Below are 110,506 nucleotides of genomic sequence, written 5' to 3' on the forward strand. Positions count from 1 at the left end.
CTCGTCGATGTCGTTCTCGATGGGATCGAGCGTCACCACGCAGGTCTGGCCGACCCGCGCCTGGACGCGGCCGGCGACCTGGACGCGGCCGCCGCTCCTGGGCGTCACGTCGAAGGAGGCGTGCGCCGAAAGGACCTCGCGCAAGCCCGCGACCTCTGCGATCGCCCCCCGATCGCGGGCCGAGGCCTCGAGCTCGCGATGCAGGCCGGTGTCGGGGATCTGGGCCACCGTCACCGGGACGCGCCAGGGGTCAGTGGCAGGGGTAACGTTGGGCCGAGTCATGGCGCCATCTCCTCCCGAATCGGGGACGGAAACACGAAGGATGCGTCGAGCAGCGCCGTCTCGTCGGCCCGTCCCAGGGTCGCCTCCACGTCCCCGGCGTAGGCCGCAAGCCGCTTTGCCTGCGCAATTTGGGCTCCGTTCAAAATATTCTTGCAGATCGCCAGCGCCAGCGCCTCCCCGCCCTCCTCGAAGGCCTGATCGTAGGCCTTGGTCCGGCCGTAGAAGGCCTCGCCAAACGCCCGCATCCGCTTGGGCACGACCTGGTCCCCGATGCCCATTTCACGCAGATTGTCGTCCATGTCCTCGCAGAACCGATCGAACAGGGCCTGCGACAGCTCGGTACCGCGCGTCGCAGTCCGCAGCCGGCGCAACAACAGCCACAAATGCAGGAGAAGCAGGTCGAATCGGCCGTTAACCGTGTCCGGCACGGCCAAGTCCCGGTAAAATATGGGTTCTCGCGCCTGCGTCACGATCATGCCATAGATGGCCTCAATGGTGCCGCGCGGGGCTAGCCGGGGTTTCCTGAAGTGACTGAACGGCCAGAGCATTGTGGGTTCCGCAAGCGGGCGCGCGCGTGTTGCGTTCGCCGCGTGTGCCCGGTACTTCAGCGCCTCGCGCGACGCAAGGGGACGGGATAGTTCCAGGAATGACCGATTTGAGCCAGACCAGCCTCCGCGGAGCCAGGCCGCGCGGCCTTCATGCGCGTTGGCGCAGCTTGCGCGCGGTTGCGGCCGCAGCCCTCGTCAGCGTGGCGCTGGCCGCCTGCACCGGCGAGCAATTCCAGAAGGGCTACATCCTGCCCCCGGGCGCGCTGGAGCAGATTCCGATCGGCGCGAGCCAGGATCAGGTGCTGATCGTGATGGGCACGCCCTCCACAGTTGCGACGCTGGACGGCGAAGTCTTCTACTACATCTCGCAGCGCTCCGAGCGGACCGTGGCCTTCATGAACCAGAAGGTCGTCGACCAGCGCGTGATCGCGATCTATTTCGACAAGAACCGCCGCGTCCGCCGGCTCGCAAATTACACGATGCAGGACGGCCGCATCTTCGACACCGTCAGCCGCACCACGCCGACATCGGGCCAGGAGCTCAACTACCTCACGCCGCTGTTCAAGCTGCTCAGCTTTAACTGAGGCTTCCCTGCGGCGTCGTGCCGCCGCGCATGACTTGCCCGCGCGCGCTGCCTTCCCTACGCTCCCTGCAAAACAAGAAGCAGGGAGTGGATTCGTGACCAAAAAATTGTTTTCCCGACGCCGCGTGCTTGCAGGTGCCGCGACTTTATCGACGGCAGCGATCCTGCCCCGCGCGAGCCTGGCGGATTGGAAGCCCACCGAGAATGTGCGCCTGATCGTGCCGGCGGCCGCCGGCGGCTCGACCGACGTCATGGGGCGCCTGCTCGCAGCCCATCTGCAAACGGCCTGGGGCCAGTCGGCAATCGTGGAGAACCGCTCGGGCGGCGGCGGCACCATCGGCACCGCAGAGGCGATCCGCGCCAAGGGCGACGGCCATACCATCCTGGTCGGCAATCCCGGACCGAACGCGATCGCCTACAGCATCTTCAAGAACCTCAGCTACAAGGCGGACCAGCTTCAGCCGGTCTCCAACATGATCCGGATTCCCAACATCGTCTCGGCGCACCCGAAGACGGGCATCAAATCGATCCCCGAGCTGATCGCGTTCTTGAAGGCCAACCCTGACAAGTTGAGCTACGCCTCCTCCGGCGTCGGCCAGAGCCCTCACCTCACCGGCGCCTGGTTCCTCCAGCTCACCGGCCTGAAGATGACGCATATTCCGTTCCGCGGTGCGGGCCCCGCGCTGCAGGCTGCGCTCGCCGGCGACATCCAGATCCTGTTCGACAATTTGTTTCCGAGCCTGCCGCAGGTGCAGAACGGCACGCTCAACGGCCTCTGCGTCACCACGACCGAGCGCAGCGAGTCCGCGCCGAACCTGCCCACCATGCGCGAGAGCGCGCCGGAGCTTGCGAATTTCGACGTCTCGTCCTGGTTCGGCGTCTTCCTGCCGAAGAGCGCGCCGGCAGCGGTGGTCGAGGCGCTGAACCTCCAGGTCAAGGCGCTGCTCGAGCGCGACGACATCAAGAAGAACATCGCCTCGATGGGCGCCCGCGCCGACTACGGCACGCCGCAGCAGTTTTCCGATTTCGTCGATGCCGAGACGAAGAAGTTCGCAGGCATCATCCAGAAGGAAGGCCTGCAGATGGACGTGCAGTGACGCGCAGCGTCATTCCGGGGCGATGCGAAGCATCGAACTCTGGTGCGCAATTGCGCACCTGAGAATCTCGAGATTCCGGGTTCGGCTCTTCGAGCCGCCCCGGAATGACGACGGGAAACAAAAACCCCGCGGCTCGCGCCGCGGGGTTTCGCTTTGTGCCGGTTGCGCCGCTCAGTGCGCGAGGATCGCCAGCAGCAGCAAGGCCACGATGTTGGTGATCTTGATCATCGGGTTCACCGCGGGGCCGGCCGTGTCCTTGTAGGGATCGCCGACGGTGTCGCCGGTGACGGCCGATTTGTGGGCATCAGAGCCCTTGCCGCCGTAGTGACCGTCCTCGATGTACTTCTTGGCGTTGTCCCAGGCGCCGCCGCCCGAGGTCATCGAGATCGCGACGAACAGACCGGTCACGATCACGCCGAGCAGCATGGCGCCGACGGCCGAGAACGCCGCCGACTTACCGGCCGCGCCGCCGCCCGCGATCGCGTAGATCAGGAAGTAGACGACGATCGGCGACAGCACCGGGAGCAGCGACGGGATGATCATCTCCTTGATCGCCGCGCGGGTCAGCAGGTCGACCGCCTTGCCGTAGTCTGGCTTGTCGGTGCCCTGCATGATGCCCGGCTTCTCGCGGAACTGGCGACGCACCTCTTCCACGATCGCACCGGCAGCACGGCCCACGGCCGTCATGCCCATTGCGCCGAACAGGTACGGCAAGAGACCACCGAACAACAGGCCCACAACGACGTAGGGATTGTTGAGCGAGAAGTCCGGATTGACGCCGGCGAAGTAGGCGTTCTTGTTGGCGATGAAGAACTTGAGGTCCTGGTTGTAGGCCGCAAACAGCACCAGCGCGCCGAGACCGGCGGAGCCGATCGCGTAGCCCTTGGTCACCGCCTTGGTGGTGTTGCCGACCGCGTCGAGCGCGTCGGTCGACTTACGCACTTCCTTCGGCAGGCCCGCCATTTCGGCGATGCCGCCGGCGTTGTCGGTGACCGGGCCGAAGGCGTCGAGCGCGACGATCATGCCGGCCAGCGCCAGCATGGTGGCGGTCGCGATCGCGATGCCGAACAGGCCGGCAAGGCTATAGGTGACGAGGATGCCGGCGATGATGACGATCGCGGGCAGCGCGGTCGCCTCCATCGAGATGGCGAGACCCTGGATCACGTTGGTGCCGTGACCGGTCACCGAAGCCGCGGCAATCGACTTCACCGGACGATAGTCGGTGCCGGTGTAGTACTCGGTGATCCAGATGATCAGCGCGGTGACGAGGAGGCCGACCACGCCGCACTCGAACAGCGCCATGCCGGTGAAGTCGGCGCCCTCGAGCTTGCCGAAGCCGATCAGGTAGTAGATCACGCCGGCGATGCCGACCAGCGACAGGACGCCGGTGGCGATCAGGCCCTTGTACAGCGCGCCCATGATGGACTGGCTCGCCCCGAGCTTCACGAAGAAGGTGCCGATGATCGAGGTGATGATGCAGATGCCGCCGATGGCGAGCGGCAGCGTCATCATGCTGGTCAGGATCTGCGTCTTGGCGAAGAAGATCGCGGCCAGCACCATGGTGGCGACCGCGGTCACCGCATAGGTCTCGAACAGGTCGGCGGCCATGCCGGCGCAGTCGCCGACGTTGTCGCCGACGTTGTCGGCGATGGTGGCCGGGTTGCGCGGATCGTCCTCGGGAATGCCGGCCTCGACCTTGCCGACGAGGTCGCCGCCGACGTCAGCACCCTTGGTGAAGATGCCGCCGCCAAGACGCGCGAAGATCGAGATCAGCGAGGCGCCGAAGCCGAGCGCCACCATGGCGTCGACCACGGTGCGGCTGTCGGGCGCCAGCTTCAGCGAATAGACCAGGAAGCCGAAATAGAGGGTGACGCCGAGCAGCGCGAGGCCTGCGACCAGCAGGCCGGTGATGGCGCCGGCCTTGAAGGCCAGTTCGAGACCGCCGGCCAGCGAGGTCGTCGCGGCCTGGGCCGTGCGCACGTTGGCGCGGACCGAGACGTTCATGCCGATGAAGCCGGCTGCGCCCGACAGGATGGCGCCGATGGCGAAGCCGATGGCGACGTAGATGCCGAGCAAGTAGGCGACCACGACGAAGATGACGATGCCGACGAGGCCGATCGTCGTGTACTGGCGCCGCAGATAGGCCTGCGCACCTTCGCGGACCGCTCCCGCGATCTCCTGCATACGCGGACTACCCGCATCCGCCTTCAACACCGAAGACGTCGCCCAGATCGCGTAAACGATGGAAAGCACTCCGCAGAGCACGATCAACCACAATGCTGTCATGTGAATTTTGCCTCAGATCCTTGATGTACCCCCGACGCCTTTTTTCCCGCTGTGACGGTTCGGCGCCTTAAAACAGGACCGCCCCTGCCCAAAAGGGGTGATCCTAAATCGGCGGGGACCTTGCCAAAATCGCAATGCCCGTGCAACGCCGGAAGCGTGGAAATCGTCGATTTCGGCACCGATTTAGGTCGTAGGTGCCCGGTTCGCGGAAATTGCGTCAGGTCGCTACCGAAACCGCAGGAGCTATAGTTCCTTCGCCCCGGTCAGGCCGCCGGCCGCACCTGATGACGCGAGGTGGAGGCGATCTCAAACGTCTGCCCGTCGGGAGTCGTCCTCGTGGTCGAGACCTTGACCTCGTAGATGCCGCCATTGGGACCGGGCTCGTGCCGCAGCGAGATCGTCTGGTCGCCCGCCAGCGGTCCGATCGGCAAGTCCTGGTCCGGCAGCACGAGCGTCGCCAATTCGTTGACGAAGACGAGGACGTACCACCCCTTCGGCAGGTTGTTCCGCGACCACTGCCGCAGGTGACCGTAATAGGGCTGCCGCTGCCAGGCCGATGGAAGGCCCGGATCGACCCTGACCATAATGTTTTCCGTCTTCGGATGGATGGTCACCACCATCTTCGCCTGATCAGGCTTCCACTGCGGCGGCATCTCCGCATCGGTCCGCCACAAGCAATTGAAGTCAGCACATTGGCGGGGAAGGCTATCGTGAATCGTGCAGCCTCGCCCGGGCTTGCACTTTGAGCACCACTTGCCCGCGACCTTGCTGATCTCGGCGACGTCGTAGACTTTGCAGCACAACGTGCAGCTTCCGCATTCCCGGCCGGGAACAACGGTGGCGGCCGGACGGACCGCGATGGAATCAGCCGTCGACATGCGAATCGAATCCGTCAATTTCGATTGCCAATAGTACCCGACATCAGGAAAAGGCCAGAGGGATCGATGTCGCGCCTGAGGTGCGCGGCCCGTCAGAAATGGCTGTAGGACAGGCGCGACAGCACAATGTCGGCGCCTTGCGCGTCGATCAGGCGCGGCTGTTCGCGCCCGGCGGTCACGGTACCGATCTCTGCGATCGGAACTCCCACCCGAGCGGCCTCTTCGATCAGCGCCGCGATGTGGTCTTGCGGAACGGTACAGAGGATTTCGTAGTCGTCGCCGCCCGCCACCAGTTTCTCAATGGCAACGGCGGCGCGCGCGGCAGCGGGCGAGATCGGAATCCGCGCCGCCTCGATCACGGCGCTCACGCCGGAAGCTGCACAGAGCTTGGCGAGATCGCCGGCCAAGCCGTCGGACACGTCCATTGCGGCATTCGCATGCGCACGCACCGCTTTCGCCAAGGCGTTGCGCGGACGCGGAACGTGGTAGCGCCCGATCAATTCGTCCTGCGCAACCCGATCGCCCGCAAGCGCGGCTGCAACTGCGCCGCCCCTGCGGATATCGAGACCGAGGGCAGCGTCGCCGATCGTGCCCGTGACCATGATGCGGTCACCCGGCTTCGCGCCGACACGGCCGACCATGCGCCCTGCAGGCACGCGGCCGAAAGCCGTGATCGAGATCATCTGCGGACCAGGCGTCGAGACGGTGTCGCCGCCGAGCAAGGGACATGCAAAACTCTTCGCGTCCTCGCCCAGCGCATCGGCAAACGGCCGTAGCCATGCATCCTCGGCCTTGCGCAACGCCAGCGTCAGCACGAAGCCGGCGGGCACAGCGCCTTTGGCAGCGAGATCGGACAGGTTCACCCGCAGCGCCTTGCGCGCGATGGTCTCGGGCGGATCGTCGGCGAGATAATGAACACCTTCGACCACGGCATCGGTGGTCACGACGATGTCCTCGCCTTGCGCCTTCAGGACCGCCGCGTCATCGACGAGACCGAACGCACCGGGATCGGTCGCCAGCGGCTTGAAATAGCGCGCGATGAGAGAGTCTTCACCGGAGACCTGCTTGTTGTCCTGCGTCACGATAGCAGACCCGTCATCCTGAGGTGCGAGCTCTTGCGAGCCTCGAAGGATGCACGGCCAAGGTGCAGCCTCAGCGTCACGCCGTCGTCCTTCGAGGCCTCCGCTTCGCTACGGCACCTCCAGCGACAATGGCTTCGCCATTGCGCGTGGATGACAGCTACGGCGAGAGTCATTGTCTCGTCCTACTCCTACCCCCGCCCGAACGCGTCGCCGCGAAAATGGCGGCCGATCTGGTCGAGCACCGCGTTGACCATGCCGGTCTCCTCGCGATCCACGAAAGCGTTGGCGACGTCGACATATTCGGACACCACGACGCGGCCCGGCACGTCCTTGCGGTGCTCCAGTTCGTACGACCCGGCGCGCAGCACCGCGCGCAGGATCGCCTCGATCCGCTTCAACGGCCAGCCCTTCGACAGCGCCTCGTCGATGATCGGATCGAGCTTCTTCTGGTCGCGCACCACGCCCGAGACGATGTCCCGGAAGAAGGCCGCTTCCGCCGGCAGGTACTTTTCGCCCTCGACCTCGTTGCCGAGCCAGTGGCTCTCGAATTCGGCGAAGATATCGTTGATGCCGGCGCCCGCGATGTCCATCTGATAGAGGGCCTGCACCGCAGCAAGCCGCGCAGCGCCGCGCCGGTTCGCTTTCTTCTCGGCGCCCGCAGGCTGCTTTTTGCTGGTGTCGGCCATGGCTCAGGCCCGCGCCAGGCGGCGCTTGATGCGCAGCATCGCAATCGCGGCACGAGCGGCATCGCCGCCCTTGTTGAGCTCGCTTGCGCGCGCCCGCGCCCAGGCCTGCTCCTCATTGTTGACGGTGAGGATGCCGTTGCCGAGCGGCAGCTTGCGCGCCACCGCGAGATCCATCAGTGCGCGGGAGGACTCCTGCGAGACGATCTCGAAATGGATGGTGTCGCCGCGGATCACGCAGCCGAGCGCAATCACCGCCTCATAAGGCTTGCTGCTGGTTGCGGCCGCATCGACCGCGATCGCCACCGCCGCCGGAATCTCAAGCGCACCGGGAACCGTGATCACGTCATGCGTGAGACCGGCCGCCTTCAGCTCGGCGACCGCGCCCTCCAGAAGCGCATCCTGGAGGTCGTCATAGAAGCGCGCTTCGACGATCAGGGCGCGCGCGCCGGAGATGTCGGTCTGGTCCTTCAGGGGTGCGCGCCGCGCGTCTGCCATCGTTCAATCCGTTTCTACTCTCGTACCGGCGCGTATGTAGTCGCCGCAGGCGGGTAAGCCAAGTTCTAAGAATACCGTCATTCCGGGGCGGCTCGCAGAGCCGAACCCGGAATCTCGAGATTCCGGGTTCGATGCTTCGCATCGCCCCGGAATGACGGCTACGCCGTCATTTCATTTCCGTCAGCCGGGCCGCATACCGGGCCATCAGATCGACCTCGATATTAACCTCTGCACCGGCACGCCAGTCGCCGATGGTCGTCACACCAAGCGTGTGCGGGATGATCAGCACCGAGAAGGTGACGTCCGTCACCGTATTGACGGTCAGTGACACGCCGTCGAGCGTGATCGAGCCCTTGGTCGCGATGAAGCGCGCCAGCTCCCGCGTGGTCTTGAGCTCGAACCGTGCCATGTCAGGCAAATCGTCACGGCTCGCGATGGTCGCGATCCCATCGGCATGGCCGGCGACGATGTGGCCGCCGAGTTCGTCGCCGATCTTGAGCGCGCGCTCGAGGTTGAGCCGCGTGCCGACCTTCCAGTGCTTCGCCGTGGTCAGCGCCAGCGTTTCGGCCGCCGTATCGACGTCGAACCAAGTTCTTTGAGCAGAATCCTTGCTGCCCTCGACGCCGGAGGCTACCACCGTGAGGCAGACGCCGTTGCAGGCGATCGAGGCGCCGTCGGCAATGGTGGCACGATCGTAGCGGCACGCGATGCGCAGGCGGTGCAACTGGCCCTGCGCCGTCGGTGTCAGGCTGACGATTTCGCCAATATCGGTGACAATGCCGGTGAACATCAGGCGCGCTCGTAAACGGTGAGAGTATCCTTGCCGAATGTTTCGCTAGCATGAACCTTGAAGGCCTGCGACTGCGTGATTTTCGACAGGGGCAATGCATCGAGCGCATCGACGCCGCCGGGTCCGATGGCTTCCGCCCCGCGGAACAGCCAGACCTCGTCGACGAGATCGGCGGCGACGAAGGACGAGGCCACGCGGCCACCGCCTTCGACCATCAGCCGCGTGATGCCCTTCTCCGCCAGCAGCTTCAGCACGGCCGGCAGATCGAGCCCAAATCCGTTGCCGGGCGGCGCGCGAAGAACCTGCACACCGGCCGCGCCGAGGCGCGTCGCGCTGGCGGCCTCCGCAAGCTCCGAGCCAACCAGCCAGAGCGGCGTTTCGCGCGCGGAGTGAATGAGCTTGCTGGTCGCCGGAATCCGCAGGCTGCGGTCGAGCACCACGCGTACCGGCGAGCGCGCCGCCATGCCCGGCAGGCGGCAGGTGAGAACCGGATCATCCGCCAGCACCGTGCCGATGCCGACCAGGATCGCATCGCTCTGCGCGCGGAGCAGATGCACGCGCTCCCTCACCGCCTCGCCCGTGATGGCGACCGGCTTGCCGCCGGCGGCCCCGATCTTGCCGTCGGGCGAGACCGCAAGCTTGAGGATCACATGCGGGCGCCTGTCACGGATGCGGCGGAAATGGCCGGCATGGTCGAAGGCGGCTTCCGCCGCGCACAGACCGACATCGACCGCGATGCCGGCGGCGCGCAGCCGCGCATGGCCCTGCCCGGCGACTTGCGGATTGGGATCCTCGATCGCCGCGACCACGCGCTTGATGCCCGCCGCGATCACAGCGTCCGCACAAGGCGGCGACTTGCCGACATGCGAGCAGGGCTCGAGCGTGACATAGAGCGTGGCACCGCGCGCCGCCTCACCCGCCCGCCGCAACGCCTCGGGCTCGGCATGCGGGCGGCCGCCCGGTTGGGTCCAGCCGCGGCCGACGATTACGCCGTCCTTGACGACGACGGCGCCGACAGCCGGGTTCGGCCAGGTGCGTCCCTGCCCGCGCCGCCCAAGGGTCAGCGCGAGCTGCATGAAACGGCGATCAGCCTCTTTGGAATTTTTCGCCTTCTGCGCGAGCTGATCTTCCAGGATGCGGAAGATCATTTGCGTATCGTCGCGAGCCGCGCTTCGTCCTCGCCGGAGAGCTCGCCGAGCACCTCGGCAAAGTCCTTGGCTTCGCGGAAATTCCGGTAGACGGAGGCGAAGCGCACATAGGCGACGTCGTCGAGCGTGCGCAGATGCTCCATTACGGTCTCGCCGATCACCTCCGAGGAGATCTCGGCCTCACCGCCGGTTTCGAGCTCGCGCACGATGGTGGAGACCATCTTCTCCACCCGCTCCGGCTCGACCTGGCGCTTGCGCAAGCTGATCTGCACCGAGCGCATCAGCTTGTCGCGGTCGAACGGGACGCGGCGGCCGTTGCGCTTGATCACGGTGAGCTCGCGGAGCTGCACGCGCTCGAAGGTCGTGAAGCGGAAATTGCAGGCGACGCACACGCGCCGCCTGCGGATCACGGCCGAGTCCTCGGTCGGACGCGAGTCCTTTACCTGCGTATCGAGACTGTTGCAGTTCGGACAGCGCATCCGTTTGACCCAGCTTTACTGATAGATCGGGAACCGATCGGTAAGCGCCTTGACCCGTTCCTTGATCGCGGCTTCGACCAGCGGCGCCTTGCCATCGTCGGACTGCGCGATCGCGTTCAGCACCTCGGCGATCATGCCGCCGACCTGCTGGAATTCGGCAACGCCAAAGCCGCGGGTCGTCGCCGCCGGCGTGCCGAGACGCAGACCGGAGGTGACGAAGGGCTTTTCCGGATCGAAGGGGATGCCGTTCTTGTTGCAGGTGATGGCGGCGCGGACCAGCGCCTTCTCCGACACGTTGCCCTTCAGGCCCTTCGGCCTGAGGTCGACCAGCATCAGGTGGTTGTCGGTGCCGCCGGAGACGATGTCGAAGCCGTGGCCCTTCAGCGTCTCGGCCAGCGCCTTGGCGTTCTCGACGATGTTCTTCGCATACACCTTGAAGTCCGGACGCAACGCCTCGCCAAAGGCCACCGCCTTCGCGGCGATCACGTGCATCAGCGGGCCGCCTTGCAGGCCCGGGAAGATCGCCGAGTTGAGCTTCTTGGCGAGCACCTCGTCATTGCTGAGGATCAGGCCGCCGCGCGGACCGCGCAGCGACTTGTGCGTCGTGGTGGTGGTGACGTGAGCGTACGGCACGGGCGAGGCATGCACGCCACCGGCGACGAGGCCCGCGAAATGCGCCATGTCGACCAGCAGGTAGGCGCCGACGCTGTCGGCGATCTCGCGAAAGCGCTTGAAGTCCCAGGCACGCGAATAGGCCGAGCCGCCGGCGATGATCAGCTTCGGCTTGACCTCCTCGGCCTGCTTGGCGACCGCGTCCATGTCGATGATCTGATCCTCGCGGCGCACGGTGTAGTGCGCGGCCTTGAACCACTTGCCGCTCATGTTGACGGGCGAGCCATGGGTAAGATGGCCGCCGGCGGCGAGGTCAAGACCCATGAAGGTGTCGCCGGGCTGCAGCAGCGCCAAGAACACCGCCTGGTTCATCTGGCTGCCGGAGTTCGGCTGCACGTTGGCGAAGTTGGCGCCGAACAGCTTTTTGGCGCGATCGATCGCCAGGTTCTCGGCAACGTCGACCCACTCGCAACCGCCATAGTAACGCGCGCCCGGATAACCCTCCGCATATTTGTTGGTCATCACCGAACCCTGCGCTTCCAGCACGGCCCGGCTGACGATGTTTTCGGAGGCGATCAGCTCGATCTCATGACGCTGACGGCCGAGCTCGCCCTTGATGGCGGCGGCGATCTCCGGATCGGCCTGGCCGAGGGTGGCCGAGAAAAACGTATCAGGGGCAGAGGCGGTCTTGGCGGAGGACGAAGTCATCGGCGAATATCTCCACCGCCGCAGCCTTTTGGCGGGCTACGGTCGGTCTGGTGTGGCGGTCGGAAGCAGGCGCGATCTACCACATCGCCCCGCCCCGGCCAAGCATTTGCGGGTCCGGGCGGACGATTGTGCAAGATATGGTGGGGATTGGGGGTTTTTGCGACCCGCAAACCTACGGCACCACGCGTGCCGGCTCCCTGGCCGGTGCCGTCAACTCAGAACGAAAAGGGCCCGCCCGGGGGGATTCCCCGGGCTGCCGGGGGAGCTTCGCCGCCCCTCCTCACAGCCCGGTATACCCCGCCTTCACCGGGTCCACGGAGCCGTCGAGCTGGCGCAGATAGGTCAGGCCGCACACCGTCAACCTGTGCGTGTCCTTTTCGCCCGCTTCTATCAACGTGTTGAGGTAGTCCGTCACCTTGGCGCGGGCCTCGGCGCTCGCCGCGGCGGTGCGGTTGGCGAGCAGGTCATAGGTCTGCATGATGCGGTCGATGGCGGCTTCCATGGCATCCTCGAATTGATCGTGATCTTGATCGTGGTTTTGGGGACTTTGATCAGGCAAGTACGCTGGCCTCGAGCATGGCCTCGAACTTGGCGATCGCCTTGTTGGCGAGCCTGATCCGGTTGAATTCGCCGTGCTGGAACATCTGCACGATGATCTTCAGCAGGCGATCGTCGGTTGCGAGCGTGTCGGGAAGCGCGCCGCTGCGGCGCAGATAGTTGGCGGCGATGGCATAGGCATCGCTCACCACTTCAACGTTCAATACCTGCAACCCGCGCTCGACCAGCATCGCTTGCCTCCACTCCGGACTGATAAGTCAGAGGAGCGGAACAAGTTCCTGTTAGGGACGGGCTTTTTTTCGCAAGTGCGAACAACAAAACGCACCGGTCCGGGCAAGCCGGGCCGGCGCGATCGGGGAAGTCTCTCAAATCGGGACGGTTGCCGGTCTTGTTATGGGGCCGGCTTGACCAAATCCCTTTCTAGGAAACTCAGAGACGATACAGGATCTGATCGGTCCAGAACCGCTCGAGACGGTGCAGCGACTTGTTCAGCGTGGAGAACTCCTCGCCGGAGATGCCACCGACCTGCTCCACCGTCTTGACGTGCTTCTGGTAGAGCGTGTCGACGATGCGGCGGACTTCCTGGCCCTGCGGGGTCAGGCGGATGCGCACCGAGCGACGATCAACGCGCGAGCGCTGATGATCGAGGAAGCCGAGCTCGACCAGCTTCTTCAGATTGTAGGACACGTTGGAGCCGAGATAGTAACCGCGCGTGCGCAGCTCACCCGCGGTCAGCTCCTTGTCGCCGATGTTGTAGAGCAGCAGCGCCTGCACCGAGTTGATGTCGGCGCGGCCGCGACGATCGAATTCATCCTTGATGACGTCGAGCAAGCGGCGATGCAGCCGCTCCACCAGAGTCAAAGCTTCCAGATAGAGCGACTGCACCGAGCCCTGCTGGCCGGAAACGCGCTCGGCGGTATCTGCCGCGGTTGCGACGGCTTTCATCATGACACTTCCCCTGTTGTCGTTTTTATCGACACTTATTCGACGAAACTTGTGTCCCGCCTGATAGCTGCAACTTAAGGGGAGCCGTTTGAAGATCCGCTTAAATAAGAGAATAAAGAGATCATGAATTTAGGACAGTGAATTGCAGATTAAGCCTGTGCCAAAAGGGCTTTTCGCAACTCTCTGTTGACGGTGGCCATATCCTGTTCACCATCCGTCCGCGCCAGGTGTCGCATTCCAAAACAGCCCCGTCCCGTTTGGAAACGGGCGCGTAACGCTTGTGGCCGGAAGCGCAAGGTGAGCGAAAAGTTACGCCAAATTTTACGCAACCAACGGTCAACCAAACGGATGTGAAGTGACGCTATGGCGGGCGTTCGCGCGCGGCCATCCAGGCGAGCGCGAGGTAGGCGGCGAGCATGAAGGCCTCGACCCCCACGACGACGAGGCTGCCGCCATAGATGCCGGGGAACATCAGCTCGATCACCGCCATCGACACGACCGTGGTCAGCCACACCACGGCGCCCCAGGGCGTAGCGAGCCAAAGACCGACGGCGGCGACAAGCTCGATCACCGCGAAGTAGACGGTCGCCGCCTGCCAGGCCATCGACTGGTTCTCGAACGCGTCGTCCTCGCCGCCGACGAAGCCGGTGACCTGCGCCCAGTGATAGAGGCCCTTGAGAATCGAGAGCAGCGCCATCACGCGCAGGAACAGCACCAGGCGCCGCGTCCAGACGTTCTCGTCGGACTCGGGGCGCTCGGATGAGATGGCGGCCACCGACATGGCATTGTCCCGGGCGTTGTCCCTGGAATTGTCGCGGGCGGCGTCGCGGGTCGTGGTCTCGGACATCGTTCCCTTCTGGCCGCTTCGCCCCGCAAAATCAATCGGCTCCCAGCTAATTGCGGCAGGTCAAGCCGCGGTGACGGGAACTATGCGAGCTGGTATAAGAATAGTTCTAGAAGCGTGATCCGGAAAAGTGTGCAGCGGTTTTCCGAAAAGATCACGCTCAAACATGACCTAAAGCGCGATGAGATCATCGCGCCGGGAGACTGCTGAAATGGCGATCAAATACGGGCGTCCGATCGAATTGCGCGAGGTGGCGCGCACCGGCGCCCAGGCTACCCCCGCCCTGGACCTGACGATCCGTCCGCGCCGCAACCGCAAGGCCGAATGGGCGCGCCGCATGGTGCGCGAGAACGTGCTCACGACCGACGATCTGATCTGGCCGCTGTTCCTGATCGACGGCAACAACAAGCGCGAGGCGGTTGCCTCCATGCCCGGCGTCGACCGGCTCAGCGTCGACCAGGCGGTGCGCGAAGCCGAGCGCGCGCAAAAACTCTCGATCCCCTGCATCGCGCTGTTTCCCTACACCGATCCGTCCCTGCGCGACGAAGGGGGTTCGGAAGCGACCAACCCCGACAACCTCGTCTGCAAGGCGGTGCGCGCGATCAAGACGGAATTCCCCGACATCGGCATCCTCTGCGACGTCGCACTCGATCCGTTCACGAGCCACGGCCATGACGGCCTGATCACCGATGGCAAGATTTTGAACGACGAGACGGTTGCGGTGCTGGTGCGCCAGGCCTTGGTGCAGGCCGAAGCCGGCTGCGACATCATCGCTCCCTCCGACATGATGGACGGCCGCGTTGGCGCCATCCGCGAGGGGCTGGATCGCGCAGGGCTCCTTGACGTGCAGATCATGGCCTATGCGGCAAAGTACGCCTCCGCCTTCTACGGCCCGTTCCGCGACGCCATCGGCTCGGCCAAGACGCTCACCGGCGACAAGCGCACCTATCAGATGGACAGCGCCAACACCGACGAAGCTCTGCGCGAGGTCGAGCTCGACATCGCCGAGGGTGCCGACATGGTGATGGTGAAGCCGGGCATGCCCTATCTCGACGTCGTCCGTCGCGTGAAGGACAGGTTTGCGATGCCGACCTTCGCCTACCAGGTGTCGGGCGAATACGCGATGATCGCGGCCGCCGCCAACAATGGCTGGCTCGACGGCGAGCGCGCCATGATGGAGAGCCTGCTCGCATTCAAGCGCGCCGGCGCCGACGGCGTGCTGACCTATTTTGCGCCGAAGGCGGCGGAAAAGATCAGGGCGCAAGCCTAGTTGCAGTCATTCCGGGGCGATGCGCAGCATCGAACCCGGAATCTCGAGATTCCCCGACGCGCAATTGCGCATCTGAGGTCTGGTGCTGCGCACCATCCCGGAATGACAACGCAACACACAGCCCTCGAATCGCCCGAATATTTCCGCTTGGTAATCCCCGCGCTCTTGGCACGGGGATCGCCCCTTCCCATGTGCTCCACGGGAGTTTCCCCTTGGGAGGACGGACGATGTCTTATTCGGATCAGGGCAATTTTGGCGGCGCGCCGCAGCACGCCTATGACCCGTACCTCCAGCCGGAACTGTTCCGCGGCGTGGCGACGCGGCGGGTGTTCGCCTTCCTGATCGACTGCATCGTGATCACCGTCCCGATCGTACTCGGCTACATCTTCATCTTCGTGTTCGGCATCATCACGCTCACGCTCGGCTGGATGCTGTTCTGGCTCGCCTGGCCCGCCTCGGTGATCTGGGCCATCGTCTATTACGGCGCCTGCATCGGCGGCCCGCATTCGGCAACGATCGGAATGCGGGTGATGGACCTGGAGTTGCGCACCTGGTACGGCGCGCCCGGCTACTTCGTGCTCGGCGCCATGCACGCGGTGCTGTTCTGGGTGTCGGTCTCGTTCCTGACGCCCTTCGTGGTGCTGGTCGGCCTGTTCAACGGCCGCCGGCGCCTGCTGCACGACATCGTGCTGGGAACGGTCGTGATCAATAATTCGGTCCGTTCACCAGTTCCTCAGACTGCTCGGCCATACTGAGCTAACCGATTGACCGGGGGCCCGCGTGGCGCGATGCTGATGACCGTTTCGGAGGCCCACGACGTCCCTTGACCCAACACTCGCGCGACACACCCCAATTTTACCTCACGGCGCCGTCGCCTTGCCCCTATTTGCCGGGCCGACATGAGCGCAAGGTGTTTACGCACCTCGTGGGTGAGCGCGCCGGCGACCTCAACGACCTCCTGACCCATGGCGGGTTCCGCCGCAGCCAGTCGATCGCCTACCGCCCCGCCTGCGACCAGTGCCGGGCTTGCGTCTCGGTCCGGGTGGTCGCCAACGAGTTCCGCCCCTCTCGCAACTTCCGCAAGGTCATGGCGCGCAACGCCGACGTTATCGGCGACCAGCGCAGCGCCGTGCCGACCTCAGAACAATATTCGGTATTCCGCGCCTATCTCGATGCCCGCCATCGCCACGGCGGCATGGCCGACATGACCGTGCTCGACTACGCCATGATGGTCGAGGACAGCCATGTCGAGACCCGCATCATCGAGTACCGCCGACGCGGTCCCGACAGCGGCATCACCGGCCACGGCGAAGAGCTACTGGCGGTGGCGCTGACCGACGTGCTCAGCGACGGCCTGTCGATGGTCTATTCGTTCTTCGACCCGTCGCAGGAAACCCGCTCGCTCGGCACCTTCATGATCCTCGACCATATCGCACGCGCGCGGCGCCAGGGCCTGCCCTACGTCTATCTCGGCTACTGGATCGATGGCTCGCGGAAGATGGACTACAAGGCCCGCTTCCTGCCGCAGCAGCGCCTCGCCCCCTCCGGCTGGCTGCGCATCGACGCCCAGGGCGACACGGCGTCCGAGCCGCAGGACTGAGGACAATGCCATTGCGTGGCGCTGCACGCAGCGTCGAACCTGCAACGGTTGCGTATCCGCGCACCAGGGATTTCAGATCGCGGGCTGTGGTCGCATCGCTCTTCCTGGCTTTGATGACGAGCGCCTCTGCCTACGCCTGCGGTGCCGACTTCAAGGAGTACTACGGACGCTGCGTCGCGGCCACGCCTGCACCTGCGAAGGTCCTCACGTTTCTCAAGGACTACGGTCAGCAGGCCAGCAAGGTTGGCGAATTCGCGGACCTGTTCGCGCCGGACATTCCGTTGTTCGACAAGCCAGAACCCGGACGAAAAATCATCTATTCTTGGAAACAGCCAAATTCCGACATCGAATCCGAAGTCAAAATCGAGAAGGTCCTGCCCGAGTTCTACTACGTCGCGGTGAGCGTGTACGAGGGTCCGACATCGTGCGGCATCGAGGAATTCAAGCTGAAGGGACCGAAGACCACGCTGCGGGGTTACGTGCCAAAGGCCAATCCGCAAGGTGTACCGTCGCTCTGGAAGTTCAGGCACATGAGCGGGCTGTGCTAGCTGAATTGGGCGAGTGTTAGCCGCCTCACCCAAATATCGTATCGATCAGCAGCTTCACGTTCAAAACCACGATCACCGCGGCCACAATCCAGGCAATCGCGGCGACTGAGGCCGGAATGACGAACTGGCCCATCTTGCGCCGGTCGGACACGAACCGCACCAGCGGGATGACCGCGAACGGCAACTGCATCGAGAGGATGACTTGGCTGAACACCAGGAGATCGGCGGTACCACGCTCGCCATAGATCGCGGTGACGATGATCACCGGGACGATGGCGATGCCGCGGGTCAAGAGGCGCCGCGCCCAGCTCGGCAGGCGCAGGTCGAGAAAGCCTTCCATCACGATCTGGCCGGCAAGCGTCGCCGTCACGGTCGAATTGAGTCCGGAGGCGAGCAGCGCCACCGCGAACAGCGTCGACGCGATGCCGAGGCCGAGCAGCGGCGAGAGCAGCTCAAAGGCCTGACCGATCTCGGCGACGTCCGCATGGCCGCTGTTGTGGAAGGTCGCGGCCGCCACCACGAGAATTGCGGCGTTGATGAACAGCGCCAGCATCAGCGCCACGGTGGAGTCGGTGGTCGCCCATTTGATCGCTTCGCGCCGGCCCTCGTCGTTGCGCTGATAGGCGCGCGTCTGCACGATCGAGGAATGCAGGTAGAGATTATGCGGCATCACCGTCGCGCCGATGATGCCGATCGCGATGTAGAGCATCTCGTGATTGGTGAAGATTTCGGTCGACGGCACGAAACCTCTCAGCACGGCGGCAACCGGCGGCGCGGCGGCGGCGATCTGGATCGTAAAGCAGACCGCGATCACGACCAACAGCGCGATGACGAAAGCTTCGAGAAAACGAAAGCCGCGGTTCATCAGGATCAGCAGCAGGAAGGCATCGAGCGCTGCGATCAGCGCGCCGCCGATCAACGGAATGCCGAACAGCAGCTTTAGTGCGATCGCGGTGCCGATCACCTCGGCGAGGTCGCAGGCGATGATCGCCGCCTCGCAGGCGAGCCACAGCATGAAGTTGACCGCCGGCGAATAGGTCGCCCGGCAGGCCTGCGCCAGGTCGCGGTCGGTGACGATGCCCAGCCGCGCGGCAAGCGACTGCAACAGGATCGCCATCAGGTTCGAGAGCAGGATGACCGAGAGCAGCGTGTAGCCGAACTTCGATCCGCCCGCGAGGTCGGTCGCCCAGTTGCCGGGGTCCATGTAGCCGACCGAGACGAGGTAGCCCGGCCCGACAAAGGCCAGCAGCCGGCGCCACCAGCGTCCCGCCAGGGGGACGGCGATGGTAGCGTTGACCTCGGCCAAGCTTTTGGTGTGCGGCGCATCGGCGCGCCAGCCGGCGGAGGAGAGAGCGTCGGGGGTCAAATCAGGCGATCGGGCATCCATGCGCTGAGAATACCGAACTCGGTTCTTATTGCAACTCATTTGCAACTGCATCTAGCCGGGTCGGTTCCCGTCGCGGGAGCCGTTCTGCCCCGCCTTGTCGGGAAGCGGGTGGGTTTGGCGGTCCTCGTAGGCCGATACTGCCGCCAAATCGCGCTTTCAGGAAATGAGCCATGTCAACCAGCCCCACCCTCCCGGCGACATTCAACCGCCTCGCCTGGTCCAACCTCGCGGCCCAATCGGCCGAGCAGATTGCGCTCGCGGCCGCTCCCATCGTCGCCGTGCTCACCCTCGGCGTCGCCGAGGGCGCCAGCGGCCTGCTCCAGACCGCCCTCACCTTGCCCTTCGTGCTGTTCGCAATCCCCGCAGGCCTGCTCGCTGACCGGATGTCGCGCCGCTCCCTGATGGCGGGCGCCGAGGCGCTGCGAGCCGCCGCCCTGGCTTCAATCGTGCTCCTGGTCGCAACGGGTGCGCTGAACCTGCCCCTGCTCGCCCTGCTCGGCTTTGCCGCGGTCTGCGGCACCGTGGTCTACAGCGTCGCCGCGCCGGCCCTGGTGCCCGCGCTGGTCGGACCGGAGCTCCTTCCGGCCGCGAACGCGCGGATCGAACTTGCACGCACGATCGCGTTTGCGAGCGGGCCCGCGCTCGGCGGCGCGCTGGTCGGCTGGTTCGGCGCCAGCCCGGCCTTCGGCTTCGCGGCCGTGCTCTCGGCCATCGCGGTCGTGCTGCTCAGAGGCATCTACGAGCCCGAACGGGCTGCGACGCCGCGCCGGCATCCGCTGCAGGAGATCCGGGAAGGCGCCGCCTTCGTCTTCCATCACGCGCTGCTCAAGTCCGTGTTCATCACCCAGTTCATCTTCAACACCGGCTGGTTCCTCCAGCTCGCCGTGTTCGTGCCCTATGCCGTGCGCCATCTCGGCCTGTCGGCGACCGGCGTCGGCGTGGTGCTGACGATGTACGGCGTCGGCATGGTGATCGGCGCGCTGCTTGCGACCCGCGTGATGCGCCGCGTCGCCTTCGGCACCGTGGTCGGGCTTGGACCTGTGACCGGCTTCATCGCCGCGCTGGTGATGGCGCTGACGGTGCTGGTGCCGACGCCGTGGCTTGCGGGCTTGAGCTTCTTCCTGCTCGGCGTCGGCCCGATCCTCTGGGTGATCTCGACCACGACCTTGCGCCAATCGGTGACGCCGCCCCGCCTGCTCGGCCGCGTCTCCGCCATCAACATCATGAGCTATGGCGCACGCCCGCTCGGCTCGGCGCTCGGCGCGATCGTCGGCGGGTTCTACAGTGCGGAAGCGTGCCTCTATCTTGCCGCGGCGATTTTTGGCGTACAGGCGCTGGTGATCTGGCTCTCGCCGGCGGTCGCGCTGGATCGTCAGCCGGCGATGGTGGAGGATGGTGCGGCGGTGCGCTGCTAGCCCCATCGTCATTGCGAGCGCAGCGAAGCAATCCAGATTCTTTCTGCGGAGACAGCCTGGATTGCTTCGCTGCGCTCGCAATGACGGGGAAACAGCGTAGCTATCCCGCCAGATACCGCTCGTAACTCCCCGTCACCGGCTCGCTGGTGTCGATGTCAGGATCGAGCGTGTAGAGGTCCTGCGCGCGGCCGATGCCGCGCAGCGCGTAGCGTCCGGTGGAGACGAGGTAGCGGCGGCCAGTGGCGTCCAGGCCCATGTAGAATTCTGCCGACGCCAGCAGCTCGCGATCGACCGAGCGGCTCATCGAGGCGATGCGGCTGACCTCGTTCACTGTCGGACCGACCACCGTAAAGTCCAGCCGGTCCTCGCTGCCGATATTTCCGTAAAAGACCTCGCCGACATGCAGGCCGATATAGGCCGACGTGACGGGACGGCCGTCGGCAGTCCGCCGGGCGTTCAGCGCGACCACGTTCTTGCGGAACAGACGCTCGGCGCGCAGTGCCGCACGGCGCGACGCCATCATGTCCTCGCCGGTGAACATCGCCAGCACACCGTCGCCGATCAGCTTCAGCACGTCGCCGCCGGCGTCGTGGATCGCATCGATCACGGCTTGCGCGTAGTCGTTGAGGAACGGGATGATCTCGTCGGGACCAATGCTTTCGCTGATCCCGGTCGAGCCGCGCAGGTCCGAATACCAGAGCACTGCATTGATGCGCTCGGTAACGCCGCGCGAGATGCGCCCACGCAAGACCTGCTCGGACGCATCACGTCCGAGATAGACGCGGCCGAGCGTGCGCGCAATGTCGACCTGTTGCGCCGACTTGATGGCGAGCCCCAGCACCGGAATGAGATCGCGCAGCGCCGCGAGCTCGCCTTCCGTAAATCCACTGTCGCGCCGCGTCGTCCAGTAGGAATACAGGCAGTCCATCTGGCCGAGCGCACCGGTCTCGCCGAACCGATGCACAAAGGCGAGGAAATGACGGTGCCCCTTCTCGGCGAGATCGCCGATCTGCGAGAAGTTGAGCTTCTCGTGACCGGCGAGATCGATCAGCATCTCGTCCTCGCCATGCTCGAGCAGATGGAAGAACACCGAGCGGCGCCAGTTCTTGGCCGCGTCACCCTCCGCCGTCGAGCCGTATTCGACGACGTCGCTCTCATTGGTCGGCACGTCGCTCCAGCGAAAGGCGCGGCCCTCATAGATCGGATGCAGCGTATCGATGACGACGAGGCCACGCGACAGATCGAGCCCTTCGGCGCAGCAGCGCTCGCAGAAGCCGCGTAGCAGCTCGGGTTCAGGAAGGCCCGTGAGGCCCTGGCCGGTCAGCCAGTTCATCAGGTCGATGCGGGAGTTCAGTTGCATACGCCATTATGCCGTGCCTTCGTGACCGGCGAAAGGCAGAGCCGGCTCGGCTCCACGTCACGCCGAGCATCCCGGCCGTTGCAGGTCGAATATGCCAAGCCCGGTGTTGACGTGCCCTGCACGGCGGATGCAAAAGCCGGTTAATGATGTCGCCGCCGACCAGAAGCGCAAAGAACAGACCGCGGAAGCACGCCAAGCGATGAGCCAGCGACAGCTTCCGATCATTTTGGCGCTCGGCACGACGCAGACCCTGGCCTGGGCCTCCAGCTATTATCTGCCCGCGATCCTTGCGGATCCAATCGCCCACGATCTCGGCATCTCCTCGAACTGGATTTTTGGCGCATTCTCGGCCTCACTGGTGATCTCGGCGATGCTGGGCCCGCGCATCGGACGGCAGATCGATCTGGTCGGCGGGCGGCAGGTGCTATGCGCCTCGAACCTGACGATTGCCGCCGGTCTGGTGCTGCTCGGCCTCTCGCAACACGTCGCCGTGATGTCGATCGCCTGGCTGATCCTCGGCATCGGCATGGCGCTCGGCCTGTACGATGCCGCCTTCGCGGCGCTCGGGCGGATCTACGGCGTCAATGCGCGCGGTGCGATCACCGGCATCACGCTGATGGCGGGATTTGCCTCGACGGTCGGCTGGCCGCTGACGGCCTGGGGCCTGTCGCATATCGGCTGGCGCGAGACCTGCTTTGCCTGGGCCGCCGCGCACATCCTGATCGGCCTGCCGCTCAATCTCTTGATGCTGCCGAAGGTCAAGGGTGCGAAGGAGGCGGCGGCGACCGCCGTCAAGCCGCACATTCCGCTCGACCGCACCATGATCCTTTTGGCCTTCGTCTTCGCCGCCGCCTGGACCGTCACCGGCGCGATGGCCGTGCACTTCCCGCGCATTCTCGAAGCCGCCGGCGCTACGCCCGTGGAGGCGATCGCGGCCGGCGCGCTGATCGGCCCGGCGCAGGTCGGCGCGCGGGTGCTCGAGGCGAGCTTTCTCAGCCGCTTCCATCCGCTATGGTCGACGCGGCTCGCCTGCATCACCCATCCGATCGGAGCGGCCGTGCTCGCCGTGTTCGGCGCGGCCGGGGCCAGCGCCTTTGCGCTCCTCCACGGCTCCGGCAACGGCGTTTTGACCATCGCGCGGGGAACGCTGCCGCTCTCGATCTTCGGGCCGAAGGATTACGGCTACCGGCTCGGCATCATCGGCGCGCCGGCGCGGATGGCGCAGGCGGTAGCGCCTCTCGCGTTCGGCCTGCTGATCGATGTCATGGGCACAAAAGTGCTGATCGTGTCCTCGGCGCTCAGCCTTGCCGCGCTGGCCGCGCTGTTCCTGATCCATCCGGAACGCAAGCCGACGTAGGAACGCACACGCAGATTGGTCTTTCCTTGCGCCAAGCTTTCGCGCAAAAGCAGGACATGACCGACGACACACATCCGCCCGGCGCTCTCAGACGTTTCGCCTCATGGGCCACCACGCCGCCGCAGGCCTATGGCGTCTATCTCGCCGCCGTGGCGCTGATGTTCCTGCTGTCATTCTATGCCGGCACGATGAAGCCGAAGAAGGCGCCGGACGGCGTCTCGCCGCCGGTGTCGGCGCCGCGGAATTGACGCGCCGACGAAAGGACAGAAGATGGCCGCCCCTGAGCCGATCACGCGTTACAACCCGCCCGAGCTCGGCCAGCCGCCCGGCTATTCGCAAATCGTCGAGGTCAGCCACGGCCGCATGATCTTCCTGGCCGGCCAGACCGCTGTCGACGCCGACGGCAACGTCGTCGGCAAGGGCGATTTCGCCGCGCAGGCCGCGCAGGTGTTTCGCAACATTTCCCTCGCGCTCACCGCACGCGGCTATGATGCCTCGAACCTCGTGAAGCTGACCGTCTTCCTCACCGACATGAACAATCTCGCGGTCTATCGCGAGGCGCGCAACCGCTTCTTTGCGACCGTCAGGCCGGTTGCGGCACCCGCGATCACGCTGGTCGAGGTGTCCAAACTCTACGGCCCCGACTTCCTGATCGAGATCGAGGCGATCGCGGCGGCGTGAAGTAGATCAATGCCACCTGCCAGGCGTCAGTCGTAAAACTCCGGCGCAAGCTTCTGGCCGTCGCGCTGCGCCTTGTCGTGGTTGATCCAGAGCTGCGCCCTCTCCTTCGTTAGCGTATCGGCGAGCTTCTGCATCGAGGCCGTCGTCTGATCCTTGCTGACGTTCATGGCCGGCACCCGGCGGTTCTCCCAATTCTCCTTGAAATGGACGGCGTCGCCGGAGAGGACCACAGCGCCGGTCTTCGGCAGTTTCACCAGCAGCGATTGGTGTCCGGGCGTATGGCCCGGTGTCGACAGGATGATCAGGCTGCCATCGCCGAAGACATCGAGATCGCCTGTCAGCAGCGTCACCGGATGGGAGGGCTTGAAGCGCGGCTCGCTGTTGGTGCCGGGCCATTCATATTCGGCCTTCTGCACGTAGAGCATGGTCGAGGGAAACATCTCGACATTGCCGGTGTGATCGGGATGGGTGTGCGACACGGCCATCCCCTTCAGATCCGCGGGCTTCACGCCGAGCTGGTCGAGCTGCGCGGCAAGCGTCTTCGGCCGTCGCCAGACCGTCGCCTTGGGGTCTGCCGGCACGAGGCCGTTGGGCATCGACGCCACCGCATCGGAAATGCCGGTGTCCCACAAGAACCAACCCTGGGCGTGCTTGATCAGATAGCAGCTATCGACGAAGTCCATCGGCTTGCCTTCGTTCATCCCAGGCGTCCAGCGCGACACGTCGCTGGTCGTGCCCTCCCCGCAATTGAGGATGTAGAGCCGCTCAACGCCGGATGCCGCAAGCGCGGCGGTGGGGGAGCACAGGATCGCGATGGCAGCGAGCGTCAGTCCGATGGGGCGTGTCATCTGGTTCCTCTCAGTGCGGGCAGGTTTCGACCTCGACCGTGACATGGCTCAGGCCTTTCAACCCAGCGAGCCGCTTCTTGTAGACGGCTGGCTGCTTGGGCTTGTCCGAGACCAGCGACACCAGCACCGCGCAATGGCCCGGACCGACCTGCCAGAGATGGAGGTCGGTGACGCGGTCCTCGCCGACTTCCATGCGGGCGCGGATGGTGCGCTCCATGCGCTCGTCGGCGCGGACGTCGAGCAGCACCGCGCCCGAGGCCTTGATCAGGCCGAACGCCCAGCTCGCGATCACGACGCTGCCGATCAGGCCGACCGCGGGGTCGGCCCAGACCCATCCCGAATACATCGCGACCAGAAGTGCCGCGATCGCCAGCACCGAGGTCGCCGCGTCGGCCATCACGTGGACATAGGCGGCACGCAGATTGTTGTCGTGATGGTGATGATCATGATGGTGCTGGTCGTGATCGTCATGATCGTGCGCATGGCCGTGACCGTGCCCATGGCCGTGATCGTGGTGATGATTGTCGCGCAACAGCCAGGCACTGGCGAGATTGACGCAGAGGCCGAGGACGGCCACCGCGATCGCCTCGCCATAGACGATCGGCACCGGCGTAATCAGCCGCAGCACGCTTTCATAGGCGATCTCGACCGCGATCAGGCCGAGGATGATGGCGCTGGCGAAGGCCGCGAGATCGCCGAACTTGCCGGTGCCGAAGGTGAAATGCGCATTCCCGAGGTGGCGGCGCGCGAAGCGGTAGGCGAATGCGGCGATGCCGAGCGCCGCCGCATGCGTGCCCATGTGCCAGCCGTCGGCGAGCAGCGCCATCGAGCCGAACAGGGAGCCGGCCACGATCTCGGCCACCATCATCACCAGCGTCAGCGCCACCACGAACCAGGTGCGCCGCTCGTTCTCGTCGTGCTTGTCGCCGAGAAACGCATGCTCATGCGTCCATTGATCGATGGAGTGGGAATGCATCGGTTGTTGTCTCCGGAAGAGAATTCGTTTTCCCCAATATAGGCCCGGCCGGCTTACGTTTCTAACGTTTGTCGCCGTCGAAACGGGCGGATTGACAGGTCCGCGCGGTTTCGCTGTAATGGCACCCATGGGGATTGAGCGATCTCCCCGTGAGGCGACAAGCCCAAGCATCGCGTCCCGTTCACTCCTAACGAGGGCGCATCATGTCTTCTTTCACCACGATATCGTCTGACAAACTGGCACGGCTGATCGGCACGGCAAACGCGCCGCTGCTGATCGATGTGCGCACGGACGAGGATTTTGCCGCCGATCCGCGGCTGATCCCCGGCTCCGTCAAACGCAGCCACGAGAGCGTCCCGGACTGGGGCGAGGAACTTGCGGGCCGCTCCGCCATCGTCGCCTGCCTGCGCGGGCAGAAGCTCGCCCAGGGCACCGCGGCGTGGCTGCGCCAGCTCGGCGTCCAGGCCGAAACCCTGGACGGCGGTTTTGAGGGCTGGAAGGACGCAAAACTTCCGCTGATCGACAGCAAGAAGCTGCCACCGCGCGATGCCAAGGGGCGCACCGTCTGGGTGACGCGCGCCCGGCCCAAGGTGGACCGCATCGCCTGCCCCTGGCTGATCCGCCGCTTCGTCGACCCCAATGCGGTGTTCCTGTTCGTGGCGCCGTCCGAGGTTGTCGCCGTCGGCGAACGCTTCAACGCGGCACCCTTCGACATCGAGAACGTGTTTTGGAGCCACCGCGGCGAACTCTGCACCTTCGACGTCATGGTCGAGGAGTTTGGGCTCAAAACCCCGCCCCTGCTGCGGCTTGCGACGCTGGTGCGCGGTGCCGACACGGCGCGGCCGGAATTGGCGCCGGAAGCGCCGGGCCTGCTCGCGGCCTCGCTCGGCCTGTCCAGGATGTATGACGACGATCTCGAACAACTCGACGCCGGCATGCTGCTCTACGACGCCTTCTATCGCTGGTGTCGTGACGCCACCACGGAGACCCACAATTGGCCGACCGGCAAAGCGAAAGCGTGATGGACACCCGCATCATTGAAACCAAGGGAGCTGATGTCGGTCACGGCATCAGCTTCCACGAAGCCTTCCGCGTCTGGCTTCGCGTCGCCCTGCTGTCATTCGGCGGCCCGGCCGGCCAGATCGCGGTGATGCACCGCATCCTGGTCGAGGAGAAGAACTGGATTTCGGAAGGGCGTTTCCTGCACGCGCTCAATTATTGCATGCTGCTGCCGGGCCCCGAGGCGCAGCAGCTTGCGACCTATATCGGCTGGCTGATGCACCGCACCGCCGGCGGGCTGATGGCGGGCGGGCTGTTCATCCTGCCCGGCATCATCGCCATCATGGGCCTCAGCTACATCTATGCCATCTTCGGCAATGTCAGTTTTGTCGAGGCGCTGTTCTTCGGGCTCAAGGCTGCCGTGCTCGCCATCGTCGTCGAGGCCGTGGTGCGCGTCGGCAAGCGCGCGCTCAAGAACAACATCATGATCGGGCTTGCAGCGCTCGCCTTCGTTGCGATCTTCTTCTTCAACGTCCCCTTTCCGATCATCATCATCGCCGCCGGCATCATCGGCTATGTCGGCGCGAAGAGCGGTCGGAGCGAATTTGCGCCCCCCGCCCACGGCCATGGAAGCAACACCGCCGCGATCGACAGTATGCTCGGCGAAGCCGTGCCCGATCACATCCGGCCGAACACGGCGCGCGCGATCCGCGTAGGCCTCGTCTGGCTTGCGCTGTGGCTCGTGCCGGTCATCGCGCTGCTGCTCGCTTTCGGAGAGGCGAACGTGTTCAGCCAGATCGCACTGTTCTTCTCCAAGATGGCGATGGTGACTTTTGGCGGGGCCTATGCGGTGCTGGCCTACGTCGCCCAGCAGGCGGTCGAGCATTATCACTGGCTCAGCGCGCGGGAGATGCTCGACGGCCTCGGCATGGCCGAGACGACGCCGGGCCCGCTGATCATGGTGCTGCAATTCGTGGGCTTCATGGCCGCCTTCCGCGATCCCAGCGGCCTGTCGCCGCTGCTCGCCGGCACGCTCGGCGGCCTGCTCGCGACCTGGGTCACCTTCACGCCCTGCTTCCTCTGGATCTTCGTCGGCGCGCCTTATGTCGAGCTCCTGCGCGGCAACAAGGGCCTCGCCGGCGCGCTCGGTGCAATCACGGCCGCAGTGGTCGGCGTGATCCTCAATCTCTCGATCTGGTTCGCCCTGCACACGCTGTTCCGCGAAACCTATCCGGTGAACGCCTTCCCCCTGTCCTTCGACATGCCGGTCCTGCGCAGCATCGACGTCCCGGCGCTGGTGCTGTCGATCGCGGCCGCGACCGCGATCTTCCGCTTCAAGCTCGGCATGCTCACCGTGCTCGCGGGCTCCTGCGCGGCGGGCGTTGTGCTGCGGCTGATGGGGGTAATCTAGGGTTCATAATTCGCCGGGTCTGCTCTGCTTTCCCCCATCATTGCCGCGCCCCTCACGGGCGGGTCGAAACTTCCCACTGGGTGGGTCCGCCTCAACTGTGACAGCGGACCTCAGCGAGCTTCTGCGCGACTTCGCCTCAGGACCGTCAACGGAAGTCGCTAACGCAGCTGTGATCTAACCGACACTTGGTCGACTGAATCCGATTCACTAGTCCAAGCCTACCTAAGTATGGCCCCTTCATACCCACGCGCAATGGCGCCAACCGAGTGCCTGGTGCTATCTCTAAGACCAGAATGAAAAGCAACGGAACCGGCCCTGCGAGCCGGCAGTTGCGAGGGCAAGGTCGGCGGCGTAACGCCCGCCGACTTCTCCCAATCTGGCAGCGCGTTGCCGCTCAATTGGTATCTACCGCCACGGTTAGCTGCAGAGAGTACGCCATGAGAAACATCGCCGATCTCCTGACACGGTTTTGGCAAGGGAGCCAGCCCGCGTCCAATACTCAGCTTGCTGCTATGACCGAAAACAGAGATCGATCCAGCATGGCTGATTTTGTACGGATCCTGCAGGCCTACGATCAAGACCAGTACGGCAGGATTTAGGGGCAGCCGCGTCGGTCCGCTTACGGTTGTCCAAGCAAACCAAAGCTCAGGACTTGGGACCCAGTTCTTACGTCTGCCACGTCCGTTTAGAGTCAAAATGCGACTCACTCGGAGCACATCTAGTCCGTTCCAACCCGTAACCGGACTTCAAACAGAGGTGCCGCCACTTCGCTGATGGGCCGCCCCTTCCAGATGATGCCTGATCGATAGAAGTCCTGAAGCTCTACCCGGAGACTGCAGGAGCGAGCGGCTGTTCATTTCCCTGATCATCGAGCGCGGCGCTTTGCCAGGACTCCATGAGATCGGCAAGTTCTTCCGCTTCTAAACCAAAATTGTCGCCTACTGCATCGTTCGAAGAGGGGGGCGACGAATGTATCCAGCCAGCGTCAAGTAAACGAGGCCTCACCGCGTTGAACTGGACACCTGAAACAGGCCAGTCGCGACACGGGCGAAAGTCAATCACTTCTGTCCACAGATATGGATTTCGAGTTAGCAGAGTGACTTGAAATCCATTCCTGTCGATCTGCAGACCTCCACGCAGCAGAGCGCGGGCAGAAAGCACAGTAAGCAATCCGCAGCCACATGTACCGAAGACAGACACTGCTAAGACGATAGCCGCAAGCAAATTGTCGGCCGGCAGACTCAAGACAATTTTGACGCCGATAAAGATAAAGGGAGCAGTCGATACGACGCCTAGCACCATTAGAACCCACCATCGGGTTCGCGTAGCTTTCAACTTGACCGGTCCCGGATATGCCGCGAGGAGCCTTGCGACTTTGGCGCCACTGACCTTCGTAAGCCGTCTGCGCCTCGGCGTGGTCGCAATTTGAGCAGCGGTCTCAGTCCTAGCTTTCAGCCTCGCACGAATTTTTGTGGCGATTGGCACGAGCATTATGCCAAAGCAAACGAGGATGCCGGCCAATCCGGGCCAAAAACCCTCATCCATCAAATACCGGAGCACGGCCCTCATATAGCCGCCAAAGATGAAGACCCCGAGGGCCGAAAGAACAATGATTTTGACGATCTTCATGACGTGACCGATGCAGGCGCGATCGAAACGTCGAAAGTGCAACCCGCTGCATCTGAACCTTAACTCAGATGAAGCGGAGATGCACGTTCCGCGGGTATTCGCCGCTGTAGGTCCGTTGCCGGTCGCCGAAGGTTGGGCGCCATCCAACAGGACCCGCTGAATTAGCGCTTCCGTGCTCGCGGGCTCCTGCGCTACCGACGTCGAGCTGCGGCTATTAGGGGCGATTTAGCGCCGCAACGCAGAACGCTACACAGCCTTCGGACCCAATCTCCTTCCGAGACGTTGATAGGTGAATCGAAGGCCCAGCATGGAAACGCTCTCTGCGTATCTCGACAGGAAGCACGAGGAACTCAAGTTGCTCAATGGTTGCCTCGGCAGTGCACTGGCGCTGCGAAAGCCGGTCGCGGTTACCGAGGTGATTGAACAGAAATTCCGGCTTGCTGCGGCGTTGAAGGCTGAACACGCGCTGCACGATTGGGCGCTCACGGAAACGGCCTGGGCCCATTCGGGGCGGCTGCGCGCGGGGCCGTTCGAATTCAGCTACGACTACCAGCGCGCCGATCTCGACGTTCGCGGCCCTTCGTTCTACGAGTTCGAGGAAGCGGCGGCGACCGAGACCATCTATACGTCGTCAGGAATGGCCGCCATCTCGGCCTTGCTGTTGGGATCTGCAAGGGTGATCCCCAAGGCGGACATTCTGGTCTTGCCTGGCTCCTATGGTGAAACGATCGAGCTGATCGAAAGTCTTGCCCGGCATTTGCGCCTGGTCCGGCTCGAACAATCGCCCAGCGACGTCGCAGCTCGTGCGAACCATCGGCGAATTCTGCTCCTCGACTCCTGCGCGCCAGCAGCCGCATTCGAGGCGACCCTGCGTTGCGACGCGCCCGAACTTGATCTCGTGATTTTCGACACGACCTGTCTTTCGATCGGCTCGGGACGGATCCGCCGGGTTCTGAACTGGACCCGCCGTGCGAGAATTCCCATCGTTCTGGTACGTAGCCACACCAAGCTCGATTCCCTCGGCCTGGAGTATGGGCGCCTCGGCTCTGCGGCCTTCGCTGCTCCCCACAGGCGCGTGAACATGGGCCCGCAGCTAAGGGACGGCCTCGTTGAGGAAATGCGCAGGGCCGTGCGGCTATTGGGCGGCGCGGCGCTGCCGGCGCATTTCCCGCCCTATGTGGGGACGAAAGCCTACCGCGATCTGACTGACAGGCGCGGCGCAGCCATCTTGCGCAACGGCAGACGAACGGCCCGCTATTTTGCGTCCGCGCTTCCCCGCTCATCGGCCGAACTGCATTTCGCCCACGGCCTCTATGTCACGCTGGCACCGAAGCGACCGGTGGACGAGAGCCAGGCGAGGCAAATCGCAGCCGACCTTTCCGGTGATCTGGGCAAGGCCGGATTGCTGCTGCGCCATGCCGGAAGTTTCGGCTTCGATTTCGGCGCGGCGGAGTGGTTCCACGACACAACCTGCGATCGCTACCTCGTCAGGATCGCCGTGCCCGACTTGCCGACACCGCTATGGGACGAGATCGCCACGGCCGTGGCTTACTGGTGGTCTTTGCACGAGCAGGCCCCGCGCCTTTCCAGCCTGCCGGCGAGTGCGCCCGCATAGGGTGATGTGGGCGAAGCTTCGTATGGGCTCCTCCAGCTCCACAAAAGACAGTAGAATCGACGTTGTTCGAGGGGGGAGCCCGATTCGTGGAATCGGTTTCGGAGCAGAGCGTCAACCCACGCCGACGACTGGCCGTCGTCCTGTTGCTCCTGGGCTTCTTCGTGGCTGTTTGCCTTGGCGTCATGTACGTCGCGGGTGATCTGACGAGGCTTCAGGCCGCCGTTTCCGAGAGGGATAGCCGGGCTGCCTTGGACCAGGTGAAAGGTCCCGAGCAGCTGGATGAAGCGCTCAAACGATATCCCTCCAATAGACTCCTCAAGATGCTCGCGCTCGCGAGCAACGACGCGACTGAAATCGATGCTGCCGCGCAAAGACTGCTCAGCGATATTGAGCCAAGGGCCCTTCCGAAGCTCGATGAGGTGAGTGCGTCCAGCCGCGGCGACCTTGACGCGCTTCGCCGGGATTTGAAGACCGCGGAAGGCAACGCCGCGACCTCAGAGGCCCGCTACATCGCGCTGACCAAGGCCGCACGAGACAAACTGGAAAACGACGTTCGGTCACTGAACGTTGGGGATGGCCGTGTCTCCAGTTTCATGGCGATGATCGACGAGCGGCATGCGGCATGGACAGCACTGACCTCCAAGATGCTCGCCTCGCGCGCGGAATATTACAACGCCTACGAAAGATGCGTCGCGCTTCTGGTCCGTGACTTCGGGATCTACAAGGTGGCGAACGGTCAATTCGTCTTTCCCTTTCAGTCCGCCGCCAACAGCTACAACCGTGCGGCCGCAACCACGGCGGCTGCGGCACAGCGCAGCTCCGAGCTGAATGACGAAAGGACGAAGCTGAGACAGTCCCAGCTCGGCAGATGGAAGGAATTCCTCGAGTAATAGTCGCGCGCCCTCGCTGTGAAGAGCTGCACTTTCAACGGAGAAGCCTGCCGGACGTTACAGCATCGTCATGTTCATGACTAAAAACGTGACATTTTAGATACGCTCTACTGTAAATTGTACAAAGCGGTTCCAAGGCCCTTCGCCCCGCGCATCCTTTCTGGCAGACATGTGGCAGTTTGTCGCACCAGGCGATGGGAATTGGGGATGGGATCGAAATGAAGCATTGCGTGACGGCTTGTGTGGGCGTGGTTTTGGCTTTGGCTCTTCCTGGCACTGGATCGGCGGCCGACCTCGCGGTGAAGGCCCCGATCCTGAAGGCGGCAGCCCCCGTCCCGTTCACCTGGACCGGATGCTACGTCGGCGGCCATGTCGGCGGTGTCGTCAGCGACGACCGCACCACCGGCGTGCTCGGAAACTCGGTCAGCTTCAGCTCAGCGGGCTTCGTCGGCGGCGGCCAGATCGGCTGCGACTATCAATTCACATCGAGCTGGGTCGTCGGTGTCGAGGGCCGGGCGGCCTGGACCAGCCTCAGCAACAGTCATGCGGGAATCGTCAGAAACCTCGTGACCGGCGCGGTTCTCCCGTCGCAGTTCACGATGAGCAACGACATGCTGGCCTCAGCGACCGTACGGCTCGGCTATGCCGTCGCCGAGCGCTGGCTGGTCTTCGTCAGAGGCGGTGCCGCCTGGACGCGCGAGAAGATCGACGACGCCTTCACGCCGCCGGCGGGCCCCGTCGATCCCAGCGCGACGACAACCGCAACCGGCTGGACCGCCGGCACCGGCGTCGACTGGGCCTTTGCGCCGCACTGGTCGGCGGTTTTCGAGTACGACTACTACGATTTCGGCAATCGCAGCGTCCTGCTGAGCAATGGCGCCGGCAGCAACGTGAACATCTTCAGCTTGAAGGATCGTATTCACGCCGTCACCGCCGGCGTGAACTACCACTTCTGAGTCCTGAGACCAAAGCCCCGGCCTCGCCCCGCAAGCGGGGCGAGGTGACGTCAGTTCAGGTGCCCTCGAATTTGAACGAGACGCTCAGCTTGGCGCGGAAGGCCTCCACTTTGCCCTTGGCGTCCAGTTGCATGTCGAGTTTGATAACCTCGGCAACGCGGAGGTCCCGAAGAGACTTTCCGGCCTGCTCGACCGCATTGGCGGCGGCCTTCTCCCAGGAATCGCTGCTGGTGCCGACCAGTTCGATGACCTTGTAGACGCTCTCGGACATGTTTCGTCCTCCCGTTCATGATGAAGCAGGAAGCAGGTGCTCCCTGCCGGCTTCAAGCCTAACATCACGATAATGGCGCTGGAAGGATTGCGATCCGCCGTTTGCGGCGCAGGATAAGTCACTGCCCCGTCGCGGCCGGATGGCGCGAAGTGCGATCCGGGCGCTACTGTGCATGGGGTTGTTTCGATGTTTTGTTGTTCCGTCACGGAAGCAAGGCTCCGCAACTGAACGGCGCCCCGACATCCACCCTGCGAAGACCAGGACGACAGCGAATGGGGGGCCCGCCGCTCCGCTTCCGAGCGCGACGACGGCGCCCTACTCGATCACGCGCCCGAACTTGTTCGACTTCGGAAAACCTTTCGGCGGCAGGCGGCCGGCGTCGGCGCGGGTGCCCTGCCATTCGGCCAGTTCCTTCATGGTCGCGCTGAACTCGCGGCCCGCGGAATCCTTCCAGGCGAGTCCCGCCTTGGCGTCGAACACGGCAACGTCGGACAAGCCGCCGTCCTTGTACTTCTGCAGGCGAACGCCGCGGCCGCGTGCCATCTCCGGCACCTGGTCGAGCGGGAAGATCAGCATCTTTCGATTATCGCCGATGACGGCAATGGTGTCGCCGAGCACTTCCGTGATCGCGCGCGCCTCGTTCGGCATCTCGACGTTGAGGACCTGCTTGCCCTTCTTGGTGGTGCCGACGCAATCGTCCTCGTTGACCAGGAAACCCTGGCCCTCGTGGCTTGCGACCAGGAATTTTCGGCCGCCCTTGTTGACGAATAGCGCGACGGGGGCCGCCTCCTGCTCCATGTCGATGAACAGGCGGATCGGCTCGCCATGGCCACGGCCGCCCGGCAGTTTTGCGACATCGAGCGTGTAGAATTTTCCGTTGGTGGCGAACAGCAAAAGCTTCGAAGTCGTCTCGGCAAAGAAGGCGAAGCCGAGCTTATCATCCTGCTTGAAGGCAAGCCCCGAGAGATCCTCGACATGCCCCTTCATGGTGCGGATCCAGCCCTTGTCGGAGACGACGACGGTGACCGGCTCGCGCTCGACAAAGGCCTCCTCGATCGCCGCGAGGTCGTGCTCGGGCGCGTCGGCAAAGGTGGTGCGACGTTTGCCGAGCGGCGTCTTGGGTCCGAACATATCGCGGACCTTGCCGACCTGCTCGCCGACCTTCTTCCACTGCTCTGCTTCCGAGGCGAGCAGGCCTTCGATACCCTTCAGTTCCTTGCGCAGATCCCTGTCTTCATTGCGGATCTCCATTTCCTCGAGCCTGCGCAGATTGCGCAGGCGCATGTTGAGGATGGCTTCCGCCTGGATCTCGGTGAGCTTGAACGCCTTGATCAGCGCCGGCTTCGGCTCGTCCTCGGTGCGGATGATCTTGATCACCTTGTCGAGGTTCAGATAGGCGACCAGATGGCCGCCAAGGACCTCCAGCCGGTGCTCGATCTGGCCCTTGCGGAAGTTGGAGCGGCGGATCAGCACGTCGCGGAGATGGTCGAGCCATTCCCGCAGGCACTCCGCGAGCCCCACCACCTTGGGAATGCGGCCCTTGAGCAGCACGTTGAGGTTCAGCGGAATCTTGCTTTCGAGCTCGGTGAGCCGGAACAGCGATTCCATCATCAAGGCAGGATCGACGTTCTTCGACTTCGGCTCGATGACGAGCCGAACGTCCTCGGCCGATTCATCGCGGACCTCGCCGACCAGCGGCAGCTTCTTCTGGTCGAGCAGCTCGGCAATCTTCTCGACGATCCGCGACTTCTGCACCAACCACGGAATCTCCGTGACGACGACGACCCACGTGCCGCGCGCGCCCTCCTCCTGTTCCCATCGGGAGCGAACACGGAACGACCCGCGGCCGGTGGTGTAGGCCTCCGCAATCGCCTGCTTGGAATCGACGACGATGCCGCCGGTCGGGAAGTCCGGGCCCTTGACCCATTTCAGCAGCGACTTGGACTTTGCGTCGGGCTTCTCGATCAGATGCAGCGCCGCGTCGCAGAGCTCGGCGGCGTTGTGCGGCGGGATCGAGGTCGCCATGCCGACCGCGATGCCCTGCGCGCCGTTGGCGAGCAGATTCGGGAAGCCGCCGGGAAGGACCACCGGCTCCTTGGACTGGCCGTCATAGTTGGGACGAAACTCGACGCCGTCCTCGTCGATGCCCTCGAGCAGAAGCCGCGCGACGTCGGTCATGCGCGCTTCGGTGTAGCGATAGGCGGCGGGGTTATCGCCGTCGATATTGCCAAAATTGCCCTGGCCGTCGACGAGCGGATAGCGCGAGGAGAAATCCTGCGCGAGACGCACCATGGCGTCGTAGATCGCCTGGTCGCCATGCGGATGGAACGAGCCCATCACGTCGCCGACGATCTTTGCGGATTTCTTGAAGCCAGTGCCCGGATCGAGCCTGAGCAGGCGCATGCCATAGAGGATGCGCCGGTGCACCGGCTTCAGACCGTCGCGCGCATCCGGCAGCGCGCGGTGCATGATGGTGGAGAGCGCATAGGCGAGATAGCGCTCCTCGAGCGCGTCCCGCAGCGGCACCTCGTGAATTTCAGCCGGCTTCTCCGGCGGAATCAGTCGTTTTCCCATGGCGCCGGGTTAGACCGCCACGGCGAATCGGGCAAGAATCGATTGGTTCCCTGTGGGCGGTTATTGCCCCGCCCAGCCGGCGGTCACGGGCTGCGTGGTTTGCGGGTTCTTGGCCTGTGTGGTCGCTGGCGCATTGGTCAGGCAGCGACGCGCGGCTTCGATTTCCGCCTCGGTAGCGCCCTTGGATCGCGCCCATGTCTCTGCGGCCGCAGCGGAATATTTGGCGACATAGTACCTGACGACGGTACAGGAGGCGCGCCGGACCAGTCCCGGCTGCTCACCTGCCAATGCTGCGTCCGGAGCCCACGCCAGCAGCGCGGCCGACACCACGAATCCTCTGATCAACATTTAGGCTGTCCCCGGTTTGGAACCAGTCCGGCCAACGCTGACAGCCTGATTTGGTTCCGCCTGAGACCGCCGCATCGAGCAAAGCAGAGGCGCGGTCAGCTCATGACGAGGCGATGACTGCCCTCGCCTGTCGCCGAATCAGCGCGTTGATGAAGCCCGCCCGCGCATCGGAATGGCCCTGGCCGCGGGGCTCCAGCACATGACGGAGCAAGAAATGACCCGTGAGCTGAAAGCCATCCTGCAAATCCGCGTCCGACCAGCCATCGCTGTAGTCCTCGCCCTGGCGCAAGAACGCCGGCAGCCGCAACAGTCGGTCGCGCCAGGCGTCGCCCGCGGTGCGCGACACCGCGCCGCCGGATTTCGGCGAGACATAGATCAGGTCCGTGGTCTCGCCCGTCGCCGCGCAATTCTCCAGGTCCAGGCCGAAGCCGAGTTCGGCCAGCATCGCGAGTTCGAAGCGGATCAGATGCACGGCCGCGCCGCCGATGTCGTCAAAATCGTCGAGCGTGTGTTCGAGCAGCGCAAAAATGTCCTCGTGCGGATCGCGCTCCGGCAACAATCGCGCGACCGAGGCAAGGTGCGTCACGCCATATACCCCGTGCGAGGACGTCAGCAGGGTCGCGGCGCGCAGCCGCAGGCCTTCGATCGCGTAGGTGCCGAGATGCTCGTCGAGCCGCGCCCGCCACACCGCGCTGACGCTGTTGCCGGGCTGCAGCAACGGCCGCATCCGCGAGCCGGCGCCGCCCCGCACCAACCCGAGATGCCGGCCATGCTCGCGCGTCAGTAGCTCGACGATGGCGCTGCTCTCGCCATGCCGCCGCACCCCCAGCACGATGCCTTCGTCGGTCCATTCCATGGTCGGAAGTCTACCGCACTTCGCGGCGTCGTAGGGTGGGCAAAGCGAAGCGTGCCCACCAATTTGATCACGCGTTGAACCAACCCTTCGCGTCGCCGGTGAAGGACGCATAGAGCCCGACCGCGGTCACGACGCAGGACACGATCTCGATCGCGCTGTCGAGCGCGAGGCCCACCTCGTTGATCCGCACCGCCAGCGACGGCACGGAGAGCGCCAGCGCGGCCGCCAGCACCCAGCGGGCCCAGTTCTTGCGCCGCTGCGCCGCGAGCCAGACCACATAGACGAACAGCACGATCATCACGGCGCTGAGCAGCGTTCCCGTCATGATCATCTGCTCGGTGCGCTCGCGCGTCGGCGTGCGGTCCTCGAACGCAACGGAGAGCGCGTCCAGCATCAGCGATGCGTAGAGCAGCACCTCGAAGTACAGGACGTTACGGGGCACGTTCATCGGAGACCGATCATCCCCTCATCATTCCTTGTCATTCCTTGGGAAACTCGAGGCCCATCTCGCGGTAGCGGTCGGGATCGTCGCCCCAGTTCTCGCGCACCTTGACGAACAGGAACAAATGCACCGGCACGCCCAGGATCTCGGCGAGCTCCTTGCGCGAGTCCGCGCCGATCGACTTTATGGTGGCGCCGCTCTTGCCGAGCACGATCTTGCGCTGGCTCTCGCGCTCGACATAGATCGTCTGCTCGATGCGGACGGACTTGTCCTTGCGCTCCTCCCATTTCTCGGTCTCGACCGTGGACTGGTAGGGCAATTCCTGGTGCAGCTTCCGATAGATCTTTTCGCGCGTGATCTCGGCCGCGAGCTGCCGCATCGGCGCGTCCGACATCTGGTCCTCGGGATAGAGGAAGGGACCTGCCGGCACCATCTCCGCCAGCGCCTGCCTGATGTCGTCGACGCCGTCGCCCGACAGCGCCGAGATCATGAAGGTTTTTGCGAAACGAATACGCTCGTTCGCGGCCAGCGCCAGCGCCAGCAGCTTCTCGCGCTGGACCAGGTCGACCTTGTTCAGCACAAGGATCTTCTCGTGGCCGACGCTCGCGACCTTGTTGAGGATCGCATCCGCCTCCTCGTCGAGCCCGGCCTTGGCATCGATCAGCACGCAGACGAGATCGGCGTCATGCGCCCCGCTCCAGGCGGTCGACACCATGGCCCGGTCGAGCCGTCGCTTGGGCAAGAAGATGCCGGGCGTATCGACAAGGATGATCTGCGCATTGTTCTCGATGACGATGCCGCGGATCAGCGCGCGCGTCGTCTGCACCTTGCGCGACACGATCGTGACCTTGGCGCCGACCAGCGCGTTGACCAGCGTGGACTTGCCGACATTGGGGGCGCCGATCAGCGCTACGAAGCCGCAGCGCGTCGCGGCGGGCGTGTCGCCGCTGCTCTCAACCGTCATTGCCGCCGCCAACGCCTTCGCGTTCGATCATGATGGAGGCCGCGACCTTCTCCGCCGCACGCTTGCTGCCGCCGATGCCCTCCGCCGAGGCAAGCCCCGGCAGGTCGACGGCGACGCGGAACTGTGGGTCGTGATGCGGCCCGGTGCGCTCCACCTCGCGATAGACCGGCGTCGGCAAGCCCTTCCCTTGCGCCCATTCCTGGAGCACGGTCTTGGGATCGCGCAGCGGCCGCCGCGGCTTGTGCATGCGCTCCGTCCAGTTGCGCTTGACGAATTCGGCCGCCGCCGCGTGACCGCCATCGAGATAGATGGCGCCGATCACGGCTTCGCAGATGTCGCCGAGCACCGATTTACGCAGGCGCGCATCGGCGCTCGCGCCGACCGAACCGAGCTTGATGTCGTCGAGCAGGCCGAGCGACTTTCCGACGTCAGCGCAGCTCTCCTTGCGCACGAGCTCGGCGAGCCGCTTCGACAATTCGCCCTCGTCCGCATTCGGGAAGGCGACGTACAGCATGTCTGATACCACGAGCCCGAGCACGTGGTCGCCGAGGAATTCGAGCCGCTGATAGCTGTCGCCGCGCTTGCGCCCGGACTTGAGCGCCGAGACATGCGTGATAGCCTGGATCAAAAGGTTCGGATCGGCGAAGGCATGTCCAATGCGCGCCTCGACCGCCGCGGTTGCGCCCTTGGCCTTGCCGGCGGCCTTGGCCCGCTTCTTCTTAGCAGGCGCCTTGGGCGCGTCCCCGCCTTCAGGGTTCGCTTCGGCAGCGATCGGTTGGTTCGCGATATCCTTGGCTTCGTCTTTCATCGGACAATTTTGAACAGGCGCGCCCAGCGCACCGCCACCGGCCAACGCCAGAACATCCAGGCGTGTTCGCCTTCAGCGATAGAGAAGAAGATCATTTGAGCGCGGCCAATGAGATTTTCTGACGGCACGTAGCCGACCGCCGACTGCACTCGGCTATCGGTGGAATTGTCGCGGTTGTCGCCCATCATGAAGAAGTGCCCGGCCGGCACCGTGTAGACGTTGGTGTTGTCGTAGAAGCCGTTGTCGACGCAATCGAGCGTTTCATAGGACACGCCGTTCGGCAGCGTCTCCTTCCAGCGCTTCACCCGCGCCATCGCGTCCGAACCACAGGGGTCTTCGCCAATGAAGTCGCTGAGGCGCTCGCGCTGCACCGCCACGTCGTTGATGTAGAGCAGTCCCTCCCGCATCTGGACGCGGTCGCCAGGCAGACCGATCACGCGCTTGATGTAGTCGGTGGTGTCGTCCTTCGGCAGACGGAACACCACGATGTCGCCGCGGTTGGGATCCGAACCCCAGATGCGTCCCGAGAACAGCGGCGGCGAGAACGGGATCGAGTAGTGGCTGTAGCCGTAGGAATATTTCGAAACGAACAGATAGTCGCCGACGAGCAGCGTCGCCTTCATCGAGCCGGAGGGAATGTTGAACGGCTGAAACAGGAAGGTGCGGATCACCAGCGCGATCAGGAGAGCATGGATCACGACCCGGATGGTTTCACCGACGCCGCTCTCAGATTTGGTTCCCGAAGTCACGCTCATTGCTTTCCCAGTTCCGGCCGGCGATAGCAGAATGCCCTCTGCCCGCGCTCAGCCCCGTCGCTTCGCGGCGCAAGAGATTGTCCTGATTCTGATAGTCAGGGCCAATTCCGGCGTAAAGCCGAATTCGCCCCTAAAGATTTGACGCCGCGGACTTTTAGACGCTTGTCGGCAGGCGCGCAATCAAGCGCTTCATCAAAATTATATAAGCCATTGAATAGGCTTGGTTATTTTAATTACGAGCGTTTCCGCTCAGGACTTCGTCCGCGGGACGGCAGAAATGATGACGAAGGCCTGCGCCAGCGGCCAGTCATCAGTGATGGAAAGGTCTATCCGCGGCTCAAAACCCTCCGGGGTCAGCGCCTGGAGCCGGGTCAGCGCCCCGCCGGTCAATTGCATGGTCGGTCGTCCCCCCGGCAGATTGACCACGCCCATGTCCCGCCACCAGACCCCGCGTCGGATGCCAGTGCCCAGCGCCTTGGAGCAGGCCTCCTTGGCCGCGAAGCGCTTGGCATAGGTCGCCACCACCATCTTCTCGTTCTTGGCCCGACGCTCGGCCTTGGCGCGTTCGGCCGGGGTGAAGATACGGTCGAGGAAGCGTTCGCCATGGCGCTCGATCACCTTGGCGACGCGCGTGATGTCGATCAGGTCGGAGCCGATGCCGATGATCATGCCCGGCTCCGGCCGCGATCCATCGCCGCGCGCATGCTGCGGACGGTCTCGGCGAGCCCGACGAACAGCGCCTCGCCGATCATGTAGTAGCCGATGTTGAGCTCCATGATCTCGGGCAGGCCAGCGATCTTCTCCGCCGTCGCGTAATCCAGCCCGTGTCCGGCGTGGACCTCCAGGCCTGCGGCTTTCGCCAGCTTTGCTCCCGCCACGATGCGCTGCCACTCGGCTTCGGCCTTCTCAGTGCGTCCGTCGACGACGGCGTCGCACCAGGCGCCGGTGTGGATCTCGATGACCGGCGCGCGCAGCCGCGCAGCCATCTCGATCTGCGCGGGGTCGGCGGCGATGAACAGCGACACCCGGATGCCGCCGTCGTTCAGCCGCGCGATGAAGGGTGCAAGCGCGTTGTGCTGGCCGACTACGTCGAGGCCGCCCTCGGTCGTGACCTCCTGCCGGCGCTCGGGCACCAGGCACACCGCATGCGGCTTGGTCGCAAGCGAGATCCGCAGCATGTCGTCGGTCGCCGCCATCTCGAAATTCAGCGGCTTGGAAATCTCGGCCTTCAGCCGCGCCATGTCCTCGTCGCGGATATGCCGCCGGTCTTCGCGCAAATGCGCGGTGATGCCGTCGGCGCCGGCCTCGATCGCGATCAGCGCCGCACGCACCGGATCGGGATTGCGCCCTCCCCGCGCGTTACGCAGGGTCGCGACATGATCGACATTGACGCCGAGGCGGAGCGGAGTTGCGGGCATGATCGGGACTCACGAAATCCGGGAACAGGCGAGGTGCGAGCGCGCCTATCCATTAACACGTTCCACGCGGGCGACGACCGCCTTCGCGCGCAACTGGGCTATGATCGCGCTCAGGTGCTTCAGGTCGTAGACCTCGAGATCGATCGTGGTCTCGGTGAAGTCGGGCGAGCGGCGCTGCATGCTGATGTTGTCGATATTGCCGTCGTGCTCGGCGATCACGGTCGCGATCTGCGCCAGCGCGCCGGGCTCGTTGACGTTTTCGACCTTGATGCGGGCCGGGAAGCGCTGCGGAGCAGTGTCTTCGATGTCCCAGCGCACGTCGAGCCAGCGCTCCGGCTCCTCCTCAAAGTCCTTCAGGGCCGGTGCCTGGATCGGATAGATGGTGATACCCTCGCCCGGCGTGACGATGCCGACGATGCGGTCACCGGGGACGGCGCCGCCGTTCGGGGCGAACTTCACCGGCAGGTCGGAATTGATGCCGCGGATCGGGATCGCCGGCGGGCCCTTCGGGCGCTCCGGTACCACCTTCTCCTTGATCTTCGCCGCCAGCCCCTTCTTCACACCATAGCGCGCGACGCGCTCCTCCCTGTAGTCGGGGTACATGGCGCGTGCGACGTCGGACGCCTTGATCTCACCGCGCCCGACCGCCGCCATGACGTCATCGATCGAGGTGCGCGCGAGCCTGGGCAGCGCGCCCTTCAGCTTGTCGTCGGCGTAGTCGATCTTGGCACGCTCGAACAGACGCTCGACGATGCGCCGGCCGAGGCCCGCATATTGGTCGCGCACGGCGGTGCGCGTGGCGCGCCGGATCGCGGCGCGCGCCTTGCCGGTGACCGCGAGCGATTCCCAGGCCGAGGGCGGCGCCGACTGCGCCTCCGAGGTCAGAACCTCGACCTCGTCGCCGTTCTGGAGCTCGGAGGACAGCGGCGCGAACTTGCCGTTGATCTTGCAGCCGACCGCGCTGTTGCCGACGTCGGTGTGCACGGCATAGGCGAAGTCGATCACATTGGCATGGCGCGGCAGTGCGATCAGCTTGCCCTTCGGGGTGAAGCAGAACACCTGGTCGTGGAACAGCTCGAGCTTGGTGTGCTCGAGGAACTCCTCGGGGTTTGCGCTCTCCGAGAGGATGCCGATGGTGTGGCGCAGCCAGGCAAATGCGTTGGATTCGCGCTTGAGGAATTCGGTCGGCGAGCCCACGCCCTCCTTGTAGAAGACGTGCGCGGCGATGCCGCGTTCGGCGATCTGGTCCATCGCCTCGGTGCGGATCTGCAGCTCGACGCGCTGGTTGCCGGGACCAATGACCGTGGTGTGGATCGAACGGTAGTCGTTCTGCTTGGGCGTCGAGATGTAGTCCTTGAAACGCCCGGGCACGACCGGCCAGGTGGTGTGGACGATACCCATCGCGCGGTAGCAGGCCTCGACGTCGTTCACGACGACGCGAAATCCGAAGATGTCGGACAGTTGCTCGAAGCCGACCGACTTGCGCTCCATCTTGGTCCAGATCGAAAACGGCTTCTTGCGCCGGCCATAGACGCGCGCACCCAGACCCCGGTGGCGCAAATTGTTGGAGAGCTGGTCCTCGATCTCGCCGATCAAATTGCGGTTGCGTTCGGCGAGCGCATCAAGCCGCTGCATCACCACCGCATAGGCTTCGGGATCGAGGGTGCGGAAGGACAGATCCTCCAGCTCCTCGCGCATCTCCTGCATGCCCATGCGCCCCGCCAGCGGCGCGTAGATGTCGAGGGTCTCCTCGGCGATGCGGCGGCGCGATTCCGTCGGCACGAATTCCAGCGTGCGCATGTTGTGCAGGCGGTCGGCGAGCTTGACGAGGAGCACCCGGACGTCGTCGGCGATCGCCAGCAGCAGCTTGCGCAGGTTCTCGGCCTGCTTGGCCTCTCGCGACACCAGCTCGAGCCGCTTCAACTTGGTCAGGCCCTCGACCAGCGCGCCGATCTCGGGGCCGAAGATCTGGTCGATCTCGGCGCGAGTCGCTTCCGTGTCCTCGATCGTGTCGTGGAGCAGCGCCGCGACGATGGTCGCGTCGTCGAGCTTCAGATCGGTGAGAATCGCCGCCACTTCGAGCGGGTGCGAGAAATACGGGTCGCCGGAGGCGCGTGTCTGCGAGCCATGCGCCTTCATGGCGTAGACATAGGCGCGGTTCAGCAGATCTTCGTTGGTGGCGGGATTGTACGACCTGACGCGCTCGACGAGGTCATATTGACGCATCATGCGGGTGCGCGGCTTCGGCGACCGCGCCGCGGCCGGAGCAGTCGGGGCCACGGCGACCGATTCGGTCGCGGCCTGCATCTGCGTTTGTTTCCGGCGCCGATACACCATGCATTTCCCGCCTTCAAACAGGCCTAAAGCCAGCCCGTCGCATCCATCTTAACGCCAACCCGCCCGCCATCAGATCAAATCGAAGACAGCTTGTCGCGTCATCCCACAACTCTACCGTAACCACGAAAAGGTCAACAAAAGCAAAGGCCCGAACCTAGGTCCGGGCCTTTTCGAAATGCGAGATCTGAGATCACCGATCGGGACGATTACTCGTCCTCCTCGGGCTGCTCCTCGGGCGGAGCCAGGCCTTCGAGACCCTTCAGAAGTTCCTCTTCGGTCATGCGCTCCACCGCAACCTCGGTGTCGTCGGCATCGACGCTCGCGCCGGCCGAACCGATCAGCGGCACGGTATCGGGCTCCGGCTCGTCCACTTCGACGAATTTCTGCAGGGAGTGGACCAACTCCTCGCGGAGGTCCTCCGGCGAGATGGTCTGATCCGCAATTTCGCGCAAAGAGACAACAGGGTTCTTGTCGTTATCTCGGTCAACCGTTAGTTGTGATCCTGACGAGATCATGCGGGCACGGTGGGCAGCCAGCAGGACAAGGTCAAACCGGTTGTCGACCTTGTCGATACAATCTTCTACGGTGACGCGAGCCATGGACTGTCGCTCCGCTCTGGGTGGGACCAAATAATGTGGATGATGCGGGCTAGTTATAGTGGCCGGGACGATTGCGCAAGGCTATTTTGTGATTTGGCCTCGCCGAGCGGCTCTGCTAACTCCACGTTGGGGTTGGGATCGGGCGTTTTCGGGGTTGCCAAGGAGGGCGGACCCGGACGGGCAGGCGCTCGCCATAGCTATGCCTTTATTGCCCCGGCTTTTCCGGATTTACTACGGGTTCGACCGGTTCGACGGGTCCTGGCAGCACTTTGAACTGCGCGGCCGGCTGTCGCCGCGCCAACAATAAACGATTGTCACAGACACTACGCGAGCAACTGAATGTCACTTTCCCCAACCAACAAGATCGCGCTCTTCATCGATGGAGCCAATCTGTATGCCACGGCGAAAACCCTTGGTTTCGATATCGATTACAAGCGCCTGCTGAAGGAATTTCAGAGCCGCGGGACGCTCCTCCGCGCGTTCTATTACACCGCCATCATCGAGGACCAGGAATACTCCTCCATCCGTCCCTTGATCGACTGGCTGGACTACAACGGCTACACCGTTGTCACCAAGGCGACCAAGGAATTCATCGACGCCTCCGGCCGCCGCAAGGTCAAGGGCAACATGGACATCGAGCTTGCGGTCGACGCCATGGAGCTCGCCGAGCACATCGACCAGATGGTGCTGTTCTCGGGTGACGGCGACTTCCGCTCGCTGGTCGAGGCGGTGCAGCGCCGCGGCGTCCGCGTCACCGTGATTTCCACGATCGCCAGCCAGCCCCCGATGATCGCCGACGAGCTGCGTCGCCAGGCCGACGTCTTCACCGACCTCGTCGAGCTGCAGTCCAAGCTCGGCCGCGACCCGTCCGAACGCCCTGCCCCGCGCGACCGTGGCGAACGTGAGACGCGTCATCATGCGCCGCAGTTCTTGCAGCGCGCGACCACGGTGGCGCCGAGGGGTGATGACGACTTCGACGATTGAGACCGGCCGATCAAGCCGGAAGGCGCCCACCGTCGTACCCGACCGTGACTGTCCGCTCTGCCCGCGACTGGTTGCCTTTCGCGAAGCCAACCGTGCGCGCGAGCCGTCGTGGCACAATGCACCGGTTGCGCCCTTCGGCGACACCAAGGCGCGCCTGCTGATCGTCGGCCTGGCGCCGGGCATGCAAGGCGCCAACCGCACGGGCCGGCCATTCACGGGCGACTATGCCGGCGACCTGCTCTACGCGACGCTGATCGAATACGGATTTGCCAAGGGCACCTATCAGGCGCGGCCTGACGACGGGCTGAAGCTGGTCGACTGCCGGATCGCCAATGCCGTGCATTGCGTGCCGCCGCAGAACAAGCCGCTGCCGGCGGAGATCAACACCTGCCGCCAGTTCCTCGTGGCAAATCTCGAGGCAATGCCAAAACTGCGCGCCATCATCGCGCTGGGACGGATTGCGCACGATAGCGTGCTGAAGCCGCTGAAGCTGAAGGCCTCGCAGGCGCCGTTCGGCCACGGCGCGGTCCACCAGGCGGGCGCGTTTCGCCTGTACGACAGCTATCACTGCTCGCGCTACAACACGAACACCGGCGTGCTGACGCCAGACATGTTCCGCAAGGTCTTTGCCCGGGTGAAGGCCGACCTCGACTAGCTCGCTATCAGGCTTTAGCGGGATTGGCCTTGAGCCAGTCCAACACGTCGCCGGCATTCCGGTCGGGTGGGAATACCGGATAGAACACGTGGGTGATGCGGGCGTCGTCGACGATCAGCGCGAGCCGCTTGATCAGCGTGAGCCCTGCGACCTCCATCGTCGGCAGCTTCAGCGCGCGGGTCATCTCCAGCTTTTCGTCCGAGAGCACCGGGAACGGCAGATGCAGCCGCGAGGCCATCTCGGTCTGGTACTCATTGCTCTGGCTCGACAGACCATAGACATGCGCGGCGCCGGCGGCCTTCAGCTCGGCGAATAGATCACGAAAGGCGCAGGTCTGCGGCGTGCAGCCGCGCGCGCCGGGAATCATGTCCCAGTCGTCGACCAGCGCGATCTTGCCGGGCTCGCCCGTGCGCGGATAGGCGAACACCACCGTGCGTCCGCGCAAGACTGACAGCTTCACGGACGTATCGTTGGTGGCGAGCAGGCTGACCGGTGGAACCGTCATGTCCTTCAGGTGCGCCGCACCGCCATCATCCGATGGTGCCGGGATCTTGCTCCAGTCGACCTCGAGCAGGTTTCGCTGAGTCATGGCCTCATCCCCTCGCCCGCATCAGGCGGCCCTTCTCCCGGCCCCAGTCGCGCTTTTTCTCGGACTCGCGCTTGTCGTGCAGCTTCTTGCCCTTGGCGACCGCGAGCTGAAGTTTTGCGCGGCCACGCTCGTTGAAATAGAGCTTGAGCGGGATCAGCGTCATGCCCTCGCGGTCCACCGCACCCATCAGCTTGTTGATTTGCTTGCGATGCAGTAGCAGCTTTCGTGGCCGCTTCGGCTCGTGGTTGAAGCGATTGCCCTGGAGATATTCGGGAATATTGGCGTTGATCAGCCAGATCTCGCCGTCCTTCGAATCGGCGTAGGACTCCGCGATCGTGCTCTTCCCGTTGCGGATCGACTTGACCTCGGTGCCGGTCAGCGCAATACCCGCCTCGACCGTGTCCTCGATCGCGTAGTTGAAACGCGCCTTACGGTTTTCCGCCACGACCTTGATCGGGCGTTCATTCTTGTCGGCCATAACGGAAAAACCTGAGCAGTATGCGCGTGCACGCTAACAGTTCGGATGAAGCGCGCGCGTCAAGACTTCTTGAGGAGATCGCGGATCTCGGTCAGCAGTTCGACCTCGCGCGACGGCTTGGGCGGAGCGGCCGGTGCGGCCTCCTCCTTGCGCTTCAGCGTGTTCATGGCGCGGATCACCAGGAACAGCACGAAAGCGACGATGATGAAGTTGATCGTCAACGTCAGGAAGCTGCCCCAAGCCAGCACCGCGCCTTGCTTTTTCGCGTCAGCCAGGTTGGTGGCGGTGACCGACTTCGACAAGCCGGTGAAGTAGTTGGAGAAGTCGAGGCCACCGGTCACGGCGCCGATCAGCGGCATGATGACGTCACCGACCAGCGAAGTGACGATGCCGCCGAAGGCCGCGCCGATGATGACACCGACCGCAAGGTCGACGACGTTGCCCTTCATGGCGAATTCGCGGAACTCCTTGAGCATCTGCATGCCCTTTTCCTCGACGCCCATGAAGAAACTCCCCCAACCGCTAACGCATCAGTTGATCAGGCCCGCATGAACCATGGCGCTACGCACCGCGACGCGCGTCGGCTCGGTGACCGGCACCATCGGCAGCCGCAACGTCTCGTCCATCTTGCCGAGCAGCGACATCGCATATTTGATCGGCGCCGGATTGCTCTCGATGAACAGGTTGTTGTGCAGCGGCATCAACTTGTCATGCAACTTTAAGGCGGTTGCGTGGTCGCCCTTCTGCCAGGCGGTGTGGAATTCCGAGCACAGGCGCGGCGCGACGTTCGAGGTCACGGAGATGCAGCCATGGCCGCCATGGGCCATGTAGCCGATGATGGTGGCGTCCTCGCCGGAGAGCTGGTTGAAGTCCTCGCCTATCGCGGCGCGCTGCTGCGACACCCGCACCATGCTGGCGGTGGCGTCCTTGACGCCGGCGATGTTCTTCAGCTCCCACAGCCGCTTCATGGTGTCGACCGACATGTCGATCACCGAGCGCCCGGGGATGTTGTAGATGATGACAGGAATTCCAATGGCATCGTTGATGGCCTTGAAGTGCTGGTAGAGCCCTTCCTGGGTCGGCTTGTTGTAGTAGGGCGTCACGACCAGCACGGCGTTGGCGCCAGCCTTCTCGGCATGCTGCGCCAGTTCGACGGCCTCGCGCGTCGAGTTCGAGCCGGCGCCGGCAATCACGGGCACCTTGCCCTTGGCCTCGTCGATGCACCATTCGACGACCTTCTTGTGCTCGTCATGGCTCAGCGTCGGGCTCTCGCCGGTGGTGCCGACCGGGACCAGGCCATGGGTGCCCTCGGAAATCTGCCAGTTGACCAGCGACCGGAAGGCGGCCTCGTCGAGGGAGCCGTTTTTGAACGGCGTGACCAAGGCGGTAAACGACCCCCGGAATTTCGTCTTGGCTGCCATGGACTTCCTCCGTACGCGTGCTGGCCTGAAAGCAAGCCTCATTCATATCGGGTCTACCCGGCCGGTAAAAGGGCTGCCCCGGAATGACGCACCGTTTAGGCCGCGATTTTGCCGCGGTGATGGTGCAAACACGGCGCCGGTAAGCCGCTGTTGGTATTTTGTCCGCATATTCAATCAAATAGAGCTGTTCCTGAGCGCTTGAATGATTCGGGGCGACGTAAAGCCGTGACTTCCTTTTCTCCTGCCGTATGGCGATCCGCCGGTCTGATCGTTTGCCTGATGGCAGGGCTGTCGGCCGGCTGCGCCGCCCTGGCCAAGTCCAATGAGACGACTGAGGCAGGGGCAAAAGAGACCGCGAAGCCCGCCGCCAAGGACCCCGCGAAGGGATCGACCAAAGGGTCGACTCAGGGAACGGGCAAGGAAAAGGCCAAGGAAACAGCCAAGGAAACGGCCAAGGGAGCGAGCAAAGGAACGGCTTCCGCCCCGGCCAAAGATGCCGGCAAGAAACCTACCAAAGATGCCGGCAAGGAACCCGCAAAAGACAAGCCGAAACCTGCGACAGCGGCCTCGGCGTCCAAATCACGACCGACCGCCAACACCTCGGCCCCCAAGACCGCACCCGCGCCGGCCGTGACGGCTACCGTCAGACCGGCCGCCCCCGTCGCCAAACCGGCCACAGCTCCCGTTCTGGCGCCCGCCACACGCCAGCATGCCACGCCGCGCAAGCCGGTGACGCCGGCCGCTGTCGCTACGACCTCCTCGACCTCGCAGGCCGACAAGGATGCGCTCGAAAACGTCATCGAGCTCGTGGGCAAGCGCCGGCAGAGCGAGGCCACCGACGTGGAGGCAACGATCTCCGATCCGGTCGCCCGCAAGCTCGCCGAATGGGTCATCCTGCGCAGCGAGAGCAACGGCGTCAGCGTCGAGCGCTACCGCAACTTCGTCACCGCCAATCCGAGCTGGCCGTCGCAGACCTTCATGCGGCGGCGACTCGAGGCCGCGTTGTGGGACGACAGGCGGGAAGAATCCGCCGCCTGGTCGTGGTTCGAGAACGTATCTCCGCTGTCGGCCAAGGGACGCTTCGTGCTCGCCAAGGCGATGCTGGCGCGCGGCGATCGCGCCAATGCCGAGCGTCTGGTGCGCGAGGCCTGGCGCAGCGACGCGATGTCGGAGGAGACCGAGAACAACGCGCTCGACCAGTTCGGCGCGCTGATTGCCGCCGGCGACCACAAGGCGCGGATGGATTCCCTGCTCTATGGGAGCGAGCACGAGGCTGCGATGCGCGCCGCCAAGCGGCTCGGCGCGGGCTATGTGGCGCTCGCCAAGGCCCGCATCGCCTCCTACAAGAAGGCGCCCAATACGCGCGCGCTGCTCGAGGCCGTGCCGCGCGAGCTGCACAACGACCCCGGCTTCCTGTTCAGCAAGATCCAGCTCCTGCGCCGCGAGGAAAAGTTCTCCGACGCCGCGCAATTGATGCTGTCGGCGCCGAAGGATCCGGGCCGGCTCTACAATCTCGACGAATGGTGGATCGAGCGGCGCCTGCTCGCGCGCAAGATGATCGACACCAACGAATTCCGCAGTGCCTATCTGATCGCGCGCGATGCGGCGCTGCCCGCGCGCGACATCTACAAGACCGAGCAGGAATTCACCGCCGGCTGGATCGCGCTGCGTTTCCTCAACGATCCCGCCACCGCCAGCCAGCATTTTGCCCGCATCGGCGTCGGCAGCGTCAACCCCACCACGCTCGCGCGCGCGGGCTACTGGCAGGGCCGCGCGGCTGAGGCCGCCGGCCGCCAGCAGGAGGCGCGCGCAGCCTTCGCCCGCGCCGCCGAGCAGTCGACCAGCTATTACGGCCAGCTCGCCCGCGCCAAGCTCGGCCTGCCGCAGCTCGAGCTCAACGGCACGCCACGCGGCCGCGGCGGCGACCGGCTCGAGATCGTGCGCGCAGTGCAGCTGCTCTACGAGCTCGATGAGCGCGAGTATGCGATTCCGATCCTCGCCGACATGGGCGAGAACGGCGATCCGGAAGCGCTGGGCGCCCTTGGCGAGCTCACCGCGCGCTACAGCGATGCCCGCGGCATGCTGCTGCTCGGCAAGGCCGCGCTCAACCGCGGCCTGCCCTTCGACCACTACGCCTATCCGGTCAACGGCATCCCGAACTTCACGCCGATCGGCCCCGAGGTCGAGCGCAGCATCGTCTACGCGATCGCTCGCCAGGAGAGCGCGTTCAATCCGGCCGTGGTGTCGCCGGCGCAGGCCTACGGGCTGATGCAAGTGACGCCGGACGCGGCGCGCTATGTCTGCAAGCGGCACGGCGCGACCTACGACCTGTCCCGGCTGAAGAACGATTCGGTCTACAACGCGACCCTAGGATCTGCCGAGCTCGGCGGACTGCTCGAGGATTATCGCGGCTCCTACATCATGACGTTCGCCGCCTACAATGCCGGGCGCGGCAGCGTGAAGAAGTGGGTCGAGCGCTATGGTGATCCGCGCGATCCCAAGGTCGATGCCGTGGACTGGGTCGAGTTGATTCCGTTCTCGGAGACGCGCAATTACGTGCAGCGGATCATGGAGAACCTGCAAGTCTATCGCGCCCGCTTCGGCGGCGGCACGAAGCTTCAGATCGAAGCCGATTTGCATCGCGGCGCAGGCAGCGTGGAGTAGCGGGCGAGCCGACCCCGTGCCGTTGCGTCGGCGACGCAACCTCTGTCCGGGATAGGCTGGGATCGACGCGCGGCGAAGCTGGAACGCCGAGGCAGGTATCAACTGGTCTAAAGCGCGACGACGATTCAACCCAAAGCCATCGCACTTTAGTGGGCGGACACCTCGATCAGCGGGCCCAGGATTGCCTGCTCGCGCCAGGCAAAGCCGTGCGGTCGCGCGGATATCCCTGCGACCAATAGGGATTGACGAGGCACATGGCCGAAAGCCCTGAGGCCGCCGCCTTGCACTGCTCCCACGTCGCAAAGCCGCAATAGATCGCGCTGCCGCCGCCCCATTCCCACTTCTGCATGCAAACGGGGGAAGCGGAATCGTAGCGTTGAGCGCTTGCTGGCGTGATGACCATCGTCATCGCAATGACTGGAAGCACCATGGGAAGCGTTCGCATAGAATCCTCCTGGGCCATGGCCGACTGTCGACGCCCGCCGTATATCTCGTCCCGCTCTGATAGTTTCCAAGTCTGCCGCACGAAAAAGTCATCGCAGGCCCCCGCGGTTGCCGAGCGAGGAGTCGATCGTCACACCGAGCTCGCACCAGCCGGTCAAAGCAAAACCCCCGGCAGTTTCCCGCCGGGGGCTCTGTTAGATCAGACGACTGATCTTAGAAGTTGCGCTGAGCGCGGAGGAGCAGCTGGAGCGAGTCCTGATCCTTCAGCTCATACACGGCAGCCGGCTTGGCAGCGGCAGCGGTGTTGGCTCCCGAAACGGTGCCAGAGTACTTCTGGTCCAGTCGCGAGTAGCTCAGGTCCGCAGTGAAGGCCAGGCCCTTGAGCGGGGTCCACACGGTGTTGATACCGATAACGCCGAAGTTGAAGTCCGGGTTACAGGTCGCGCCAGCGGACGGGCCGAGAGCAGCGAAGTTGGCGCAGATCAGGGCCTTGCCCGTATCGCCATACTTCAGCTGAGCATGCCACCGTAGATGCCGCTCGTCCAGTTCGGGCTCCAGTTGTGGGTATAGCCGCCACGGAAGCCCTAGGTCTTGACGGTATCGATGCCGGTACCAACACCGGCCACAGTACCGAAGACGCCATCAGCAACACCGGCGAAACCGACGCTCTGGTAGGCTCCAGCCACGCCCGTGCCGCTGTACATGAAGAATGCTTGCGGGAACAGGCTCTGGAAGTTGTAGCGAGACGCACCGTCCGTGTAGACCGCCTGCAAGTTGATCGAGTCACCCGCACCAGTCGGGATGTTCTTGATCGACAAAGCGCCCTGGATGGCGAAGCCCCACTTGTCGCCGGGATGACCGGTGAGTTCCGTGGTGCCGTACCAAGCCGGATGCATTTCATGCGCGGCAACCGACAACTGGGCGAGACCCCAAGCCTGGTCAACGCGGATCTGACCGACGATGTCAGGTGAACGCGTTCCACCCCAATCATTGAGGCCGTAGGTGCCCTGGGTGAACGTTGCAGCCGCAGCGGCCGTCACGTTCCAGAGGTTCGACTGGCCACCGGCCGCCGTCGTCATATCCTGCAACGACACCGAACCCGTGATGCCCTGACCGAAATCAGCCGTGTAGGTGACCTGGTTGACACCGGTCACGTTGTTGCTGCCGCCCGGAATGGTATCGGGACCGCCAGCCGGATAGCTCTGCCACGGAGCGTCGAAGATCGAGACCGTACGGCCGAAGGTGAAGCCAGCGAACTGGATGAACGCGTGGTAGAGGCCGAGCGAAGCCGAACCGGTCGAGAACGCCGACGGGCTGCTGCCGGTGACCGTGGTCGTATCCCAGGTGAAGACCATATCGGCGTAGGTGCGGACCACGCCGTACTCGGTCGCCGTACGCGTATCGACGGTGAAGTCCATACGAGCGCGGCTGTAGTAGTAGTTGGTCAGACGGTTGTTCGAACCAGGGTTCGCGCCCTGACGGAAGTTATAGTCACCAGCGCCGCCAAGCATCGTGTCAGCGCGCAGGTAGCCGCCGAACTTGATGCAGGTGTCAGTGCCCGGCATGAACGCTCCGGAACGGCCCTGCTGAACGTGTTTTCCGGCTGGTGTTGCACAAATAGCACGCAGTTGTGATCACAACGCCGTTGTAACTATTTGTTTTCCATGCCGTTTTCCGACCGGTTCCATTTGCTTCGAAATTTCCCCACTTGGAGAACCCTGCGCCGTCCGCCCCCTTCTCGCGCGTCCGACGCACTCGAATCGAGGAATCGCGGCACGACTCGGCAGCTCCCCATTGGTTCGGGCTGAGATGAGAAGACAGATGCACCGAAGCAGATTTGCGCGTGGAACCGGACGACATGCGCACGCAGATTCGCGCTGCCGACATGGCTGCGTTACGGACACTCTATATGTGAAGGGAAGAATGTGGCTGGCGGAGACGGAGGGATTCGAACCCTCGATAGGCCTTTACAAGCCTATAACGGTTTAGCAAACCGCCGCCTTCAGCCACTCGGCCACGTCTCCAGCGAGCCGGGTATGCCCGACACGGCGGCGAGCCGCAAGCGGCAGAATTGGGGCTGGCGGGTTTCTTTGCACATGAAAGCTTTGACAGCGACGGGAGCCAAGGACAGGTCGGAACTGGCTGAGGTCCACAGCGCCGGCCGGCCGTCGTCACGCCCGCACAGCGGGTAGCCATCGCGTCAGTTGGCCGGCATCGATATTGTCGCGCGCGGAATCTCGGCACTAGCGCGGTAGTTTCGTGCCTTGAAGCGCGAGCGGCGGCCGTTGTTCTCTCCAGCAAAGGCGACTAGAGTTTTTGCACCAGTTCGCCAAAGCACAGACCCGTCATCGGGGTCCAGAAACCCAATCACATGTCGCAGCAAAGCCGCAACAAGGGAGCTTCGGCCCCCTCCTCACTCCATACGTCGGCTATTCTGGATCAGGCAATTGCGGCGCACCGTTCGGGCGATCTCCCGGCGGCGGAACGTGCCTACACGACCATCCTGAGGGGAAGTAGAACGCATCCCATTGCGCTCCATATGCTGGGGCTGTTGCACGCCCAGCGCGGCAATTTCGCGGACGCCGAGCCATTGCTCAAGAAGGCTGTCCGCGTCGACTCCGGTAATCCCGACGTTCTTTTCAACTATGCCAACGTGCTGCGTGCATTGGACAAGACAGACGATGCGCTCGCTTGGCTTGCGAAAGCGATTGCCCTGTCGCCGAACTTCGCAGATGCGCATCTCAATCGCGGAGCGATCCTGATGGCGCGGCAGGAGCTTCATGGCGCCATCGCGGAATTCGATCGCGCCATTGCGATCGCGCCATCCAGCGCAGCGTTCGCAAACCGAGGCAGTGCGTTCCAGCAGCTCGATCGGCTTGATGAAGCGCATGACAGCTACCAAAGAGCCGTCGAGCTTGCACCGTCGAATCCACAGAACCATTTCGCCTTGTCTGAGGTCCTCGCCCAATTGGGTCGACACGACGAAGCTGTCGCAGCGCTCGAAAGAACGGTCGCACTGAAGAAGGCTTTCCCTTTTGCGTTAAGCAAGCTCGTTGCTTCCAGGCGGCAGCTTGCCGACTGGCGCAGTTTCGAAACTGAACAGGCCGCCCTGGACGAGGCCGTCGAAGCCGGCGTGGCGGTCGACCCCTTCACCTTCTTTCATGCCTCGTCGTCACCCGCACACCAATTGACCTGTGCGAAGACATATGTCGCCAACGTCGCCCCGGAACGAGGTGCCGCGATACCCAAAACGCCGTCACCGGTTTCCCGGCTGCGGGTGGCGTACATGTCTGCCGATTTCCGCAGTCACGCCACTGCGCATCTGATGGCCGGACTTTTCGAGGAGCACGACCGTGAGCGTTTCGACGTCAGCGCCATCTCCTACGGACCGGATGACCGCAGCGAGATGCGCGGCCGCCTGAAGGCGGCATTCGAACGCTTCGAAGACGTCAGCCATCTTACCGACGAGGACGTGGTCAAGCTGATACGCCAGCTCGACATTGAGGTCCTCGTCGATCTCGGAGGCTTCACCGCCGGTGCGCGGCCGAAAATCCTTGCGCGCCGGCCGGCTCCCATCCAGGTCAACTATCTCGGCTTTCCCGGCACGATGGGCGCGTCCTATATCGACTACATCATGGCTGACCGGATCGTCATCCCCGAAGGAGAGCAGAAGCATTACGCCGAGAAGGTGATTTATCTCCCCGACAGCTATCAGGCGACCGACGCGAAGCGAACGGACCTGTCAAATGTACCGGCCCGGAGCGAGGTCGGACTGGCGGACGATGCATTCGTCTACTGTGCGTTCAACAGAACGTCCAAGATCACGCCTCTGCTGTTTGATGTCTGGATGAGGCTGCTTACCAAGACCGCCGGCAGTGTCCTTTGGCTGCTTGATAGCGACCCGATTGCCCGAGAGAATCTGAGGCGTGAAGCGGTTGCGCGGGGTATCGCCGCCGAGAGGATCGTGTTCGCCCCACACGTCCCTCCTGAGGAGCACTTGGCGCGCCACCAGCTCGCCGATCTCTTCCTGGACACGTCGCCCTACAACGCCCATACCGCGGCCAGCGACGCCCTATGGGCTGGCTTGCCGGTCCTGACCTGCCTCGGCACCGCCTTTGCGGGACGTGTTGCAGCCAGTCTCCTGAATGCCGTCGGCCTTCCTGAGTTGGTGACGCGATCGCTGGACGAATATGAGGGTTTGGCGCTTCGGATCGCGCACGATTCCGAGCTTCGGACCGCCCTCAAGAGCAAGCTGAAGACGCATCGGTCCACTTGGCCTCTCTTCGACACAGTCGGCATGACGCGACACGTCGAAAAGGCCTTCAATGAAATATGGCGCCGGCATTGCGCAGGCGAAGCGCCGGCCTCGTTTGCCGTCTAAGATCGCCTTGGCGCAATCCACCGATCGGTCAAAGTTCGGTTCCCTACGGCGGAGCGAACCGGTCAGTGCATGGTGATCCAGGCCCGCGCCTCGCGCTGCGCGGCCGCGATCTCGTCATTCGACATCTGCGCCGCGAGCTCCTGGCGATGGGCGATCGCATCCCTGCGGCCCTTCAGCGCCGCGAGATTGAACCACTTGTGCGCGGCAACGAGGTCGACGAGGCCGGAGCGGCCGCTCGCCCAGTAAAGCCCGCGCTCGAACAGCACGTCCGACAGCGCTGTGGCGTCGATCGGCGTCGCCGTCTCGAGATCAAAGGTCCCCTGAAACATGTCGCATCCCCTTTTATTCTTGTGCCGCCTCGTCCCCCGAGCGCGGCTCCCGTCCAACTGTTCAACTCTTCCCCATGCCGTTTGCCGGCTTGTTGGAGAGGATCATGGCGAGCAAATTTGAATGGCAGTTTAAGTATCGCGATGAAGGGGACGTAAACGCGCAAGGGCCGGTCCGGCGCACGAAAATGCAAAAAGCATCGATTTAACCGACACTTCCGCGCCACGTCAGAAACGGTTTACCATCCCGATTTTCGGACAACGATAACCATGGCGCGCGGTGCTAGGCGCGCTTGCTTGCGGGTATTCGCCAGCGCAAGCAGACGACAAGTGTCCACCGCCGCGATCTCTCGCGCTACAGCGCGGGCCGCGTGACGAACTCAATCAGCGATGTCGGGGAAATGAAAAGCGCCGGTCATCGACGACGGCGTCAGGAGCGAGGGCGTCGGCGAACACGTCAGGACCGGATCTCACCTTGGCCGCAAGGCCATTTGTGAAATTGCGGAGCCAAAGAAGGCTGACCGCACCGAACGAAGAAAACTGGTTTCTTCTGCCGGACCGGAAACCCGAGCGAGCAAGCTCGCAGGAGATTGACGATCCGACCGTCGACCTGATGTCTCGCCGACACCCTCTTTCGCCGTCAGAGCCCGTTGCTTTCGCTGATGGCTCTAATGACGCGCCGGCCGTCTAGCAGCCGGCAACTTCGACTAGGCGAAGTTACTTCTTCTTCTTGGCGACCTTGCGGGTCTTCTTCGCAGTCTTCTTCACTGCGCTCTTCGCCTTCTTCGCCTTCTTCGCTTTCTTGGCCATGTTGCCCTCCGATGTGTGAGATGGCTTTAATCGCTGCGTGCACTCGGGGATCGAGATGCACTTCATCCCGAATACACCAACGCGAAGAAAAAAACAGCTTCTCGCTTAAGGAAGTGTTGACGCAGCAAAGCGCCTGCGCCAGCCGCGCTTGATTTGCCGACACACAGAGGCGCGTGTCTGCGATTGCAAATACTGCTCGCAGCATCGACGTCAGCGAGAGCAGCGATTGCAAGAAAACTCTATGCAGCAAGTATTTTTCTGTGCACGCGCATCGCGCATGATCAGGGCGATGATGCGCATCGCGACGCGCTCGATCATGCCGCCGAGGCGCGTCGCGGACTCTGAGTCGGGAATTTTGGCAACGAAAATATTTTCATGCTTAACGGCGCAATCGCTCGCCGAAGCGTGCGCAAGCCACCGTTGTACGCGAATCGCGTCGCGGCGATTCGCAGGCCGTTCGCAACAAGAGCGGGGCGAGGTTTGGTGTCGATGACGCCAGGCAAGCGTCGCGGCGTGAGCTGAAGCAAGGTGACGGAGACCGCTCCGTCACCTCGCACGACGCGCGGCGTCAGACGCCGAGCTTGGACTTGAGGAGGTCGTTGACCGCTTGCGGGTTGGCCTTGCCGCCGGACGACTTCATGACCTGACCGACGAACCAGCCGAGCGACTGCGGCTTGTCCTTGACCTGCGCGGCCTTGTCGGGATTGGCCGCGATGATGTCGTCGACCACCTTCTCGATCGCCGAGAGGTCGGTGACCTGCTTCATGCCGCGGCTCTCGACGAGCGCGCGGGGATCGCCGCCTTCCTGCCAGACGATCTCGAACAGGTCCTTGGCGATCTTTCCGGAGATCGTGCCCTCGCCGATCAAATCGACGATCGCCGCAAGCTGCCCGGCATTGACCGGAGAGCCGGTAATACCCCGGCCTTCCTTGTTGAGGCGGCCGAACAATTCGTTGATCACCCAGTTCGCGGCCACCTTGCCGTCGCGCGCGCGGTTGGCGAGGCCCGAAAGCACAGTCTCGTAGAACTCCGCGCTCTCGCGCTCGGCGACCAGCACGCTCGCATCATAGGGAGACAGCGAAAAGTCGGCGACGAAGCGCGCCTTCTTCTGGTCCGGCAGCTCAGGGAGCTTCGCCTTCAGCTCGTCGACGAAGTTCTGCGAGAACTCCAACGGCAAGAGATCGGGATCCGGGAAGTAACGATAGTCGTGCGCCTCTTCCTTGGAGCGCATCGAGCGCGTCTCGCCCTTGTTGGGGTCGTAAAGCCGCGTCTCCTGGTCGATCGCCCCGCCATCCTCGAGGATCTCGATCTGGCGGCGCGCCTCGTACTCGATCGCCTGGCCGATGAAGGTGATCGAGTTCATGTTCTTGATCTCGCAGCGCGTGCCGAGCGGCCCGCCGGGGCGGCGCACCGAGACGTTGACGTCGGCGCGCAAGGACCCCTTCTCCATGTCGCCGTCGCAGGTGCCGAGATAGCGCAGGATCGAGCGCAGTTTTGTCACATAGGCCTTGGCCTGCTCGGCGTCGCGGATATCAGGTTTTGAGACGATCTCCATCAGCGCCACGCCGGAGCGGTTGAGATCGACATAGGACATGGTCGGCGACTGGTCGTGCAGCAACTTGCCGGCGTCCTGCTCAAGGTGCAGCCGCTCGATGCCGACAGTGACGCTGCGTCCGCCGTCGAGCTCGACCAGCACCTCGCCCTCGCCCACGACGGGCGACTTGTACTGGCTGATCTGGTAACCCTGCGGCAGGTCCGGATAGAAATAGTTTTTCCGGTCGAACACCGACCGCAGATTGATTTTTGCGTTGAGCCCAAGCCCGGTCCGGACAGCCTGCCTGACGCATTCCTCGTTGATCACGGGCAGCATGCCCGGCATCGCCGCGTCGACCAGCGAGACATGTGTGTTCGGATCGCCGCCGAAGGCGGTGGACGCGCCCGAGAACAGTTTTGAGTTCGACGTCACCTGGGCATGGATCTCCATGCCGATGACCATCTCCCAGTCACCGGTGGCGCCTTTGAGAAGCTTGTGGGGGACGGCGGGTGCGTTCATGGGTCTCAATGTCCGGATAAAACCATATCGGGGATGGTTGGGCTTCGCGCAACGGATCGTGCCAGTCAAGCTGGAGAACGTGGCGCGTCAATGATCGAACGGCCTACCCGGCCCATGTTGTACCGTCGACGCCGCTCACTCGGGCATTGACGCAGGCCTCGCACGCGCCGTAGAAGTTGTGTGCAGGGGGCAGTGCATGTTTTTTCGGGTTTCGATGCTGGTGGCTGTGGCCGCCATTCTCGTGTCATGTTCGACACCTTACCAGCAACAAAGCTTTACCGGCGGATCCGACGTCAAGGAGCTGAGGCCCGACGTCTTCCGCGTGAGCTTCCAGGGCAATGGCTACACCACCCGGGAGAGCGTTCAGGTCTATTGGCTTTATCGTGCTGCCCAGCTCGCGGTCGAAAAGGGATTTGCCGGATTTGAACTCCTGTCTGACATTCAGTTCGTGATGCGCCGGCCGCCGGCGGACTACCGGAGCAGCACCCGCCTCAGCAGCGCTGTGCCGTCGTTGCGCACCCTCATCCCGGTATCGCCGCAGGAGAGCGCTGCTTTCAGGATCTGGGACCGAGGCGATCTCGCCAGCCGGTCGGATCAGCCGATCCGGCTCGCGCGCGGCGGCGCCGTGTTCATCTACACGGGCGGCGGAGCAGCGGTGCCCAAACCCGGAATCGAGGCCGACGTTCACTTCCTCCCGGCACCGGTCGAGGCGGCTCCCCCGAAAGTGTTCAATGCCAAGACGCTGCTTGCCCAGTTGGAACCGCTCATCAAGGCCGAGCGGTGCAATCTCGGCAATATCTGTCCGCATGTTCACGAGTATCTGCTGCCCAAGGGAACGCTGCGATAGCGCGCCCCGCAAGTGCGGCCCGCCGTCTCTACGCTCCGAGCAGCGTGGTCGCGATCCGCTCCCACTCCGCCTGCAATGAATCCTTTGCCGTCGGCTGGCCGGCCTGGCGGTACCAATAGCCGGCATTGCCGAGATCGCCCTCGACGCGGTGCAGATAGGCATGCACCCAGGCCGCCTCGCGACCATTCTCGTCCTGCACGATCTTGTGGGCCTTGTCCCAGTCGCCCTTGGCGGCCCACCAGAGACCTGCAAGCGGCGCGCTGAGGTCGGGCGCGGGGCCCGCGCCGTCGAGGCTGGCGATGTACGCCGCCACGTTCACCACCACCTCGCGGGCGTGAAGCGGCCGGCGGCCTGCTCGATGACTTCGCCGAGCGAGAACAGCGTCTCCTCATCGAAGGGACGGCCGATCAGTTGCAGGCCGAGCGGCAAGCCCTGCGCATCCTTGCCCGCGGGCACGCCGATGCCGGGCAGGCCCGCCATGTTCACGGTGACGGTGAAGATGTCGTTGAGATACATCTCGACGGGGTCGGCGCCGCCCTTCTCGCCGATGCCGAAGGCCGCCGATGGCGTCGCCGGGGTGAGGATCGCGTTCACGCCCTTGGCAAAGCAATCCTCGAAGTCTTTCTTGATCAGCGTGCGCACTTTTTGGGCGCGCAGGTAATAGGCGTCGTAATAGCCGGCGGAAAGCACATAGGTGCCGATCATGACGCGCCGGCGCACCTCTGCGCCAAAACCTTCGGCGCGGGTGTTCTCGTACATGTCGATGATGTTCTTGCCCTGCTCGCGCAGGCCGTAGCGCATGCCGTCATAGCGCGCGAGGTTGGACGAGGCCTCTGCCGGCGCCACGATGTAATAGGCCGGCAGCGCGTATTTGGTGTGCGGCAGCGACACCTCGACGAGCTCGGCGCCGGCCGCCTTCAGCCAGGCTGCGCCCGCTTCCCAAAGCTTTTCGATCTCGGCCGGCATGCCGTCGAGCCGGTACTCCTTGGGAATGCCGATCTTCATGCCCTTCACGGACCTGCCGATCGCGGCCTCGTAGTCCGGCACGGCAATGTCGACCGACGTCGTATCCTTGGGGTCGTGGCCCGCCATCGAGCGCATCAGAATCGCGGCATCGCGCACGCTGCGCGCGATCGGACCGGCCTGGTCGAGCGAAGACGCAAAGGCAACGATGCCCCAGCGCGAGCAGCGGCCATAGGTCGGCTTGATGCCGACGGTCGCGGTGAACGCCGCCGGCTGGCGGATCGAGCCGCCGGTGTCGGTCGCGGTCGCGCCCATGCACAGCAATGCAGCAACGGCCGAGGCTGAGCCGCCGGACGAGCCGCCCGGCACCAGCGTGGTGTTGGAACCCTCGCGCCGCCAGGGATTGCCGACCGGTCCGAAGCACGAGGTCTCATTCGACGAGCCCATGGCGAACTCGTCATTGTTGAGCTTGCCGAGCATGACGGCGCCGTCGCGCCAGAGCTGCGAGGTGATCGTGGACTCGTAAGTCGGCACGAAATTGCCGAGGATCTTTGAGCAGGCGGTCGTGCGCACGCCCTTGGTCGCGAACAGATCCTTGATGCCGAGCGGGATGCCGGCGAGCGGACCCGCATCGCCCTTGGCGATCTTGCCGTCGGCCTCGCGCGCCATGGCACGCGCCTGGTCGGGCGTCTCCATGACGAAGGCATTGAGCACGCGCGCCGCCTCCATCGCGGAAAGATGCGCGTCGGTCAGCTCCAGCGACGTGAAAGTCTTGGCCGCGAGACCCTTGCGGGCCTCGGCGAGCGTCAGCGATGTCAAATCGGTCATTTATTGATCGGGCTACAGAAGAACGGGGACAGGGTCTTGTCGTTGGCCGGGTCGTCTTTCTTGACGGCGGCATTCGCTGCCGCCTCGAGCTGGTCGAGCACGGCATTGACGGCGACATTGGGATCGGCAGCCTTGCCCTGCCGCTCCATCGCGTCGAGATAATTCATGTAGGCCTGATAGGCCTTCTCATCGTCGCATAGCAGGCACATCGCAACGTTCCAAAAGTTTACTCGACAACCTTCGGCACTAGGAAGAAGTGCCCCTCGGTCGCCGGCGCGTTGGCAACGATATCGTCGGCGATCTCGCCATCATTGACCACGTCTTGCCGCTTCTTCATCTCCATCGGCGTAACCGACGTCATCGGCTCGACGCCATCGACGTTGACCTCGGAGAGTTGCTCGACGAAGGCCAGCATGGCGTTGAGCTCGCCCTGCAAATGGGAAACTTCGTCGTCCCTGACCGCAATACGCGCCAAATGCGCGATGCGGCGGACGGTCACGGCGTCGACTGACATTATATAGGACCTCGGACGGCAGAGATAAGCCTGCCGTATAGCAGAGGCCGCTTTTGCGCCGCAACCAGCGCTATCAGCCTAGCCGGCCAGCGCTTTCAGGCGGGCAAGCGCCGTTTTGGCCAGATCCCGGGTCAATTCGGCCGCCGGGACCTCGCGGCCCAAGCCGATGGCCTGGCCCGCCCAGAGATTTGTGAATTCCACCCTGCCCTGCTTTTCGGCAGCCGCCTTCAGGGGCCCGAGCGCGGTCGCCGCATGCGGGAAGCTTGGTGCATCCGGCGAGATCGGGCCGACCTCGCGCATCACGCGGTTGGCGACGCCGCGAGCCGGGCGTCCGGTCATGACGTTTGTGATGACGGTCGAGGCATCACCGGCCTCCGCCAGCGCCTTTCGCGCTGATACACTGACCTTGGATTCCGGACAGCGCAGATAGGCGCTTCCGATCTGCACGCCGGACGCCCCGAGCGCGAAGGCCGCCGCGATGCCGCGCCCGTCAGCAATGCCGCCGGCTGCGATCACCGGCACCTTCACGGCATCGACCACCTGCGGCACCAGCGCAAAGGTGCCGGGCTGCTCTGCGATGTTGTCGGTCAGAAACATGCCGCGATGGCCGCCGGCCTCGGCACCTTGCGCGATTACGGCATCGACGCCGTTCTGCTCGAGCCAGACCGCTTCCTTGACTGTCGTCGCCGAGGAAATGACGAGGCAGCCGGCCGCCTTCACGCGCCTCAGCAGCGCCTGGTCCGGCAGGCCGAAATGGAAGCTGACGACCTCCGGCTTCAGCTCCTCCACGACATCGCAGAACGCCGCATCGAACGGCGCGCGATTGGCCGCAGCAATCGGCGCGGACGGATCAAGGCCGTACTCCTCGTAGTAAGGCGTCAGCCGCTCTTTCCAGCGCGCTTCCGATTCCGCCGAGAGCTCGAGCGGCTTGTGGCAGAAGAAGTTGACGTTGATCGGCGCGGAGACGCGCTGGCGGATGATGTTGACCTGCTCGCGCGCCTTCTCGGCCGAGATCATCGCGCACGGCAGCGAGCCCAGCGCGCCGCCTTGCGCGGCCGCGATCACCAGCTCCGCATCCATGATGCCCGCCATCGGCGCCAGCACGATGGGGAACTCGGTCTTGAAGAGGTCGATCAGTCGACGATTGGGCCACATGGTTTCTCTCTCGCTCTTCCCCTCTCCCCTTGTGGGAGAGGGTGGATCGCCGCGTAGCGGCGAGACGGGTGAGGGGTTTGTATCCGCGGAGACAGACCTCTCAAATTTGCTTGTGTTCGCCGCGGGCAGAACCCCTCATCCGGCGCTGCGCGCCACCTTCTCCCACAAGGGAGAAGGGAAAGAAGCACCGGAATTGCGCCGGCCGGCCAGAAGCTGCTCGGCTTCGGTTGCGATCCGCGCGACGATCTCGGCGGCCGGTGGAATATCATGGATCAGGCCGACGGCCTCGCCCGCAATGACGGCGGCGACGTCGAAATTGCCGGCCGCCTTGGCCGCTGCATAGTCCGCCGCGACCGTGGCGACATTCTGCATCAACTCGACCTCGCGGCCGATCCAGCGGCGGGCGTGGTCGTTGATCAGGCAACGTCCTGTGAACGGCGCCGGCCAGACATTGTTGCGGGAGAGATCGAAGATGATGCCGCGCACGGTCTCGCCGCTAGCAGCACGACAGATGCGCCGCTTGGCCTCGTCGGCGCCGTCGGCTTCCTCGCTCGCATAGAAGCGCGTGCCGAGCAGCACGCCGCTCGCGCCCAGCATCAGCATCGCGGCGAGCCCGCGCCCGTCGGCGATGCCGCCGGCTGCCACCACGGGCACGCGGCCTGCAGCCAGATCGACAATCGCGGGCACGAGATCGACCGTGGTGCGCGAAGCGCCATGGCCGCCCGCTTCCGTCCCCTGCGCGATGAGGACATCCGCACCGGCGTCGAGCGCCTGCCGCGCCATGGTTTCGTCCTGCACCTGACAGATCAGCCGGACGCCAGCAGATTTGATCTTTGGTGCGAACGGTGCGGGATCGCCGAACGACAGCATGATCGCGCCCGGCCGCGCCGCGAGTGCGATGTCGAGAAGCTCCGGACGCTTCGCGAGGCTCCAGGTGATGAAGCCGATGCCGAACGGCGCGCTCAAACCTCTAAGCTTGGCCGTCTCCTGGTCCAGCCAGGCTCGCTCGCCATAACCGCCGCCGAGTATCCCGAACCCACCGGCGCGACTGACCGCCGTCACGAGGCGTGCGCCCGCGACGACATCCATTGGCGCAAGCAAGATCGGATGCTCGGATCCAAGAAGCCTGGTGAGTGGTGTGGCGATTGGCACGGCGTCCTCCGGTCTGGACAGCAAGACTAGACGGGACTAGCATTCTCTAAAATTGAATTATAGCGAACGCTGCCATCTCGAAAACGAAACGAGACCATGGAACTCAGCGATATCAAGACCTTTGCCGCAGTGGCCCGCACCGGCGGCATCACCCGGGCCGCGGAAGAGCTCAACACCGTACAGTCGAACGTCACGCAGCGGATCAAGGCCCTGGAGGCCGAGATCGGCACGCCGCTGTTCGAGCGGCACAGCCGCGGCATGACGCTGACCGGCGCCGGCAAGCGGCTGCTGCCCTATGCGCAACGAATGGCCGCGCTCTCGCGCGAAGCACTGCTCGCCGCGCGCGACGACGGCGAGCCGAAGGGACCGCTTGCGATCGGCTCGATGGAGACGACCGCTGCCGTGCGCCTGCCGCCCCTGCTCGCCGATTTCCACCGCCGCTTCCCCGCGGTGCGGCTGAGCTTGCGCACGGCAACCACGGCCGATCTCGTCGCCGCCGTGCTCGATGGCTCGCTCGACGGTGCGTTCGTCGCAGGTCCCATCGATCATGCCGACCTCACCGCAACAAGCGCTTTTCGCGAGGAGCTGGTGTTGGTCAGCGCGCGGCGCTGGACGACGCTGGCCGAACTGCGCGCGGGCACGCCGGAGTCCGGCCCCACCGCGCTCGTCTTCCGCACCGGCTGCACCTACCGCCAGCGCATCGAGCAGATTTTTGTCGAGTTCGGCTGGCCCTCGGCGGCGCGCTTCGAACTCGGCACGCTCGACGGCATGATCGGCTGCGTCGCCGCCGACATGGGGGTGACGCTGTTGCCGCGCGCGGTCGTCGCCCGCAGCGAGATGAACGGCAGCGTGTCCATCCATACGCTGAGCCCGGCCTATACCGGCGTCGAGACGCTGTTCATCCAGCGCCGCACCGGACATCACTACAGCGCGCTGAATGGCTTCGCGTCCTGCCTGAACAAAGACGAGCAAGTCATCGCGGCTTGAGGTCCTTTGCCTCCGCCGCGCATCGCATGCTATGCGCATGCCTATGCCGGCTCTTATCCTACCCCTGGTCGATGCTGCAACCCACTGGCCCGAACGCGGGGCGTTGATCGGGCTCGATCTCGGCACCAAGACCATCGGTGTCGCGGTGTCCGATCCGGACCGGCGGCTCGCGACCGGCGTCGAGACGATCCAGCGCAAGGCCTTCAAGCAGGACGCAGCCCGGCTGCTCGCCATCGCGACCGAGCGCAAGGCAGTCGGCTTCGTGCTCGGCCTTCCCATCAACATGGACGGCAGCGAAGGCCCGCGCGCGCAATCGACCCGCGCCTTCGCCCGCAACCTTGCCGGCCTCACTGCGCTTCCGATCGGGTTTTGGGACGAGCGGCTCTCGACCGCCGCCGTCGAGCGCGAACTGATCGGCATGGACGTCAGCCGCGCCAAGCGCGCCGAGGTGATCGACGAGCACGCCGCCATCTTCATCCTGCAAGGCGCGCTCGACCGGCTCGCCAATCTGCGGCGGACGGACTGACCATGGCCGTCGTCATCGCGGCGCTGCTCCCGGTCTTCATCCTGATCGTGCTCGGCGTCGTCCTCAAGCGCACCCTGATGCGGCTCGACACGCAGTGGCACGGCCTGGAGCGCCTGACCTACTACGTGCTGTTTCCGATGCTGCTGATCCAGACGCTCGTGAAGGCCGACCTGGGCACGGTGCCGGTCGCCGGCGTCGGCAGCGCGCTGCTCCTGTCGGCGCTGGTGATGTCGCTGCTGTGCCTGGCGCTCCGCCCTGCTCTGGCGCGGCTCGGCATCGACGGCCCCGCCTTCACCTCGATCTTCCAGGGCGCGACGCGTTGGCAGACCTACGTGGCGCTCTCGGTATCAGCCAATCTGTTCGGCGACGTCGGCCTGGCGGTGGCGTCGGTGGCGATGGTCGCCATCATCCCTCTGGTCAACGTGTTCAGTGTCGCCGTGCTCGCGCACTATGCCGCGCCGGAAAAGCAGTCTGCGCGTGCGATCGTCATGACGGTGGCAAGCAATCCCCTGATCTGGGCCTGCGCCATCGGCCTCTTCGTCAATGTCGTGCACCTGCCGCTGCCAAAGATCTGGCATGACGTGGCCGATGCGCTGAGCCGCTCCTCGCTCGCCATCGGCCTGCTCGTCACCGGCGCGGGCCTGCATCTCAAGGGGCTATTGCGTCCAAGCCTTGGTGCCAGCCTCGGCGTCGCCTTCAAGCTGGCGCTGATGCCCGCGCTGGCGCTGGTCCTGGCGCTGTGGTTCGGGCTGTCAGGCAAAAGCCTCACCATCGTCGCGATCTGCGCGGCCGTGCCGACCTCGCCGAGCGCCTATGTGCTGGCCCGCCAGATGGGCGGCGATGCGCCGCTGCTCGCGCAAATCATCACGCTGCAGACGATACTTGCGGCGATCACGATGCCGATCGCGATCGCTCTGGTCGCCTGACGCCTACTCCCCCAGCCACATCGTCAGCACCACCGCGGTCAGATTGTTGAGCGCGTGAAGCATGATCGTCAGCCATAGCGAATTTGCACGGTAGCGCATGTAGCCGAACCACAGGCCGATGCAGAAGACTTCAGCGAGGAAGTAGAGGTCGTACTGGAGGTGCACGACGGTCCACACCAGCGAGGACAGGATGATCGCGCCTGGCACGCGAAGAAAGCTTTCGGACCACCCGCGATACAGAAAGCCTCGCGCGAGCACTTCTTCGGACATCGGTGCGGCCAAGCTGAAGGCGAACAGGAGAATGACCGCGGCGCCCTTGTCCCGGCCCGACTTCAAAAGATCGGTCATGACGCCCGGCGTCGCCTCACGGCCCATCGCGCGGGACATCGTTTCCCAGATCAGCACGACCAGCAGGAGGCCGAGCGCGCCGAGCAAAAACTGCTTCCACGACGGCCAGCGCAGCGCGAGGTAGTCGGCGAACGAGGCGCCCTTCAAGCGAATGGCGAGCCACACGGCTGCGAGCGTTGTGGGCAAGCCCATGATGACCGACAGCGCCAGCGCGGCTGGCTCGTGACCGATGCGCTGCATCGCCGCCAGATCGATAGGGCCGCCGCGAGCCCAGACCAGATAGACGATGGCGCCGATCTGGCCGACGAACATCGCCCCGAAGATGACGAGGCCCCAGAGCGCGGTGCCCCAAAACTTCCAGACGTGCGGCCGAGGCGCGACGGTGAGGGGCGGATGATCGGGATTGAGGGAGTCCATCAATTCTCTTTCGATTGGTCGGCCCGTGTCACCTCCTCGTCATGGCCGGGCTCGTCCCGGCCATCCACGTGCAGCAGTGTATGCGGCAAAGCGTGGATGCCCGGGACGAGCCCGGGCATGACGACGTGGAGACATTGTGCCGTGATCAAGGCAGCGCCCGTTCCAGCAGCGCGCGCGTGTCGCTGGGCACCAAATCCACCGCGCCGTACATGCTGGCGTGGTTGGCAGAGAGACGCGTCGCCGCGAACAATTCGGCGTTGCGCGGCGACACCCCATTCAGTGCGGCCGTGGCTGCCAGCAGCGCGAGTTTTTCGACCGCGAGCCGCGCAACGCGCTCGCCGTCCGGGCGGCGGAATGCCTTGCCGATGAAGGCGACCGCCTCGCCGGCTCCCGGCAGGCTCTTGGTCTCAGCGGCGAGGCCTTGCAGCACCGCCGTCGCAGCGTCCGGCTCGCGCGCCAGAGCGCGGAGCACGTCGAGGCACATCACATTGCCCGAGCCTTCCCAGATCGCATTGACCGGGGCCTCCCGATAGTGGCGTGCCAAAATACCTTCCTCGACATAGCCATTGCCGCCGAGGCACTCCATCGCTTCGTAAAGGAACGGCGGCGCGCTCTTGCAGGTCCAGTATTTGATTGCCGGCGTCAGCAGCCGCATATAGGCAGCCTCTGCCGGATCGTGCGGCGTCCGATCGAAGGTGCGGCAGAGCCGCATCACCAGCGCGACGCTTGCCTCGACATGCAGCGCCATGTCGGACAGCACCGCCTGCATCAAGGGCTGATCGGCGAGATGCCTTTGAAACACGCTGCGGTGACGCGCGTGATGCAGCGCGTGCGCAAGCCCCGAGCGCATCAGGCCGACGGAGGCGATTGCGCAATCCTGCCGCGTGAGCTGCACCATCTGGATGATGGTCCGGATGCCCTTGCCCTCCTCGCCGACCCGCTCCGCATAGGCGCCGACGAACTCGACCTCGGAAGATGCGTTGGAGCGGTTGCCGAGCTTGTCCTTCAACCGCTGGAACTGGATCGCGTTGACAGACCCGTCCGGCGCAAAGCGCGGCATGAAGAAACAGGTCAGGCCCTCATCCGCCTGCGCCAGCACCAAAAAGGCGTCGCACATCGGCGCCGACATGAACCATTTGTGGCCGGTGACGCGATAGGCGCCGCCATCGCGCACCGCTCGCGTCATGTTGGACCGCACGTCCGTGCCGCCCTGCTTCTCGGTCATGCCCATGCCGAGCGTCATGCCGCGCTTCTCCCACCACGGCGCGAAGCTGGGGTCATAGCTCCTGGTCGAGAGCACCGGCATCACCTTCGCCAGCAGATCAGGCTGCATCGCAAGCGCGGCCACCGAGGCGCGCGTCATCGTGATCGGACAGAGATGGCCGGTCTCGACCTGCGAGGCGATGTAAAATCTTGCCGCGCGCACGACTTCGGCGGCATCGCCTGCTGGCCTACCGTCGGCGCTCCAGGTGGAATTGTGCACGCCGGCATGCGCGCTGTGCGCCATGAGCTCATGATAAGCGGGGTGAAACTCGACCTGGTCACGGCGGTTACCGCGGGAATCGAAGGCGCGCAGCTTTGGCGAGTTCTCGTTCGCCACGCGGCCGCGCTCGGCCATCGCCGCAGAGCCCCAGGCCTTGCCGAAATCGGAGAGCTCCTTATCCGCCGCAGCACCGCCGTTGGCCTTCACGGCCTCGACCAGCGGGCGGTCGGCTGCGAAGAGATCGACGTCCTCGAACGGCTGCGACTGATTGAAGACCTCGTGGGTCGCAAAGACGGGCTGGGTCATGGCTTATACCTCGGGCCGGACCTTAGTTCCGGCGCGGCTGGATCGGGAAATCATAGGCTGCCCCGCCCGCCCCCGGCAGGGAAAAATGCCACCACTCCTTTGAATAGTTCACAAAGCCTTGCCGGGCCATCGCAGCAACCAGCCGGTTGCGCCAGGCGCGCTGCTCTGGCGTGATGCTGCGCGCGGCGGTGTGCCCCTTGAGATCCGTGCAGTCGTAGCCGGTGCCCATGTCGACGCTGCCTTCGGGCGCCCGCGCTTCCACCGGGCCCGTGCAATCCGCATAGGCCCTGGCGGGATCGATCCTGGCCGAATTGTCCGCCTTGAGGTCGACCAGCGTCAGGTCCAGCGCAGCGCCGGTGGAGTGTTGCGAACGACTGGCGATGTAGCCGAGCCGAAACAGCTCGGTCTTGGGTATCTTAGGGTTGTAGCGCCGCTCCGCCACCGTCTCCCGGCCGTTCTGCGCCCACGCCACCATGTCGAGCGAAGCGCGCACCGGCCGGTAGCAATCGAACATTTTGAGCGAGAGGTTTTGCGCGGCGAGCTCCTGCTGGACCGCCTTCAGCCGCAGGCCGACATCCCGCTTCACCACGCACTCGCCGGCGGCATAGCCGTTGAGCGGCTTGCCGACAAAGTTGTTGGATGTAGCGTAGCGGATGTCCTGGATGATGGTGGGATCGATGTCGCGCAGATAGACGAAGCCGCCGGGGAGCGATTGGGCGGCAGCGGATGAGATTAAGGCTAACGAAACGAGCGCAGTTAGAATTGATTTCACGATATCTATCCAAATCGTCATGGCCGGGCTTGTCCCGGCCATCCACGCCCTTTTTACCGACAGCGCAAGATCGTGGATGCCCGGGACAAGCCCGGGCATGACGGAGGAAACAGATCCGACAGATCAGGGGATAACTCACTTCCCCCGGATTGGGCCTTGCCGACCCCCCCATCCCCGCCTATAGCTCTGCTTTTAATGACCTCCGCATCGAAATCGACCTTCGTCCTCGGTCACCGGCATCTGCTGGGTATCGAGGGCCTTTCCACTGCCGACATTACCGGCCTCCTCGACCTGTCCGAGGAGTATGTCGAGCTCAATCGCCAAGTGGACAAGAAGCGCACCGTCCTGCGTGGACGGACGCAGGTGAACCTGTTCTTCGAGGCTTCCACCCGCACCCAGTCCTCGTTCGAGCTCGCCGGCAAACGCCTAGGTGCCGACGTCATGAACATGTCGGTGTCCTCCTCGTCCATGAAGAAGGGCGAGACGCTGATCGACACCGCGGTGACGCTGAACGCGATGCACCCGGACATTCTGGTGATGCGCCATCACGCGTCAGGCGCGGTGGAACTTCTGGCCCGCAAGGTTGACGGTTCCGTGATCAATGCCGGCGACGGCGCGCATGAGCACCCGACGCAGGCGCTGCTCGATGCGCTGACGATCCGCCGCAACAAGGGCCGGATCGAGGGTCTCGTGGTCGCGATCTGCGGTGACGTGCTGCATTCGCGCGTCGCCCGCTCCAACATTATCCTGCTCAACACGATGGGTGCCCGCGTCCGCGTCGTTGGCCCCACCACACTGCTGCCGCCCGGCATCGAACGGATGGGCGTCGAAGTCGCGCGCGACATGCGCGAGGGTCTGGAAGGCGCCGACATTGTCATGATGCTGCGCCTGCAGCGCGAGCGCATGAACGGCTCGTTCGTGCCGTCGTCGAGCGAATACTTCCACTACTTCGGGCTCGACCAGAAGAAGCTCGCCTACGCAAAGCCCGACGCACTGGTGATGCATCCGGGCCCGATGAACCGCGGCGTCGAGATCGACTCGGCGGTCGCCGACGGCGCCCAGTCGCTGATCCGCGAACAGGTGGAAATGGGAGTGGCAGTGCGCATGGCGGTGCTTGAAGCGCTCGCCCGCAACCTGCCGAACGCGTGATGCCGATGCTGACCGACCGCCGCCCGATCCTGCTCGCCAACGCGCGCGTCATCGACCCGTCGCGGGATTTCGACGCTGTCGGCGACGTGCTGATCGCTGACGGCACCATCCGCGAGACGCGCCGCGGCATCGGGGCGGCCGGCGTCCCCGAGGGCACCGACATCATCAATTGCTCCGGCAAGATCGTGGCCCCCGGCCTGATCGACATGCGCGCCTTCGTCGGCGAGCCCGGCTTCAGCCATCGCGAGACGTTTGCGACCGCGAGCCAGGCCGCGGCCTCGGGCGGCATCACCACCATCATCTGCCAGCCGGATACGTCGCCCGTGATCGACAATTCGGCAACGGTAGACTTTGTGATGCGGCGCGCCCGCGACACCGCGATCGTCAACATCCAGCCGATGGCGGCTCTCACCAAGGGCATGCGCGGCGAGGAGATGACGGAGTTCGGCCTGCTGAAAGCCGCCGGCGCGGTAGCCTTCGGCGACGTGTGTCGCAGCGTCATGAATGCGCAGGTGATGCGCCGGGCGCTGACCTATGCCCGCGATTTCGACGCGCTGATCGTGCACGACACCGAGGATCCGCACCTCGTCGGCGAAGGCGTCATGAACGAGGGCGAGTTCGCCACCCGGCTCGGCCTGATGGGTATCCCGAATGCGGCTGAAGCCGTCGTGCTGGAACGCGACATGCGGCTCGTGGCGCTGACCGGCGGGCGCTATCACGCTGCCTCGCTGTCCTGCATCGACTCGCTCGACATCCTCAAGCGGGCGCGCGACGCAGGCCTTGCCGTGAGCGCATCGGTCTCGATCAACCATTTGGCGCTGAACGAGAATGACATCGGGCCCTACCGGACCTTCCTGAAACTGTCGCCGCCGCTGCGCACCGAGGACGACCGCCGCGCGCTGGTGTCGGCTGTCGCCTCCGGGCTCATCGACGTCATCATGTCCGACCACAATCCGCAGGACGTCGAGGTCAAGCGCCTGCCCTTCGCCGAAGCGGCAAGCGGCGCGGTGGGCCTGCAGACCATGCTGCCGGCGGGCTTGAGGCTCGTGCACAATGGCGAGATGGAGCTGAAGACGCTGATCAAGGCGATGTCGACGCGGCCGGCGGAACTTTTGGGCCTGCCCGGCGGCACCTTGCGCTCCGGCGCGCCGGCCGATGTCATCGTCATCGACGCCGACACGCCCTGGGTGCTCGATCCCATCGATCTCAAGACGCCCTGCAAGAACACCCCGTTCGACGAAGCCCGCTTCTCCGGGCGCGTGGTTCGCACTATTGTCGGGGGACGGACGGTTTATGAGCATGTCTAACCCTACGTGGAACATATCCCCGAGGAGCGCCGCCGATGGGACCTGAGGCATTTTTGCCGGTGGCCCTCGTCATCGGCTATCTCCTCGGCTCGATCCCGTTCGGGCTGATTCTGACCAAGCTTGCCGGCACGCAGGATCTGCGCTCGATCGGCTCCGGCAACATCGGCGCCACCAATGTGCTGCGCACCGGACGCAAGGGCCTGGCGGCGGCGACACTGCTGCTCGACGCGCTCAAGGGCACGGCAGCGGTCGTGATATCAGGCTATTTCGGCGGTCCCAACGCGGCGATGCTGGCCGGCCTCGGCGCCTTCCTCGGCCACAACTTCCCGGTCTGGCTCAAATTCAAGGGCGGCAAGGGCGTTGCAGTCTATATCGGCATTTTGCTCGGCCTGTTCTGGCCGGGTGCGCTGTTCTTCTGCCTGCTGTGGCTCGCGACCGCCTTCACCACGCGCTACTCCTCGCTGTCGGCGCTGGTCGCGGCCTTTATCACGCCGATCTTCCTGTGGTGGTTCGGCCACCTCGCGCTCGCCTCGCTGTTCGCGGTGCTGACGCTGGTCCTGTTCTACACGCACCGCGAAAACATCAAGCGGTTGCAATCGGGCACCGAGAGCCGGATCGGACAAAAATCGTAGTCCGGAAAAAGTACGGATACCGACGCGGCGCTATCGCATTATATCCCAAATCCTGTTCGCAACTCGTGGCCATAGTGGTCAATGGGTTCCAAGACTGTCATCCTGACAGAGGGGAATGGCGTTATCCGGCTTGCGTCCATGAACGAGAACACCAACGTCACGCACGATCTGGCTTCGCAGAGCGCTGCGAATGAGGCGGCGCCCGCCGGCACCGCCGCAAGCCGGCTGCTCTTCGCCACCAACATCTGGTCAGACGCGCCCGCGCCGGTCGTTGCTGAGGAAGCGCGCCCCGCTCCGCAACCGCCGGTCGTGAGCGAGACGCCTGCACCCATCGCGGTGCAGCCGGTCGCACAGCCGACGGCAATGCCGGCCCTGCCGGTCGAACGTCCTTCAACCTCCTGGCCGCCGAAACGACTCTCGCTGGCGCTGCAAGGCGGCGGCACGTTTGCGGCCTTCACCTGGGGCGTTCTGGAGCGGCTCCTGGAGGAGCCCTCGGTCGAATTCGACACCATCAGCGGTGCCAGCGCCGGTGCGATCAATGCGCTGCTGGTCGCCTCCGGTCTCGTCGACGGCGGCCGCGAGGGCGCGCGCAGCAGGCTGAACCGGTTCTGGGTGCGGCTGATGCACGAAGCGTCGTTCCGCTCGCTGATGTTGGTCGGTGGCTTTTCGCCGGCGGGAAGCTCGGTCGCATTCGGGCCGACGCTGCGCTCCGGCCAGTTCGATCCGTTCGACCTCGATCCGCTGCGGCAGGCGCTGTCGCGCGACATCAACTTTGCGGCGCTGCATGATGCGGCCTGCCCAAGACTCCTGATCGCGGCGACGCGGATCCGCGACGGCCGGCAGCAGGTGTTTGGCAATGCAGCCATCACCGCCGACGTCGCCCTCGCCTCGACCTGCCCGCCGCTGATGCATTGCGCGGTCGAGATCGATGGCGAGGCCTATTGGGACGGCGGCTATGGCGGCAACCCGCCGCTGGTGCGGCTGGTGCAGGAGACAACGTCGACCGACGTGTTGATCGTCCAGGTGACGCCGTCGCGCGACGGCTATGTCCCGATCACGCTCGCGGCGATCGACCGCCGGCTCGACCAGATCGCGGCGAATGCCGCGCTCAATGCCGAGATTTCTGCGGTAGAATGGGCGCAGTCGCACGCCTCACCTTCGCTGCGGCTGTTCAAGCTAGCAGCGGAAGACGAGATCGAGGGGCTGGCGCAGCGCTCGTCGACCGATCTTGGCCGCGGCTTCATTCGCCTCCTGCACCGCAGCGGCCGCGACGCGGCCGATCGCTGGCTGCGGCAAAGTACGAGCGTCCGGGCGGCGCGCAAGGTCGAGGCGACCTCGCCAGCCGAGCCCGAGCTAATCTGATTTCGCCAATGCGTCTTCGAGGAAGCGCGCCACCGCGAGCGCGCCCGCGTCGTTGCCGAAGCGCGCGATCACCTGCACGCCGATCGGCAGGCCGTCGACCCTGAGCACGGGAACGTTGACGCACGGGTTGCCCATCAGCGTCCACAGCCTGTTGTAGCGGGGGTCGCCGGTGGTCGCGAGTTCCTTGGGCGGCGCGGTGCCCGGCGCGGAGTAGGTCAGGAGCACGTCGACGCCCTCAAAGACCTCGCCGAGCTCGCGGCGGCCGCGGCGGCCGATCCGGCGCGCCTCGTCGTAGTCCTTCGGCGTCAGTCCGACGGTGGCGTCGAGACTGGCGCGCAGCATCGGCGCGATCTCGTCGTGGCGTTCCGAAAACTCCCAGGCGAGCGCCCGGTGCGCCTCAAAATCCTGGATCACCGGGTGGATGCGCCAGGCCTCCCGCACCATTTCCGGCATGTCGATGGTCTGCACGCCGGCGCCGGCGCGCTCGGCGGCCTTGATCGCGGCCTGCAACCCCTGCTCGGCCGCGGGCTCGACGGGACCGGCAAAGTCCTGGCTGACGATTCCGATGCGCGGCGACGTCGCCGCAGCGATGTCGGAGAACTCGTGGCGGCCGGTCATCGCGAAGAGTCCGCGCGCGAGATCCTCGGTGCGGGCACCGAACAGGCCGACCGTGTCGAGCGCCCATGAATAGCATTTGACGCCGACGGTCGGCAGCATGCGGAACGACGGCTTGATCGCGGCAACACCGCAATAGGCGGCAGGCCGGATCACCGAGCCGCCGGTCTGGGTGCCGAGCGCAAGCGGGATCATGCCGGCGCCGACGGCGGCGGCCGAGCCTGCCGACGAGCCGCCGGGACTGTGGCCGACATTGTGCGGATTGCGCGTCGGCGTCGGATCGCGCGAGGCGAACGCCGTGGTCGTGGTCTTGCCGATGATGGTGGCGCCGGCGCGCTTCAGCATCATCACAACCGGCGCGTCAGCGCGCGGCTGCCAACCCCGGTAGATGGACGAGCCCATCTCGGTCGGAAAGTCGGCCGTATCGATGATGTCCTTGATGCCGACCGCGATGCCGCGCAGCGAGCCCGCCCCTTGCGCCTTTGCCGACCGGTCGTGGCAAACGAAAGCGCCGACATCCTTCTCCCGCGCCTCGATCGCTTCGATCGACTGTCCGATCGCGGTGTCGGGCGAGAGCTCACCCTTGTCGATACGGCGCTGGAGGTCGGCGAGTGAGATCATGGCGACATTTCCCTGACTTGGCAGCGCTTTTAGCATCGCGAGGCGGTCGTGCAAGCGCGCGCCCCTGTTGCCCACGCGCTGCGGTTGTTCCATGCTGCCCTCACAAGGAGACGCCGTGGACGCCCTCAATCCAGGGATCGAGCTGACCGAGGCCGACAGGATCGACCGGATGCGGCTGATCCGTTCGGACAATGTCGGGCCGCGCACCTTCCGTTCGCTGGTCGATCACTTCGGCACCGCGCGCGCTGCGCTGGAGCGGCTGCCCGAGCTCGCCCGCCGCGGCGGGGCGGCCCGATCGGGGCGCATCACGTCAGTGGACGAGGCAAAGGCGGAGCTCGCCGCAGCCCGACGGCTCGGCGTGAACTGGCTCGCGCCCGGCGAGGACGGCTATCCAGCGCGGCTGGCGACGCTCGACGACGCGCCGCCGCTGCTCGCGGTACGCGGCGACCATGCCACAGCAATGCGGCCGACGATCGCCATCGTCGGCTCGCGCAATGCCTCCGGCGCCGGGCTGAAGTTCGCGGGCCAGCTTGCGCGCGAGCTCGGCGAAGCCGGCTTCGTGATCATCTCAGGGCTGGCGCGCGGCGTGGACCAGGCGGCGCATCGTACCAGCATCGCCAGCGGCACGGTCGCGGTGCTCGCCGGCGGGCATGACTGCATCTATCCGCCCGAGCACGAAAACCTGCTTGCTGACATCCTGGAGCAGCGGGGCGCGGCAATCTCGGAAATGCCACTGGGACACGAGCCGCGCGCCCGCGACTTCCCGCGCCGCAACCGGCTGATCTCGGGCGCCTCGCTCGGTGTCGTCGTGGTGGAGGCCGCGCATCGCTCGGGATCGCTGATCACCGCGCGCATGGCCGCCGAACAGGGCCGCGAGGTCTTTGCCGTGCCGGGCTCACCGCTCGATCCGCGCGCCGCCGGCACCAACGACCTCATCAAGCAGGGCGCAACGCTGGTGACGGAAGCCGCCGATATCATCAACGCGGTCCAGCCGATCATGGAACGCCCGATCATGTTTCCGGCCGGCGAGGACGACAGCGAGCCGCTCGAAGGCGATCCGCAATCGCACGACCGCGCCCAGATCACCGGCTTGCTCGGCCCGACGCCTGTTACGATCGACGACCTCGTGCGGATGTCGGGTGCGCCACCCTCGATCGTACGCACCGTGCTGCTGGAGCTCGAGCTTGCCGGCCGGCTCGAACGCCACGGCGGCGGTCTGGTCGCGCTGCTTTAAGCCGCGATCAAACAAAGCATCGAAACAACCCCATGCACAGTAGAACGGCCCCGCCGGCCGATTTGCGCGCGAACCCGGAAGAGGTGAACCGCGCCTGAGGCTTAGCTCGGGTCAGGCCGAATTGCGCGTGTCAAACCGCGTTCGCGCGGCCTCGATCTGTTGCAGATGGTCCGCCGCCCATTGGCCGAGGGCTTTGACCGGCTGCTGCAGCCCGCGGCCGAGATCGGTCAGCTCGTAATCCACGCGCGGCGGAATGGTCGGAAAGATCGTGCGCGTGACCAAGCCGTCGCGCTCGAGTCCGCGCAGCGTCAGGGTCAGCATCCGCTGCGAGATGCCGTTGATCATGCGCTTGAGCTCGTTGAAGCGTTTGGGCCCGTCGCCGAGCATCATGATCACGAACACGCTCCATTTGTCGCCGACCCGCGCGAGCACCGAGGCGACGCCGCGGCAGTCGACGTGCTGCGGATCGGGCAGTGGCGGCAAGGCAGGCGAACGGGTGTGCGTCGGTTTCAAAGATGTGCCCATGGCTCAAAAAAGTGCGTTCTTGCGGGGATTTCGTAGGTCACTCATGTAGTGCCAGTTACAAATCTATACCATGGATGACCCAAATGAAACTCCTCCACATCGACTCCAGCGTGCTCGGCCCCCACTCCGTCAGCCGGCAGGTTTCGGCCGCAATCGTCGCGCGGCTGCGCCAGGCGACGCCGTCGCTCGACATCCAGTACCGCGACCTCACGCAGACGCCGCTGGCGCATCTGTCGGGCTCGCATCTCGCCGCCGCGCAGGGTGCGCCGGCACCCGCGGAACTCGCGCCCGACCTCGCCGCAAGCCAGGCCGTGCTGGAGGAATTCCTGGCCGCCGACATCGTCGTGATCGGCGCGCCCATGTACAATTTTACGATCCCGAGCCAGTTGAAGGCCTGGATCGACCGCATCCTCGTGGCGGGCAAGACGTTCAAATACGATGCGAACGGACCGCAGGGCCTCTCCGGCGGCAAGCGTGTGATCGTGGCGATCTCACGCGGCGGCTACTACGGCGCTGATACCCCCGCCGCCTCGCTGGAGCACCTCGAGAGCTATTTGCGTGGCGTGTTCGGCTTCATCGGCATTACGAGTCCGGAATTCATTTCCGCTGACGGCATCCAGGTCGGGCCGGAGCACCGCGAGAAAGCGCTGGCAAGCGCGCTTCAGGCCGCAACCGGCCTGCGCGCCGCCTGAAGCCCGTTCTTCGCAGCCGCCGCCAGACGTTGGCGGCGGTATGCGACATCTGAGCTAGAACCACATCCCCCGCGTGCCCGTGATCACGGCAATCAGCGAGATGAAAAGGCCGATGCCGGAGAACAGCGCAACGGCGATCAGTTGATTTCTGTCCGACTGCTTCTCGGTCGTCGCGGAACGCTCGGTGTAAATACGCGGTGCTGAAATCGATGAAAAAATGCGAGCTGCCTTTGGCATAGCGGGTTCCCTTAAATTGGGCCTCATTCCCCTACCCCTAAAAAGGTCTATGCAGCCGCCGCGAAGGTTCAACGCGTCACAAAGACGCGATCAAATACGTCCCGCGCAGGAGGGAACCGGCCGGCACTTTTGATGGCGCCGGCCTGATTCAATTTTTCACTTCATTTGATTAGCCTGATTAGCCGCGAAACACCGGCGCGCCCGCGGGCGAACCGGTCGCGCCGCCGTCGACGAAGAGTTCGGCACTCGTCACATGCGCGGAATCGTCGGAGGCGAAGTAAAGCACCGTCTTCGCAATGTGATCTGTTTCACCAATGCGGCCGAGCGGCGTAATGCCGGCGATGCGCTTCTCCAGCACCGCAAAGGCCTGCTCGGTCGGCGCTGCGCCCTTCCAGATCGGCGTTCGGATCGCGCCCGGCGCCACCACGTTGACGCGGATGCCGCGCGGCGACAGTTCGGAGGCCATCACCCGCGCCATCGCGCGCACGCCGGCCTTGCTCGCGGCATAGGCGGCATAGCCGGGATTGCCGAGCACTGAGATCACCGAGCCGTTGAGGATGATCGAGGCGCCGTCGTTGAGGTGTGGGGACGCCGCCTGCACGGTGAAGAAGACCGCGGTGACGTTGGTGCGCAGCACCTGCTCGAAGGCGGCGAGCGCGGTGCCGCCGACCGGCGTGTTGCCGGCGATGCCGGCATTGGCGAACACGATGTCGAGCTTGCCGAACTTTTCGACCGCACGCGCGATCGCCTGCTCCGTCGCAGCGACGTCGGTGATGTCGGCCTCGACCGCGAGCGCATTGGGGCCAAGCTCCTTCGCCGCTGCCTCCAGCGTCTCCTTGTTGCGCCCGGTGATGGTCACCTTGGCGCCCTCGGCAACGAAGAGCTTCGCGGTCGCAAGGCCGATGCCGCTGTTACCGCCCGTGATCAACGCCGTCTTGTTCTTCAGCCTCATGACCGTCTCCAGTGGTTGCATATTGAAACTGGATTGCCGTCTAGGCCATCTGGTTTTATAATGCAACCACACAAGCGCGTGATCGCATACAATCGGACAAGCCATGGTGAAACGGACGAGCTTCGAAGGAGATTCCTGCCCGATCGCGCGGGCGCTGGAGGCGATCGGCGACTGGTGGTCGATCCTGATCATCCGCGAGGCGCTGTTCGGTAAGCGGCGTTTCGGCGAGTTTCAGACCAGGCTCGGCATGGCCAAGAACATTCTCACGGTGCGATTACGCGCCCTCGTCGACCACGGCATTTTGAGGATCGCGCCGGCCTCCGACGGCAGCGCCTATCAGGAATATGTGCTGACGCCAAAAGGCCGCGGCGTCTTCCCGATCCTGGTGGCGCTGCGGCAATGGAGCGAGGAGTTCGACGACCAGCCCGAGGAGATCGCGACCATTCTGGTCGATCGCGAGAAGGGCCGGCCGGTGCGGAAGCTGGAGATGCGGGCCGAGGATGGGCGGCTGCTCAGCCCCGCGGACACGATGCTGAAGCCGCGGCCGGCGAAGGCAAGGCGGCGGGCTCCAACTAGCGGCTCACCCTCTCACCGTCGTCCTGAGGTGCCGGAGCGTTAGCGGAGGCCCCGAAGGGCGACGGCCCGGTTGCATCGGGGGCCGTTCATCCTTCGAGGCTCCCCATGCGTCGCTTCGCGCCGCATGGCTCGCGCCTCAGGATGACGGGTCAGTTCAGGACAACCTTCGCCAACTGTCCATGTTGCTGAACCATCACCGTCACCCTGAGGTGGCCGCTTCTTCAGCGGCCCTCGAAGGGCGACGGCCCGGCTGCATCGGAGCCGTTCATCCTTCGAGGCTCCCCATGCGTCGCTTCGCGCCGCATGCCTCGCACCTCAGGATGACGGGTCAGTTCAGGACAACCTTCGCCAACTGTCCATGTTGCTGAACCATCACCGTCACCCTGAGGTGGCCGCTTCTGCAGCGGCCCTCGAAGGGCGACGGCCCGGCTGCATCAGGGGCCGATTCATCCTCCGAGGTTCCCCATGCGCCGCTACGCGCTCGCGCGGGGATGACGGTGATGCTTATTTCTTTTCTGTAGCGGAATTTTTCGGTCGCTTTGGCGATCCCCCCACGACGCCGCGCCAGACGGCTGACGGCATCCCAGTCCGACTTGATCAGCGCCTCCTTCTTAGCACGGCTCCAGCCCTTGATCTGGCGTTCCGCCGCAATTCCGTCCGTGATCCGGTCAAAGTGCTCCGACCAAACGAGAACGACCGGCCGCCGTGTCGATGTGTATCCCTGAAAATGGCCAGCGTTGTGTTGTTCGACCCGCGGGGAGAGATCATCGCCCGTCGCGCTGCCGACATAGTAAGAGTTGTCGGCGCAGCGAAGCATGTAGACGAAGATGCCCATCGTGGTGGCCGGTGAGTTTGCACTCGGCTCAGGATGAGATGTGCAAATTTTACCGTCAAGAAGACACCTTCGGTCGGCTGGTGTCCGCTGACTGAGCAGATCGCTAAATCATCTCCGTCACCCTGAGGTGGCCGCTTCTTCAGCGGCCCACGAAGGGCGACGGCCCGGCTGCATCCGGGCCGTTCATCCTTCGAGGCTCCCCAAGCGGCGCATCGCGCCACTTGGCTCGCACCTCAGGATGACGGGTCTGGCGGGGACCCACCTCACGACAGCTTCCGCTTGCTCCGCAGCCTCACATGCTCCTCGGCTTCGAGCTGGGTCATGCCGAGGAGATAATGCAGCACATCGAGCTTGTGACGCCCCGCGAGCTCACGCAGGCTCTTGGCCTGCTCGGCGATGAAGGCGGCCGCCTCATCGGCGCCGCCTTCGCCCGGCTCGTCGCCGCGCTGGCCGCCCTGCCCGGCCGTGGCCGCGCGCTTTCGTTTCCGCCCCGGTGTCGTCACCTGACCCCACCCGAATCCTCAGTCCCCGGGAGGACCTTACGCCTGTCCAAACCGCAACTCCAAGGTGGTGTTTTACAACTTTTCGGATATGGAAATGAGCCTGTCCGGCCCCCCTTCAACACCCTTCGATTTGACAGGGACGGCCTCACCACCCATGTTCGGGTCGAAACGGCCGACCCGAGTCCCTTCGAATTTGGCCTAAATTTTTCCCGTAAGCTACTGGAACTACATGAATATCGTCATTGTGGAGTCGCCGGCGAAAGCCAAGACGATCAACAAGTATTTGGGCTCGTCCTACGAGGTTCTGGCCTCGTTCGGCCATGTCCGCGACTTGCCCGCGAAGAACGGATCGGTCGATCCGGACGAAAATTTCAAGATGATCTGGGAGGTCGACCCCAAGGCGGCCGGCCGGCTCAATGACATCGCCAAGTCGCTCAAGGGCGCCGAACGCCTGATTCTGGCCACCGACCCTGATCGCGAGGGCGAAGCCATCTCCTGGCACGTCCTGGAGGTGTTGAAGGAGAAGCGTGCGCTCAAGGACCAGAAGATCGAGCGCGTGGTGTTCAACGCCATCACCAAGCAGGCGGTCTCGGACGCCATGAAGAACCCGCGCCAGATCGACGGCGCGCTGGTCGACGCCTATATGGCGCGCCGCGCGCTGGACTATCTGGTCGGCTTCACCCTCTCCCCCGTGCTCTGGCGCAAACTGCCGGGCGCCCGTTCGGCCGGCCGTGTGCAGTCGGTGGCGCTGCGTCTGGTCTGCGACCGTGAGCTCGAGATCGAAAAGTTCGTAGCCCGGGAATACTGGTCGCTGGTCGCGACCCTGCTGACGCCGCGCGGCGACGCGTTCGAGGCGCGCCTCGTCGGCGCCGACGGCAAGAAGATCCAGCGGCTGGACATCGGCACCGGCGCGGAAGCCGAAGACTTCAAGAAGGCGCTGGAGCTGGCGACCTACGCGGTCACCGCGGTCGACGCAAAGCCCGCCAGGCGTAATCCGCAGGCACCGTTCACCACGTCCACCCTTCAGCAGGAAGCGAGCCGCAAATACGGCTTTGCGCCGGCGCACACGATGCGTATCGCGCAGCGGCTTTATGAAGGCATCGACATCGGCGGCGAGACCACCGGACTCATTACCTATATGCGTACCGACGGCGTGCAGATCGATCCGTCCGCCATCACCCAGGCACGCAAGGTGATCGGCGAGGATTATGGCAACGCCTATGTGCCGGACGCTCCGCGCCAGTATCAGGCAAAAGCCAAGAACGCCCAGGAAGCACACGAAGCGATCCGCCCGACCGACCTGTCGCGCCGTCCCGCCTCCATGGCCCGCAAGCTCGATGCCGACCAGGCCAGGCTCTATGAGCTGATCTGGAAGCGCACGATTGCGAGCCAGATGGAAGGCGCCGAGCTCGAACGCACGACCGTCGATATATCGGCGAAGGCAGGCGGTCGTACGCTGGAGCTGCGCGCGACCGGTCAGGTCGTCAAGTTCGACGGTTTCCTCGCGCTCTATCAGGAAGGCCGCGACGACGAGGAGGACGAGGATTCACGCCGCCTGCCCGGCATGAGCCAGGGCGAGGCGCTGAAGCGTCAGGATCTGTCCGTCACGCAGCATTTCACCGAGCCGCCGCCGCGCTTCTCCGAGGCCTCGCTGGTCAAGCGCATGGAAGAGCTCGGCATCGGCCGTCCCTCGACCTACGCCTCGATCCTGCAGGTGCTGAAGGACCGCGGCTACGTCAAGCTGGAGAAGAAGCGCCTGCACGGCGAGGACAAGGGCCGCGTCGTGGTCGCGTTCCTCGAAAGCTTCTTCAGCCGCTACGTCGAATACGATTTCACCGCCGGCCTGGAGGAGCAGCTCGACCGCATCTCCAACAACGAGATCTCCTGGCAGCAGGTGCTGAAGGATTTCTGGAGCGGCTTCATCGGCGCCGTCGACGACATCAAGGATTTGCGCGTCGCGCAGGTCCTCGACGTGCTCGACGAGATGCTGGGACCGCACATCTACCCCGCCCGCGCCGATGGCGGCGACGTCAGGCAGTGCCCGACCTGCGGCACCGGCCGGCTCAATCTGAAGGCCGGCAAGTTCGGCGCCTTCGTCGGCTGCTCGAACTATCCGGAATGCCGCTACACCCGCCAGCTCGCTGCCGACAGCGAAGCCACCGCCGACCGTTCGCTCGGCCAGGATCCCGACACCGGGTTCGACGTCTGGGTCAAGGCCGGCCGCTTCGGGCCCTATATCCAGCTCGGTGAGCAGAAGGATTATGAGGAAGGCGAGAAGCCGAAGCGCGCAGGTATCCCGAAGGGCACCTCGCCCGGCGATATCGAGCTCGAGCTTGCGCTCAAACTGCTCTCGCTGCCGCGCGAGATCGGCAAGCATCCCGAAACCGGTCAGCCGATCACGGCGGGCCTTGGCCGCTTCGGGCCGTTCGTGAAGCACGAGAAGACCTATGCCAGCCTGGAGGCCGGCGACGAGGTCTTCGACATCGGCCTCAATCGCGCGGTCACGCTGATTGCCGAGAAGGTCGCAAAGGGCCCGAGCCGCCGTTTTGGCGCGGATCCCGGCAAGGCGATCGGCGATCATCCGACGCTCGGCACCGTCACCGTGAAGAGCGGCCGCTACGGCCCCTATGTCGCGGCAGGCGGCGTCAACGCCACGATCCCGGCCGAGTTCGAGAAGGACGCGATCACGCTGGCGCAAGCCATCGCGCTGATCGACGAACGCGCCGCCAAGGGCGGTGGCAAGACCAAGGCGAAGAAGGCGACCAAGGCAAAGACGACCAAAGCAGCGAAAGCTGCCGACGGCGACGATGCCGCGCCAAAGCCCAAGAAACCGGCTGCGAAGAAAGCCGCGGCCAAAACCAAATCAGAAGCAACCAGCAAGGCGCGCGCAGGCGTGGCGTCGACGGCAAAGACGTCGGCGACCAAGTCATCCGCCGCCAAGGCCCCGGCCAAGAAGAGTGCCGGCAAGAATTAGAGGTTAAGTGAAACGAAAGAATGACCGTGGCTTTCCCGACAGGACAGCCATCGTCGCCTTCATCAAGGCACAATCCGGAAAGGTCGGAACTCGCGAAATTGCGCGCGAGTTCGGCCTGAAGAACGCCGATCGCATTGAGCTCAAGCGCATGCTGCGCGAGCTCGCCGACGACGGTGTCATCAAGAAAAACCGCCGCAGAGTCTCAGAGCCCGAGGGCCTGCCGCCGACACTGCTCGCCGACATCACCGGTCGCGACGCGGACGGCGAGTTGATCGCGACGCCCGCCGAGTGGGACGAGGTCGAAAACGGCGAACCGCCAAAGATCCGCATCCATGTTCCGCGCCGGGCTGCGCCCGGCACGGCGGCCGGCGTCGGCGACCGCGCTTTGATGCATGTCGAGCGCACCGACGACACGGAAGGTCCGGCCTATCGCGGCCGTATCATCAAGGTCATCGACAAGGCCAAGAGCCGCATCCTCGGGGTCTTCCGCGCGCTGCCTGAAGGCGGTGGGCGACTCGTGCCCGTCGACAAGAAGTTTGCCGACCGCGAGCTGAACATCGCCAAGACCGACACGCTGGAGGCGAAGGACGGCGACCTCGTCAGCGTCGACATCGTCCGTTCGCGCGGCTTTGGGCTGGCTTCCGGGCGGGTCAAGGAGAAGCTTGGCTCGGTCAAATCCGAGAAGGCGATCAGCCTGATCGCGATCTACGCCCACGACATTCCCATGCAATTTTCGCCCGGCGCGATGCGCGAGGCAGAAGCCGCCGAGCCCGCAAACCTCAGGGGACGCGAGGACTGGCGCGACGTTCCGCTCGTCACCATCGATCCGCCTGACGCCAAGGATCATGACGACGCGGTGCATGCGCAGGCCGACCCCGATCCGAACAACAAGGGCGGCTTCATCGTCGACGTCGCCATTGCTGACGTGAGCTTCTATGTCCGGCCGGGCACCGCGCTCGACCGCGACGCGCTCGACCGCGGCAATTCCGTCTACTTCCCCGACCGCGTCGTGCCGATGCTGCCGGAGCGGATATCCAACAATCTGTGCTCGCTGGTGCCGGGCGAGCCGCGCGGCGCGCTCGCGGTGCGGATGATCATCGGTCCCGACGGGCGCAAGCGATCGCACTCGTTCCATCGCATCCTGATGCGCTCGGCAGCAAAGCTGCATTACGCGCAGGCGCAGGCCGCGATCGACGGCCGGCCGGACGACACCAGCGGCCCCCTGCTCGACCCGATCCTCAGACCGCTCTATGCGGCCTACACTTGCGTCAAGCGCGCCCGTGACGAGCGCGATCCGCTCAATCTCGACCTGCCCGAGCGAAAGATCCTTTTGAAGAGCGACGGCACGGTCGATCGCGTCGTCGTGCCGGAAAGGCTCGATGCGCACAAGTTGATCGAGGAGTTCATGATCCTCGCCAACGTCGCGGCAGCGGAAATGCTGGAGAAGAAGTCGCTACCGCTGATCTACCGCGTGCACGACGAGCCGACGCAGGAGAAAGTCTACGCCCTCGCGGAATTTTTGCAGACGTTAGACGTGCCCTTCGCCAAGAGCGGCGCGCTGCGCCCGACCACGTTCAATCGCGTGCTGGCCCAGCTCGAGGGTCACGACTACTTCCCGCTGGTGAGCGAAGTCGTGCTGCGCGCGCAGGCGCAGGCGGAATACTCGTCCGAGAACTACGGGCACTTCGGACTGAACTTGCGCCGCTACGCGCATTTCACCTCACCGATCCGCCGCTATGCCGACCTCGTCGTGCATCGCGCGCTGGTGCGGGCGCTGAGCCTCGGCGAGGGCGCGCTGCCCGACAGCGAAACGCCGGAATCCCTGAGCGAAGTCGCCGCGCATATTTCGGTGACCGAGCGGCGCGCGATGAAGGCCGAGCGCGAGACCGTGGACCGGCTGATCGCGCATCACCTCGTGGACAGGATCGGCGCGACTTTTCAGGGCCGCGTCTCCGGCGTCACGCGCGCAGGCCTCTTCGTCAAGCTGGACGAGACCGGCGCCGACGGCCTGATCCCGATCCGATCCCTCGGCACGGAATATTTCAACTATGACGAGAGCCGCCATGCGCTGGTCGGCACGCGCAGCGGTGCCATGCACCAGTTGGGTGACGTCGTCGACGTGCGTCTGATAGAAGCTGCTCCCATTGCCGGCGCGCTCCGCTTCGAGCTGTTGTCCGAGGGTGCAGCGGCGCCGCGTGGTCGCAGGGATTTTCGCGGGCCCCGCAAGCCGCAGAAGGCGCATCCCGGACGAAGCCCGGAGAGAAAACGCAAGCCCGAGAAGCAGAAGTCCGGCAGGAAAGGCAAAAGCGCGAAAGGCAAGGGCAAGAGCAAGGCATGGAAGCGATGAGCACGGCGCCAAAGATCTGGACGCGCGAGACCGGCCTCGTCGAGCAGCGCGACGTCTGGAGCGCCATGAAGCGCGGCTTTCGCGGCCGCTGCCCGCGCTGCGGCCAGGGAAAACTGTTCCGCGCCTTCCTCAAGACCGCTGACAATTGCGCCTCCTGCGGCCTCGACTTCACGCCGCATCGCGCCGACGATTTGCCCGCCTATCTCGTGATCGTCATCGTCGGCCACATCGTGGTGCCGGGCGTACTCTGGATCGAGACCAACTACACCACGCCGGTCTGGATCAGCTTCGCGGCCTACCTGCCCTTCACGTTCTTCGCCTCGCTCGCTCTGCTGCAGCCGGTGAAGGGCGCCGTGGTCGGCTTGCAATGGGCCCTGCGCATGCACGGCTTTGACGACAATCCGCCGGATGGTATCCCGCCGGTGTAATTACAAATAAGAACGAGAGAGACTGGGGTTGGAGATGACGGAAGCGGCCGCGACGGACAGAGAGACGGACAAGGAAAAGGTCCACGACCAGAAGGAAGCGGATCACCATCCTTACTTTCGGCCGCGCGATGCCGCGACGCTGATCCTGGTCGACCGCAGCGGCTCCGTTCCAAAAGTTCTGGTCGGCAAGCGCCACGACAAGGTGGTGTTCATGCCCGGCAAATTCGTCTTCCCCGGCGGCCGCGTCGACAAGGCCGATTATCGCGTGCCGGTGGCCGCTCCCATCACGGCGGAGCTGGAAGCAAATCTGTTCAAGGGCAGCCCGAAGACCGAGGCTTCGCGTGCAAAATCGCTCGCGATTGCCGCGATCCGCGAGGCCTGCGAGGAGACCGGCCTGTGCCTGGGGCGCAAGGCTGAGGGCAAGGTACCAAAACTCGAGGGGCCGTGGGCGCCGTTTGCGGATGCCGGCCTGCTGCCCGATCCGTCCGGCCTGTTCCTGATCGCGCGCGCGATCACGCCACCTGGCCGGGTCAAACGCTTTGACACGCGCTTCTTCACCGCGGATGCCTCGGCCATTACCCATCGGGTCGAGGGCGTCATTCACACCGATGCGGAGCTTGTCGAGCTGGTCTGGGTCGAGCTCGGCTCAAAGCCGCTGGCCGATTTGCATCCGATGACGCGGAACGTGCTCAACGAGCTCGACAAGCGGCTTGCCACGGGACCGCTGCGCCATGATGCGCCGGTGCCGTTCTTCCATTTCCACGGCGGCAAGATGCAGAAGGATATTTTGAGCTGATCAGCTCTCCTCGTCGGCATCGGGCTCGGTGCCGACATAGTCCCGCGCCGGCAGTTTTAGCGCGCGGCCGAGTTCGTGCGCGAACGCATTGGCCTCGTCGCGGCTGGAGAAGCTGCACAGCGCGACCGCCTCGGTGCCCCTGTTGCCGCAGAGACTGACGTGGAACAGCGTCGGCTGTTCGCCTTCCTCGGTGCCGCGGTCGGTGATGCTGAGGAAATGGAAGTCGGCGAGCTGGCGCTGGCTCCTGAACCGCAACGGACCAAACGCGCGCGTCACGACGACCTCGGCGAGCGATTTGTTGAGCTCGACGAAAGAACTGTAGGTCGCAAGATACAGGCCGGGAAGCAGGATCACGATGCCGATCCCGGAGAATACCAGGATCGGGACAAGGTCGTCGCTCAGGCGGCCGAAGCCGGCAAAATCATTGCGTATGCCGAGCGCGACGTTCCAGAGCAGAAAACCGCCCGCGGCGAGGAACGGCAGCGACAGCACCCGCGCAATCCATTGCGTGGGCCAGTCGACGCGGATGCGGTTGCCATCCACGTTCATTGCGCTCGCCATTGCGTTGCTCCCTGGAGGGTCAGAAAGTTAAGTCTTGGCTTTGTCGGCGAAGCGGCCGGATTGGTTCGAGACCCGTGTCATTCTGAGGCCGCGGCGCGGCGCCCCGGAATGACGAATGTGCTGAGAGCGCCCCCAAAAACAAAAAATTGTTCTGCCCTGCTCCAATGGCGGAGTTCCCGCGCGTGCCTATGTCTCTGACAGCGACACCCAACATGGAAACGGGGCGATGGCACAACGGCAACTCAAGCTTGGCGCGTTCATGCGCCCGATCAGCATTCATACCGGCGCCTGGCGCTATCCCGGGGCCTGGCCCGACGCCAATTTCAATTTTGGCCACATCAAGCAGCTGATCCAGAAGCTGGAAGCCGGCAAGTTCGACGCCTTCTTCATGGCCGATCACCTCGCCGTGCTGAACATGCCGGTCAATGCGTTGAAGCGCAGCCACACGGTGACGTCGTTCGAGCCGTTCACCCTGCTGTCGGCGCTGTCGGCCGTCACCGAAAGAATCGGCCTGATCGCGACGGGCTCGACCACCTTTGACGAGCCCTATCATGTCGCGCGCCGCTTTGCCTCGCTCGACCATCTCAGCGGCGGGCGCGCCGGCTGGAATATCGTCACGACCTCCAATCCGGACGCGGCGCTGAATTTTGGTCTCGACGACCACATGGAGCACGCCGAGCGCTACAAGCGCGCGCGGGAATTCTACGACGTCGTCACCGGCCTCTGGGATTCCTTTGCCGACGACGCTTTTGTGCGCGACGTCGAAAGCGGCCTGTTCTTCGATCCCTCGAAAATGCATGTGCTCGATCACCAGGGCAAATATCTCAGGGTGCGCGGCCCGCTCAACATCGCCCGCCCCGTGCAGGGCTGGCCGGTGATCGTGCAGGCCGGCGCGTCCGAGGACGGCAAGCAGCTCGCCGCCGAGACGGCGGAGGCTGTATTCACCGGCGGCGGCAGCCTCGCCGACGGGCAAAAGCTCTATGCCGACATCAAGGGCCGGATGGAAAAGATCGGCCGCGATCCCGATCACCTCAAGATTCTTCCCGGCGCCTTCGTCGTGGTCGGCGACAGCGTGGATGAAGCGAAGGAGAAGCGCGCGCTGCTCGACAGCCGCGTGCACTATGACAGCGCGATCGCCTCGCTCTCGGTCATCCTCGGCACCGATGCTTCCGGCTTCGATCCGGACGGACAGCTGCCGGAGATTCCCGAGACCAATGCGAGCAAGAGCGGCCGGCAGCGCATGGTCGACCTCGCCAAGCGCGACAGGCTCACGGTGCGCCAGCTCGCGCAGCGCGTCGGCGGCTATGGCGGGCTGTCCTTCGTCGGCACGGCAAAAACCATCGCCGACCAGATGGAGGAATGGCTGGTGGGTCGCGGCGCCGACGGTTTTAACATCATGTTCCCGTTCCTGCCCGCCGGGCTCGACGACTTCGTCGACAAGGTGGTTCCGGAGCTGCAAAAGCGCGGGATTTTCCGGAAAGAGTATGAAGGGGCCACTTTGAGGGAGAATCTGGGCCTGCCGCGGCCGAAAAACCGGTTCTTTGAGGGGTAATTGGCCCGAAACAAGCGAGATTCTGGCCCTAAAACCTTGACTTCAGGCCGTTTCTGGCTAGGTTGCCGGCCAACGCGGGCCGTTTGGCCGGCTCCAGATTCCCTTTATTTCTGAGGTTCAGAACATGGCCAAAGCGGTCACCATCAAGGTCAAGCTCGTGTCCTCGGCTGACACCGGCTTCTACTACGTCGCCAAGAAGAATTCGCGGACCATGACCGACAAGCTGGTCAAGAAGAAGTACGACCCGGTCGCGCGCAAGCACGTCGAATTCAAGGAAGCCAAGATCAAGTAAGATCGCGGCATAGCTACGGACTGACGGGGCCCTCGCGGCCCCGTTTTTATTTGATCCGTCATCCTGAGGTGCGAACCATGCGGCGCAGCGCGCCGCGTGGAGAGCCTCGAAGGATGAACGGCCGAGATGCAGCCGGGCCGTCGCCCTTCGAGGGCCGCTGAAGAAGCGGCCACCTCAGGGTGACGGTCTGAGCCTTGCACCCGCGGCAGTCACGCCGTGCGCAGCACCGGCGGCTGCGAGGGGCGGATCAGGGCGAAGGCGACCTGGATGATGCCGCCGGCAAGCCCGAGCGCGACGCCGATGCGCCAGGCCATGGTGTAGGAGCCGAGCGCGTCGTAGAGCACGCCTCCGCCATACGCGCCGAGGAAGCTGCCGATCTGGTGGCTCATGAAGGCGAGCCCCTGGATCATGGCCTGCCAGCGCAGCCCGAACATTTCTGCGACGGCGCCTGCGACCAGCGGACCGACGCCCATCCACAAGAAGCCCATGATGGCGCCGAACAACAGCGTCGAGAACGACGTCGCCGGCAGCATGAAATACCAGGCAAGCGCGAGCGAGCGCAGGATGTAGATCGCGCCCAAGAGCGCCAGCTTGTTCCAGCGCTGGCCGGCCCAGCCGAAGAACAGCGAGCCCAGCACGTTGAAACCGCCGATCATGCCGAGCGTCTGCGCGCTCAGCATCGGATCGAGGCCGCAGATCGCGAGATACGACGGCAGATGCGTGGTGAGGAACACAAGCTGCATGCCGCAGACGAGATAGGCGCAGGTCATCACCACGAAGGAGGCATTGCCGAACGCGGTCTTCGCCGCCACCGCAGCGGTGGCGTCGCCGATGTCATCGGCCGCAGGCTTTGGCAGCGGAATCTTGTCGATGCGGCCGGCGTACCAGGCCGCCGGAATCATCAGCGCCGACATCACGACGAAGCCGGCGAGGCCGATGCGCCAGCCAAAACCTTCGTTGAGGATCTGGCCGAGCGGCGCCGAGAGCAGCGCACCGAGCGAGCCCGCGCCGGAGACTATGCCGAGCACCGTCGAGCGCACCGTCTCCGGGACCGCGCGCGCGGCGACCGACATCGCGATCGCGGCCGCGGTACAGGCGAGCGAGGTGCCAATCAGCACGCCGCCGCCGATCATGACGCTGATCAGCCCGTTGGCGGTCGCCATCAGCGCCAGCCCTGCGATGTACATCAGCGCACCGACGATCATGATCGGACGGAAGCCGTAGCGCACGGTGAGCGCGCCGACGGGCGGCTGGAGAAAGCCCCAGGCGAGGTTTTGCACGGCCAGCGCCAGCGTGAAATCCGACACCGAGATGCGGATATCGTGCGTCAAGGGCTGGAGGAAGATGCCGAGGCTCTGGCGCAGGCCCATGCTCAGCGTGAGCATGACAGAGGCGCCGATCAGGATGGGGAGCGTGGGCCGCAGGACCTGCAACAGGGGCATTGTTCTTGTTCTCCCTAAGGGTCGTGGCACGAATGCCTTGGCCTGCGATTCCAGCCGATTCAGGGTACACAGACCTGTGTACTTAGGCTATAGAAGGGAGGCACTGTCAAGCGAACAGGATATCGGCCCTCGCATGGCACCCTCGCCCGCCAAACAGACGATGAAAGAGCGGATTCTCGAGACCGCCGATAAGCTGTTCTATCTGCAAGGCATTCGCGCCGTTGGCGTCGACACGATCGCGGCCGAGATCGGCATCTCCAAGCGCACGCTGTACAATCACTTCCCTTCCAAGGACGCGCTGATCGCGGCCTATCTCGAACGACGGTTCGTAGCGCCCCGCCCCTCCGCAAGGCCGCCGGCCGAGCAGATCCTCGCCACCTTCGATTCGCTGGAGAGACGGTTCGCATCGAAGGATTTTCGCGGCTGCCCGTTCGTGAACGCAGTCGCCGAGCTCGGCACGCAGGACCGCGCGGTGAAGAAGATCGCCGTCGCCTTCAAGGAGAGCCGCCGCGTCTGGTTTCGCGACCGTCTGAACGAGCTCGGTGTCAAGGAAGCCGATGCGCTCGCTACCCAGCTCGTGCTGCTGGTCGACGGCTCCATCGCGCAGGATCTTGTGCGCGACGATCCCGCCATGGCGCGCGCGGCGCGGGAAGCGGCAAAGGTGCTGCTGCGGAACGCGGGTGTAGATATCGCGGACGCGGAGGCAACGGGGAAACGCTCGCCGCACTAAAGCTGTCATCACCCGCGAAGGCGGGTGATCCAGTATTCCAGAGACGGTGATAAAATACGGAGATGTCTCGGCGTACTGGATGCCCCGCCTTCGCGGGGCATGACACCAGCTAGGCCGCCGCCTGCTCGCGCGGCTGGTAGATCGCGATGTGCTGACAATGCGCAAGCGGCGTCGTGCCGCCAGCGACGACCAGCGCGTCGAGCTCGACGAAACGATGGCCCTTCTTCTCGTAATTCGCCGTGACCCTGGCGCGCGCGGTGATCTCGTCGCCGGTTCGCGCGGCCGCGAGAAGCTGCATGCGGCTGCCGACGTGAATCCACGGGCCCAGAATCGTGTTGTCGACGAGCACGCGATTCATCATCCGCTGGATGAGCCCGGGATGACCGAGCCCTTCGCGCGCAAAGACCGGGTCGGTCTCCCTGATATCGGCGAGATAGTTTTGCGCGTCCTGCGCGGCCCAACGGCGCGGCGTCGTGCCGAGCCATTTGCCTTCCTCGAACGTCGCCGGACTGACGGGCTTGCGCTCCGCCACGGCTGGGACGACGACGTAGTCGTCCAGCACGACCGCGGGTGTAGCGGCCGGCAGCGACGCCGTCCCGGTCGCGCAGAGCTCGGTCCGGCTAAAGACCTCGATCGTCAGCAGGCCGTTGTGCTCGGTCGCGTCGACGTCGGCGGCCTCCCCGTCATAGACCGGCTTGATGAAGCGCGCCTCGATCAGCCCTTGGCTGAGAAAATCGCGACCCCAGCGCGCGATCGGCACATGCATCATGTAGGCGAAGACGTCGACACCCGGCACCAGCCCGCCGGAAAAGCCGAAGCGGCGCGCCACCGTGTCGTCGTGCATCTTGTTTTCGGATTGCTTTGCGGTGTTGTAGGCCTCGACGCGGTAGGTCTCTAACCGGTTCGGCATGGTTTCCGCCCTTCCCAGATTCTTGTTGTTTCTGCCCCTGATCGTAGGGCCCCGGGAACCCCGGTCAATCCCCTCGCCTTTGGGCCTCGAATGGGGTACCACGCCGCGGAATGACCGATATTTCCAGCACAACCCGCATCTATGTCGACGCCGACGCCTGTCCCGTGAAGGACGAGATTTATCGCGTCGCATCCAGGCACTCCTTGCCGGTGAGCGTGGTCGCCGGCAATTTCATCCGCGTGCCGCAGGACCCGCTGATCGAGCGCGTGGCGGCCGGCAGCGGGATGGATGCCGCCGACGACTGGATCGCGGAGCGTGCGGGTGCCGGCGACATCGTCGTGACCGCTGACATTCCGCTTGCCAGCCGCTGCGTGAAGGCAGGCGCCGACGTCATCGCGCCGAATGGAAAGCCGTTCACCGAAGAGTCGATCGGGATGACGCTGGCCGTCCGCAATCTGATGACGGATCTGCGCTCCTCGGGCGAAATCACCGGCGGGCCGAAATCCTACTCGCCGCGCGACCGCTCGACCTTCCTCTCGACGCTCGACCAGACCATCCGCCGCATCCAGCGCCGGCGCGCCGCGCAGCCGGTGCCGAGCCACAGTTCGAGCCAGGGCTGACCATGGCGCCGCCCCTCATCCAGCTCAAAGACATCCGCCTGACCTTTGGCGGCACGCCGCTGCTCACCAGCGTCGAGCTCAGCGTATCCCCGGGGGAGCGCGTCTGCCTGATCGGCCGCAACGGTTCTGGCAAGTCTACGCTGCTGAAGATCGCAGCCGGCCTGGTCGAGCCGGACGGCGGCACGCGCTTCGTGCAGCCGGGTGCCACCATCCGTTATCTGCCGCAGGAGCCGGATTTTGGCGAGCACGCGACGACGCTCGCCTATGTCGAGGCCGGCATGGCGCCCGGCGACGACCATCATCAGGCGCAATATCTGCTGGAGCAACTCGGACTCACCGGCAACGAGAACCCCGCAAACCTCTCCGGCGGCGAGGCCCGCCGCGCGGCGCTGGCGCGTGTGCTGGCGCCATCGCCCGACATTCTGCTGCTGGACGAGCCGACCAACCATCTCGACCTCACCACCATCGAGTGGCTCGAGCAGGAGCTCGACAGCCGCCGCAGCGCGTTGGTGCTGATCAGCCACGACCGGCGTTTCCTCACCAATCTCTCGCGCTCGACCGCCTGGCTCGATCGCGGCAGGATCAAGCAGATCGACCGCGGCTTTGCCTCGTTCGAAAGCTGGCGCGACGAGGTGCTGGCAGAAGAAGAGCGCGAGCAGCACAAGCTCGGCCGCAAGATCGTCGACGAGGAGCACTGGCTGCGCCACGGCGTCTCCGGCCGGCGCAAGCGCAACGTCAAGCGGCTCGCCAACCTGCATGAACTGCGGGCGCAGCGCCGCAACTATCGCGGCACGACCGGCGCCGCCAGCCTCGCCGCTGCCGAAGCCGAGCAGTCTGGCCGGCTGGTGATCGAAGCGAAGACCATCAGCAAAGCCTATGGCGAGCGCAAGATCGTCGAGAATTTTTCGACCCGCATCCAGCGCGGCGACCGGCTCGGCATCATCGGACCGAACGGTGCCGGCAAGACAACGCTGGTCAATCTGTTGACCGGTGGCATCGAGCCTGACACCGGCACCGTGCGGCTTGGTGCCAATCTGGAGATGGCGACGCTCGACCAGCACCGCGAAAGCCTCGATCCCAAATCGACGCTTGCGGAAGCCTTGACCGGCGGCCGCGGCGACCACGTCATGGTCGGTGGCAAGCCAAAGCACGTCGTCGGCTACATGAAGGACTTCTTGTTCGCGCAGGAGCAGCGCGGCACGCCGCTGGAGGTGCTCTCAGGCGGCGAGCGCGGCCGGCTGATGCTGGCGCGCGCGCTGGCAAAGCCATCCAACCTGCTGGTGTTGGACGAGCCGACCAACGATCTCGACCTCGAAACGCTGGATGTGCTCGAGGAGATGCTCGGCGACTATGAGGGCACGGTGATCCTGATCAGCCACGACCGCGATTTCCTCGACCGCGTGGTGACCTCTGCGATTGCGCCCGATGGCAACGGCAGGTGGATCGAATATGCCGGCGGCTACACCGACATGTTGGCTCAGCGCGGCGCCGATTTGACGCGCGAGACCGCGAAAGCAGAGCCAGCGCCCGAGAAGAAAGGGGCCAAGGCCCCTGCTCCCGCGACGACGGCCAAGCGGCGCCTGAGCTTCAACGAAAAGCACGCGCTCGAAACCTTGCCGAAGAAGATGGAGGCGCTGCACTCCGGCATCGCGAAACTGCAGCGTGTGCTCGACGATCCCACTCTTTACGCCAAAGACCGCAAAAAATTCGACGACACCTCAGCCGCGATCGCCAAGGCCCATGACGAGCTCGCCGCGGCCGAAGAGCGTTGGCTCGAACTTGAAATGCTCCGCGAAGAAATCGAACAGGCCTGAGCCACAAATTGTAGGATGGTTAGAACGCAGCGAAACCCATCAGAGATGACGACGGAGATATGATGGGTTTCGCTCTGCTCTACCTATCCTACGTTGTCGGAAAAAGAGAGATGATATGACGACTCCCCTCGCCGCAAAGATCGCCCGCGAATATGGCACGCCCTGCGCCGTCATCGACATGGACAAGGTGGAGCGCAACATCGCGCGTATCCAGAAGGCCTGCGACGATGCCGGTGTCGCGCACCGCCCGCACATCAAGACGCACAAGAACCCGATGCTGGCAAAGATGCAGGTCACGGCCGGCGCGAAGGGCATCACCTGCCAGAAGCTGGGCGAGGCCGAAATCATGGCCAATGCCGGCATCGACAACATCCTGATCAGCTACAATCTGATCGGCGAAGAGAAGATGGCCCGCCTCGGCGCGCTCCAGAAGAAGGCCAACATGACGGTCGCCGCCGATAATTCGACTGTTGTCGCCGGCCTGCCGAAGGCCGCCGCGGCCTCGGGCCTGCCGCTGTCTGTCGTGGTCGAATGCGACACCGGACGCAAGCGCGCCGGCGTCGAGACACCTGCCGAGGCCATTGCGCTTGCGCGCGAGATCGCCGGGCTGGAAGGACTGAAGTTCGCGGGCTTCATGCTGTACCCCACCGAAACCGGCTGGGAGGATGCGCAAAAATTCTATGACGAGGCGCTGGCCGGCGTGCGCGCGCACGGGCTCGATGCCACGATCGTCTCGACCGGCGGCACGCCGAACCTCAAGAACATCGGCAAGCTCAGGGGCGGCACCGAGCATCGCTTCGGCACCTATATCTACAACGACCGCATGCAGGTCGCAGCCGGCGTCGCCACCTGGGACGATTGCGCGCTCAACATCTATTCGACCGTCGTGAGCCGCGCCGCGCCGGAGCGCGGCATCCTCGATGCCGGCTCGAAGACCCTGACCACGGACACCGGCGGCCTCGAAGGCCACGGCCTGATCCTGGAGCATCCCGAAGCCAAGATCGCACGCTTTGCCGAGGAGCACGGTTTCCTCGATCTCTCCCGCAGCAACACCCGGCCGAATGTCGGCGACGTCGTGCGGATCGTGCCGAACCACGTCTGCGTGGTCGTGAACATGATGGACGAGGTCGTGATGGTGCGCGGCGAGGAGATCATCGGCACGCTGCCGGTGGCGGCGCGGGGGAAGCTGCGGTAGCGCGGCGGCGCCGCTCTTCGTAGGGTGGGTTAGCCGAAGGCGTAACCCACCACTTCTGTGACCGCGGAATCAAAAGCGGTGGGTTACGCCGAGCGGACTGCGCTTCGCGCGGCCGCACGGCTAACCCACCCTTGTATTAGCCCGATCGCTTATATTGAGCCGTTCCGTGAGGAATGGCCCAGCCCGGGTGGCCGCCCGAGCTGGGCCGCCGTTCGATCGGATCGGTACCCATCGAAGCCTTGAGGGCTGTCTGACGTAGCGAGATCGCGACCGGCACTTCATCGGGACCCGAATGGTTGAACGAACTTTAGGTTCGCATAACAAGGGAGGGATCGACGAAGATGGTCAAGCATATCACGATCTGTGCCGGTATCGATACCGGCAAACGGAAGCTTGATGTGGCGATCGAAGGCCGCCGCGAGCCGCTGCAGGTGGAGAACACGTCGGAAGGTCACGAGGCTTTGTCGGCGTGGCTGCGACAGAATCGCGTCAAACGCATTGGCATCGAGGCGAGCGGCGGTTACGAACAGCCGGTCGTCGCCGAACTGCGGCGCAAGCGGTTTGTGGTTGTGGTGTTCCAGCCGGCCCAGGTCCGGGCTTATGCCAAATTCCACTTGCAGCGGGCCAAGAACGATAAGATCGATGCCGCTCTTATCGCAGCCTGCACCGCAGCGGTGCGGAAGATCCATGCCGCTCCCGATCCTCGGTTGCTGCCGTTCGCCGAGCAACTGACCATGATCGATCAGATCGGCGAGGATATCGCGCGCCTCAAGAACAGGATCGAGAGCTGCCGCAATGTGAGGATTAACCAGCTCTGGCACGAGGATATCGCTCGCCTGGAGCAACGTGAGAAGGCCGCACTCAAGGCTCTGGTCGCCTCGATCTGCAAGCATCCCGACCTTGCCAGGAGGCTCGCGCTGATCAACAGCGTCGCCGGCATCGGGCTGCCGACCGCCGTTGCCATCCTGGTGCGTCTGCCTGAGATCGGCCGGATCACGCGGGAGCAAGCTGTCGCTCTCGCCGGCCTTGCGCCCTATGACGACGACAGCGGCGACCAGGTCGGTGTTCGGCATATCGAGGGCGGACGAAAGCGGCTGCGTCGCGCTCTTTATACCGCTTCACTGGCTGCATCGTTTCGATGGAATCCGCAGCTCATCCAGCTCTACCGGAGGCTGACCGCAGCCGGAAAGGAACACAAGCGCGCGCTCGTTGCCTGCGCCAGGAAGATGCTCATCTTCGCCAACACGGTGGTAGCTCGCGGCACGCCATGGTGCGGCGAACCGCCGGCGGGATCATTCTCTGTTTCTTAGTTCGACCGGGACGCGTTTCTTCGTCCCGACCTACGGCCCCTCACGACGTCGCGCGCAGCGTCCGTCAAGGATGGCCGTCGTTTGCCCCAACTTCACGCGATCTGCCGCCAGGCCACGCCTTGACGGACGCGAGCACGGCGTCATCATGAAGACGCCGACGACTAAACGGCGTAAAGCACAGCCGCCATTTAATGGTTGCTACGATTTCGAGAGCCACTTCAACACGCCCCTGCCCGCGGCGGCGCCCGTCGCAAACGAGGCCTGCAGCAAGTAACCGCCGGTCGGCGCCTCCCAGTCCAGCATCTCGCCGGCGGCAAACACACCAGGCAAGCGGCGGATCATGTAATCGGCGTCGAGTTCGTCAAAGGTCACCCCGCCCGCCGTCGAGATCGCGCGATCGATCGCGGCGACGCCGGTGAGCGGAACCGGAATTGCGTTGATGAGCTGCGCGAGGTCTTCCGGCGAGAAAGATGCCAGCGGACGGCCGGATGCGATCGCGGCCTCCTGCATCAGGCCGATGCCGACCGGTGACAATTGCGCCGCCTTGCGCAGGAAATTCGCGAGCGATTGCTTGCCACGCGTCCCCGACAGGCGCGTGGTCAACGCCGAAGCATCGAGGTCCGGCCGTAGTGCTATCGTCAATGTCGCCTGCCCGAGGCCCAGCACCGCCTCGCGCAACTCCGCCGACAATGCGTAGATTGCGCCGCCTTCAATGCCGCTGCGGGTGATCATCGCTTCGCCCCGCACGGTGTGCGCGCCGATCGTCAACGACACGCCCTTGAGCGGCTGGCCCTCGAAGCGATCACGAAAGACTTCGGACCATGCAACCGTGAAGCCCGAATTGGCCGGCCGCAGCCTCGGGATGGCAACGCCCTTTGCGGCGAGGGTCTCGACCCAGCCGCCATCCGAGCCGAGCCGCGGCCAGCTTGCGCCGCCGAGCGCCAGCACCGTGGCACGCGCCTCGACTACGCGCTCGCCATCCGGCGTCTGGAACAGCAGCCGCCCCTTGCTGTCCCATTCCGTCCAGCGATGGCGGAAAGCGAAGCGGACGCCACTCGCATCGAGCCGCCGCAGCCAGGCGCGCAGCAACGGCGAAGCCTTGAACGCCTTTGGAAACACGCGGCCACTGGTGCCAACGAAAGTCGGCTCGCCCAGCGCCTCGCTCCACGCGCGCAACGCATCTGGCGAGAAGGCATCAATGGCGGCCTTGAGCTTCGGCGCGGCTTCGCGATAGCGCGCGAGGAACTGCGGCAGCGGTTCGCTGTGAGTGAGATTGAGCCCGCCGCGGCCGGCCATCAGGAATTTTCGGCCGGCGGACGGCATGGCGTCATAGACGGTGACGCCGGCGCCGCCTTGCGCAAGGACGTCTGCCGCCATCAGCCCGGCGGGACCGGCGCCGATGACGGCGATGTGGGGTTTGGGTGCGGTCATGGCGGGAGTTTAGGCGTAGCTGCGCGCCACAAGAAAGGCTGTCATTCCGGGGCGGTCCGCAGGACCGAACCCGGAATCTCGAGATTCCGGGTTCGATGCTTCGCATCGCCCCGGAATGACGGGAAGCTACAGCTTGATCCCAGCCCTTGCCGCAGCCTGCGCCACATACTTCTGCGTCTGCTCGAACGCGCCCTGCAACGCCTTCGCCTTCGACATGTCGCTGATCTCGGCAAAATGGGCCGCGATCGCGTCGGGCGTCCAGTCGGACTCGGCCAGGTTGATGCCCTCGGTCTCGACGATCTTGATCACCGCGAACGAGCCGGCGCCGGCGCCCATGATGGTGCGAGTCGGGGCGTCTTCGCTCAGCATGTATTCGACCGCGGGCGTGATCGATTCCGGCTTCATCAGTTGCAGCGCCTGCGGCGGCAGCAGCTCTTCGGTCATGCGGGTCGCGGCCGTCGGAGAGATGATGTTGACGCGGATGTTGGTCTTGCGGCCCTCTTCCGCGAGCACATTCATCAGGCCGACCATGCCGGACTTCGCCGCGCCGTAATTGGCCTGGCCGAAATTGCCGAACAGCCCGGACGACGAGGTCGTCAGCACGATGCGGCCGTAGTTGCGATCGCGCATGCCGGCCCACACCGCCTTGCAGCAATAGAAGGTGCCGACGAGGTGCACGTCCAGCACCTTCTGGAAATCGGCGACCTCCATCTTGCCAAAAGACTTGTCGCGCAAAATGCCGGCATTGGCACACATGATGTCGACGCTGCCCCATTCTTTGGTGGCGCGCTCGACCATCGCGGTGACCTGCTCGAAATTGGAGACGTCGGCGCCGTCGGCCATCGCGGTGCCGCCGGCTTTGCGGATCTCCTCGACGACTGCCTCGGCCGGCGACAGTGAGGCACCGGTGCCATCGCGCGCGCCGCCAAAATCGTTGACCACAACCTTTGCACCGCGGCTGGCAAGTCCCAGCGCGTGCGCCCGTCCGAGACCATTGCCCGCGCCGGTGACGATGGCGACACGTCCGTCAAACCTGATTGCCATGAGTGTTGCTTCCTTTCTTCCTTCTCCCCTTGTGGGAGAAGGTGGCGCGCTCTGGAGTGCAATTGCACTCCTGAGCGCGTCGGATGAGGGGTTGTCTCCACAGGCGAGCCCGTGGAGAGAGACCCCTCACCCGGCTTCGCGTTCCGCGAAGCCACCCTCTCCCACAAGGGGAGAGGGTTTCAGAGCTCCGCGAGATTTGGACAGCTTTTGAGCAGCGATGGATGGCCGGGTCAAGCCCGGCAATGACCGCGGAAACTACGCGAAATAGATCAGGCCGAGCCATTCGGCGACCAGCGCCGGCTTGTCCTCGCCCTCGATCTCGACGGTGACGTTGGTGCGGGACTGCAATTCGGTGGGCTTGCGCAGCTTGGCCTCCGCCAGCACGAAACGGCCGCGGACGCGCTTGCCTGATCGCACCGGCGAGATGAAACGCAGCTTGTCGAACCCGTAGTTCACGCCCATCGTGGTGCCCGCGATGACCGGCATCACTTCGTAGGACATGATCGACATCAGCGACATCGTCAGAAAACCGTGTGCGATCGTGGTGCCGAAGGCGGTTTCCTTCGCGGCGCGCTCGGGATCGACATGGATGAACTGGTGATCTTCGATCACGTCGGCATAGGTATTGATGCGCGGCTGATCAATCAGATGCCACGAGGACACGCCGACTTCCTTGCCAACCAGGGCCTGATAGGCCTCGAGCGTGATCGGCGGTTTCTTCCAGACTTCGTTCACTTAGCAACTCCAATGGTCGTCATTCCGGGGCGCGCCCTCTTGGGGGCGCGAGCCCGGAATCCATCGCGCCGCAGAGTCCGTTGCGAAATGGATTCCGGGTTCGCGCTTCGCGCGCCCCGGAATGACGAGCTCACTTAGCCTTCACTCCGAGTCTTCGCCAGCTCCGGAAAATCCTCTTCCCGGAATTCACGGCCGCGCAGGGGATCGTCGCGATCATTGTCGCGTTCGAGCCGTCGTAGCTGCACGCGGCGGATTTTTCCAGAGATCGTCTTCGGCAGCTCGGTGACGATCTCGATGCGGCGGATGCGCTTGAAGGGTGCAAGGCGGGTATGCAAGTGCTTGAAGATGGAGAGCGCCGTGTCCGGCGAGCGCTCCGCATCCGACACCAGCAGGACGAAGGCCTTGGGGATCGCGAGCCGGATCGGGTCCGGGCTCGGCACGACAGCGGCCTCCGCGACAAGATCGTGCTCGAGCAGCACGCTCTCCAGCTCGAACGGGCTGATGCGGTAGTCGGATGATTTGAAGACGTCGTCGGAGCGGCCGACGAAGGTGAGATAGCCCTCCTCGTCCGCGAACACGACATCGCCGCTGCGATAGAGCTCGCCTTCGGCGCCTGAGAGCTTACCGTCGTCGCCCTGATAACCCTGCATCAGGCCGGCCGGACGATTGTCGCCCAGCAGCAGCGTGACCTCGCCCTCGTTGGCCGGATTGCCATCGGCATCGCTGATCTGCACGCGATAGCCCGGCAGCGGCCGGCCCATCGAGCCGATCTTCACCTTCTGGCCCGGCGAGTTGCCGGCGAGCGCCGTGGTCTCGGTCTGGCCGTAGCCGTCGCGGATGGTGAGGCCCCAGGCAGCCTTCACCTGGTCGATCACTTCAGGATTGAGCGGCTCACCCGCGCCGCAGACTTCGCGCAAGGCGACCTTGAACGACGCGAGGTCCTCCTGAATGAACAGCCGCCACACCGTCGGCGGCGCGCACAGCGTGGTGACGCCGCAGCGGCCGATGGTGGCGAGCAGGCTCTTTGCATCGAAGCGCGGCTGGTTGACCACGAACACGGTCGCGCCCGCATTCCAGGGCGCGAAGAAGCAGCTCCAGGCATGCTTGGCCCAGCCGGGCGAGGAGATGTTGAGATGGATGTCACCGGGCTGCAGCCCGATCCAGAACATGGTCGAGAGATGGCCGACGGGATAAGAGCGCTGGCTGTGCCGCACGAGCTTTGGCTTTGCGGTCGTGCCCGAGGTGAAATAGAGCAGCATCGGGTCGTCGGCCTTGGTCGGGCCATCGGGCGTGAAGCTCTCGGATTCCTTGCCGGCATCGTCATAGGACAGCCAGCCATCCGAGGCAGGACCGACCACAATGCGGATGAGTCCCTCCGCACCGAGGCTTGCGAATTTCGCGACCTGGTCTTGCGCCGCGACCACCGCCTTCGCCTTGCCGCGGTCGAGCCGGTCGCGCAATTCGTCAGCGGTGAGCAGCGTGGTGGCGGGGATCACGACCACGCCGAGCTTCATTGCAGCGAGCATGGTCTCCCAGAGCGGAACCACGTTGCCGAGCAGCAGCAGCAGATGATCGCCGCGCTTCAGGCCCTGCGCGCGCAGGAAGTTCGCGACCTGGTTGGAGCGGCGCGACAGCGTCTCGAAGGACAGTTTGGTCTGCCGGTCCTGCGCAGCGTCGACGATCCAGAGCGCGGGACGGTCCTTGCTCTCCGCAGCCTTCGCCAGCTCGTCGAACCAGTCCAGCGCCCAGTTGAAGGGAACCGGATCGGGCCAGCGGAATCCTTCGACCGCTGCTTCGTATTCCGTGCGGTTTTTTAGCAGAAACGCGCGCGCTTCCTGAAAGGTCGTCATCAAGTTTTCCCGGCTAGCTCCCTAACGTGCTTGATAATTCCGGAAAAATCCACCCCGCCCTGACCGGCGGCGTCGAAGTCCCGGTAAATCTCCTGCGCATGCTTGCCGAGCGGGGTCGCAGCGCCGGCGGCCTTGGCAGCGTCCTGCGCCAGGGTCAGGTCCTTGACCATCAACGCTGAGGCAAAGCCGGGCTTGTAGTCATTGTTGGCGGGCGACGTCGGCACCGGGCCCGGCACCGGGCAATAGGTCGTCAGCGACCAGCACTGGCCCGACGAGGTCGAGGCGACGTCGAACAGCGCCTGATGCGAGAGGCCGAGTTTTTCGGCGAGCGCAAAAGCCTCGCTCACCGCGATCATGGAGATTCCCAAAATCATGTTGTTGCAGATCTTTGCCGCCTGGCCTGCGCCAGCGCCGCCGCAATGGACGATCTTCTTGCCCATGTTTCCCAGCGCAGGTTTTGCCGCGGCAAATGCCTTGTCCTCGCCGCCGCACATGAAGGTGAGCGTCGCGCCCCTGGCACCGCCGGTGCCGCCGGAGACCGGCGCGTCGACCGACAGCACGCCGTGCTTGGCGGCGAGCGCATGGGCCTGACGCGCGCTTTCGACGTCGATGGTCGAGCTATCGATGATCAGCGCGCCCTTGGTCATGGCGGGCACGACCTCGTTCCAGACGCCGAGCACATGCTTGCCGGCCGGCAGCATGGTGACGACAACGTCGGCGCCTTTCACAGCACCGGCCGCGCTCTCAGCGATGGTGGCGCCATCGGCCCTGGCCTGTGCGCGCGAGGCCTCGACCAGATCGAACGCCGTGACCTTGTGGCCGGCCTTGACCAGATTGGCCGCCATCGGGCCGCCCATGTTGCCGAGACCGATGAATGCGATCGTGGCCATCTCGATGTCCTCCAGCTAAATCGTTTCGTTGCTTAGTTGAACTTCAATTCGTCGGCGCCGATCTCGGCGAAGTACGGCGCGAGCATTGCCGGTGTCACGTCTTCAATGCGCGGCGGCGACCATTTTGGATTGCGGTCCTTGTCGATCACGGCGGCGCGCACGCCCTCGCGAAAATCGTCGCTGCGGAAGACTTCGTTCGCGGCGCGATATTCGCGGACCAGACAGTCTTCCAGCGTGCGCGCCTGGCGCGCCAGCCGCAGCAGCTTCAGCGTCACCACCATCCCGCGCGGCGATTTCTCGCCGAGCGTTTTCAGCGTGGCCTGCGCAAACTCGGATCCGTCGCGCGCTAGTGCGGCGAGGATATCCTCCATACGGTCGAAGGCGAACACCGCATCGATGGTTGCCTGCCTGGCGGCCACTGGGCCGGCCGTCTCGCCGGTCGCAAAACCCTCGATGAGCTTGCTGACCTCGGCGGCGTCCGTGCTGGCGCGCAGTTTGATCAGCGCATCGCGTAGCTCAGGCAGTCTTGCTGCCGGAACGACCGCGTCAGCGAATTTGGCGTGGATGGCGTCCGGGCCGTTCATGGTCTGCCCGGTCAGGCCGAAATAAGTGCCGATCTCGCCCGGCGAATGTGACAACAGATAGGTGCCGCCGACATCGGGGAAGAAGCCGAGACCCACCTCGGGCATCGCAAGCTTCGTGCGATCGGTGACGACGCGATGGCTTGCATGGGCCGACAGGCCGACGCCTCCGCCCATCACGATGCCGTCCATGAAGGCGACATAGGGCTTTGGGAACTTCTTGATCCGGGCGTTGAGGATGTATTCCTCGCGCCACAGGATTTTTCCGAGATCGCCGTTGACTTTTGAGCTCTCCCAGAGCGCGCGGATGTCGCCGCCCGCGCACAGGCCGCGCTCGCCGGCGCCTTCCAGCAGAATCACACCGACGGCAGGATCGGCCTCGAAGCGGTCGAGCGCCTTGTCGATGTCGCGAAACATCTCCAGCGTCACGGCATTGATGGCCTTGGGGCGATTCAGCCGGATGATTCCGGCCGCACCCTCGACGCGGGCGATCAGATCGCCTTCTTCCATCGCCGTCATCGCGCGCCCTCGATCAGCTTGCGCGCCACGATTAGCCGCATGATTTCGTTGGTGCCCTCGAGAATCTGGTGCACGCGCAGATCTCGCACGATTTTCTCGATACCGTATTCGCTGAGATAGCCGTAGCCGCCGTGAAGCTGCAGCGCGTGGTTGGCGACCTCGAAACCGACATCGGTGCCGAAGCGTTTTGCCATGGCGCAGAGCATAGTGGCGTCCGGATCCTTGCGATCCAGTGCCGCGGCTGCGCGCCACAAAAACGTGCGCGCGGCTTCGAGCTCGATCGCCATGTCGGCGAGGCGGAACTGCAGTGCCTGGAATTCGTCGAGGCGCTTTCCAAAGGCTTTGCGCTCCTTCATGTAGGCGCGGGCCTTGTCGAGCGCTGTCTGGGCGCCGCCGAGCGAGCACGCCGTGATGTTGAGGCGGCCGCCGTCCAGGCCCGCCATCGCGATCTTGAAGCCGATGCCCTCCTCGCCCAGGCGGTTCGCAACCGGCACGCGGGCATTCTCGAACATGACGGCGCGGGTGGGCTGCGCGTTCCAGCCCATCTTGCGCTCATTGGCGCCGTATGACACGCCCGGCGTCTTGCCGTCGATGACCAGCGTCGAGACACCACCGGCGCCCTCGCCGCCGGTGCGGACCATCGCGACCAGGATGTCAGTGCCGCCGGCGCCCGAGATGAACTGCTTTTGGCCGTTGAGCACGTAATGGTCGCCATCGCGCACCGCGCGCGTGCGGAGCGCCGCTGCGTCCGAGCCCGCGCCGGGCTCGGTGAGGCAGTAGCTTGCGACCAGCTCCATGGTGCAGAGCTTTGGCAGCCATTGATGGCGCTGGGTGTCGTTGCCGAAGGCATCGATCATCCAGGACGCCATGTTGTGGATGGAGATGAAGGCCGAGGTCGTCGGACAGCCCGTCGCCAGCGCCTCGAAGATCAGCGCCGCGTCGAAGCGCGTCATGGCGGAGCCACCGACATCCTCACGGATGTAGATTCCGCCCATGCCGAGCTTGGCCGCTTCGCGCATCACGTCGACGGGGAAATGTTTTTCCTCGTCCCAGCGCAGCGCATGCGGCGCGATCTTCTCGGCCGCAAACGCCAGCGCCATGTCGCGAACCGCGATCTGGTCCTCGTTCAGAGCGAACTGCATGCGTCGGCTCCGAAGAGGATGTTACTTCATCAGCGGGATCGAGAACTCCGCACCTTCCTTGACGCCGGACGGCCAGCGCGAGGTCACCGTCTTGGTCTTGGTGTAGAAGCGGACCGAGTCCGGACCGTGCTGGTTGAGGTCGCCAAAGCCCGACTTCTTCCAGCCGCCGAAGGTGTAGTAGGCGATCGGCACCGGGATCGGCACGTTGATGCCGACCATGCCGACGTTCACCTTGGCCGCGAAGTCGCGCGCGGCGTCGCCGTCGCGGGTGAAGATCGCAACGCCGTTGCCGTAGTCATGCTCGGACGGCAGCGCCAGGGCCTCCTGGTAGTCGTGCGCGCGCACGACCGAGAGCACGGGGCCAAAAATCTCTTCCTTGTAGATCCGCATGTCCTTGGTGACGTTGTCGAACAGCGAACCGCCGAGATAAAAGCCCTTCTCGTAGCCCTGCATCTTGAAGCCGCGGCCGTCGACCGCGAGCGTGGCGCCCTCCTTGATGCCGATGTCGATGTAGCTCTTGACCTTCTCGACCGCTTCGCGCGTTACCAGCGGGCCGTAGTCAGCCGCGGGATCGATCGAGGTGCCGATCTTCAGGGATTCCACGCGCGGGATCAGCTTTTCCATCAGGCGGTCAGCAGTGGTCTTGCCGACGGGCACGGCGACCGAGACCGCCATGCAGCGCTCGCCGGCGGAGCCATAGCCGGCACCGATCAAGGCATCGACCGTCTGGTCCATGTCGGCGTCGGGCATGACGATGGCGTGGTTCTTGGCGCCGCCAAAGCACTGGCAGCGCTTGCCGGTCTGGGCGGCGCGCTCGTAGATATATTGCGCAATCGGCGTCGAGCCGACGAAGCCGATCGCCTTGATATCGGGATCGTCGAGGATGGCATCCACGGCTTCCTTGTCGCCGTTGACGACGTTGAGGATGCCGGCCGGCAGCCCCGCTTCCATCATCAGCTCGGCAAGTTTCATCGGCACGCCGGGATCGCGTTCCGACGGCTTGAGGATGAAGGCGTTGCCGCAGGCGATCGCGGGCGCGAACTTCCACATCGGGATCATCGCCGGGAAATTGAACGGCGTGATGCCGGCGACGACGCCGAGCGGCTGGCGCATCGAATAGATGTCGATGCCGGGGCCGGCGCCTTCGGTGTACTCGCCCTTCATCAGATGCGGGATGCCGCAGGCGAACTCCGCGACCTCGAGGCCGCGCTGGATGTCGCCCTTGGCGTCGGGAACGGTCTTGCCGTGCTCACGCGCCAAGAGCTCGGCGAGCTTGTCGTAGTCGCGCTGCACCAGCTCCAGAAACTTCATCATCACCCGCGAGCGGCGCTGCGGGTTGGTCGCGGCCCATTCCGGCTGCGCGGCGCGGGCGTTCTCGACGGCCGCGCGGACCTCGGCCTTGGACGCCAGCGCCACCTTGGCCTGGACGTCGCCAGTCATCGGCTCGAAGACGTCGGCTGAGCGGCCCGACGTGCCCTTCACTTCCTTGCCACCGATGAAATGTCCGATTGCGCGCATGAATACCTCCCTGATGCGGGTTAGATCGCTTTACAAATCCGTTTGGACCTGCATTTCTTGGGATTCAAGACCGATAAATTGCACCATAGATGTGCGAAAATGCTGGATCAAGGCGCCATCGACTGGGACGACTTTCGCTTCGTGTTGGCCATCGTGCGGGGCGGATCGGTCTCGGCCGCGGCAAAGCAGCTCGGGGTGGATCATGCCACGGTGATCCGCCGTGTCGACCGGCTGGAAAAGCACCTCTCGGCAAAGCTGTTTGACAGGCGAAAGACCGGTTATCTCCTCACCGAGGCCGGCCAGCGCGTCGCCGACAGCGCGGAGGCGATGGAATCGACCATCGTCGCCAACCAGGAACAGGTCGGCGGCTCGCTGGCGCGCCTCACCGGCACGGTGCGGATCGGCGCACCCGACGGGTTTGGCACCGCCTTCCTGGCGCCGCGGCTGGCGCCGTTCGCCGACCGGTATCCCGATCTCGACCTGCAACTGGTGGCGACGGCGCGGCTGTTCAGCCTGTCCAAGCGCGAGGCCGATATCGCGATCAGCCTGACCATGCCCAAGGAGGGCCGGATCGTCGGGCGCAAGCTCCTCGACTACCGGCTCGGGCTTTATGCCGCACCCGCCTATCTCGACCGCTTTCCAAAGATCATCTCGCGGCACGACCTGCCGCATCATCGGTTCGTCGGCTACATCGAGGAGCTCTTGTTCACGCCCGAGCTCGACTATCTGCCGCAGGTGTCACCGAAGATTTCTGCACGTTTCCGCAGCGCCAATTTGATCGCGCAGCTCAACGCCACGCTGGCTGGCTTCGGCATCGCCGTGCTACCGCACTTCATGGCGAGCGAGCATTCGCGGCTCGTGCCGGTGCTGCCGGACGAGGTCTCGATCGTCAGGACGTTCTTCATGCTGATGCATGCCGACAGCAAGGATCTCGCGCGCATCCGCGCGGTCGCCGATTACATCGGGGAAATTGTGGAACGCGAACGGGCGTTGTTTGCGGGGCGGTGAATTGGTGGGATGCGTAGGGCGGGTTAGCGCAGCGGATTGCGCGAAGCGCAGACCGCTCGGCGTAACCCACCTTTTACTTTCCGCGCGGAGAGAGAAGCGGTGGGTTACGCCTAGCGGACTGCGCTTCGCGCAGCCGCGAGGCTAACCCACCCTACGGCACCGACGGCATCGCCCTAATTCTGCTTCGGCTTCTTCGGCGTTTCGCGGCGGGCGCCTTCAAGGGCCGTATCCTTGCCGGCCTTCAAAACCTCGTCGGACAGTTCGCCATTGCCGGCGATCCGCGCCAGCAACATCGTGCCGGCCATGGTCGCGAGCGTCGCGATCGCCTGCTTGCGCGCGGCCTTGCGCGGCACGCCGGTGATGTGATCGGCCATCATCTCGATCATCTCGTCGAGCTTGCCTGCAAAGGCCTTTCGCGTTTTCGGGCTTTCCCGGGAAATCTCGGCACCGAGCGCCGGGATCGAGCAGCCATGGCCGGGATCGTCGCGATGCAGCGTCGACAGATAGTTCTCCACCATCTGCGCGAGCCGCTTGTCCGGCGCGACCTGATCGGACACCTTGCGCCAATTGTCCATCGAGCGGTCCATGGCGTAGGCAAAAGCCTCGATCACCAGCGCCTCGCGCGAATCGAAATGGGCGTAGAACCCGCCATGGGTCAGGCCCGCCTCCTTCATGAGGTCGGCGACGCCGATGCCGTGGGCGCCCTTCTCCCGCAGCCGCACGGAGGCCTTCCGAACGATGCGGTCGTGGGTCTCCTGCTTGTGTTCCCGGGAATAGCGCATTGCTGGTCTCATTAAATGTTCGTAATCATATAATAACACGGAGCCCTGCAAAAAGCTCCAGCTATTTCACTGTTTTAGGCGCCAGCGAGCATGGAAAAGGTCGCAGTGGCGTGGACCGCGAGGTCGCCCTTGCCGTCGCGGACAAAGCCTTCGGTGTAGCTGGTCTGGCGCCCGAGCTTGATCAGCTTACCCTCGGCGGCGATCGTCCCTGATCGAACCGAGAGCGGACGCAGATAGGTCAGCTTCAGGTCGAGCGTAACCGAAACCTGCCCCGCGGCGAGCCTCGTCGAGATCGCGCAGCCCATGGCGGTGTCGAGCAGCGCTGCGGCGGTCGCGCCGTGCAACAGGCCGATGGTGTTTTCGAGGTCCTCCCGCGGATCCAGTTCCATGACGATGCGGCCGGGCTCGACGACGCTCATGCGAAACCCGAT

Annotated in this window: 110 protein-coding genes, 1 tRNA gene and 1 pseudogene (2 of these 112 only partly in view); 42 read left to right on the plus strand and 70 right to left on the minus strand. The window is 64.6% G+C overall.

Annotated elements, in window-relative coordinates; translation table 11 throughout:
• Together KUF59_RS25555 and KUF59_RS25560 are read right to left on the minus strand one after the other, a co-directional pair.
• Window positions 1-282, minus strand: partial view of a YceD family protein gene (locus tag KUF59_RS25555; RefSeq protein WP_212460927.1) — the 5' end (the start) only. Its footprint begins 288 nt before the window's first position; the window shows 282 of its 570 coding nt (coding positions 1-282); its start codon is at window positions 280-282; its stop codon lies beyond the left edge, outside the window.
• Window positions 279-830 (minus strand): ubiquinol-cytochrome C chaperone family protein, encoded by a 552-nt coding sequence (locus tag KUF59_RS25560; protein ID WP_212460928.1) that lies wholly within the window; start codon window positions 828-830, stop codon window positions 279-281. The genes KUF59_RS25555 and KUF59_RS25560 overlap by 4 nt, the downstream gene beginning before the upstream one ends.
• Before the next feature lie 98 nt (window positions 831-928).
• Between KUF59_RS25560 and KUF59_RS25565 the strand changes: the two genes are divergently transcribed.
• Complete coding sequence (locus KUF59_RS25565) at window positions 929-1,414, plus strand: outer membrane protein assembly factor BamE (protein ID WP_212460929.1); 486 nt, start codon at window positions 929-931, stop codon at window positions 1,412-1,414.
• A gap of 94 nt (window positions 1,415-1,508) precedes the next feature.
• On the plus strand, window positions 1,509-2,510 hold the full coding sequence (locus tag KUF59_RS25570; RefSeq protein WP_212460930.1) for a Bug family tripartite tricarboxylate transporter substrate binding protein: 1,002 nt from the start codon (window positions 1,509-1,511) through the stop codon (window positions 2,508-2,510).
• 171 nt (window positions 2,511-2,681) lie between these two features.
• Here KUF59_RS25570 and KUF59_RS25575 read toward each other — a convergent pair whose 3' ends face one another.
• The 13 genes from KUF59_RS25575 to KUF59_RS25635 form a co-directional block, all read right to left on the minus strand.
• The gene (locus tag KUF59_RS25575) at window positions 2,682-4,796 is read right to left on the minus strand and encodes a sodium-translocating pyrophosphatase (RefSeq protein WP_212460931.1); all 2,115 of its coding nucleotides are present in this window, start codon (window positions 4,794-4,796) and stop codon (window positions 2,682-2,684) included.
• Between the two features lie 263 nt (window positions 4,797-5,059).
• Window positions 5,060-5,674: a hypothetical protein gene (locus KUF59_RS25580; RefSeq protein ID WP_212460932.1), complete on the minus strand. Its 615-nt coding sequence runs from the start codon at window positions 5,672-5,674 to the stop codon at window positions 5,060-5,062.
• Window positions 5,675-5,766: 92 nt separating this feature from the next.
• Window positions 5,767-6,756 carry a thiamine-phosphate kinase gene (thiL, locus tag KUF59_RS25585; RefSeq protein ID WP_212460933.1) on the minus strand — a complete coding sequence of 330 codons (990 nt, stop codon included), beginning with the start codon at window positions 6,754-6,756 and terminating at the stop codon, window positions 5,767-5,769.
• A 188-nt stretch (window positions 6,757-6,944) separates the two neighbouring features.
• A complete protein-coding gene (gene nusB / locus KUF59_RS25590) occupies window positions 6,945-7,442 on the minus strand; it encodes a transcription antitermination factor NusB (protein ID WP_212460934.1) in 498 nt (165 codons plus the stop codon).
• A 3-nt stretch (window positions 7,443-7,445) separates the two neighbouring features.
• Window positions 7,446-7,937 carry a 6,7-dimethyl-8-ribityllumazine synthase gene (gene ribH / locus KUF59_RS25595; RefSeq protein ID WP_212460935.1) on the minus strand — a complete coding sequence of 164 codons (492 nt, stop codon included), beginning with the start codon at window positions 7,935-7,937 and terminating at the stop codon, window positions 7,446-7,448.
• A 166-nt stretch (window positions 7,938-8,103) separates the two neighbouring features.
• Window positions 8,104-8,727 (minus strand): riboflavin synthase, encoded by a 624-nt coding sequence (locus tag KUF59_RS25600; RefSeq protein WP_212460936.1) that lies wholly within the window; start codon window positions 8,725-8,727, stop codon window positions 8,104-8,106.
• Window positions 8,727-9,875 carry a bifunctional diaminohydroxyphosphoribosylaminopyrimidine deaminase/5-amino-6-(5-phosphoribosylamino)uracil reductase RibD gene (ribD, locus tag KUF59_RS25605; RefSeq protein WP_212460937.1) on the minus strand — a complete coding sequence of 383 codons (1,149 nt, stop codon included), beginning with the start codon at window positions 9,873-9,875 and terminating at the stop codon, window positions 8,727-8,729. The genes KUF59_RS25600 and ribD overlap by 1 nt, the downstream gene beginning before the upstream one ends.
• Window positions 9,872-10,354, minus strand: coding sequence for a transcriptional regulator NrdR (nrdR, locus tag KUF59_RS25610; protein WP_212460938.1), 483 nt, complete (start codon window positions 10,352-10,354; stop codon window positions 9,872-9,874). Before nrdR ends, ribD begins: the two co-directional genes overlap by 4 nt.
• Before the next feature lie 15 nt (window positions 10,355-10,369).
• Window positions 10,370-11,674, minus strand: coding sequence for a serine hydroxymethyltransferase (gene glyA, locus KUF59_RS25615; protein ID WP_258767221.1), 1,305 nt, complete (start codon window positions 11,672-11,674; stop codon window positions 10,370-10,372).
• Between the two features lie 280 nt (window positions 11,675-11,954).
• On the minus strand, window positions 11,955-12,176 hold the full coding sequence (locus KUF59_RS25620; protein ID WP_212405620.1) for a hypothetical protein: 222 nt from the start codon (window positions 12,174-12,176) through the stop codon (window positions 11,955-11,957).
• A 49-nt stretch (window positions 12,177-12,225) separates the two neighbouring features.
• Window positions 12,226-12,462: a hypothetical protein gene (locus tag KUF59_RS25625; RefSeq protein ID WP_212405619.1), complete on the minus strand. Its 237-nt coding sequence runs from the start codon at window positions 12,460-12,462 to the stop codon at window positions 12,226-12,228.
• A gap of 199 nt (window positions 12,463-12,661) precedes the next feature.
• Window positions 12,662-13,180: a transcriptional regulator LdtR gene (gene ldtR / locus KUF59_RS25630; protein ID WP_106952563.1), complete on the minus strand. Its 519-nt coding sequence runs from the start codon at window positions 13,178-13,180 to the stop codon at window positions 12,662-12,664.
• A gap of 358 nt (window positions 13,181-13,538) precedes the next feature.
• A complete protein-coding gene (locus KUF59_RS25635; protein WP_212460940.1) occupies window positions 13,539-14,024 on the minus strand; it encodes a DUF6163 family protein in 486 nt (161 codons plus the stop codon).
• Window positions 14,025-14,232: 208 nt separating this feature from the next.
• On the opposite strand from KUF59_RS25635, the gene hemB reads away from it, so the two are divergent.
• From hemB to KUF59_RS25655, 4 genes are all read left to right on the plus strand, one after another.
• Window positions 14,233-15,291, plus strand: coding sequence for a porphobilinogen synthase (gene hemB, locus KUF59_RS25640; RefSeq protein WP_212460941.1), 1,059 nt, complete (start codon window positions 14,233-14,235; stop codon window positions 15,289-15,291).
• A 227-nt stretch (window positions 15,292-15,518) separates the two neighbouring features.
• Window positions 15,519-16,046: an RDD family protein gene (locus tag KUF59_RS25645; RefSeq protein ID WP_212460942.1), complete on the plus strand. Its 528-nt coding sequence runs from the start codon at window positions 15,519-15,521 to the stop codon at window positions 16,044-16,046.
• Between the two features lie 68 nt (window positions 16,047-16,114).
• Window positions 16,115-16,891 carry an arginyltransferase gene (locus tag KUF59_RS25650; protein WP_212460943.1) on the plus strand — a complete coding sequence of 259 codons (777 nt, stop codon included), beginning with the start codon at window positions 16,115-16,117 and terminating at the stop codon, window positions 16,889-16,891.
• Between the two features lie 5 nt (window positions 16,892-16,896).
• Complete coding sequence (locus KUF59_RS25655; RefSeq protein WP_258767222.1) at window positions 16,897-17,439, plus strand: hypothetical protein; 543 nt, start codon at window positions 16,897-16,899, stop codon at window positions 17,437-17,439.
• Between the two features lie 25 nt (window positions 17,440-17,464).
• Here the strand turns inward: KUF59_RS25655 and KUF59_RS25660 are convergent, their stop codons facing one another.
• Window positions 17,465-18,826 carry an Nramp family divalent metal transporter gene (locus KUF59_RS25660; RefSeq protein ID WP_212460945.1) on the minus strand — a complete coding sequence of 454 codons (1,362 nt, stop codon included), beginning with the start codon at window positions 18,824-18,826 and terminating at the stop codon, window positions 17,465-17,467.
• A 170-nt stretch (window positions 18,827-18,996) separates the two neighbouring features.
• On the opposite strand from KUF59_RS25660, the gene KUF59_RS25665 reads away from it, so the two are divergent.
• Window positions 18,997-20,241, plus strand: coding sequence for an MFS transporter (locus tag KUF59_RS25665; RefSeq protein ID WP_212460946.1), 1,245 nt, complete (start codon window positions 18,997-18,999; stop codon window positions 20,239-20,241).
• 100 nt (window positions 20,242-20,341) lie between these two features.
• On the opposite strand, the gene KUF59_RS25670 is transcribed toward KUF59_RS25665, so the two are convergent.
• Window positions 20,342-21,601, minus strand: coding sequence for an adenylate/guanylate cyclase domain-containing protein (locus KUF59_RS25670; protein WP_212460947.1), 1,260 nt, complete (start codon window positions 21,599-21,601; stop codon window positions 20,342-20,344).
• A gap of 199 nt (window positions 21,602-21,800) precedes the next feature.
• Here KUF59_RS25670 and KUF59_RS25675 point away from each other — a divergent pair, with 199 nt between their 5' ends.
• From KUF59_RS25675 to KUF59_RS25685, 3 genes are read left to right on the plus strand one after another with little or no spacing between them, the layout of a single operon-like run.
• The gene (locus KUF59_RS25675; protein WP_212460948.1) at window positions 21,801-22,958 is read left to right on the plus strand and encodes an MFS transporter; all 1,158 of its coding nucleotides are present in this window, start codon (window positions 21,801-21,803) and stop codon (window positions 22,956-22,958) included.
• 56 nt (window positions 22,959-23,014) lie between these two features.
• Complete coding sequence (locus tag KUF59_RS25680; RefSeq protein WP_212460949.1) at window positions 23,015-23,206, plus strand: hypothetical protein; 192 nt, start codon at window positions 23,015-23,017, stop codon at window positions 23,204-23,206.
• 22 nt (window positions 23,207-23,228) lie between these two features.
• Complete coding sequence (locus KUF59_RS25685; protein WP_212460950.1) at window positions 23,229-23,639, plus strand: RidA family protein; 411 nt, start codon at window positions 23,229-23,231, stop codon at window positions 23,637-23,639.
• Between the two features lie 26 nt (window positions 23,640-23,665).
• On the opposite strand, the gene KUF59_RS25690 is transcribed toward KUF59_RS25685, so the two are convergent.
• Window positions 23,666-24,487 (minus strand): N-acyl homoserine lactonase family protein, encoded by an 822-nt coding sequence (locus tag KUF59_RS25690; RefSeq protein ID WP_212460951.1) that lies wholly within the window; start codon window positions 24,485-24,487, stop codon window positions 23,666-23,668.
• A gap of 10 nt (window positions 24,488-24,497) precedes the next feature.
• Window positions 24,498-25,463 (minus strand): CDF family Co(II)/Ni(II) efflux transporter DmeF, encoded by a 966-nt coding sequence (gene dmeF, locus KUF59_RS25695; protein WP_212460952.1) that lies wholly within the window; start codon window positions 25,461-25,463, stop codon window positions 24,498-24,500.
• A 203-nt stretch (window positions 25,464-25,666) separates the two neighbouring features.
• Between dmeF and KUF59_RS25700 the strand changes: the two genes are divergently transcribed.
• Together KUF59_RS25700 and chrA are read left to right on the plus strand one after the other, a co-directional pair.
• Window positions 25,667-26,485 carry a chromate resistance protein ChrB domain-containing protein gene (locus KUF59_RS25700; protein WP_212460953.1) on the plus strand — a complete coding sequence of 273 codons (819 nt, stop codon included), beginning with the start codon at window positions 25,667-25,669 and terminating at the stop codon, window positions 26,483-26,485.
• Window positions 26,485-27,873, plus strand: coding sequence for a chromate efflux transporter (gene chrA / locus KUF59_RS25705; RefSeq protein ID WP_212461026.1), 1,389 nt, complete (start codon window positions 26,485-26,487; stop codon window positions 27,871-27,873). Before KUF59_RS25700 ends, chrA begins: the two co-directional genes overlap by 1 nt.
• Before the next feature lie 822 nt (window positions 27,874-28,695).
• On the opposite strand, the gene KUF59_RS25710 is transcribed toward chrA, so the two are convergent.
• Window positions 28,696-29,502, minus strand: coding sequence for a hypothetical protein (locus KUF59_RS25710; RefSeq protein ID WP_212460954.1), 807 nt, complete (start codon window positions 29,500-29,502; stop codon window positions 28,696-28,698).
• Between the two features lie 307 nt (window positions 29,503-29,809).
• On the opposite strand from KUF59_RS25710, the gene KUF59_RS25715 reads away from it, so the two are divergent.
• The 3 genes from KUF59_RS25715 (at window position 29,810) to KUF59_RS25725 (ending at window position 32,963) form a co-directional block, all read left to right on the plus strand.
• A complete protein-coding gene (locus KUF59_RS25715) occupies window positions 29,810-31,117 on the plus strand; it encodes a hypothetical protein (protein ID WP_212460955.1) in 1,308 nt (435 codons plus the stop codon).
• An 86-nt stretch (window positions 31,118-31,203) separates the two neighbouring features.
• The gene (locus KUF59_RS25720) at window positions 31,204-32,007 is read left to right on the plus strand and encodes a hypothetical protein (protein ID WP_212460956.1); all 804 of its coding nucleotides are present in this window, start codon (window positions 31,204-31,206) and stop codon (window positions 32,005-32,007) included.
• 230 nt (window positions 32,008-32,237) lie between these two features.
• Window positions 32,238-32,963, plus strand: a complete 726-nt coding sequence (locus KUF59_RS25725; protein WP_258767223.1) for an outer membrane protein — start codon at window positions 32,238-32,240, stop codon at window positions 32,961-32,963.
• A 55-nt stretch (window positions 32,964-33,018) separates the two neighbouring features.
• Here the strand turns inward: KUF59_RS25725 and KUF59_RS25730 are convergent, their stop codons facing one another.
• From KUF59_RS25730 to rpoZ, 12 genes are all read right to left on the minus strand, one after another.
• On the minus strand, window positions 33,019-33,234 hold the full coding sequence (locus KUF59_RS25730) for a dodecin family protein (RefSeq protein WP_212460958.1): 216 nt from the start codon (window positions 33,232-33,234) through the stop codon (window positions 33,019-33,021).
• A gap of 315 nt (window positions 33,235-33,549) precedes the next feature.
• A complete protein-coding gene (parC, locus tag KUF59_RS25735) occupies window positions 33,550-35,808 on the minus strand; it encodes a DNA topoisomerase IV subunit A (protein ID WP_212460959.1) in 2,259 nt (752 codons plus the stop codon).
• Between the two features lie 60 nt (window positions 35,809-35,868).
• Window positions 35,869-36,156, minus strand: a complete 288-nt coding sequence (locus KUF59_RS25740) for a hypothetical protein (RefSeq protein ID WP_212460960.1) — start codon at window positions 36,154-36,156, stop codon at window positions 35,869-35,871.
• 100 nt (window positions 36,157-36,256) lie between these two features.
• Window positions 36,257-37,012, minus strand: coding sequence for a DNA repair protein RecO (recO, locus tag KUF59_RS25745; RefSeq protein WP_212460961.1), 756 nt, complete (start codon window positions 37,010-37,012; stop codon window positions 36,257-36,259).
• 67 nt (window positions 37,013-37,079) lie between these two features.
• Window positions 37,080-37,460 carry a hypothetical protein gene (locus tag KUF59_RS25750; protein ID WP_212460962.1) on the minus strand — a complete coding sequence of 127 codons (381 nt, stop codon included), beginning with the start codon at window positions 37,458-37,460 and terminating at the stop codon, window positions 37,080-37,082.
• A 31-nt stretch (window positions 37,461-37,491) separates the two neighbouring features.
• Entirely contained in the window at window positions 37,492-38,418 is a 927-nt protein-coding gene (gene era, locus KUF59_RS25755; protein ID WP_212460963.1) for a GTPase Era, read from the minus strand.
• A complete protein-coding gene (gene rnc / locus KUF59_RS25760; RefSeq protein ID WP_212460964.1) occupies window positions 38,408-39,226 on the minus strand; it encodes a ribonuclease III in 819 nt (272 codons plus the stop codon). The genes era and rnc overlap by 11 nt, the downstream gene beginning before the upstream one ends.
• On the minus strand, window positions 39,223-39,981 hold the full coding sequence (gene lepB, locus KUF59_RS25765; protein ID WP_212460965.1) for a signal peptidase I: 759 nt from the start codon (window positions 39,979-39,981) through the stop codon (window positions 39,223-39,225). The genes rnc and lepB overlap by 4 nt, the downstream gene beginning before the upstream one ends.
• Window positions 39,982-40,230: 249 nt before the next feature.
• The gene (gene acpS, locus KUF59_RS25770; protein ID WP_212460966.1) at window positions 40,231-40,650 is read right to left on the minus strand and encodes a holo-ACP synthase; all 420 of its coding nucleotides are present in this window, start codon (window positions 40,648-40,650) and stop codon (window positions 40,231-40,233) included.
• Window positions 40,647-41,399: a pyridoxine 5'-phosphate synthase gene (locus KUF59_RS25775; protein WP_212460967.1), complete on the minus strand. Its 753-nt coding sequence runs from the start codon at window positions 41,397-41,399 to the stop codon at window positions 40,647-40,649. Before KUF59_RS25775 ends, acpS begins: the two co-directional genes overlap by 4 nt.
• 45 nt (window positions 41,400-41,444) lie before the next feature.
• A complete protein-coding gene (locus tag KUF59_RS25780) occupies window positions 41,445-43,736 on the minus strand; it encodes a RelA/SpoT family protein (RefSeq protein ID WP_212460968.1) in 2,292 nt (763 codons plus the stop codon).
• Between the two features lie 206 nt (window positions 43,737-43,942).
• On the minus strand, window positions 43,943-44,335 hold the full coding sequence (rpoZ, locus tag KUF59_RS25785; RefSeq protein ID WP_027522935.1) for a DNA-directed RNA polymerase subunit omega: 393 nt from the start codon (window positions 44,333-44,335) through the stop codon (window positions 43,943-43,945).
• A 339-nt stretch (window positions 44,336-44,674) separates the two neighbouring features.
• Here rpoZ and KUF59_RS25790 point away from each other — a divergent pair, with 339 nt between their 5' ends.
• Window positions 44,675-45,319, plus strand: coding sequence for a LabA-like NYN domain-containing protein (locus tag KUF59_RS25790; RefSeq protein WP_212460969.1), 645 nt, complete (start codon window positions 44,675-44,677; stop codon window positions 45,317-45,319).
• A complete protein-coding gene (locus KUF59_RS25795; RefSeq protein ID WP_212460970.1) occupies window positions 45,300-45,974 on the plus strand; it encodes a uracil-DNA glycosylase in 675 nt (224 codons plus the stop codon). The genes KUF59_RS25790 and KUF59_RS25795 overlap by 20 nt, the downstream gene beginning before the upstream one ends.
• Before the next feature lie 7 nt (window positions 45,975-45,981).
• Here KUF59_RS25795 and KUF59_RS25800 read toward each other — a convergent pair whose 3' ends face one another.
• The 4 genes from KUF59_RS25800 to dapA are packed head-to-tail and all read right to left on the minus strand — an operon-like array spanning window position 45,982 to window position 48,462.
• Window positions 45,982-46,563, minus strand: a complete 582-nt coding sequence (locus KUF59_RS25800) for a peroxiredoxin (protein WP_212460971.1) — start codon at window positions 46,561-46,563, stop codon at window positions 45,982-45,984.
• A gap of 4 nt (window positions 46,564-46,567) precedes the next feature.
• Window positions 46,568-47,041, minus strand: coding sequence for an SsrA-binding protein SmpB (gene smpB, locus KUF59_RS25805; protein WP_212460972.1), 474 nt, complete (start codon window positions 47,039-47,041; stop codon window positions 46,568-46,570).
• A 59-nt stretch (window positions 47,042-47,100) separates the two neighbouring features.
• Entirely contained in the window at window positions 47,101-47,544 is a 444-nt protein-coding gene (gene mscL / locus KUF59_RS25810; protein ID WP_212460973.1) for a large conductance mechanosensitive channel protein MscL, read from the minus strand.
• A gap of 27 nt (window positions 47,545-47,571) precedes the next feature.
• A complete protein-coding gene (gene dapA, locus KUF59_RS25815; protein ID WP_212460974.1) occupies window positions 47,572-48,462 on the minus strand; it encodes a 4-hydroxy-tetrahydrodipicolinate synthase in 891 nt (296 codons plus the stop codon).
• Between the two features lie 279 nt (window positions 48,463-48,741).
• Here dapA and KUF59_RS25820 point away from each other — a divergent pair, with 279 nt between their 5' ends.
• On the plus strand, window positions 48,742-51,126 hold the full coding sequence (locus KUF59_RS25820) for a transglycosylase SLT domain-containing protein (RefSeq protein WP_212460975.1): 2,385 nt from the start codon (window positions 48,742-48,744) through the stop codon (window positions 51,124-51,126).
• A 166-nt stretch (window positions 51,127-51,292) separates the two neighbouring features.
• On the opposite strand, the gene KUF59_RS25825 is transcribed toward KUF59_RS25820, so the two are convergent.
• The 4 genes from KUF59_RS25825 to KUF59_RS25835 form a co-directional block, all read right to left on the minus strand.
• Window positions 51,293-51,571, minus strand: coding sequence for a DUF3551 domain-containing protein (locus KUF59_RS25825; RefSeq protein WP_212460976.1), 279 nt, complete (start codon window positions 51,569-51,571; stop codon window positions 51,293-51,295).
• Between the two features lie 212 nt (window positions 51,572-51,783).
• Complete coding sequence (locus KUF59_RS44085) at window positions 51,784-52,128, minus strand: porin (RefSeq protein ID WP_309501004.1); 345 nt, start codon at window positions 52,126-52,128, stop codon at window positions 51,784-51,786.
• Window positions 52,129-52,154: 26 nt separating this feature from the next.
• On the minus strand, window positions 52,155-53,135 hold the full coding sequence (locus tag KUF59_RS25830; RefSeq protein WP_309500866.1) for a porin: 981 nt from the start codon (window positions 53,133-53,135) through the stop codon (window positions 52,155-52,157).
• A gap of 365 nt (window positions 53,136-53,500) precedes the next feature.
• A tRNA-Ser gene (locus KUF59_RS25835) sits at window positions 53,501-53,594 on the minus strand.
• 347 nt (window positions 53,595-53,941) lie between these two features.
• On the opposite strand from KUF59_RS25835, the gene KUF59_RS25840 reads away from it, so the two are divergent.
• The gene (locus tag KUF59_RS25840) at window positions 53,942-55,951 is read left to right on the plus strand and encodes an O-linked N-acetylglucosamine transferase, SPINDLY family protein (protein WP_212460977.1); all 2,010 of its coding nucleotides are present in this window, start codon (window positions 53,942-53,944) and stop codon (window positions 55,949-55,951) included.
• A 62-nt stretch (window positions 55,952-56,013) separates the two neighbouring features.
• Here the strand turns inward: KUF59_RS25840 and KUF59_RS25845 are convergent, their stop codons facing one another.
• Both KUF59_RS25845 and gatB read right to left on the minus strand, forming a co-directional pair.
• Window positions 56,014-56,280: a hypothetical protein gene (locus KUF59_RS25845; RefSeq protein WP_212460978.1), complete on the minus strand. Its 267-nt coding sequence runs from the start codon at window positions 56,278-56,280 to the stop codon at window positions 56,014-56,016.
• 1,375 nt (window positions 56,281-57,655) lie between these two features.
• Complete coding sequence (gene gatB / locus KUF59_RS25850; protein WP_212460979.1) at window positions 57,656-59,140, minus strand: Asp-tRNA(Asn)/Glu-tRNA(Gln) amidotransferase subunit GatB; 1,485 nt, start codon at window positions 59,138-59,140, stop codon at window positions 57,656-57,658.
• Between the two features lie 196 nt (window positions 59,141-59,336).
• Here gatB and KUF59_RS25855 point away from each other — a divergent pair, with 196 nt between their 5' ends.
• Window positions 59,337-59,987 (plus strand): CC0125/CC1285 family lipoprotein, encoded by a 651-nt coding sequence (locus tag KUF59_RS25855; protein WP_212460980.1) that lies wholly within the window; start codon window positions 59,337-59,339, stop codon window positions 59,985-59,987.
• Window positions 59,988-60,015: 28 nt separating this feature from the next.
• Here the strand turns inward: KUF59_RS25855 and KUF59_RS25860 are convergent, their stop codons facing one another.
• The 6 genes from KUF59_RS25860 to KUF59_RS25885 form a co-directional block, all read right to left on the minus strand.
• Complete coding sequence (locus KUF59_RS25860) at window positions 60,016-60,312, minus strand: hypothetical protein (protein ID WP_212460981.1); 297 nt, start codon at window positions 60,310-60,312, stop codon at window positions 60,016-60,018.
• Entirely contained in the window at window positions 60,303-61,778 is a 1,476-nt protein-coding gene (gene gatA, locus KUF59_RS25865) for an Asp-tRNA(Asn)/Glu-tRNA(Gln) amidotransferase subunit GatA (RefSeq protein ID WP_212460982.1), read from the minus strand. Before gatA ends, KUF59_RS25860 begins: the two co-directional genes overlap by 10 nt.
• Window positions 61,775-61,987 (minus strand): hypothetical protein, encoded by a 213-nt coding sequence (locus KUF59_RS25870; RefSeq protein ID WP_140982211.1) that lies wholly within the window; start codon window positions 61,985-61,987, stop codon window positions 61,775-61,777. Before KUF59_RS25870 ends, gatA begins: the two co-directional genes overlap by 4 nt.
• A gap of 17 nt (window positions 61,988-62,004) precedes the next feature.
• The gene (gatC, locus tag KUF59_RS25875) at window positions 62,005-62,292 is read right to left on the minus strand and encodes an Asp-tRNA(Asn)/Glu-tRNA(Gln) amidotransferase subunit GatC (RefSeq protein WP_212460983.1); all 288 of its coding nucleotides are present in this window, start codon (window positions 62,290-62,292) and stop codon (window positions 62,005-62,007) included.
• A 78-nt stretch (window positions 62,293-62,370) separates the two neighbouring features.
• Window positions 62,371-63,447, minus strand: a complete 1,077-nt coding sequence (locus KUF59_RS25880; RefSeq protein ID WP_212460984.1) for an NAD(P)H-dependent flavin oxidoreductase — start codon at window positions 63,445-63,447, stop codon at window positions 62,371-62,373.
• Between the two features lie 135 nt (window positions 63,448-63,582).
• The gene (locus KUF59_RS25885) at window positions 63,583-64,599 is read right to left on the minus strand and encodes an NAD(P)H-dependent flavin oxidoreductase (RefSeq protein ID WP_212460985.1); all 1,017 of its coding nucleotides are present in this window, start codon (window positions 64,597-64,599) and stop codon (window positions 63,583-63,585) included.
• Between the two features lie 96 nt (window positions 64,600-64,695).
• Here KUF59_RS25885 and KUF59_RS25890 point away from each other — a divergent pair, with 96 nt between their 5' ends.
• The 3 genes from KUF59_RS25890 to KUF59_RS25900 are packed head-to-tail and all read left to right on the plus strand — an operon-like array spanning window position 64,696 to window position 67,038.
• The gene (locus KUF59_RS25890; RefSeq protein WP_212460986.1) at window positions 64,696-65,586 is read left to right on the plus strand and encodes a LysR family transcriptional regulator; all 891 of its coding nucleotides are present in this window, start codon (window positions 64,696-64,698) and stop codon (window positions 65,584-65,586) included.
• Between the two features lie 43 nt (window positions 65,587-65,629).
• A complete protein-coding gene (gene ruvX / locus KUF59_RS25895; RefSeq protein WP_212460987.1) occupies window positions 65,630-66,112 on the plus strand; it encodes a Holliday junction resolvase RuvX in 483 nt (160 codons plus the stop codon).
• A 2-nt stretch (window positions 66,113-66,114) separates the two neighbouring features.
• The gene (locus KUF59_RS25900; RefSeq protein ID WP_212460988.1) at window positions 66,115-67,038 is read left to right on the plus strand and encodes an AEC family transporter; all 924 of its coding nucleotides are present in this window, start codon (window positions 66,115-66,117) and stop codon (window positions 67,036-67,038) included.
• Window positions 67,039-67,041: 3 nt separating this feature from the next.
• Here the strand turns inward: KUF59_RS25900 and KUF59_RS25905 are convergent, their stop codons facing one another.
• From KUF59_RS25905 to KUF59_RS25915, 3 genes are all read right to left on the minus strand, one after another.
• Window positions 67,042-67,803 carry a CPBP family intramembrane glutamic endopeptidase gene (locus KUF59_RS25905; RefSeq protein WP_212460989.1) on the minus strand — a complete coding sequence of 254 codons (762 nt, stop codon included), beginning with the start codon at window positions 67,801-67,803 and terminating at the stop codon, window positions 67,042-67,044.
• A gap of 145 nt (window positions 67,804-67,948) precedes the next feature.
• The gene (locus tag KUF59_RS25910; protein ID WP_212460990.1) at window positions 67,949-69,592 is read right to left on the minus strand and encodes an acyl-CoA dehydrogenase family protein; all 1,644 of its coding nucleotides are present in this window, start codon (window positions 69,590-69,592) and stop codon (window positions 67,949-67,951) included.
• A 22-nt stretch (window positions 69,593-69,614) separates the two neighbouring features.
• Complete coding sequence (locus KUF59_RS25915; RefSeq protein WP_212460991.1) at window positions 69,615-70,385, minus strand: M15 family metallopeptidase; 771 nt, start codon at window positions 70,383-70,385, stop codon at window positions 69,615-69,617.
• A gap of 174 nt (window positions 70,386-70,559) precedes the next feature.
• Here KUF59_RS25915 and KUF59_RS25920 point away from each other — a divergent pair, with 174 nt between their 5' ends.
• The 4 genes from KUF59_RS25920 (at window position 70,560) to KUF59_RS25935 (ending at window position 74,814) form a co-directional block, all read left to right on the plus strand.
• Entirely contained in the window at window positions 70,560-71,513 is a 954-nt protein-coding gene (locus KUF59_RS25920) for an aspartate carbamoyltransferase catalytic subunit (RefSeq protein ID WP_212460992.1), read from the plus strand.
• Window positions 71,514-71,518: 5 nt separating this feature from the next.
• Complete coding sequence (locus KUF59_RS25925; protein ID WP_212461027.1) at window positions 71,519-72,820, plus strand: dihydroorotase; 1,302 nt, start codon at window positions 71,519-71,521, stop codon at window positions 72,818-72,820.
• A gap of 35 nt (window positions 72,821-72,855) precedes the next feature.
• A complete protein-coding gene (gene plsY / locus KUF59_RS25930) occupies window positions 72,856-73,452 on the plus strand; it encodes a glycerol-3-phosphate 1-O-acyltransferase PlsY (protein ID WP_212460993.1) in 597 nt (198 codons plus the stop codon).
• A gap of 138 nt (window positions 73,453-73,590) precedes the next feature.
• Entirely contained in the window at window positions 73,591-74,814 is a 1,224-nt protein-coding gene (locus KUF59_RS25935) for a patatin-like phospholipase family protein (RefSeq protein ID WP_212460994.1), read from the plus strand.
• Here the strand turns inward: KUF59_RS25935 and KUF59_RS25940 are convergent.
• On the minus strand, window positions 74,806-76,050 hold the full coding sequence (locus KUF59_RS25940) for an amidase (protein WP_212460995.1): 1,245 nt from the start codon (window positions 76,048-76,050) through the stop codon (window positions 74,806-74,808). The genes KUF59_RS25935 and KUF59_RS25940 overlap by 9 nt on opposite strands.
• Before the next feature lie 91 nt (window positions 76,051-76,141).
• Between KUF59_RS25940 and dprA the strand changes: the two genes are divergently transcribed.
• Window positions 76,142-77,284, plus strand: coding sequence for a DNA-processing protein DprA (gene dprA / locus KUF59_RS25945; RefSeq protein ID WP_212460996.1), 1,143 nt, complete (start codon window positions 76,142-76,144; stop codon window positions 77,282-77,284).
• Window positions 77,285-77,395: 111 nt separating this feature from the next.
• Here dprA and KUF59_RS25950 read toward each other — a convergent pair whose 3' ends face one another.
• A complete protein-coding gene (locus KUF59_RS25950) occupies window positions 77,396-77,809 on the minus strand; it encodes a winged helix-turn-helix transcriptional regulator (RefSeq protein ID WP_212460997.1) in 414 nt (137 codons plus the stop codon).
• Window positions 77,810-77,892: 83 nt separating this feature from the next.
• Here KUF59_RS25950 and KUF59_RS25955 point away from each other — a divergent pair, with 83 nt between their 5' ends.
• The gene (locus KUF59_RS25955) at window positions 77,893-78,501 is read left to right on the plus strand and encodes an FMN-dependent NADH-azoreductase (protein WP_212460998.1); all 609 of its coding nucleotides are present in this window, start codon (window positions 77,893-77,895) and stop codon (window positions 78,499-78,501) included.
• 54 nt (window positions 78,502-78,555) lie between these two features.
• Here KUF59_RS25955 and KUF59_RS25960 read toward each other — a convergent pair whose 3' ends face one another.
• Both KUF59_RS25960 and KUF59_RS25965 read right to left on the minus strand, forming a co-directional pair.
• Window positions 78,556-78,738, minus strand: a complete 183-nt coding sequence (locus tag KUF59_RS25960) for a hypothetical protein (RefSeq protein ID WP_212460999.1) — start codon at window positions 78,736-78,738, stop codon at window positions 78,556-78,558.
• 178 nt (window positions 78,739-78,916) lie between these two features.
• A complete protein-coding gene (locus tag KUF59_RS25965) occupies window positions 78,917-79,690 on the minus strand; it encodes an SDR family NAD(P)-dependent oxidoreductase (protein WP_212461000.1) in 774 nt (257 codons plus the stop codon).
• Window positions 79,691-79,793: 103 nt separating this feature from the next.
• Between KUF59_RS25965 and KUF59_RS25970 the strand changes: the two genes are divergently transcribed.
• On the plus strand, window positions 79,794-80,309 hold the full coding sequence (locus KUF59_RS25970) for a winged helix-turn-helix transcriptional regulator (protein ID WP_258767224.1): 516 nt from the start codon (window positions 79,794-79,796) through the stop codon (window positions 80,307-80,309).
• Between the two features lie 504 nt (window positions 80,310-80,813).
• Here KUF59_RS25970 and KUF59_RS25975 read toward each other — a convergent pair.
• Both KUF59_RS25975 and KUF59_RS25980 read right to left on the minus strand, forming a co-directional pair.
• A pseudogene (locus tag KUF59_RS25975) lies at window positions 80,814-81,101 on the minus strand (GIY-YIG nuclease family protein); the annotation flags it as partial.
• A gap of 263 nt (window positions 81,102-81,364) precedes the next feature.
• Complete coding sequence (locus tag KUF59_RS25980; RefSeq protein WP_212461002.1) at window positions 81,365-81,604, minus strand: hypothetical protein; 240 nt, start codon at window positions 81,602-81,604, stop codon at window positions 81,365-81,367.
• Window positions 81,605-81,833: 229 nt separating this feature from the next.
• On the opposite strand from KUF59_RS25980, the gene topA reads away from it, so the two are divergent.
• From topA to KUF59_RS26000, 4 genes are read left to right on the plus strand one after another with little or no spacing between them, the layout of a single operon-like run.
• Window positions 81,834-84,578 (plus strand): type I DNA topoisomerase, encoded by a 2,745-nt coding sequence (topA, locus tag KUF59_RS25985; RefSeq protein WP_212461003.1) that lies wholly within the window; start codon window positions 81,834-81,836, stop codon window positions 84,576-84,578.
• 7 nt (window positions 84,579-84,585) lie between these two features.
• Window positions 84,586-86,925 (plus strand): ribonuclease R, encoded by a 2,340-nt coding sequence (gene rnr, locus KUF59_RS25990; RefSeq protein ID WP_212461004.1) that lies wholly within the window; start codon window positions 84,586-84,588, stop codon window positions 86,923-86,925.
• The gene (locus KUF59_RS25995; RefSeq protein ID WP_212461005.1) at window positions 86,913-87,353 is read left to right on the plus strand and encodes a DUF983 domain-containing protein; all 441 of its coding nucleotides are present in this window, start codon (window positions 86,913-86,915) and stop codon (window positions 87,351-87,353) included. Before rnr ends, KUF59_RS25995 begins: the two co-directional genes overlap by 13 nt.
• Window positions 87,354-87,387: 34 nt before the next feature.
• On the plus strand, window positions 87,388-88,149 hold the full coding sequence (locus tag KUF59_RS26000; protein WP_212461006.1) for an NUDIX hydrolase: 762 nt from the start codon (window positions 87,388-87,390) through the stop codon (window positions 88,147-88,149).
• On the opposite strand, the gene KUF59_RS26005 is transcribed toward KUF59_RS26000, so the two are convergent.
• The gene (locus tag KUF59_RS26005; RefSeq protein ID WP_212461007.1) at window positions 88,150-88,710 is read right to left on the minus strand and encodes a hypothetical protein; all 561 of its coding nucleotides are present in this window, start codon (window positions 88,708-88,710) and stop codon (window positions 88,150-88,152) included.
• Window positions 88,711-88,936: 226 nt separating this feature from the next.
• On the opposite strand from KUF59_RS26005, the gene KUF59_RS26010 reads away from it, so the two are divergent.
• Entirely contained in the window at window positions 88,937-90,262 is a 1,326-nt protein-coding gene (locus KUF59_RS26010; protein WP_212461008.1) for an LLM class flavin-dependent oxidoreductase, read from the plus strand.
• A 124-nt stretch (window positions 90,263-90,386) separates the two neighbouring features.
• A complete protein-coding gene (gene rpmG / locus KUF59_RS26015) occupies window positions 90,387-90,554 on the plus strand; it encodes a 50S ribosomal protein L33 (RefSeq protein WP_057756569.1) in 168 nt (55 codons plus the stop codon).
• 209 nt (window positions 90,555-90,763) lie between these two features.
• On the opposite strand, the gene KUF59_RS26020 is transcribed toward rpmG, so the two are convergent.
• The gene (locus tag KUF59_RS26020; RefSeq protein ID WP_212461009.1) at window positions 90,764-91,996 is read right to left on the minus strand and encodes an MFS transporter; all 1,233 of its coding nucleotides are present in this window, start codon (window positions 91,994-91,996) and stop codon (window positions 90,764-90,766) included.
• A 133-nt stretch (window positions 91,997-92,129) separates the two neighbouring features.
• Here KUF59_RS26020 and KUF59_RS26025 point away from each other — a divergent pair, with 133 nt between their 5' ends.
• Window positions 92,130-92,726: a TetR/AcrR family transcriptional regulator gene (locus KUF59_RS26025; RefSeq protein ID WP_212461010.1), complete on the plus strand. Its 597-nt coding sequence runs from the start codon at window positions 92,130-92,132 to the stop codon at window positions 92,724-92,726.
• 109 nt (window positions 92,727-92,835) lie between these two features.
• Here KUF59_RS26025 and KUF59_RS26030 read toward each other — a convergent pair whose 3' ends face one another.
• On the minus strand, window positions 92,836-93,636 hold the full coding sequence (locus KUF59_RS26030) for a hypothetical protein (protein ID WP_212461011.1): 801 nt from the start codon (window positions 93,634-93,636) through the stop codon (window positions 92,836-92,838).
• 110 nt (window positions 93,637-93,746) lie between these two features.
• Here KUF59_RS26030 and KUF59_RS26035 point away from each other — a divergent pair, with 110 nt between their 5' ends.
• The 4 genes from KUF59_RS26035 to KUF59_RS26050 all read left to right on the plus strand — a co-directional run bounded on the left by KUF59_RS26035 (window position 93,747) and on the right by KUF59_RS26050 (window position 98,575).
• A complete protein-coding gene (locus KUF59_RS26035) occupies window positions 93,747-94,256 on the plus strand; it encodes a YaiI/YqxD family protein (protein ID WP_212461012.1) in 510 nt (169 codons plus the stop codon).
• 2 nt (window positions 94,257-94,258) lie between these two features.
• Window positions 94,259-96,070: an ABC-F family ATP-binding cassette domain-containing protein gene (locus tag KUF59_RS26040; RefSeq protein ID WP_212461013.1), complete on the plus strand. Its 1,812-nt coding sequence runs from the start codon at window positions 94,259-94,261 to the stop codon at window positions 96,068-96,070.
• Between the two features lie 115 nt (window positions 96,071-96,185).
• The gene (locus tag KUF59_RS26045; RefSeq protein ID WP_212461014.1) at window positions 96,186-97,265 is read left to right on the plus strand and encodes a D-TA family PLP-dependent enzyme; all 1,080 of its coding nucleotides are present in this window, start codon (window positions 96,186-96,188) and stop codon (window positions 97,263-97,265) included.
• Between the two features lie 341 nt (window positions 97,266-97,606).
• Window positions 97,607-98,575, plus strand: coding sequence for an IS110 family RNA-guided transposase (locus KUF59_RS26050; RefSeq protein ID WP_258767225.1), 969 nt, complete (start codon window positions 97,607-97,609; stop codon window positions 98,573-98,575).
• A gap of 198 nt (window positions 98,576-98,773) precedes the next feature.
• Here the strand turns inward: KUF59_RS26050 and KUF59_RS26055 are convergent, their stop codons facing one another.
• The 8 genes from KUF59_RS26055 to KUF59_RS26090 all read right to left on the minus strand — a co-directional run bounded on the left by KUF59_RS26055 (window position 98,774) and on the right by KUF59_RS26090 (window position 108,285).
• On the minus strand, window positions 98,774-100,006 hold the full coding sequence (locus KUF59_RS26055) for a BaiN/RdsA family NAD(P)/FAD-dependent oxidoreductase (protein ID WP_212458959.1): 1,233 nt from the start codon (window positions 100,004-100,006) through the stop codon (window positions 98,774-98,776).
• A gap of 126 nt (window positions 100,007-100,132) precedes the next feature.
• On the minus strand, window positions 100,133-101,050 hold the full coding sequence (locus KUF59_RS26060; protein ID WP_212458960.1) for an SDR family NAD(P)-dependent oxidoreductase: 918 nt from the start codon (window positions 101,048-101,050) through the stop codon (window positions 100,133-100,135).
• A 255-nt stretch (window positions 101,051-101,305) separates the two neighbouring features.
• The gene (locus KUF59_RS26065) at window positions 101,306-101,785 is read right to left on the minus strand and encodes a MaoC family dehydratase (RefSeq protein WP_212458961.1); all 480 of its coding nucleotides are present in this window, start codon (window positions 101,783-101,785) and stop codon (window positions 101,306-101,308) included.
• Between the two features lie 134 nt (window positions 101,786-101,919).
• The gene (locus KUF59_RS26070; protein ID WP_212458962.1) at window positions 101,920-103,635 is read right to left on the minus strand and encodes an AMP-binding protein; all 1,716 of its coding nucleotides are present in this window, start codon (window positions 103,633-103,635) and stop codon (window positions 101,920-101,922) included.
• Window positions 103,635-104,525, minus strand: coding sequence for a 3-hydroxyisobutyrate dehydrogenase (gene mmsB / locus KUF59_RS26075; protein ID WP_212458963.1), 891 nt, complete (start codon window positions 104,523-104,525; stop codon window positions 103,635-103,637). The genes KUF59_RS26070 and mmsB overlap by 1 nt, the downstream gene beginning before the upstream one ends.
• Before the next feature lie 32 nt (window positions 104,526-104,557).
• On the minus strand, window positions 104,558-105,625 hold the full coding sequence (locus tag KUF59_RS26080) for an enoyl-CoA hydratase/isomerase family protein (RefSeq protein ID WP_212458964.1): 1,068 nt from the start codon (window positions 105,623-105,625) through the stop codon (window positions 104,558-104,560).
• The gene (locus KUF59_RS26085) at window positions 105,622-106,767 is read right to left on the minus strand and encodes an isobutyryl-CoA dehydrogenase (RefSeq protein WP_212458965.1); all 1,146 of its coding nucleotides are present in this window, start codon (window positions 106,765-106,767) and stop codon (window positions 105,622-105,624) included. The genes KUF59_RS26080 and KUF59_RS26085 overlap by 4 nt, the downstream gene beginning before the upstream one ends.
• A gap of 21 nt (window positions 106,768-106,788) precedes the next feature.
• Window positions 106,789-108,285: a CoA-acylating methylmalonate-semialdehyde dehydrogenase gene (locus tag KUF59_RS26090; RefSeq protein ID WP_212458966.1), complete on the minus strand. Its 1,497-nt coding sequence runs from the start codon at window positions 108,283-108,285 to the stop codon at window positions 106,789-106,791.
• 99 nt (window positions 108,286-108,384) lie between these two features.
• Here KUF59_RS26090 and KUF59_RS26095 point away from each other — a divergent pair, with 99 nt between their 5' ends.
• The gene (locus KUF59_RS26095) at window positions 108,385-109,293 is read left to right on the plus strand and encodes a LysR family transcriptional regulator (protein ID WP_258767226.1); all 909 of its coding nucleotides are present in this window, start codon (window positions 108,385-108,387) and stop codon (window positions 109,291-109,293) included.
• 173 nt (window positions 109,294-109,466) lie between these two features.
• Here KUF59_RS26095 and KUF59_RS26100 read toward each other — a convergent pair whose 3' ends face one another.
• The gene (locus KUF59_RS26100) at window positions 109,467-110,075 is read right to left on the minus strand and encodes a TetR/AcrR family transcriptional regulator (RefSeq protein WP_212458968.1); all 609 of its coding nucleotides are present in this window, start codon (window positions 110,073-110,075) and stop codon (window positions 109,467-109,469) included.
• 74 nt (window positions 110,076-110,149) lie between these two features.
• Window positions 110,150-110,506, minus strand: partial view of a PaaI family thioesterase gene (locus KUF59_RS26105; protein WP_212458969.1) — the 3' portion only. 171 nt of this gene lie beyond the right edge of the window; only the last 357 of its 528 coding nucleotides appear in the window; the start codon falls outside the window, past its right edge; the stop codon is at window positions 110,150-110,152.

This window comes from Bradyrhizobium arachidis, from assembly GCF_024758505.1.
Taxonomy (GTDB): Bacteria; Pseudomonadota; Alphaproteobacteria; order Rhizobiales; family Xanthobacteraceae; genus Bradyrhizobium; species Bradyrhizobium manausense_C.

Excerpts from the sequence above, each read along its gene's own strand:
- KUF59_RS25575 (WP_212460931.1), bottom strand. The coding sequence starts at position 4,796 with ATGACAGCATTGTGGTTGATCGTGCTCTGCGGAGTGCTTTCCATCGTT.
- chrA (WP_212461026.1), top strand. The coding sequence starts at position 26,485 with ATGGACACCCGCATCATTGAAACCAAGGGAGCTGATGTCGGTCACGGC.
- glyA (WP_258767221.1), bottom strand. The coding sequence starts at position 11,674 with ATGACTTCGTCCTCCGCCAAGACCGCCTCTGCCCCTGATACGTTTTTC.
- KUF59_RS25970 (WP_258767224.1), top strand. The coding sequence starts at position 79,794 with ATGGTGAAACGGACGAGCTTCGAAGGAGATTCCTGCCCGATCGCGCGG.
- mmsB (WP_212458963.1), bottom strand. The coding sequence starts at position 104,525 with ATGGCCACGATCGCATTCATCGGTCTCGGCAACATGGGCGGCCCGATG.
- KUF59_RS25635 (WP_212460940.1), bottom strand. The coding sequence starts at position 14,024 with ATGTCCGAGACCACGACCCGCGACGCCGCCCGCGACAATTCCAGGGAC.
- KUF59_RS26045 (WP_212461014.1), top strand. The coding sequence starts at position 96,186 with ATGACGACTCCCCTCGCCGCAAAGATCGCCCGCGAATATGGCACGCCC.
- dprA (WP_212460996.1), top strand. The coding sequence starts at position 76,142 with ATGCTGCCCTCACAAGGAGACGCCGTGGACGCCCTCAATCCAGGGATC.
- KUF59_RS25795 (WP_212460970.1), top strand. The coding sequence starts at position 45,300 with ATGACGACTTCGACGATTGAGACCGGCCGATCAAGCCGGAAGGCGCCC.
- KUF59_RS25965 (WP_212461000.1), bottom strand. The coding sequence starts at position 79,690 with ATGAGGCTGAAGAACAAGACGGCGTTGATCACGGGCGGTAACAGCGGC.
- KUF59_RS25655 (WP_258767222.1), top strand. The coding sequence starts at position 16,897 with ATGCCATTGCGTGGCGCTGCACGCAGCGTCGAACCTGCAACGGTTGCG.
- KUF59_RS25845 (WP_212460978.1), bottom strand. The coding sequence starts at position 56,280 with ATGTTTCAGGGGACCTTTGATCTCGAGACGGCGACGCCGATCGACGCC.
- KUF59_RS25920 (WP_212460992.1), top strand. The coding sequence starts at position 70,560 with ATGACCTCCGCATCGAAATCGACCTTCGTCCTCGGTCACCGGCATCTG.
- KUF59_RS26050 (WP_258767225.1), top strand. The coding sequence starts at position 97,607 with ATGGTCAAGCATATCACGATCTGTGCCGGTATCGATACCGGCAAACGG.
- KUF59_RS25620 (WP_212405620.1), bottom strand. The coding sequence starts at position 12,176 with ATGGAAGCCGCCATCGACCGCATCATGCAGACCTATGACCTGCTCGCC.
- KUF59_RS25915 (WP_212460991.1), bottom strand. The coding sequence starts at position 70,385 with ATGACGATTTGGATAGATATCGTGAAATCAATTCTAACTGCGCTCGTT.
- parC (WP_212460959.1), bottom strand. The coding sequence starts at position 35,808 with ATGGGAAAACGACTGATTCCGCCGGAGAAGCCGGCTGAAATTCACGAG.
- KUF59_RS25750 (WP_212460962.1), bottom strand. The coding sequence starts at position 37,460 with ATGAACGTGCCCCGTAACGTCCTGTACTTCGAGGTGCTGCTCTACGCA.
- KUF59_RS26005 (WP_212461007.1), bottom strand. The coding sequence starts at position 88,710 with ATGGCGAGCGCAATGAACGTGGATGGCAACCGCATCCGCGTCGACTGG.
- KUF59_RS25780 (WP_212460968.1), bottom strand. The coding sequence starts at position 43,736 with ATGGTGTATCGGCGCCGGAAACAAACGCAGATGCAGGCCGCGACCGAA.
- KUF59_RS25580 (WP_212460932.1), bottom strand. The coding sequence starts at position 5,674 with ATGTCGACGGCTGATTCCATCGCGGTCCGTCCGGCCGCCACCGTTGTT.
- KUF59_RS25840 (WP_212460977.1), top strand. The coding sequence starts at position 53,942 with ATGTCGCAGCAAAGCCGCAACAAGGGAGCTTCGGCCCCCTCCTCACTC.
- KUF59_RS25710 (WP_212460954.1), bottom strand. The coding sequence starts at position 29,502 with ATGAAGATCGTCAAAATCATTGTTCTTTCGGCCCTCGGGGTCTTCATC.
- KUF59_RS25645 (WP_212460942.1), top strand. The coding sequence starts at position 15,519 with ATGTCTTATTCGGATCAGGGCAATTTTGGCGGCGCGCCGCAGCACGCC.
- KUF59_RS25670 (WP_212460947.1), bottom strand. The coding sequence starts at position 21,601 with ATGCAACTGAACTCCCGCATCGACCTGATGAACTGGCTGACCGGCCAG.
- lepB (WP_212460965.1), bottom strand. The coding sequence starts at position 39,981 with ATGAGCGTGACTTCGGGAACCAAATCTGAGAGCGGCGTCGGTGAAACC.
- KUF59_RS25925 (WP_212461027.1), top strand. The coding sequence starts at position 71,519 with ATGCTGACCGACCGCCGCCCGATCCTGCTCGCCAACGCGCGCGTCATC.
- ribH (WP_212460935.1), bottom strand. The coding sequence starts at position 7,937 with ATGGCAGACGCGCGGCGCGCACCCCTGAAGGACCAGACCGACATCTCC.
- era (WP_212460963.1), bottom strand. The coding sequence starts at position 38,418 with ATGACGGTTGAGAGCAGCGGCGACACGCCCGCCGCGACGCGCTGCGGC.
- KUF59_RS25560 (WP_212460928.1), bottom strand. The coding sequence starts at position 830 with ATGCTCTGGCCGTTCAGTCACTTCAGGAAACCCCGGCTAGCCCCGCGC.
- KUF59_RS25790 (WP_212460969.1), top strand. The coding sequence starts at position 44,675 with ATGTCACTTTCCCCAACCAACAAGATCGCGCTCTTCATCGATGGAGCC.
- KUF59_RS26020 (WP_212461009.1), bottom strand. The coding sequence starts at position 91,996 with ATGCCCCTGTTGCAGGTCCTGCGGCCCACGCTCCCCATCCTGATCGGC.
- KUF59_RS26070 (WP_212458962.1), bottom strand. The coding sequence starts at position 103,635 with ATGACGACCTTTCAGGAAGCGCGCGCGTTTCTGCTAAAAAACCGCACG.
- KUF59_RS25855 (WP_212460980.1), top strand. The coding sequence starts at position 59,337 with ATGTTTTTTCGGGTTTCGATGCTGGTGGCTGTGGCCGCCATTCTCGTG.
- KUF59_RS25700 (WP_212460953.1), top strand. The coding sequence starts at position 25,667 with ATGTCTTCTTTCACCACGATATCGTCTGACAAACTGGCACGGCTGATC.
- nrdR (WP_212460938.1), bottom strand. The coding sequence starts at position 10,354 with ATGCGCTGTCCGAACTGCAACAGTCTCGATACGCAGGTAAAGGACTCG.
- KUF59_RS26025 (WP_212461010.1), top strand. The coding sequence starts at position 92,130 with ATGGCACCCTCGCCCGCCAAACAGACGATGAAAGAGCGGATTCTCGAG.
- KUF59_RS25685 (WP_212460950.1), top strand. The coding sequence starts at position 23,229 with ATGGCCGCCCCTGAGCCGATCACGCGTTACAACCCGCCCGAGCTCGGC.
- ruvX (WP_212460987.1), top strand. The coding sequence starts at position 65,630 with ATGCCGGCTCTTATCCTACCCCTGGTCGATGCTGCAACCCACTGGCCC.
- KUF59_RS26095 (WP_258767226.1), top strand. The coding sequence starts at position 108,385 with ATGCTGGATCAAGGCGCCATCGACTGGGACGACTTTCGCTTCGTGTTG.
- KUF59_RS25775 (WP_212460967.1), bottom strand. The coding sequence starts at position 41,399 with ATGCCCGCAACTCCGCTCCGCCTCGGCGTCAATGTCGATCATGTCGCG.
- KUF59_RS25660 (WP_212460945.1), bottom strand. The coding sequence starts at position 18,826 with ATGGATGCCCGATCGCCTGATTTGACCCCCGACGCTCTCTCCTCCGCC.
- acpS (WP_212460966.1), bottom strand. The coding sequence starts at position 40,650 with ATGATCATCGGCATCGGCTCCGACCTGATCGACATCACGCGCGTCGCC.
- KUF59_RS26100 (WP_212458968.1), bottom strand. The coding sequence starts at position 110,075 with ATGCGCTATTCCCGGGAACACAAGCAGGAGACCCACGACCGCATCGTT.
- KUF59_RS25935 (WP_212460994.1), top strand. The coding sequence starts at position 73,591 with ATGAACGAGAACACCAACGTCACGCACGATCTGGCTTCGCAGAGCGCT.
- KUF59_RS26085 (WP_212458965.1), bottom strand. The coding sequence starts at position 106,767 with ATGCAGTTCGCTCTGAACGAGGACCAGATCGCGGTTCGCGACATGGCG.
- KUF59_RS26030 (WP_212461011.1), bottom strand. The coding sequence starts at position 93,636 with ATGCCGAACCGGTTAGAGACCTACCGCGTCGAGGCCTACAACACCGCA.
- gatB (WP_212460979.1), bottom strand. The coding sequence starts at position 59,140 with ATGAACGCACCCGCCGTCCCCCACAAGCTTCTCAAAGGCGCCACCGGT.
- KUF59_RS26090 (WP_212458966.1), bottom strand. The coding sequence starts at position 108,285 with ATGCGCGCAATCGGACATTTCATCGGTGGCAAGGAAGTGAAGGGCACG.
- KUF59_RS26000 (WP_212461006.1), top strand. The coding sequence starts at position 87,388 with ATGACGGAAGCGGCCGCGACGGACAGAGAGACGGACAAGGAAAAGGTC.
- topA (WP_212461003.1), top strand. The coding sequence starts at position 81,834 with ATGAATATCGTCATTGTGGAGTCGCCGGCGAAAGCCAAGACGATCAAC.
- mscL (WP_212460973.1), bottom strand. The coding sequence starts at position 47,544 with ATGGGCGTCGAGGAAAAGGGCATGCAGATGCTCAAGGAGTTCCGCGAA.
- KUF59_RS25960 (WP_212460999.1), bottom strand. The coding sequence starts at position 78,738 with ATGCCAAAGGCAGCTCGCATTTTTTCATCGATTTCAGCACCGCGTATT.
- KUF59_RS25870 (WP_140982211.1), bottom strand. The coding sequence starts at position 61,987 with ATGTGCCTGCTATGCGACGATGAGAAGGCCTATCAGGCCTACATGAAT.
- KUF59_RS26060 (WP_212458960.1), bottom strand. The coding sequence starts at position 101,050 with ATGGCAATCAGGTTTGACGGACGTGTCGCCATCGTCACCGGCGCGGGC.
- KUF59_RS25665 (WP_212460946.1), top strand. The coding sequence starts at position 18,997 with ATGTCAACCAGCCCCACCCTCCCGGCGACATTCAACCGCCTCGCCTGG.
- rnc (WP_212460964.1), bottom strand. The coding sequence starts at position 39,226 with ATGAAAGACGAAGCCAAGGATATCGCGAACCAACCGATCGCTGCCGAA.
- hemB (WP_212460941.1), top strand. The coding sequence starts at position 14,233 with ATGGCGATCAAATACGGGCGTCCGATCGAATTGCGCGAGGTGGCGCGC.
- KUF59_RS26035 (WP_212461012.1), top strand. The coding sequence starts at position 93,747 with ATGACCGATATTTCCAGCACAACCCGCATCTATGTCGACGCCGACGCC.
- KUF59_RS25905 (WP_212460989.1), bottom strand. The coding sequence starts at position 67,803 with ATGGACTCCCTCAATCCCGATCATCCGCCCCTCACCGTCGCGCCTCGG.
- KUF59_RS25690 (WP_212460951.1), bottom strand. The coding sequence starts at position 24,487 with ATGACACGCCCCATCGGACTGACGCTCGCTGCCATCGCGATCCTGTGC.
- ldtR (WP_106952563.1), bottom strand. The coding sequence starts at position 13,180 with ATGATGAAAGCCGTCGCAACCGCGGCAGATACCGCCGAGCGCGTTTCC.
- KUF59_RS26010 (WP_212461008.1), top strand. The coding sequence starts at position 88,937 with ATGGCACAACGGCAACTCAAGCTTGGCGCGTTCATGCGCCCGATCAGC.
- KUF59_RS25680 (WP_212460949.1), top strand. The coding sequence starts at position 23,015 with ATGACCGACGACACACATCCGCCCGGCGCTCTCAGACGTTTCGCCTCA.
- KUF59_RS25955 (WP_212460998.1), top strand. The coding sequence starts at position 77,893 with ATGAAACTCCTCCACATCGACTCCAGCGTGCTCGGCCCCCACTCCGTC.
- dmeF (WP_212460952.1), bottom strand. The coding sequence starts at position 25,463 with ATGCATTCCCACTCCATCGATCAATGGACGCATGAGCATGCGTTTCTC.
- dapA (WP_212460974.1), bottom strand. The coding sequence starts at position 48,462 with ATGGCAGCCAAGACGAAATTCCGGGGGTCGTTTACCGCCTTGGTCACG.
- KUF59_RS25890 (WP_212460986.1), top strand. The coding sequence starts at position 64,696 with ATGGAACTCAGCGATATCAAGACCTTTGCCGCAGTGGCCCGCACCGGC.
- KUF59_RS25730 (WP_212460958.1), bottom strand. The coding sequence starts at position 33,234 with ATGTCCGAGAGCGTCTACAAGGTCATCGAACTGGTCGGCACCAGCAGC.
- gatC (WP_212460983.1), bottom strand. The coding sequence starts at position 62,292 with ATGTCAGTCGACGCCGTGACCGTCCGCCGCATCGCGCATTTGGCGCGT.
- KUF59_RS25940 (WP_212460995.1), bottom strand. The coding sequence starts at position 76,050 with ATGATCTCACTCGCCGACCTCCAGCGCCGTATCGACAAGGGTGAGCTC.
- KUF59_RS25715 (WP_212460955.1), top strand. The coding sequence starts at position 29,810 with ATGGAAACGCTCTCTGCGTATCTCGACAGGAAGCACGAGGAACTCAAG.
- KUF59_RS25950 (WP_212460997.1), bottom strand. The coding sequence starts at position 77,809 with ATGGGCACATCTTTGAAACCGACGCACACCCGTTCGCCTGCCTTGCCG.
- KUF59_RS25565 (WP_212460929.1), top strand. The coding sequence starts at position 929 with ATGACCGATTTGAGCCAGACCAGCCTCCGCGGAGCCAGGCCGCGCGGC.
- rpmG (WP_057756569.1), top strand. The coding sequence starts at position 90,387 with ATGGCCAAAGCGGTCACCATCAAGGTCAAGCTCGTGTCCTCGGCTGAC.
- ribD (WP_212460937.1), bottom strand. The coding sequence starts at position 9,875 with ATGATCTTCCGCATCCTGGAAGATCAGCTCGCGCAGAAGGCGAAAAAT.
- KUF59_RS25900 (WP_212460988.1), top strand. The coding sequence starts at position 66,115 with ATGGCCGTCGTCATCGCGGCGCTGCTCCCGGTCTTCATCCTGATCGTG.
- KUF59_RS25910 (WP_212460990.1), bottom strand. The coding sequence starts at position 69,592 with ATGACCCAGCCCGTCTTTGCGACCCACGAGGTCTTCAATCAGTCGCAG.
- rpoZ (WP_027522935.1), bottom strand. The coding sequence starts at position 44,335 with ATGGCTCGCGTCACCGTAGAAGATTGTATCGACAAGGTCGACAACCGG.
- gatA (WP_212460982.1), bottom strand. The coding sequence starts at position 61,778 with ATGACCGATTTGACATCGCTGACGCTCGCCGAGGCCCGCAAGGGTCTC.
- KUF59_RS25600 (WP_212460936.1), bottom strand. The coding sequence starts at position 8,727 with ATGTTCACCGGCATTGTCACCGATATTGGCGAAATCGTCAGCCTGACA.
- KUF59_RS25880 (WP_212460984.1), bottom strand. The coding sequence starts at position 63,447 with ATGTGGCCCAATCGTCGACTGATCGACCTCTTCAAGACCGAGTTCCCC.
- nusB (WP_212460934.1), bottom strand. The coding sequence starts at position 7,442 with ATGGCCGACACCAGCAAAAAGCAGCCTGCGGGCGCCGAGAAGAAAGCG.
- KUF59_RS25740 (WP_212460960.1), bottom strand. The coding sequence starts at position 36,156 with ATGTTGATCAGAGGATTCGTGGTGTCGGCCGCGCTGCTGGCGTGGGCT.
- KUF59_RS26040 (WP_212461013.1), top strand. The coding sequence starts at position 94,259 with ATGGCGCCGCCCCTCATCCAGCTCAAAGACATCCGCCTGACCTTTGGC.
- KUF59_RS25800 (WP_212460971.1), bottom strand. The coding sequence starts at position 46,563 with ATGACTCAGCGAAACCTGCTCGAGGTCGACTGGAGCAAGATCCCGGCA.
- KUF59_RS25825 (WP_212460976.1), bottom strand. The coding sequence starts at position 51,571 with ATGCGAACGCTTCCCATGGTGCTTCCAGTCATTGCGATGACGATGGTC.
- smpB (WP_212460972.1), bottom strand. The coding sequence starts at position 47,041 with ATGGCCGACAAGAATGAACGCCCGATCAAGGTCGTGGCGGAAAACCGT.
- KUF59_RS26080 (WP_212458964.1), bottom strand. The coding sequence starts at position 105,625 with ATGACGGCGATGGAAGAAGGCGATCTGATCGCCCGCGTCGAGGGTGCG.
- KUF59_RS26055 (WP_212458959.1), bottom strand. The coding sequence starts at position 100,006 with ATGACCGCACCCAAACCCCACATCGCCGTCATCGGCGCCGGTCCCGCC.
- KUF59_RS25995 (WP_212461005.1), top strand. The coding sequence starts at position 86,913 with ATGGAAGCGATGAGCACGGCGCCAAAGATCTGGACGCGCGAGACCGGC.
- recO (WP_212460961.1), bottom strand. The coding sequence starts at position 37,012 with ATGGAATGGACCGACGAAGGCATCGTGCTGGGGGTGCGGCGGCATGGC.
- KUF59_RS25625 (WP_212405619.1), bottom strand. The coding sequence starts at position 12,462 with ATGCTGGTCGAGCGCGGGTTGCAGGTATTGAACGTTGAAGTGGTGAGC.
- KUF59_RS25675 (WP_212460948.1), top strand. The coding sequence starts at position 21,801 with ATGAGCCAGCGACAGCTTCCGATCATTTTGGCGCTCGGCACGACGCAG.
- KUF59_RS25830 (WP_309500866.1), bottom strand. The coding sequence starts at position 53,135 with ATGCCGGGCACTGACACCTGCATCAAGTTCGGCGGCTACCTGCGCGCT.
- plsY (WP_212460993.1), top strand. The coding sequence starts at position 72,856 with ATGGGACCTGAGGCATTTTTGCCGGTGGCCCTCGTCATCGGCTATCTC.
- KUF59_RS25820 (WP_212460975.1), top strand. The coding sequence starts at position 48,742 with ATGGCAGGGCTGTCGGCCGGCTGCGCCGCCCTGGCCAAGTCCAATGAG.